The organism is Acidisoma sp. L85, assembly GCF_009765865.1.
Classification (GTDB): domain Bacteria; phylum Pseudomonadota; class Alphaproteobacteria; order Acetobacterales; family Acetobacteraceae; genus Acidisoma.
In genome coordinates this window covers 1-106,967 of the sequence record NZ_LMUQ01000018.1, presented here as the reverse complement: position 1 = coordinate 106,967, position 106,967 = coordinate 1, and the positions used below count along the sequence as shown (strand labels likewise).

General features: G+C 61.0%; 90 protein-coding genes and 2 pseudogenes. 55 read left to right on the top strand and 37 right to left on the bottom strand.

The genetic code is table 11. From position 1 onward, the window contains the following. Positions 1 to 47: 47 nt before the first annotated feature. From GSQ83_RS03395 to tkt, 4 genes are all read right to left on the bottom strand, one after another. On the bottom strand, positions 48 to 974 hold the full coding sequence (locus GSQ83_RS03395; RefSeq protein ID WP_216849895.1) for a HoxN/HupN/NixA family nickel/cobalt transporter: 927 nt from the start codon (positions 972 to 974) through the stop codon (positions 48 to 50). A gap of 367 nt (positions 975 to 1,341) precedes the next feature. Then, positions 1,342 to 1,959 carry a cytochrome P460 family protein gene (locus GSQ83_RS03390; protein WP_254065479.1) on the bottom strand — a complete coding sequence of 206 codons (618 nt, stop codon included), beginning with the start codon at positions 1,957 to 1,959 and terminating at the stop codon, positions 1,342 to 1,344. Positions 1,960 to 2,124: 165 nt separating this feature from the next. Beyond that, positions 2,125 to 2,673 (bottom strand): tautomerase family protein, encoded by a 549-nt coding sequence (locus GSQ83_RS03385; protein WP_158801471.1) that lies wholly within the window; start codon positions 2,671 to 2,673, stop codon positions 2,125 to 2,127. A 242-nt stretch (positions 2,674 to 2,915) separates the two neighbouring features. Continuing rightward, positions 2,916 to 4,976 carry a transketolase gene (gene tkt / locus GSQ83_RS03380; RefSeq protein WP_158801470.1) on the bottom strand — a complete coding sequence of 687 codons (2,061 nt, stop codon included), beginning with the start codon at positions 4,974 to 4,976 and terminating at the stop codon, positions 2,916 to 2,918. 922 nt (positions 4,977 to 5,898) lie between these two features. Between tkt and GSQ83_RS03375 the strand changes: the two genes are divergently transcribed. From GSQ83_RS03375 to GSQ83_RS03360, 4 genes are all read left to right on the top strand, one after another. Further along, on the top strand, positions 5,899 to 7,599 hold the full coding sequence (locus GSQ83_RS03375) for a cation:proton antiporter (RefSeq protein WP_158801469.1): 1,701 nt from the start codon (positions 5,899 to 5,901) through the stop codon (positions 7,597 to 7,599). 73 nt (positions 7,600 to 7,672) lie between these two features. After that, entirely contained in the window at positions 7,673 to 8,575 is a 903-nt protein-coding gene (locus GSQ83_RS03370; protein WP_174246616.1) for an aromatic alcohol reductase, read from the top strand. Positions 8,576 to 9,188: 613 nt separating this feature from the next. Beyond that, positions 9,189 to 9,968: an SDR family NAD(P)-dependent oxidoreductase gene (locus GSQ83_RS03365; protein ID WP_158801468.1), complete on the top strand. Its 780-nt coding sequence runs from the start codon at positions 9,189 to 9,191 to the stop codon at positions 9,966 to 9,968. Between the two features lie 226 nt (positions 9,969 to 10,194). Continuing rightward, positions 10,195 to 10,719 (top strand): YkgB family protein, encoded by a 525-nt coding sequence (locus GSQ83_RS03360; RefSeq protein ID WP_254065474.1) that lies wholly within the window; start codon positions 10,195 to 10,197, stop codon positions 10,717 to 10,719. Positions 10,720 to 11,292: 573 nt separating this feature from the next. Here the strand turns inward: GSQ83_RS03360 and GSQ83_RS03355 are convergent. Continuing rightward, positions 11,293 to 12,294, bottom strand: a pseudogene (locus GSQ83_RS03355) (IS110 family transposase); the annotation flags it as partial. Positions 12,295 to 12,819: 525 nt separating this feature from the next. Then, positions 12,820 to 13,329, bottom strand: a complete 510-nt coding sequence (locus tag GSQ83_RS29735) for a zinc-binding dehydrogenase (protein ID WP_216849894.1) — start codon at positions 13,327 to 13,329, stop codon at positions 12,820 to 12,822. A 280-nt stretch (positions 13,330 to 13,609) separates the two neighbouring features. On the opposite strand from GSQ83_RS29735, the gene GSQ83_RS03345 reads away from it, so the two are divergent. The 4 genes from GSQ83_RS03345 to GSQ83_RS31060 all read left to right on the top strand — a co-directional run bounded on the left by GSQ83_RS03345 (position 13,610) and on the right by GSQ83_RS31060 (position 18,210). Continuing rightward, the gene (locus GSQ83_RS03345) at positions 13,610 to 15,163 is read left to right on the top strand and encodes an ISL3 family transposase (protein ID WP_158801466.1); all 1,554 of its coding nucleotides are present in this window, start codon (positions 13,610 to 13,612) and stop codon (positions 15,161 to 15,163) included. Between the two features lie 214 nt (positions 15,164 to 15,377). Beyond that, positions 15,378 to 16,304 carry a class I SAM-dependent methyltransferase gene (locus GSQ83_RS03340; RefSeq protein ID WP_216849893.1) on the top strand — a complete coding sequence of 309 codons (927 nt, stop codon included), beginning with the start codon at positions 15,378 to 15,380 and terminating at the stop codon, positions 16,302 to 16,304. Between the two features lie 233 nt (positions 16,305 to 16,537). Further along, positions 16,538 to 17,590 (top strand): dipeptidase, encoded by a 1,053-nt coding sequence (locus GSQ83_RS03335; RefSeq protein ID WP_158801464.1) that lies wholly within the window; start codon positions 16,538 to 16,540, stop codon positions 17,588 to 17,590. A 122-nt stretch (positions 17,591 to 17,712) separates the two neighbouring features. Then, positions 17,713 to 18,210, top strand: a complete 498-nt coding sequence (locus GSQ83_RS31060; protein ID WP_371417948.1) for a bleomycin resistance protein — start codon at positions 17,713 to 17,715, stop codon at positions 18,208 to 18,210. Between the two features lie 430 nt (positions 18,211 to 18,640). Here GSQ83_RS31060 and GSQ83_RS03325 read toward each other — a convergent pair whose 3' ends face one another. Genes GSQ83_RS03325 through GSQ83_RS03305 form a run of 5 tightly spaced genes read right to left on the bottom strand, consistent with a single transcriptional unit; the run spans position 18,641 to position 24,252 of the window. Further along, entirely contained in the window at positions 18,641 to 20,011 is a 1,371-nt protein-coding gene (locus tag GSQ83_RS03325; RefSeq protein ID WP_158801460.1) for an aminotransferase, read from the bottom strand. A 38-nt stretch (positions 20,012 to 20,049) separates the two neighbouring features. Continuing rightward, on the bottom strand, positions 20,050 to 21,135 hold the full coding sequence (locus GSQ83_RS03320; RefSeq protein WP_158801458.1) for an ABC transporter ATP-binding protein: 1,086 nt from the start codon (positions 21,133 to 21,135) through the stop codon (positions 20,050 to 20,052). A gap of 5 nt (positions 21,136 to 21,140) precedes the next feature. After that, positions 21,141 to 21,989 carry a carbohydrate ABC transporter permease gene (locus GSQ83_RS03315; protein ID WP_158801456.1) on the bottom strand — a complete coding sequence of 283 codons (849 nt, stop codon included), beginning with the start codon at positions 21,987 to 21,989 and terminating at the stop codon, positions 21,141 to 21,143. Continuing rightward, complete coding sequence (locus GSQ83_RS03310; protein ID WP_216849891.1) at positions 21,986 to 22,957, bottom strand: carbohydrate ABC transporter permease; 972 nt, start codon at positions 22,955 to 22,957, stop codon at positions 21,986 to 21,988. The genes GSQ83_RS03315 and GSQ83_RS03310 overlap by 4 nt, the downstream gene beginning before the upstream one ends. Then, entirely contained in the window at positions 22,954 to 24,252 is a 1,299-nt protein-coding gene (locus tag GSQ83_RS03305; protein ID WP_158801454.1) for an extracellular solute-binding protein, read from the bottom strand. Before GSQ83_RS03305 ends, GSQ83_RS03310 begins: the two co-directional genes overlap by 4 nt. Positions 24,253 to 24,381: 129 nt before the next feature. Between GSQ83_RS03305 and GSQ83_RS03300 the strand changes: the two genes are divergently transcribed. Continuing rightward, positions 24,382 to 25,575 carry an ROK family transcriptional regulator gene (locus GSQ83_RS03300; protein WP_158801452.1) on the top strand — a complete coding sequence of 398 codons (1,194 nt, stop codon included), beginning with the start codon at positions 24,382 to 24,384 and terminating at the stop codon, positions 25,573 to 25,575. Positions 25,576 to 25,718: 143 nt separating this feature from the next. On the opposite strand, the gene GSQ83_RS03295 is transcribed toward GSQ83_RS03300, so the two are convergent. Further along, on the bottom strand, positions 25,719 to 26,984 hold the full coding sequence (locus tag GSQ83_RS03295) for a serine protease (protein ID WP_158801450.1): 1,266 nt from the start codon (positions 26,982 to 26,984) through the stop codon (positions 25,719 to 25,721). 136 nt (positions 26,985 to 27,120) lie between these two features. Further along, entirely contained in the window at positions 27,121 to 27,687 is a 567-nt protein-coding gene (locus GSQ83_RS03290) for a TetR/AcrR family transcriptional regulator (protein WP_254065472.1), read from the bottom strand. A 171-nt stretch (positions 27,688 to 27,858) separates the two neighbouring features. Between GSQ83_RS03290 and GSQ83_RS03285 the strand changes: the two genes are divergently transcribed. Together GSQ83_RS03285 and GSQ83_RS03280 are read left to right on the top strand one after the other, a co-directional pair. Further along, positions 27,859 to 29,187: an amidase gene (locus GSQ83_RS03285; RefSeq protein ID WP_254065471.1), complete on the top strand. Its 1,329-nt coding sequence runs from the start codon at positions 27,859 to 27,861 to the stop codon at positions 29,185 to 29,187. Between the two features lie 301 nt (positions 29,188 to 29,488). Continuing rightward, positions 29,489 to 30,049, top strand: coding sequence for a cytochrome b (locus tag GSQ83_RS03280; protein WP_174246615.1), 561 nt, complete (start codon positions 29,489 to 29,491; stop codon positions 30,047 to 30,049). 135 nt (positions 30,050 to 30,184) lie between these two features. Here the strand turns inward: GSQ83_RS03280 and GSQ83_RS03275 are convergent, their stop codons facing one another. Together GSQ83_RS03275 and GSQ83_RS29580 are read right to left on the bottom strand one after the other, a co-directional pair. Further along, complete coding sequence (locus GSQ83_RS03275) at positions 30,185 to 30,559, bottom strand: LysR substrate-binding domain-containing protein (RefSeq protein WP_158801446.1); 375 nt, start codon at positions 30,557 to 30,559, stop codon at positions 30,185 to 30,187. Beyond that, complete coding sequence (locus GSQ83_RS29580) at positions 30,477 to 30,698, bottom strand: hypothetical protein (RefSeq protein WP_174246614.1); 222 nt, start codon at positions 30,696 to 30,698, stop codon at positions 30,477 to 30,479. Before GSQ83_RS29580 ends, GSQ83_RS03275 begins: the two co-directional genes overlap by 83 nt. A gap of 579 nt (positions 30,699 to 31,277) precedes the next feature. Between GSQ83_RS29580 and GSQ83_RS03265 the strand changes: the two genes are divergently transcribed. Beyond that, on the top strand, positions 31,278 to 32,513 hold the full coding sequence (locus GSQ83_RS03265) for an IS256 family transposase (protein WP_158801442.1): 1,236 nt from the start codon (positions 31,278 to 31,280) through the stop codon (positions 32,511 to 32,513). 298 nt (positions 32,514 to 32,811) lie between these two features. Here the strand turns inward: GSQ83_RS03265 and GSQ83_RS03260 are convergent, their stop codons facing one another. Next, positions 32,812 to 33,627, bottom strand: coding sequence for a hypothetical protein (locus GSQ83_RS03260; RefSeq protein WP_158801440.1), 816 nt, complete (start codon positions 33,625 to 33,627; stop codon positions 32,812 to 32,814). Between the two features lie 126 nt (positions 33,628 to 33,753). Between GSQ83_RS03260 and GSQ83_RS03255 the strand changes: the two genes are divergently transcribed. From GSQ83_RS03255 to GSQ83_RS03240, 4 genes are all read left to right on the top strand, one after another. Further along, positions 33,754 to 34,572 (top strand): IclR family transcriptional regulator, encoded by an 819-nt coding sequence (locus GSQ83_RS03255; protein WP_158801438.1) that lies wholly within the window; start codon positions 33,754 to 33,756, stop codon positions 34,570 to 34,572. 76 nt (positions 34,573 to 34,648) lie between these two features. Further along, the gene (locus tag GSQ83_RS03250; protein ID WP_158801436.1) at positions 34,649 to 36,376 is read left to right on the top strand and encodes a thiamine pyrophosphate-binding protein; all 1,728 of its coding nucleotides are present in this window, start codon (positions 34,649 to 34,651) and stop codon (positions 36,374 to 36,376) included. Positions 36,377 to 36,434: 58 nt separating this feature from the next. Further along, complete coding sequence (locus GSQ83_RS03245) at positions 36,435 to 37,349, top strand: SMP-30/gluconolactonase/LRE family protein (protein ID WP_158801434.1); 915 nt, start codon at positions 36,435 to 36,437, stop codon at positions 37,347 to 37,349. Beyond that, positions 37,346 to 38,311: a cyclase family protein gene (locus GSQ83_RS03240; protein WP_158801432.1), complete on the top strand. Its 966-nt coding sequence runs from the start codon at positions 37,346 to 37,348 to the stop codon at positions 38,309 to 38,311. Before GSQ83_RS03245 ends, GSQ83_RS03240 begins: the two co-directional genes overlap by 4 nt. 150 nt (positions 38,312 to 38,461) lie before the next feature. Here the strand turns inward: GSQ83_RS03240 and GSQ83_RS03235 are convergent, their stop codons facing one another. Then, positions 38,462 to 39,199: an IclR family transcriptional regulator gene (locus tag GSQ83_RS03235; RefSeq protein ID WP_158801430.1), complete on the bottom strand. Its 738-nt coding sequence runs from the start codon at positions 39,197 to 39,199 to the stop codon at positions 38,462 to 38,464. 235 nt (positions 39,200 to 39,434) lie between these two features. On the opposite strand from GSQ83_RS03235, the gene GSQ83_RS03230 reads away from it, so the two are divergent. Genes GSQ83_RS03230 through GSQ83_RS03190 form a run of 9 tightly spaced genes read left to right on the top strand, consistent with a single transcriptional unit; the run spans position 39,435 to position 48,194 of the window. Next, entirely contained in the window at positions 39,435 to 41,153 is a 1,719-nt protein-coding gene (locus tag GSQ83_RS03230; protein WP_158801428.1) for an ABC transporter substrate-binding protein, read from the top strand. 21 nt (positions 41,154 to 41,174) lie between these two features. Beyond that, a complete protein-coding gene (locus tag GSQ83_RS03225; protein WP_158801426.1) occupies positions 41,175 to 42,128 on the top strand; it encodes an ABC transporter permease in 954 nt (317 codons plus the stop codon). Continuing rightward, positions 42,125 to 43,018 carry an ABC transporter permease gene (locus GSQ83_RS03220; RefSeq protein ID WP_158801424.1) on the top strand — a complete coding sequence of 298 codons (894 nt, stop codon included), beginning with the start codon at positions 42,125 to 42,127 and terminating at the stop codon, positions 43,016 to 43,018. Before GSQ83_RS03225 ends, GSQ83_RS03220 begins: the two co-directional genes overlap by 4 nt. After that, the gene (locus tag GSQ83_RS03215) at positions 43,015 to 43,992 is read left to right on the top strand and encodes an ABC transporter ATP-binding protein (protein WP_158801422.1); all 978 of its coding nucleotides are present in this window, start codon (positions 43,015 to 43,017) and stop codon (positions 43,990 to 43,992) included. The genes GSQ83_RS03220 and GSQ83_RS03215 overlap by 4 nt, the downstream gene beginning before the upstream one ends. Then, the gene (locus GSQ83_RS03210; RefSeq protein ID WP_158801420.1) at positions 43,985 to 44,971 is read left to right on the top strand and encodes an oligopeptide/dipeptide ABC transporter ATP-binding protein; all 987 of its coding nucleotides are present in this window, start codon (positions 43,985 to 43,987) and stop codon (positions 44,969 to 44,971) included. Before GSQ83_RS03215 ends, GSQ83_RS03210 begins: the two co-directional genes overlap by 8 nt. Further along, a complete protein-coding gene (locus GSQ83_RS03205) occupies positions 44,968 to 45,165 on the top strand; it encodes a hypothetical protein (protein ID WP_158801418.1) in 198 nt (65 codons plus the stop codon). The genes GSQ83_RS03210 and GSQ83_RS03205 overlap by 4 nt, the downstream gene beginning before the upstream one ends. A 7-nt stretch (positions 45,166 to 45,172) precedes the next feature. Then, the gene (locus GSQ83_RS03200; protein ID WP_158801416.1) at positions 45,173 to 46,591 is read left to right on the top strand and encodes an amidase; all 1,419 of its coding nucleotides are present in this window, start codon (positions 45,173 to 45,175) and stop codon (positions 46,589 to 46,591) included. Next, the gene (locus GSQ83_RS03195; protein ID WP_158801414.1) at positions 46,588 to 47,502 is read left to right on the top strand and encodes an NAD(P)-dependent oxidoreductase; all 915 of its coding nucleotides are present in this window, start codon (positions 46,588 to 46,590) and stop codon (positions 47,500 to 47,502) included. Before GSQ83_RS03200 ends, GSQ83_RS03195 begins: the two co-directional genes overlap by 4 nt. Further along, complete coding sequence (locus tag GSQ83_RS03190; RefSeq protein WP_158801412.1) at positions 47,499 to 48,194, top strand: HpcH/HpaI aldolase/citrate lyase family protein; 696 nt, start codon at positions 47,499 to 47,501, stop codon at positions 48,192 to 48,194. The genes GSQ83_RS03195 and GSQ83_RS03190 overlap by 4 nt, the downstream gene beginning before the upstream one ends. Before the next feature lie 240 nt (positions 48,195 to 48,434). On the opposite strand, the gene GSQ83_RS03185 is transcribed toward GSQ83_RS03190, so the two are convergent. Both GSQ83_RS03185 and GSQ83_RS03180 read right to left on the bottom strand, forming a co-directional pair. Further along, positions 48,435 to 48,743 carry an MFS transporter gene (locus tag GSQ83_RS03185; RefSeq protein WP_216849890.1) on the bottom strand — a complete coding sequence of 103 codons (309 nt, stop codon included), beginning with the start codon at positions 48,741 to 48,743 and terminating at the stop codon, positions 48,435 to 48,437. Positions 48,744 to 48,988: 245 nt separating this feature from the next. After that, on the bottom strand, positions 48,989 to 49,687 hold the full coding sequence (locus GSQ83_RS03180) for an SDR family NAD(P)-dependent oxidoreductase (protein ID WP_158801410.1): 699 nt from the start codon (positions 49,685 to 49,687) through the stop codon (positions 48,989 to 48,991). A gap of 146 nt (positions 49,688 to 49,833) precedes the next feature. Between GSQ83_RS03180 and GSQ83_RS03175 the strand changes: the two genes are divergently transcribed. Beyond that, positions 49,834 to 50,730, top strand: coding sequence for a LysR family transcriptional regulator (locus GSQ83_RS03175; RefSeq protein WP_158801408.1), 897 nt, complete (start codon positions 49,834 to 49,836; stop codon positions 50,728 to 50,730). 194 nt (positions 50,731 to 50,924) lie between these two features. Here GSQ83_RS03175 and GSQ83_RS03170 read toward each other — a convergent pair whose 3' ends face one another. Both GSQ83_RS03170 and GSQ83_RS03165 read right to left on the bottom strand, forming a co-directional pair. Beyond that, positions 50,925 to 52,673, bottom strand: coding sequence for a hydantoinase B/oxoprolinase family protein (locus GSQ83_RS03170; RefSeq protein ID WP_158801406.1), 1,749 nt, complete (start codon positions 52,671 to 52,673; stop codon positions 50,925 to 50,927). Beyond that, a complete protein-coding gene (locus GSQ83_RS03165; RefSeq protein WP_158801404.1) occupies positions 52,670 to 54,730 on the bottom strand; it encodes a hydantoinase/oxoprolinase family protein in 2,061 nt (686 codons plus the stop codon). The genes GSQ83_RS03170 and GSQ83_RS03165 overlap by 4 nt, the downstream gene beginning before the upstream one ends. A 195-nt stretch (positions 54,731 to 54,925) precedes the next feature. On the opposite strand from GSQ83_RS03165, the gene GSQ83_RS03160 reads away from it, so the two are divergent. The 5 genes from GSQ83_RS03160 to GSQ83_RS03140 are packed head-to-tail and all read left to right on the top strand — an operon-like array spanning position 54,926 to position 61,815. Next, positions 54,926 to 55,399 carry a (2Fe-2S)-binding protein gene (locus GSQ83_RS03160; protein WP_158801402.1) on the top strand — a complete coding sequence of 158 codons (474 nt, stop codon included), beginning with the start codon at positions 54,926 to 54,928 and terminating at the stop codon, positions 55,397 to 55,399. Further along, positions 55,396 to 58,950, top strand: a complete 3,555-nt coding sequence (locus GSQ83_RS03155) for a molybdopterin cofactor-binding domain-containing protein (protein ID WP_158801400.1) — start codon at positions 55,396 to 55,398, stop codon at positions 58,948 to 58,950. Before GSQ83_RS03160 ends, GSQ83_RS03155 begins: the two co-directional genes overlap by 4 nt. Next, positions 58,947 to 60,419, top strand: coding sequence for a 6-hydroxynicotinate reductase (locus tag GSQ83_RS03150; protein WP_158801398.1), 1,473 nt, complete (start codon positions 58,947 to 58,949; stop codon positions 60,417 to 60,419). The genes GSQ83_RS03155 and GSQ83_RS03150 overlap by 4 nt, the downstream gene beginning before the upstream one ends. Next, a complete protein-coding gene (locus tag GSQ83_RS03145; RefSeq protein ID WP_158801396.1) occupies positions 60,416 to 61,321 on the top strand; it encodes a UPF0280 family protein in 906 nt (301 codons plus the stop codon). Before GSQ83_RS03150 ends, GSQ83_RS03145 begins: the two co-directional genes overlap by 4 nt. A gap of 53 nt (positions 61,322 to 61,374) precedes the next feature. After that, positions 61,375 to 61,815 (top strand): MarR family winged helix-turn-helix transcriptional regulator, encoded by a 441-nt coding sequence (locus GSQ83_RS03140; protein ID WP_158801394.1) that lies wholly within the window; start codon positions 61,375 to 61,377, stop codon positions 61,813 to 61,815. Positions 61,816 to 61,842: 27 nt separating this feature from the next. Here GSQ83_RS03140 and GSQ83_RS03135 read toward each other — a convergent pair whose 3' ends face one another. The 10 genes from GSQ83_RS03135 to GSQ83_RS03090 form a co-directional block, all read right to left on the bottom strand. Continuing rightward, complete coding sequence (locus GSQ83_RS03135; RefSeq protein ID WP_158801392.1) at positions 61,843 to 62,433, bottom strand: cysteine hydrolase; 591 nt, start codon at positions 62,431 to 62,433, stop codon at positions 61,843 to 61,845. Continuing rightward, on the bottom strand, positions 62,426 to 64,753 hold the full coding sequence (locus tag GSQ83_RS03130; protein WP_158801390.1) for an MGH1-like glycoside hydrolase domain-containing protein: 2,328 nt from the start codon (positions 64,751 to 64,753) through the stop codon (positions 62,426 to 62,428). The genes GSQ83_RS03135 and GSQ83_RS03130 overlap by 8 nt, the downstream gene beginning before the upstream one ends. Then, positions 64,750 to 65,865, bottom strand: a complete 1,116-nt coding sequence (locus GSQ83_RS03125; protein ID WP_158801388.1) for an ABC transporter ATP-binding protein — start codon at positions 65,863 to 65,865, stop codon at positions 64,750 to 64,752. Before GSQ83_RS03125 ends, GSQ83_RS03130 begins: the two co-directional genes overlap by 4 nt. A 2-nt stretch (positions 65,866 to 65,867) precedes the next feature. Beyond that, on the bottom strand, positions 65,868 to 66,680 hold the full coding sequence (locus GSQ83_RS03120; protein WP_158801386.1) for an ABC transporter permease: 813 nt from the start codon (positions 66,678 to 66,680) through the stop codon (positions 65,868 to 65,870). After that, positions 66,664 to 67,545, bottom strand: a complete 882-nt coding sequence (locus tag GSQ83_RS03115) for an ABC transporter permease (RefSeq protein ID WP_158801384.1) — start codon at positions 67,543 to 67,545, stop codon at positions 66,664 to 66,666. The genes GSQ83_RS03120 and GSQ83_RS03115 overlap by 17 nt, the downstream gene beginning before the upstream one ends. Positions 67,546 to 67,549: 4 nt before the next feature. Further along, positions 67,550 to 68,584 (bottom strand): PotD/PotF family extracellular solute-binding protein, encoded by a 1,035-nt coding sequence (locus tag GSQ83_RS03110; RefSeq protein WP_158801383.1) that lies wholly within the window; start codon positions 68,582 to 68,584, stop codon positions 67,550 to 67,552. Positions 68,585 to 68,685: 101 nt separating this feature from the next. Continuing rightward, entirely contained in the window at positions 68,686 to 69,663 is a 978-nt protein-coding gene (locus tag GSQ83_RS03105) for a PfkB family carbohydrate kinase (RefSeq protein WP_216849888.1), read from the bottom strand. Next, positions 69,660 to 70,703, bottom strand: coding sequence for an ADP-ribosylglycohydrolase family protein (locus tag GSQ83_RS03100; RefSeq protein ID WP_158801381.1), 1,044 nt, complete (start codon positions 70,701 to 70,703; stop codon positions 69,660 to 69,662). The genes GSQ83_RS03105 and GSQ83_RS03100 overlap by 4 nt, the downstream gene beginning before the upstream one ends. Next, complete coding sequence (locus GSQ83_RS03095; RefSeq protein ID WP_256367128.1) at positions 70,700 to 71,407, bottom strand: GntR family transcriptional regulator; 708 nt, start codon at positions 71,405 to 71,407, stop codon at positions 70,700 to 70,702. Before GSQ83_RS03095 ends, GSQ83_RS03100 begins: the two co-directional genes overlap by 4 nt. Before the next feature lie 188 nt (positions 71,408 to 71,595). Then, on the bottom strand, positions 71,596 to 72,501 hold the full coding sequence (locus GSQ83_RS03090) for an NAD(P)-dependent oxidoreductase (RefSeq protein WP_158801377.1): 906 nt from the start codon (positions 72,499 to 72,501) through the stop codon (positions 71,596 to 71,598). A gap of 271 nt (positions 72,502 to 72,772) precedes the next feature. Between GSQ83_RS03090 and GSQ83_RS03085 the strand changes: the two genes are divergently transcribed. From GSQ83_RS03085 to GSQ83_RS03035, 11 genes are all read left to right on the top strand, one after another. After that, positions 72,773 to 73,591 (top strand): IclR family transcriptional regulator, encoded by an 819-nt coding sequence (locus tag GSQ83_RS03085; protein ID WP_158801375.1) that lies wholly within the window; start codon positions 72,773 to 72,775, stop codon positions 73,589 to 73,591. A gap of 63 nt (positions 73,592 to 73,654) precedes the next feature. Further along, positions 73,655 to 74,869 carry an ABC transporter substrate-binding protein gene (locus GSQ83_RS03080; RefSeq protein WP_158801373.1) on the top strand — a complete coding sequence of 405 codons (1,215 nt, stop codon included), beginning with the start codon at positions 73,655 to 73,657 and terminating at the stop codon, positions 74,867 to 74,869. A 45-nt stretch (positions 74,870 to 74,914) separates the two neighbouring features. Continuing rightward, positions 74,915 to 75,796, top strand: a complete 882-nt coding sequence (locus tag GSQ83_RS03075; RefSeq protein ID WP_158801371.1) for a branched-chain amino acid ABC transporter permease — start codon at positions 74,915 to 74,917, stop codon at positions 75,794 to 75,796. Between the two features lie 49 nt (positions 75,797 to 75,845). Beyond that, the gene (locus GSQ83_RS03070) at positions 75,846 to 76,793 is read left to right on the top strand and encodes a branched-chain amino acid ABC transporter permease (RefSeq protein WP_158801369.1); all 948 of its coding nucleotides are present in this window, start codon (positions 75,846 to 75,848) and stop codon (positions 76,791 to 76,793) included. Beyond that, positions 76,780 to 77,589, top strand: a complete 810-nt coding sequence (locus tag GSQ83_RS03065; RefSeq protein WP_158801367.1) for an ABC transporter ATP-binding protein — start codon at positions 76,780 to 76,782, stop codon at positions 77,587 to 77,589. Before GSQ83_RS03070 ends, GSQ83_RS03065 begins: the two co-directional genes overlap by 14 nt. Continuing rightward, complete coding sequence (locus GSQ83_RS03060) at positions 77,528 to 78,271, top strand: ABC transporter ATP-binding protein (RefSeq protein WP_371417943.1); 744 nt, start codon at positions 77,528 to 77,530, stop codon at positions 78,269 to 78,271. Before GSQ83_RS03065 ends, GSQ83_RS03060 begins: the two co-directional genes overlap by 62 nt. Before the next feature lie 32 nt (positions 78,272 to 78,303). After that, positions 78,304 to 79,227, top strand: coding sequence for a carbon-nitrogen hydrolase family protein (locus tag GSQ83_RS03055; RefSeq protein ID WP_159014189.1), 924 nt, complete (start codon positions 78,304 to 78,306; stop codon positions 79,225 to 79,227). Between the two features lie 203 nt (positions 79,228 to 79,430). Continuing rightward, positions 79,431 to 79,733, top strand: coding sequence for a GAF domain-containing protein (locus GSQ83_RS03050; RefSeq protein WP_158801361.1), 303 nt, complete (start codon positions 79,431 to 79,433; stop codon positions 79,731 to 79,733). Between the two features lie 45 nt (positions 79,734 to 79,778). After that, the gene (locus GSQ83_RS03045) at positions 79,779 to 81,035 is read left to right on the top strand and encodes an amidohydrolase family protein (RefSeq protein ID WP_158801359.1); all 1,257 of its coding nucleotides are present in this window, start codon (positions 79,779 to 79,781) and stop codon (positions 81,033 to 81,035) included. A gap of 178 nt (positions 81,036 to 81,213) precedes the next feature. Further along, positions 81,214 to 82,368 (top strand): acyl-CoA dehydrogenase family protein, encoded by a 1,155-nt coding sequence (locus GSQ83_RS03040; protein WP_158801357.1) that lies wholly within the window; start codon positions 81,214 to 81,216, stop codon positions 82,366 to 82,368. Between the two features lie 895 nt (positions 82,369 to 83,263). After that, the gene (locus GSQ83_RS03035) at positions 83,264 to 83,821 is read left to right on the top strand and encodes a hypothetical protein (protein ID WP_158801355.1); all 558 of its coding nucleotides are present in this window, start codon (positions 83,264 to 83,266) and stop codon (positions 83,819 to 83,821) included. 305 nt (positions 83,822 to 84,126) lie between these two features. On the opposite strand, the gene GSQ83_RS03030 is transcribed toward GSQ83_RS03035, so the two are convergent. Beyond that, positions 84,127 to 85,788: an FAD-dependent oxidoreductase gene (locus GSQ83_RS03030; protein WP_158801352.1), complete on the bottom strand. Its 1,662-nt coding sequence runs from the start codon at positions 85,786 to 85,788 to the stop codon at positions 84,127 to 84,129. A gap of 377 nt (positions 85,789 to 86,165) precedes the next feature. On the opposite strand from GSQ83_RS03030, the gene GSQ83_RS03025 reads away from it, so the two are divergent. The 5 genes from GSQ83_RS03025 to GSQ83_RS03005 all read left to right on the top strand — a co-directional run bounded on the left by GSQ83_RS03025 (position 86,166) and on the right by GSQ83_RS03005 (position 91,424). Then, positions 86,166 to 86,873: an SDR family NAD(P)-dependent oxidoreductase gene (locus GSQ83_RS03025; protein ID WP_158801350.1), complete on the top strand. Its 708-nt coding sequence runs from the start codon at positions 86,166 to 86,168 to the stop codon at positions 86,871 to 86,873. 111 nt (positions 86,874 to 86,984) lie between these two features. Next, positions 86,985 to 87,968 (top strand): substrate-binding domain-containing protein, encoded by a 984-nt coding sequence (locus GSQ83_RS03020; protein WP_158801348.1) that lies wholly within the window; start codon positions 86,985 to 86,987, stop codon positions 87,966 to 87,968. Further along, the gene (locus tag GSQ83_RS03015; RefSeq protein ID WP_158801346.1) at positions 87,968 to 89,485 is read left to right on the top strand and encodes a sugar ABC transporter ATP-binding protein; all 1,518 of its coding nucleotides are present in this window, start codon (positions 87,968 to 87,970) and stop codon (positions 89,483 to 89,485) included. The genes GSQ83_RS03020 and GSQ83_RS03015 overlap by 1 nt, the downstream gene beginning before the upstream one ends. Then, positions 89,482 to 90,432 (top strand): ABC transporter permease, encoded by a 951-nt coding sequence (locus tag GSQ83_RS03010; RefSeq protein WP_158801343.1) that lies wholly within the window; start codon positions 89,482 to 89,484, stop codon positions 90,430 to 90,432. Before GSQ83_RS03015 ends, GSQ83_RS03010 begins: the two co-directional genes overlap by 4 nt. Further along, positions 90,429 to 91,424, top strand: a complete 996-nt coding sequence (locus GSQ83_RS03005) for an ABC transporter permease (protein ID WP_158801341.1) — start codon at positions 90,429 to 90,431, stop codon at positions 91,422 to 91,424. The genes GSQ83_RS03010 and GSQ83_RS03005 overlap by 4 nt, the downstream gene beginning before the upstream one ends. 33 nt (positions 91,425 to 91,457) lie before the next feature. Here the strand turns inward: GSQ83_RS03005 and GSQ83_RS03000 are convergent, their stop codons facing one another. Then, positions 91,458 to 92,231, bottom strand: coding sequence for an SDR family NAD(P)-dependent oxidoreductase (locus GSQ83_RS03000; RefSeq protein ID WP_254065470.1), 774 nt, complete (start codon positions 92,229 to 92,231; stop codon positions 91,458 to 91,460). A 154-nt stretch (positions 92,232 to 92,385) separates the two neighbouring features. Here GSQ83_RS03000 and GSQ83_RS02995 point away from each other — a divergent pair, with 154 nt between their 5' ends. The 6 genes and pseudogenes from GSQ83_RS02995 to GSQ83_RS30280 all read left to right on the top strand — a co-directional run bounded on the left by GSQ83_RS02995 (position 92,386) and on the right by GSQ83_RS30280 (position 98,198). Then, complete coding sequence (locus tag GSQ83_RS02995) at positions 92,386 to 93,114, top strand: GntR family transcriptional regulator (RefSeq protein WP_158801337.1); 729 nt, start codon at positions 92,386 to 92,388, stop codon at positions 93,112 to 93,114. Positions 93,115 to 93,799: 685 nt separating this feature from the next. Further along, positions 93,800 to 94,399 carry a (2Fe-2S)-binding protein gene (locus GSQ83_RS02990; RefSeq protein WP_158801336.1) on the top strand — a complete coding sequence of 200 codons (600 nt, stop codon included), beginning with the start codon at positions 93,800 to 93,802 and terminating at the stop codon, positions 94,397 to 94,399. After that, positions 94,399 to 95,427, top strand: coding sequence for a xanthine dehydrogenase family protein subunit M (locus GSQ83_RS02985; protein WP_158801334.1), 1,029 nt, complete (start codon positions 94,399 to 94,401; stop codon positions 95,425 to 95,427). The genes GSQ83_RS02990 and GSQ83_RS02985 overlap by 1 nt, the downstream gene beginning before the upstream one ends. A 1-nt stretch (position 95,428) precedes the next feature. After that, positions 95,429 to 95,794: pseudogene (locus tag GSQ83_RS31055) on the top strand (xanthine dehydrogenase family protein molybdopterin-binding subunit); the annotation flags it as partial. 18 nt (positions 95,795 to 95,812) lie between these two features. Beyond that, positions 95,813 to 97,708, top strand: a complete 1,896-nt coding sequence (locus GSQ83_RS02980) for a xanthine dehydrogenase family protein molybdopterin-binding subunit (protein WP_254065469.1) — start codon at positions 95,813 to 95,815, stop codon at positions 97,706 to 97,708. A gap of 196 nt (positions 97,709 to 97,904) precedes the next feature. After that, the gene (locus GSQ83_RS30280; protein WP_254065468.1) at positions 97,905 to 98,198 is read left to right on the top strand and encodes a hypothetical protein; all 294 of its coding nucleotides are present in this window, start codon (positions 97,905 to 97,907) and stop codon (positions 98,196 to 98,198) included. A gap of 198 nt (positions 98,199 to 98,396) precedes the next feature. Here the strand turns inward: GSQ83_RS30280 and GSQ83_RS02970 are convergent, their stop codons facing one another. Continuing rightward, on the bottom strand, positions 98,397 to 99,386 hold the full coding sequence (locus tag GSQ83_RS02970) for a fatty acid desaturase (RefSeq protein ID WP_158801330.1): 990 nt from the start codon (positions 99,384 to 99,386) through the stop codon (positions 98,397 to 98,399). 817 nt (positions 99,387 to 100,203) lie between these two features. Here GSQ83_RS02970 and GSQ83_RS02965 point away from each other — a divergent pair. Next, a complete protein-coding gene (locus GSQ83_RS02965) occupies positions 100,204 to 101,376 on the top strand; it encodes an iron-containing alcohol dehydrogenase (RefSeq protein WP_216849886.1) in 1,173 nt (390 codons plus the stop codon). Between the two features lie 44 nt (positions 101,377 to 101,420). Here the strand turns inward: GSQ83_RS02965 and GSQ83_RS02960 are convergent, their stop codons facing one another. Genes GSQ83_RS02960 through GSQ83_RS02950 form a run of 3 tightly spaced genes read right to left on the bottom strand, consistent with a single transcriptional unit; the run spans position 101,421 to position 105,129 of the window. Beyond that, entirely contained in the window at positions 101,421 to 102,416 is a 996-nt protein-coding gene (locus tag GSQ83_RS02960) for an ABC transporter permease (RefSeq protein ID WP_216849885.1), read from the bottom strand. Continuing rightward, the gene (locus tag GSQ83_RS02955; RefSeq protein ID WP_158801328.1) at positions 102,416 to 104,020 is read right to left on the bottom strand and encodes a sugar ABC transporter ATP-binding protein; all 1,605 of its coding nucleotides are present in this window, start codon (positions 104,018 to 104,020) and stop codon (positions 102,416 to 102,418) included. The genes GSQ83_RS02960 and GSQ83_RS02955 overlap by 1 nt, the downstream gene beginning before the upstream one ends. A gap of 41 nt (positions 104,021 to 104,061) precedes the next feature. Then, positions 104,062 to 105,129 (bottom strand): sugar ABC transporter substrate-binding protein, encoded by a 1,068-nt coding sequence (locus GSQ83_RS02950; protein ID WP_158801326.1) that lies wholly within the window; start codon positions 105,127 to 105,129, stop codon positions 104,062 to 104,064. Positions 105,130 to 105,470: 341 nt separating this feature from the next. Here GSQ83_RS02950 and GSQ83_RS02945 point away from each other — a divergent pair, with 341 nt between their 5' ends. After that, entirely contained in the window at positions 105,471 to 106,565 is a 1,095-nt protein-coding gene (locus GSQ83_RS02945; RefSeq protein WP_158801325.1) for a zinc-binding dehydrogenase, read from the top strand. The last annotated feature ends 402 nt before the right edge of the window (positions 106,566 to 106,967 follow it).

The window sequence follows — 106,967 nt, the reverse complement described above, 5'->3', positions numbered from 1 at the left end:
AGCAGAAACAGTTTGTCCATGACGGTATCCTCCCGCCATCTCCAGAATCACAATGCGCCGAGCCGAAGCAAGCAATTAATGGGTCCTGACCCTAGCCGATGCTGGATCAATCCCAGTGTCTCAATTGCCCCTACCAGAAGCGCGACAAGTGCTGAGACGATGGTTATCATCATATTGTAGTAGAGCTTACGAACGGGCTTCACAAACGCCCAACTATAGACACCAATCATCAAGATATTGTCAGTCGCGTCGATCAACGACATCCCTGCCGTAAACAGAGCCGGGAAAACGAGAATTGACCAGATGGACATTCCCCGCGTCCCTTCCGCGGCCGAAATGCCAAGCAGCCCGATTTCCGTCGCCGTATCAAACCCTAGACCGAATAAAAAACCGAGCGGATACATCTGCCAGCTACGGCTGACCAAAGCAAATATCGGACGCAGCACTTGGAAGAGCGGCCCTCTGTTGGCCAGCAGCTCTTCAAGGTCTTCGGCCACATATAGACCACTGTACCTCATCCGTCGAAAGGTCCGAAAGGTCCCCAGGAGAATCACAATGTTCGAAGCGCCAATCGCGAACAAGAAGAAGGCCGAGACCAATGTCCCAACCGTGCTGCCGATAAAGTGCACTTCCTCCAGCTTGAACGTGGTGACCGCGGTGGCGATACCGATAGTGGCCAAGATGACAACGGTTGAATGCCCTATCGAGAAAAAAAAGCCCGCCGAAATGGGGCGGCTTCCCTTCTGCATCAGTTTACGCGTTACATTATCAATCGCGGCGATATGGTCGGCATCAACCGCATGCCGCAAGCCCAAGCTATAGGCTAGCACCGAGGTTCCTAGCATCACTGGATGTCGACCAAACACTACGAGCGCCCAGCCCCAAGCGCCGACGTTGGTGACTACTAGGAGCATATAGATTCCGGCGACCTTGGCACCCAGGCTTTGGGCGCTATCGTCAAAGATGCCGGACAAAGAGTTCCGCATCATACCTCCCGCCGGCCAATCGAGCTGAGATTATCCCTGTGTAAGTAGCGTGTCGAGCAGCCAACGTCGGTCTCTTGGACGGGATCGACACCATCGTGCAGTATCCTAGGAGAGCGAATATCTGTGGAGACTTCGACATCGAACCGCCAGGAACCCCTGTGAGGCCGAGAACGACCAGACCCTCCATGAAAGACTCTGAGGGCACTTCTCGACAAGACAACGGACAGTTGGGTCGTCGGCTGTGTTTGAGATGGGCGCAGAGGCTACAGGGCGAGAGCAGTGACATCTCGTCGCCGATTGCGAGCGGCTCATTGCCAGCTTATAAGTCCCCCGTGCGCTCGGTTCGCACCCCTCATCAGCGGCCGGGCGAGGCGAGCCCGAGATGAGCGGCGGAAATGACGTAATCCGTATTTGAGGCCAGCCTTATGTGGCACGAAATGCAGGTCGTCGTAGGTCTGGCGACGGGCAAGTAGGGCGGCGGTCGGTGACCAAAGCTGAAGTAGCCCCAGTGGCCTGGCTGATTTGGGAAGCGGGCTGAGTCTTTAACCATATAGCCGAGCCCCATATATCCGCTTTCGTATATACCGTCGCCAAAGCGACTGTGGCACACAAAAGTCATGGGATCACATCCCGGTCCGACACGAATGGCGCTGAACTCCTTGATGATCTGAGCTCCCTCCGGCCATCTGCCGGTTCGCTGAAAGGCTGCCAGAGCGCTTGGCTCGACATACGCGTTCAGGATTTCGGGGGTCTTCGTCAGCTTTTGATCAAGGATGTTTAGACCGATGGGCTTATATCTTGTCCCTACGTGCACCCACTGCCGCCATTCCACGGGTCGAATGGCCGACCCATCCACCGTGAAATGGGCCTTGTTTACCCATATCTCAGAATTGGCCCGCGCAGTGAGCAGGGCTGCAACCGTCGCGACTAGAACAAACGCGGAAGCCTTCTTTCTTTTGAAACGGATGCGCATCAAGGCCTGGTCCCTGTCTTGAACTGACGTTCTGGCGCGTGTGGTTCGCGGAACAGCTCATGGCCGAACGACGAAGCTGTTGGCAGAGACTGCATCGATCTCCGCCTTCTTCCGACGTCCGATGAGGGTAGGAAGATGGATCGGAAGGGTCGGGCCGTTGCTTACCTAGGACTCTAGGAGTTGTCGGGCGGCTTTCATCTTGGCTCCTAGCGCACGAGCTTCCGCGAATCTGGAAGGTCCCTGCCCCGCTCCGATAAACTTCCCGATCAGTTCCGTGTCAACCGTGCGGCCCCCCGCACCCCAACTTCCTTCCGGTATCTCGATGATGGCAGTATGAAGACGCATTAGGTATGCCGGTGAAACCGTTACACCCTCCCGTTCTAACGAGGTTCCGTCATCACCTAAAACCGCGACAAAAGCGGCAGCGACTTCGGTCTGCACGATGTCGCGCCTCGACTGGTTGAAAAAGGATGCGGCGACCACTGCCTCGACTACGAAATACTGCTTTTCGGGATGGTCGAGGAGAGACACTCCTCCCGGAAACCAATTGTGCTCGTCGATCTCGTCGAAGAATACTGCGGCAGCTGCCCGACCGATTTCCGTCAACGGCTCGATTTCTTGTCCCATGACAACGTCAGCCAACCGACTTGCCAGCGTCGCCTTCTGCGTATGGTTAAGGGCCCCCGTCAGGCAGCTCACGCGGATATATGGCATTTTCAGTCCCTCGGCTAAAGTTAAGAGAACGTTTCCGGCCAGAACAGCCCGTTGGCCTGTGAACAATGACATCGACGGCTGCTGCTCTTAGACGGATCGGAATGACTAAGGAAATGCCGACTTGCGTTGGAATTCATAACGCAGGTTCATATCCCGATGTGGGGCGCTTCGGGCCAGCGCCGAGCCTTTTGGAGAATTAGCCAGTTTGGCCACGCCTCGATAGCCACCGTGCCTCGCAGATATCACCGGCCTTGGTGCGCGAGCTGCTGTTTAGCCGCAGCCACGACCCCCTCGCTAGTGAAGCCAAACTTAGACGCAAGCGCGCTGCTAGGGGCGGAAGCACCAAAGCTGTGCATGCCAATGATAGCACCGTCACGACCGACGTAACGATCCCATCCCAACACAACGCCCCGCTCAATGGCCACACGCGCCACGACTCTCGTGGGGAGTACGTAGTCATGATATCCCCTATCTTGCTTCTCGAAGATGTTCCATGAAGGCATGGAAACAACCCGGACCGCGATGCCCTCCCCGCTCATAATCTCGAATGCCTCAACCGCAAGGGAAAGCTCACTACCGGTTGCAATGAGAATGATCTCCGGGATCGCGCCTCCTTCAGGGTCGGCCAGAATATACGCACCTCGCGCGACACCAGACGCCGACGCGTATCTCGCCCTATCGATCGTCGGCAGCATCTGGCGGCTCAATATCAGAGCGGCTGGCTCAAAATTTAGGTGAATGATAGTGCGCCAAGCCTCTGCAACCTCATTGGCATCACCTGGTCTGATGGTGGTGAAGTTCGGAATTGCCCGAAGACTCGCGAGTTGTTCGACCGGCTGATGTGTCGGGCCATCTTCGCCGACGCTGATAGAATCGTGGGTGAAGATAAAAATGGTCGGAACTCCCATGAGCGCGGCTAAGCGCATCGTAGGGCGCAGATAGTCGGAAAAAATCAGAAAGGTCGAGGCATAGGGGCGAATCTTGGCCAAGGACAAACCGTTCGCTATCGCGCCCATCGCATGCTCACGCACTCCGAAATGGAGGTTGCGACCAGCGCGATTAGACGGAGAGAAAGAAGCCGCGCCGTCAAATATGAGGCGAGTCTTGGTCGATGTATCTAAGTCGGCCGATCCACCGATCAACCAAGGGAACTGTTGTGCGATGGCATTCTGAACCTTGCTCGAGGAATCGCGGGTCGCCATCCCTTTAGCGTCAGCTGGAAAATGCGGAATGGCGGCTTCGGCCAGTGCGGGTGTCAATCGGCGCCCCATGGCGGCGAACTGTGCGGCGAGGTCCTTTAAGCTTTCCTTATAGATTTGAAACTCTTCATCCCAGGTTGACCGCAGCGTCTTGCCCCGTCTGCCGAAGCCGCTCGCAAAATGCTCATAGACCTCATCGGGAACCAGGAATTGAGCGTCCTCTGGCCAGCCATAGGATCGCTTCGTCAATCTTACCTCGTCGGCACCAAGCGGCTCCCCGTGGGAGGTGTGACTGTCTTGCTTGTTAGGAGATCCATAGCCGATGTGGGTGTTGACGATAATCAGCGTAGGTCGCGAACGCTCCAGCGCAAAGCCGTCAAGTGCGGCTCTGACTTCCGTGATGTTGTTGCCATCCCGGACCGCTAGAACATTCCAGCCATAGGCTAGAAAGCGGGTCGCGACGTCCTCACTGAACGTCCAAGAGGCTGGACCATCTAGGGTCACCGTATTTGAGTCGTAGATCCAACACAGATTGTCAAGTTTCTGATGACCCGCCAATGACGCCGCTTCGCTTGCTACACCTTCCATCATCTCCCCGTCGCTGCATAATGCATAGACGTTGAAGTCTACCACCATTCCCTCAGGGCGGTTGTAGTGCGCCGCCAACCACTTCTCGCCGATCGCTAAGCCAACGCTCATCGCCACGCCTTGGCCGAGCGGGCCAGTCGTTGCCTCTATCCCGGAAGTATGGCGATATTCGGGATGGCCAGGTGTCCGGCTGCCAAGTTGCCTGAAGTTTTGGAGATCTTCGATGCTAACAGCGAATGACTCCAGGACGTCGTCGTTAGCCGATACAGCCCGAACCTTCGTAAGGTGTAGTAACGCATATAAGAGCACTGACGCATGGCCCGGCGAGAGGATGAACCGGTCTCGGTTAGGCCACAGCGGCTCGGCCGGGTCGTAACGGAGATAGTATTGCCAGATGGTGTAGGCCACGGGGGCCAGACCCATAGGTGTGCCCGGATGGCCAGAACTGGCTTTCTGCACAGTATCGATCGCAAGAGTGCGTATGGTGTCGATGCTGAGTTGGTCGATATCAGTCATCCGATCCTTGTGCCCTTCAATCAATAGGTTCACGCGGCGCGCAGCTGTCGCAACGACCTATCCGCTACCAACTTCCCCCGAGAAGGACTGGATGCAGCTGGCCTGCCTAGGACCTCCACAACTCCGCAGAGGCCAACAGTTGAGCTCGCGGGATCATTGAACGCCAATGCCGATTGGTTATCATATCGATGCACAATGTTTCTGCTCTAGGAAGTTGCGCCGCACATCCGGCCACGTTATCCATCAACAGGGGGCGCGATACCCGTCGCAAATATCAGCCAACGGATGCGGGATGCTGTCGCTTGTCCGAGAGTGCCGATAAGTCTGAGTTCTAGAACGAATAGAGATGATGACTAAACAGCACTGTGTAAGCTCTCCGCGGCGGAGTATCCAGCGCCGAGCCCGTATCGGAGACGCGGCTATGTGTTCTTTTGGCCCTTGCGGGAGTGTCTAACCCCTCGGGAAGCGCCCTAGTGGTCTGCCGTTTCTTCCCAATCGAGCAGCGAGCAAGTCGCGTTCCGGGACATTGTTTTTGTTTGAGGAGAGAAAATATGTGCCCCTATCGATTCGCAATGTTAGTGTGCCTTGCGCTGGTTACTGTCTCGGAGGCCGACGCTCAATCCGCTGGCTCTCCCGTCCCAGCGCCGGGTGCGCCGAATACGCTGACAGGTCCGAATGCAGGATCGGTCGGAAGCGGCGCGAACAACTCGATGCCGTCCGGCGGTCCATCCTTGACCGGAACGCCGTATGTCAAGACGCACAAGCGACATAATCGACATTTTTACGGAAAACACTACAACGTCTTCAAGCACTCAAAGCGATGACTGAGCCGCACTAAAGGCTGCCGCTCAGTACTTGAGGCCAAAGCGCGAGGCACGGGCTCCGTCAGTCCGGTGCCCTCCTTAGATGAGACTGTCAAGAAATGGCCGCCACTGCCCTTTCCGCCCTCATCCCTGTCATCTTCTTGCTTGCCTTCGGCGTCTTGGCCGTTGTGGCAAGCCGGGCAGGGCGACTGAGCCCGATTGTTGGATATCTCGTGCTCGGACTGCTGATTCGTGCCACAGAGGGCTCGATACTGGCCGAGAACAGTACGGTCGGCCTCCTTGCTGAACTGGGTGTTGTCTTCCTGCTGTTTGACATTGGCCTACACTTCTCGCTAACGCATGTCAGGCGGCAGGCTAAAGACATTTTTGGCTTCGGACCAGTGCAGATATTGTTCGGCGCTGTTTTACTTGGCCTCCTAGCATTCGTGACAGGTCTAGCGCCGCTGCCTGCGTTCTTCCTCGGCGCCGTATTAGCACTGAGCTCGACAGCGGTCGTTGCCCCTCTGATAGCTGAACGTCACCAGCAAAGCTGCCCAGTTGGGTTAACCGCCACTGCAATTTTGGTATTCCAGGATGTGGCCGCGATTTTCCTTCTCATCATTGCGGGCGCCTTGGGCGGCGGCTCGATCCTTCCAATCGCTGTGTTTGCTCTCATAAAAGCAGCTGCCGCCTTCGTGCTCGCCGTTATATTCGCGCGCCTAATTGTGAAACCGTTATTCAAGCTTGTCGCGCACACCGGTCAGGAGGAAGTCTTTACCGCGATGGCGTTGCTTGTGGCGTTGTCGACAGCCTGGGCAACAGGTCAGATCGGACTATCATTGACCCTTGGGGCCTTCTTGGGGGGCATGGCGGTAGCCGAGACACCCTATAGGGCAATCATCCAATCCGAGGTCAAGCCGTTCCGCGGGTTGCTGCTCGGCTTCTTCTTCATATCCGTTGGATTGTCGCTCGACGTGGGCCCTCTCCTGCACCTATGGCCCGTTGTCATCGGAATCTCATTCGCCCTCATTGCCACAAAAGTTCTGAGCAACGCTGCTGCGAGTCTAGTCTTCCGGTGGTCGGTGCCAGGATCCTTGCAGCTAGGATTTCTGCTCGCGCAAGGGTCCGAGTTTGCTTTTGTGGTGCTAAGCTTGCCAGCCGTCCGAACCATGATAGGGCCAGTTCGGGTTTCCATCGTCGTTGCAGCCGTGGCCCTCAGCCTCGCCCTCACTCCCAATGTGGCTCAGATTGGCAGGCGAATGGCGGGGCAGCTGCGGCGTCGCAGAGAAAGACTCAATGACCCAGAGCTAGAGCTCAAGGAGCTCGCGGCGCCAGTCTTAATCATCGGCATGGGCCGGATTGGCCGAACGCTTGCGGATGGTCTTGATGAGTTTAGCGTCCGGTATAGCGCCGTTGAGCGCGACCAGCGCAGGTTAAGCGAGGCAATCGCAGATGGATACATCGCGATGTATGGCGACATGACCGATCCCAGGCTCTGGAACTCGATCGCGTCACACGGACGGAGAATCAACGCTTGGACGGGTGTTTCCTATGAGACTGCCCGGGATTTCATCCCATTCAGCCAGTCGCTTTATCCGAACCTTCAACGGTTTGCTGCGGTAACGCACGAGGAAGAAGCTGGGCTCTTCGAACTACTGGGCGTGCGTGCAGTAGTGGACAGAAGTCTCCCCCCCGGCCTGGACTTTACTGCTGCTGTCTTAAGCGCGCTCGGAATCAATGTCGAGGCGATCGACGAATGGATGCGTCACCAACAAGAACGAGCACTTGCTGCCAACGAACCGACATCGGCGGTCGCATAGAGCAGCTACAGAGAAGTAGGCCGGAAGGCGGGCCAAGATTAGTAGTCCGGGTATGAGCTAGATCGGAGTGGATATGACGGCCAATCTTAGGGAGGCTACCGAGACTTCAATTCTCGTTCTGGGCGCGGGTGAGCTCGGCATGGCCGTCCTTCGCGGTTTGGCGCGCCGTTCTGCTCAGCCCGCCCGGATCACGGTCCTTCTGCGTTGCTCGACGATCGCCTCTGGCGAGCCGGAGAATCGGAAAAAAATAGATGAGTTGCGGTCGCTGGGGGTAACCTTTCAGGGTAGTGACCTGGCTATTCTCAGTGCGGCGCAGCTCTCGGGCCATTTTTGCAACTTCGGAACCATCATCGGCTGCACAGGCTTCGTCGGCGGAGCTGGCACACAGATCAAGTTAGCGCGCGCAGTGGTTGAGGCCGGTGTGAAACGATATGTATCATGGCAGTTCGGCGTAGACTATGACGTCATAGGTCGTCACAGCCCACAAGAACTGTTCGATGAACAGCTCGATGTGCGGGACCTACTGCGGTCCCAGAAGCACACTAAATGGGTTATTATTTCGACCAGAATGTTCACAAGTTTCCTCTTTGATCCGCAGTTCGGCGTAGTCGACTTGGCGCAGAACACGGTTCACGCTCTTGGTAGCTGGACGACGGCAGTTACGGTTACAGCGGCGGAGGATATCGGGAGCCTCACAGCAGAGCGCGTTCTGGCCGAACCAGAGATAGTCAATCGGGTCGTCTATACTGCTGGCGATACCGTAACATACGGTCGCTTGGCGGACATTGTCGACGCGTCTTTGAAGAGGAAATTGAACCGAGTTGCTTGGCCTGTCTCTCAACTTAGAAGGGAGCTTTCGGAGGACCCGAATGACATGGTGAAAAAATACCGTGCGGTTTTTGCCGCAGGACGAGGAGTGGCTTGGGATAAAGCGACGACCTATAATGAGCAGCGAGGTACCACGTCGAAGATATAGAGAGTTGGGTGCGCCGAAATCTCGTAGAGATATGACGATCTGACGGCAACTCCCGCGAGCCGACGTTCCGGTCAACCCAGTTGCCAAGTCACGTGTTTTGTCCGAGCGATGTTGCAGACACATCCATCGGGCAGGCACGCGGTGGGTGGACCCGCCGACCCGCTCGTTGTCGATACAACCAAACTGCCGGGCGACGTGCCCCCAGTCCTTGCCTGCGGTCCAGCTGGGTGGCCCGAAGGCTCAAGTCAGCCGTCACTGACCCCGTTGATCGCCCTGATCTTCAATAATATTCAAAGAGCATCGCGTTCGCATCCTTGAGTCACAGCTACCTGTCGGTCGAGATTGCGGACTGAGTAGCCGGTTGTCGGTGGGGTGTGCGCGTTCGGTTGCATATTTCGGTGGCACGCTTTGAAAAAAACCGCCTTTGCCGGGCCCACGCGACTGCTGGTCTTAGAAGATAGGAAGTAAGGCATTACTCGAAGTAATCGTTTCTATAACTCAACGGCTATGGCGCTTCGCGTTTTTGTCGCTAAAACTGTTTCTGCAGTTTCCTGTCGCGTTGTTCTTGACGCGACCGGGCATCCGAATCGACTCAATAAAGAGGAGCAATGCGATGGGCGCGTCGGCTGACCATGTTCTGAGCTATATCATCGGTGGGTCGAGTGGGATGGGGCTCGACACAGCACGAATCTTGGTGGCGGGCGGAGCTTCAGTTGTCCTTGTCGGCCGCGACCGAGCGAAACTGGAGGCAAGTAAACGGCAACTAGAGAGCAGTGGCAGCGGGCAGGTCGATATACATCCGGCGGATCTCTATGACTCCGAAGCGCTGACTGGCCTCATCGCCACGATTGACGGAGAAAGTCGGCCTATCCGGCATCTAGTCAATGCTGCCGGCTACTTTATCCCCAAGGCATTTCTCGATTACTCGGAAAGGGATTACGATGGATATATGGACCTGAACCGGGCATTATTCTTCATTACGCAGGCCGTGGCTCGAAACATGGCGAAGAATGGGGGCGGCTCCATCGTCAACATCGGCTCGATGTGGGGCCAGCAAGCGATTAAGGCCACTCCGTCGTCGGCTTATTCCATGGCCAAAGCGGGTCTACATGCTTTGACTAGAAACCTTGCGATTGAGCTCGGCAGCCATGGCATACGGGTCAACGCAGTATCTCCAGCGGTGGTTGTGACCCCGCTGTTTGGTGCATTCATTGATCCAGACAAGATCGAGAAGACACTAACTGAGGGGTTCGACGCATTCCATCCGATTGGTCGGGTCGGCCGCGTAGAGGACGTGGCCAATCATATAGCTTTTCTTCTATCTGATAAGTCAGGCTGGACAACAGGCGCGATCCATGACGTCGACGGCGGCGTGATGGCTGGCAGAGTCTGAGTTTTGGAGCCGCTTCGTTCCGCCCGCAGTTCGTGCGACTTCGAGTTGTCCGGTACCTTGATACTCATGGTCTTATCCCGAGGACTAAAACGGCTAGAGATAGGAGGTTCGATATCTGGACCGCAAACAAGCCTACTTCCCTAAATAGCCGGCAGCCTCGGCGACGCAGCACGCGGGCTAATAGACATCGGCTTGACGCTTGCGAACTGCTGCTTTGGAGTGTGATGTGACGATATCAACGTTCAGTAGCATTGCTGAGAAGACGACTGGCTCACGAAGGCCCCTTTCCTTGCTTCGTTGGGCTTTAGTTATAGTCTTTCTGTGGTTCGGCGCGATGAAATTCACGGCGTATGAAGCCCTTGGAAATGCTCCGCTCATCGACCACAGCCCGATTATGGGCTGGATGAACGTATTATTCGGTGTCCGCGGCGCTAGTCGGGTTATTGGAACAATTGAACTTGCCACGGCTGCCGCTCTGATTGCTGGCGCGTTTATTCCCGTTGCGTCGGTCATCGGGGCAGGCATGTCGGCAATAACGTTTCTCATAACTTTGACGTTCTTCCTAACCACCCCGGGAGTTGCGGAAGCAGCCGCTGGCGGATTTCCTGCAATCTCCGCGCCAGTTGGCCAGTTTTTACTAAAAGATGTGGTGCTCCTCGCGGCGTCGGTCAACTTGCTTCTCGCCTCGCTGCGTGCGGCCTCGCATCAGACCGCGATGAAGTCCAACAATGTCCCGGGCATGAACCAATAAGCGGACTCCGGAACCCCTCCTCCTCTTCCACTCAGAATCCGGTCCGAGCGAGGAGATTTCGTTGCAAGGTCTAGCCTTTGAGCGGCGAATCGATAATCGTTTCGGAGCGGCGCGGGGCGGTATTCACCCTCCTGCCCCTAGGGCGAAGACTGGCGGGGAGTCCGGATGTTGGACAGTGCTCGCCAGAAATGATCGTAGCCAGCGCGGGCTGAGCGCGTGGCACGCCGCAGGCTTAGGATTGTCGAGTGCTAGTGGCAACGTATGATGCTTCAATCGGGCTGAGGCTGCATCCTCGGTGCCGGCAGACATTGCCCGCACAAGACGCTCTTCTGAAACGGGCCCTTGGTGGTCAACCCCTAAATGCTGATCCTGCCGCCGGTGTCTCGCTTCTGTCCGGGGCCGCCACGAGGCCGCCACCTGATGGTGTCAGATGAGGAGCAGGTCGGCGCATCTACAATACGCGATGATCCTCGTCCCGGCGACGGGACCTCGCTCCAGGCGGTTGGTGTCCCTGGCCGCCTGAATTCTCCAGCCCCCCTGATGTCGGGCCATTGCCGCGGCGCGGTCTGCCATAAACGGAGTTCCATCGACCAGCATGCGATGTAGAATCACCGCCAACTTGCGCGCGAGTGCTACCTTGGCCTTCCGCATCCCCGCCCTCAATGCGAGGCGCGTTGCCCAACTCTTTAGGGCCGATCCTCTGACCGGTTTGGTAAGGATGATGTTCGCAGCCTCATAGAGAGCGGCACGCACACCCGCATCTCCGATCTTGGAAATTCGGCCAGTCATGTCTGTCTCCCCTGACTGATACTTCCGGAATGTCAAGCCAAAATTCGCCCCAACCGCTTTCGAGGACCGGAACCGCATGGGATCATCCACGGCCGAGACTTAGGTCAATGCGACGATCACGCCGATGCCCGGGGTCGTCATAAGCAGGCGAGCTCGCAGATCCCGCGAGGCTTGTGCACGGAGACGTTTCTCGAGCGCCCCCAACTGCTCTCTTGATGTCGCCCGAGCGCAAGGAAGGGCCTGAGCAATTTCACAACGAGTTGGATGTCCTTCGACCAGCTCGCACACCCGACCGGCGAAGCGGCTCGGCGTCGCCGGACCGACCTTAAGCCCGAAGCCACGCAGCAAACCGCGCAGACTGACTTCCACATCGAGACACTTCGTCTGCAGCAGCTTTCGTGCCGTCAGAAGCGCTGTCGTCTCTTGCGCAGCCATTGATTTGCAATGGACAGGGCGAACCCAGCCCTAGCGCATCAGGTGGGCAATGCCGCGGGCGTCGTTGCGATCGGTTTTGACCGGCATCGCCTTGAAGGCGTCGCACACATGCCTGGTCTCCAGTAATTCCACCGCTAAACCCGCGGCCCGCATTGCCGCGTAGAGCCATTGCGAGAGAGGATCCGCCTCGAGGCCAATCCGGGCAAGTTCCAGCCCGCTTCCCTGCACCCAATCAACGAGGCTCTTTGGGTCGCTCGCGACCTTGGCCTCCCGCAAAATTCGTCCCGTTGCGTCCATGACACAAATACTGCTCAGTTGCAGTGAGACATCGATTCCGGCTAACTGCTCCATGATCGTCCCTCGATGATGCGTAGGGCAGCTCATCTGACCCCGGTGTAAACACCGTCACTCTCAAGGCGACCAGCGCTGACCGAAAGCCCCGCCGCCGGCCCGTTACGCCATCCACGATCGCCCTATGCTTTGGTCGACCAGAAGCGCCTGCGGCGAATGCGCGAGGCCCTGGCCGTGGCCGTGGCTGGCGCCCCATCGGCCGAGGTCCCAATCGAACAGCAACCGCATGAAAGCGCACGGCTGCGCCTCTAGAGGACAACGGCGGCGACCAGGCTTTGAGCCTCAGCCGAGGCGGAGGCGGAGGCGTGACCAAACCGCCGCTGCGAGGGGCGGCGTCGGAGTCCCCTGGTGGCGGCGGGGCTTGGAGGCCGCGCGTCAATTCGCGGCACCTGCGGCGGCGCTATCGAACCTTCGGCGCCTCGCTTTGCCATACGAGCATGCAGCGACCGGATGACAGTCCCGGTTGGAAGAGGCCTATGGTCGTCCGGTGGGATATCATCGCGGCGGCAGAAAAGCGTTCGACATTTACGATTCAAACTCGGCCACTTCTACGACAATCTTCCCAAAAGCGCCTCGCCTGAGATGAGCGAACGCCTCTGGGACTCGATCGAAGGAATAACTGGCGTCAATGACCGGCTTGATGGATTTAGCGTCAACAACGCGGACGAGATCTTCGAGCGCGCGGCGGTGACCCGATGAAATCCCCACGATAGATGCCCGGCTGGCGAGCAAGGATAGGATTGGTGCGGCGAAATGTTCGGCGCCCAGTAGCCCGATCATCCAGATATATCCGCCGGGAAGAATTGCTTGAAGCGAGCGAGCAAGGTTGTCGCCGCCTGCCATCTCAAGAATGTGGTCCGCGCCCCGACCTTCCGTCAACTCGAGAACAGGGTTTTGCCAGTCGGGCCTGATGGTTCGGTTGACACCATGCGTGGCACCCAATTTTATCGCGCGTTGCAGCTTTTCGCCACTGCTGCTCGTCACGATGGTCCGCGCGCCTGCTGCTGATGCTAACTGGATTGCGAAAAGCGACACGCCTCCAGTTCCTTGAACAACAACTGTCTCGCCCGGCCGAAGCCTTCCCATTTCGAAAAGCGCTGTCCACGCGGTAAGACCTTCAACTGGAGGCGTGCACGCTTCATGTAGGGTGAGGGACCGAGGTGCTTGAACGCACCACTCGGCCGGCGTCGCCACGTACTGCGTGTCAAATCGCGGGCAACCGCGGCCCCCATTTCGCGGGCAATCGCGGCTCTGACTCACTTTTGATGGAATTGGGGTGCTTTCTGGCCTCGGATCAGCGAGGGAGTTCGCCACTGTGCCCCAGACTTTTCGCGCCTCTGCTCTCGTCCCGCGCGGCTTCCTCGTCGACGAGATCACGAGCGATGGCGCGAGCGCGCTGATCACGGTGCGCTCCATCGAGACCGCGAGCATCTGTCCTGGGTGTGGGACGCGATCCGACCGGGTCCATAGCCGGTATTATCGGCGCTTGGCTGACTTGCCGATCGCCGGGCGTCCGGTGCGCCTGATGGTGCGGGCTCGTCGGTTCTATTGTCGGGCCGTTCTATGCGGGCGCCTGGTCTTCGCTGAGCGCTTCGACGGTGACGTGCTTGCCCCATGGGGGCGCCGAACGGCGCGTCTCGATCATATCGTCCACCATCTTGGTCTGGCACTTGGCGGCCGACCGGCAGCCAGCTTTGCGCGTCGGCTCATGGTGCCGGTCAGCAAGGATACTTTGCTGCGGGTCATCCGAAGACGCGGCAGTCCGCCTTTCGTGCCGCCGACCATCATCGGGATCGACGACTGGGCATGGCGGCGCAATCAGCGTTACGGAACGCTGATCTGCGATTTGGAGCGGCGGCGGACCATCGCGCTTCTGCCTGATCGTGAGCCCGCAACAGCCAAGGAGTGGCTGTCGCGGCAGCCACAGATCGCAGTGGTGGCGCGCGATCGTGGTGGCGCATACGCGCTTGCCGCGGCCAAAGCGTTGCCCGATGCGACACAGGTCGCCGACCGCTGGCACCTGATGGAAAATGCGAGCCGTGCCTTTCTCGACGCGGTCCGCAAGTCGATGCGTCAGATCCGCTCTGTCGTTGGCGCGGCCACGATCAACCCCAAGCTGCTCACCGCTGCCGAACGGATTCAATACGAAGGTTATCTTCGCCGAGAGGAGGATAACGCCGCCATTCTCCGGCTGGCCAAGGACGGGATCGCGATCAAGGAGATCGTGCGCCGAACCGGGTATAGCCGCTGCCTCGTCCGGCGGATCTTGCGTGGACAGCGGTCCGATATCTTCCGCGTGCGGGAGAGCTCGCTCGAGCTCTATCTGCCTTGGCTCGACGAGCGCTGGGCCGCTGGTGATCGCAACGCCACTGCACTTTGGCGACGGCTGAAGCAGGAAGGTTTCCGCGGCTCTCTGCGCGTCATTAGCGAATGGGCGACGCGCCGGCGCCAAGCAGACAAAGTAGGTAGCGCGCCGAGCCGAACGCCTGCGGCACGGACAATTGCGCGGTTGCTGACGATCAGTCGCGATCAGCTGTCGCGGTCCGAAGCGCTCACAGTAGCCGCCATCGAGGACGGCGTGCCGCTCCTCGTGGAAGCACGCGAGATCGTTGCCGCTTTTCAAGCCATGGTGCGCAAGCGATGCCTAGACGTACTCGACCCATGGTTGGAGCGGGCGCGATCGAGCCTCGTCGTGTCGTTCGCCAACGGCGTGCTCAAGGACAAAGCGGCTGTTTCCGCCGCGATCACGTCACCCTGGTCGAACGGCCAGACAGAGGGCCAGATCACCAAGCTGAAGCTCGTCAAACGCCAGATGTATGGCCGCGGAAAGCTAGATCTCCTTCAGGCGCGCGTTATGGGCTCCGCGTAATCCCAACATCCATCAAAAGTGAGTCAGAGCCGAACCTGGACGCCGAAGGCGATAGACGGGTGAGCGGTTTCTCGCTTCTGCCTCGCAGTCCGGCATAGTCACCAGTCGCGCCCTGGGCGCCCACCACAGCAGGCTGTCGGCCCCCCCCCGGCCTCACTAAAACTATGCCGCCCGAATTGCACTGCGGTATTCACGGTCTGGCGACTTCAGGGTTTTGTGTGGCTTACTCGATCGGAAATATGCGCGCGCTTCATCGTATCAGGAAATTCCGGCGTGTGGTATTCCATACACGTGTTTTATCGTTTCTTGTACGGTAGGAGGTGTCGCGATGAATCCGAACAAAGCACTTTGGGAGAAGGGTGACTTCACTCAGATCGCAGCAACGATGCGCGACAGTGGTGAGGAGTTGGTTCAAGATCTCGGCGTGACCAGCGGCATGGAAGTACTTGACCTGGGCTGTGGCGACGGCACTACAGCGGTGCCGACCGCTAAGCTAGGCGCGAATGTGCTCGGGGTCGACATTGCGGGCAACCTCGTCGCCGCCGGCAATGCGCGCGCGGCACAGGCAGGTCTTGCCAATTTGCGGTTCCAGGAAGGTGACGCATCGGACCTCAGCGACATCGCGGACGGGCGGTTTGATCTGGTCGTGACCATGTTCGGGGCGATGTTTGCTCCACGGCCGTTCGACGTCGCGCGCGAGATGGTGCGGGTGACCAAGTCAGGCGGCCGGATAGCGATGGGCAATTGGATCCCCGGGGATCCCACGCTGGTGGCGCAAATTCTGAAGATCAGCGCGGCCTACGCGGCCCCGCCACCTGAAGGCTTCGTCAGCCCGGTCACCTGGGGCGTCCAGACCAATGTTCAGGAGCGGTTCGGCGCAGCAGGCGTCGCACCTAACCAGATTGCGTGCGAACGAGCGAACTATGTGTTTCGATATCCAGGACCGCCAGCGGAGTTCCTCGACGCTTTCCGGCTTTACTATGGCCCGACCATGAACGCTTTCGCCGCGGCCGCCAACGAAGGGCGATCCGATGAGCTACGCAACGAACTGGTCAAACTATTCGAAGCTCAGAATCAAGGCGGACCGAATAAAACGGTGATCCCAGCAACATTCCTGAAGGTCATAGTCCACAAGCCCTAGGATCCGAGTCAGAATGGGCGTCGCTAGCACAATCGGAACATGAGACTCGGCATGTGATCGCCCAGTCTGACTCATGAAGGTCAATTCTCCCAATAGTCCGCTTCCCATCGTATCTGTGATGTTCGCGATATCGCACTTGTTGTGAAAGCCAGAGATAGCCGCGCCTAATCCTCTGCGGCCTCGCGGCTGTTGTGCAAATCGATTAACCTCTGGTATTGACAATGGACTGAACCATGTGCCGGAACATTCCAATCTTTGACGGCCATAACGACGCCTTGCTTAGGTTGTTCCAGCTTGCTGACCCGATCGCCGCTTTCCGGCATCGCGGTGACGACGGCCATCTCGATATCGTGCGGGCCAAGGCTGGCGGATTTGCCGGCGGGATATTCGCATGCTTCGTGCCTTCGGCAGGCGAAGAGGATGCGGGCGTCGTCTTGACCGATGGCGGCTACACTATGGCCATGCCCGAACCGCTTAGTCTCATGAATGCCCGGGCGCACACAGATGCGATGATCGCTTGCGCCGACCGGATCGTGACCGAACTCTTCGACCAGGTCAGGCTGTGCCGGAGCGTGTCGGAGATTCGCCGTTGCATGGATGATGGCGTCCTGGCAATGACGCTGCATCTCGAAGGTGCTGAGGCAATCGGCGAAGACCTCGACGGCTTTGAACACTATTACAGCCTCGGCGTCCGCTCGATCGGCCCTGTCTGGAGCCGGCGCAACTGCTTCGGGACGGGCGTGCCCTTCCGATATCCAGGTGGCCCGGCCATCGGGCCAGGTCTGACGGAAGCGGGGCTGGCACTCGTGCGGGCCTGCGACGAGCGCGGCATCATGTTGGACCTGTCGCATCTGAATGCCGCCGGGTTCTGGGACGTAGCGCGCACTAGCCGAGCGCCCCTGGTAGCGACGCATTCCAACGCGCATGCGGTTTGTCCTGTGCCGCGCAATCTTACGGATGACCAACTACGGGTGATCCGGGATAGCGGCGGCCTGGTCGGCGTCAGCCTGTCAGTTTGTGACCTTCGACCAGACGGACACAATGATCCGCTGACTCCGCTTGACGTTGTCATCCGGCACATGGACCACCTGTTGAGCATCCTGGGGCCGGACGGGGTCGCAATAGGCTCAGACTTTGATGGCGCCGTCATGCCCGCCGCCATCGGAGACGCCGGCGGGCTGAAGCGCTTGGTCGCGGCAATGGATGAACATGGTTACGACGAGAACCTGGTTGCCAAGCTGTGTCATGTCAATTGGCTTGCCCTCCTGGAGCGCTGTTGGCATTGAGAAGCCGGGCAAGAAGGGTTGACGCAGTTCCAGGTTGTCGCGGGGACTGGAAAGTGACTTCCGGGGATGTAGCAGAAGCCCTGTTATGGTAAATCGGGCAGGTTGAACCACGTTGCTCTTTGATGGTGCACCTCCTATTAGGGGAGATGTCCTCAAGTGCTCTGCCCATCGGCTTTACCTGGGCTACAATGGTTCCAGAGTTGTTAGTCAGCGACCTGAACAGAAGCTTGCACTTCTGGTGCGATCTGTGCGGTTTCGTCGTGGCTTACGATCGTCCTGAAGATCGATTTGCTTACCTCGATCGTTCTGGATGTCAGATCATGCTGGAAGAGACCATGGCGCCAGGCCGACACTGGACCACCGCCCCACTGGAGCAGCCATTTGGCCGAGGCATCAATTTCCAGATCACTGTGAATGACGTCAAACCGATTTTGGCCGCTTTGCTCAGCGCACAGTGGCCTCTTTTTCTTGGCTTGGAGGAGATCTGGTATCGAGCGGGGTCGAGCGAAGTAGGTTCCCAACAGTTTCTAGTGCAAGACCCAGACGGCTACCTTGTGCGTTTTTCGCAAGGTCTCGGCTTACGGCCCGCAATTAAGGCAGTGTTTCCTGATAGAGGATGATCCGCTGAAACCGTGAGGCATCTGGTTTTCGGCGGTTGCACCGGCGGTGCGATCCGCACAGAAGTGGCCGGCGCGATGCGCGATCTCCTCCAACTCACCAACGGCACGATCATCGTCACAGGCGCCCAATCGGTTTTTGCACGAGACTTGCATGTTCATAAACCGCCGGATCGATTTGCTCCCAGCAATAGCAGCCACGGCAATCAGTTGGTCCGGCAGGACAGTCCAGACGGGACTGATCCGACCCCTTACATCCTTCGCCAGATACGGGCGGTCGAAATAGCTAACGGAAGCTGATAATCATCCATCTCGCGCGCCAATCGTTGGCAAATCCCGACCAATGAGTGGATCAAAGTCTTGTGGCGAGTTGGGCTGGAAAATTTGAGCGCGCGCTCGGCAGGACCAGCCCCTGGTTTCTCCTGGCAGAGGACTACGTGACTTTCCGCTCAAGTTCCCTAAGGCTGGCTGAGAACTTCTCCGCAATTTCGTCGACCTCTGCCTCTTGGATGATGAGTGGTGGCGACATGCCGAGCGTGTCTCCCATGCACCGAACGATAAGGCCGTTCTTGAAGGCAATGCGGTCGAATGCCGGTCCGACTTTCATGGAGGGTGAGAATGGCGCACGGGTCGCCTTGTCCTGTACGATCTCAACGCCAATCATGAGACCGGCGCCGCGGATGTCGCCCACGATCGAAGACGAGGTGAGTTGATCGACATGTCCACGCAGCCGCGTGGACATGCTGCGGACATGCGCCACCACATCCATCTCCTCATAGATGGCAATCGCTTCCAGTGCGACGGCGACTCCGACCGGGTGGCCTGAGTTGGTGAAGCCATGGCCGAACATGCCGCCATTTTTGTTGAAGGTCACAAGCGCATCGTAGATCTCGGGCGCGATGACGACAGCCGCAATTGGGAAGTGTCCAGAAGAAAGGCCCTTGGCCAGCGACATCATATGAGGTTGCATACTAACGGTATCACGCCCAAACCAATTGCCTGTGCGGGCAAAGCCGCAGACGATCTCATCGCCCAAGGTGAGAATGTCGTATTTGTCGAGCACGTTTTTGATTCTTGCGAAATAATCTGCAGGAGGCACGACGATACCTCCGCCCGCCATCACCGGCTCGGCGATGAAGGCGGCAATGCTATCTGGCCCCTCCGCCAGGATCTGCGCCTCTAGGGTGTCGCAGAGGCGCTGCACGAAAGCATTGTCGTCCTCATCGGGTTGCTGCACGCGATAGGGATGGGGGGCGAGCGTGTGAATGAAGCCAGGGATCGGCAGACCGAACTCGCGGTGCATGAAATCAAGCCCGCACATGGAGCCGGCGGCGATGGTTGAGCCGTGGAAGGCGCGATCCCGGGCGATCACCTTCCGCTTTGTCGGCTTGCCCCGGACCGTGTGGTACAACCAGGCAAGCTTGACCATCGTCTCGTTGGCCTCGGACCCTGAGGTCACGAAGTAGGCACGACCGCCCGCCATGCCTGTGATATCGACGAGCTTCTCGGCTAGCGCCGCCGCAGCCTGCGTCGTGCGACCATAGAATGTGTGATAAAAACCGAGCTTCTTGCCCTGAGCGAAAGCTGCGTTGGTCAGCCGTTCGTTAGCAAAACCCAGGGAGGCACACCAAAGGCCCGCCATGGCGTCGAGGTAGGTATTGCCGTCCGAATCCTGGATTCTTGCGCCTTCCCCGGAGGTGATGACAATTGGACCCTCCGTCTCGAATGCCGTTGGGTTGGTCTGCGAATGGATGTGGAAATTCACATCCTGGGCGAATGTCGAATTTGGAAGATGCGTGTCCATTTGAATCTCCGGCTTGGGGTGCAAAGGGGTACGAAAGCTCAGCCAGGTCCATTGGCCGTTATACGGCCGCCCGTATTGCTGTCGAAAAGCAGCAAATGCCGGGCGTCGAGGTCGAGATGCACCAGTTGTCCTCGCTCGATACGCGCAAAGCCGTTCAGGCGGGCGGTGATCGTACCGCCTTGCCAATCGAGCGTAACATGCGTGGAGGGACCTACGGGCTGCACCAACCGCACAGTTGCAGGAATACCATGATCCGCGAGGCGGACATGTTCAGCCCGTATGCCGATATCAATCTTCGTACCGTCCGGCGCACCGGCGTAGAGACCAGGCGCGAGTCCGAGTAGTTCGGCACCAATCCGCAACGATACCCCGGTGCTAGCGCGCGCGAGAACGCCCTGGAAGAGTTCGATCTGAGGACTGCCGATGAACGTCGCAACATATCGGTTGGCCGGGCTCGCATAGATCTCCTCTGGCGTCCCGAGTTGTTCGATCCGGCCCCGGTTCATCACCGCGATGCGGTCGGAAATTGACATCGCCTCCTCCTGGTCGTGCGTCACGAAAATGGAGGTGACTCCTAGGCGCTGATGCAGTTCCTTTACTTCCGCCCGCATCCGCACACGGAGCGACGCGTCGAGGTTGGAGAACGGCTCGTCGAAGAGGAAGACCTTCGGCTCCCGCACCAGCGCGCGGCCGATGGCAACCCGCTGTTGCTGGCCGCCAGAGAGCTGGGCAGGCAGCCGATCCAGCACATGGCTAAGTTCGAGCGAGGCAGCGACCTCTTCGACCCGGGCACGGATCTCCGGCCGGCGCAACCCACGGACCCGCAGCGTAAAGCCGATATTCTCCGCGACCGACATATGCGGATAGAGCGCATAGTTCTGGAATACCATGGCGATGTCGCGTTGTACAGGCGAAAGTTCATTGACGCGGCGGCCCTCCATCCGGATGTCGCCGGTCGTCGGATCATCTAGGCCCGCTATGAGGTTGAGGGTGGTCGTCTTCCCGCAGCCCGAGGCACCGAGAAGAGTCACAAACTCTCCTTGCTCAATGGAGAGATTGACGTCATGGCACACGGTGACAGGTCCGTAAGATTTGCCGATAGCCTCGAGTTCAACATGGGGCATCACAACTATCCCTTCAGCATGCCATCGGCGAAGCCGCGCACGATATGGTTGCGGAAGAGGATCGCGAGCAGGATGACAGGCGCGACGCTGATAACGGCGGCGGCCATCATCTGGCCGAACACTGTCTGGTACTGACCTGCAAAGGCGGCAATCACAAGAGGCACGGTCTGCGCATTCTGTCGTGTCAATATCAGCGCGAAGAAGAACTCGTTCCAGGATTCGATAAAGGCGAATACGGCGGCGGCGCAGAGCGGCGGAATGGAGATTGGCAGCACGATCATCCAGAAGGTGCGGATAAGTCCGGCACCGTCTACCGCCGCAGCCCGCTCCAAGCCGGCAGGAACGCCGAGGAAGAAACCTCTGAGAATCCAGATTACGATGGGCAGGTTGAACGACAGGTAGACCACGATCAGCGCGAAACGCGTATCGATTAACCCAAGGCGGCTGATCACGATGAAGAGCGGGATTGCTATTGCAATGGCGGGCAGCATCTGAGTCGCCAGGATTAGCAGTACAACGGCGCCCGAGCGCGGTACCGAAAGCCGCGCCAGCGCATAGGCCGCCGGCGCACCAAGGGCGAGCGCCACAGCTGTCGTGAAGGCGGCGACGATGAAGGAATTTAGCATGCCGCGGCCGAGCGTCGCGGCTGAACCCATGACAGTGATGTAGTTGTCCAAGGTCCAGTGCACGAAAGAGATATCGGGGGGCTGATCGATCAGGGACAGCTGCGGCAGGATACTCGACAGCAGCAGCCAAGCAATCGGGGCTATTGACCAGGTCACGAAGACGGCAAGCCCCACGATTACACCAGCATCGGCCACGCGCGGGCCGAAGGACGAACGGAGCAGGCTCATGCCGTAGTGCCCTTCCGGGACGGCTGCAGCAGCCATATATACAATAACGCTAGCACGAAGCTCATCGCGAAAATGACGTTCGCGATGGCCGCTCCCGAGCCAATGTTGAGGAAGTTGAACGTTACCCGATAGGCTAGGAAGTTGAGAAGGACGGTGCCGTCCGCCGGGCCACCACGCGTCAGCACGAACACCAAGTCGAAAACACGCAGAGACCAGATCGTCTGTAGTACGACCACGATGGTGATCGTGCTGCGGAGGCTTGGTAGCGTCACGAAGCGGAAGCGCTGCCAGCCACTGGCACCGTCCAGAATTGCGGCACGGTAGAGGATTTTCGGGATGCGCTGAAGCCCGGCTAGGAATAGCAGCGCGATGAACGGCACAGATTTCCAGACGTCGACAAGCAGCAGAAGCGTCAGAGCCCTCACCGGCTGTCCCAGCCACACCACGTAGTGGTCGATCAGCCCAAGCGACTTAAGAACGGCATTCAGGACACCGTAATTCGCGTTGAGGATCCACTTCCATAAAACAGCGTTGGCGACCGGCGCGATGGCCCATGGAATGATGAGTAATATGCGCAGAATTCCGTGGCGGCCAAAGCGGTGGTTCAAGAGCAAGGCCGCTCCCAGGCCTATAGTGGTTACGAGAATGACCTCGCCTAGTGAAAAAAGAATGGTGTTGCGCAAAGCCAGTGCGAAGCTGCCGTCTGAAATCAGGTCGATATAGTTATCCCATCCTATCCAATGCACATGCATATGCCCGGAAGCGAGCCGCACATGCTGCATGGCCAGAATGAGCGATCGCAGAATGGGATAGCCGAGGATGGCAGCGAGTATCAGGAGTGCCGGTGTCACAAACAGGATGCCGACACCCCTGCGCCGCTGCTCAAAAGTGCCGGAAACAGGGGGGCCGGCAAGAGGGGCCCGCGATGGCGCGTCAGGCCGAACGACAGCCAGCTTCGCAGTGATCACTGATTCTGCTTGACAATTTTTGCGACGAGGTCACTGGCGTTCGCCATGGCAATTTTTGCCGTTTGGCGTCCCTGCAACGCTTTCTGGATCTCGGTCCCGATTGCCTGGGTAATCTGATTGTAGTTCTGAGTCACGAAGCTGTCGTATGGGTGCTTCGCCTGCTCCAGCACCACGGCGGCGTTAGGAAGCGCTTTCTGCACCTCGGGATCCGACAGCACCGAGATGCGAATTGGAAGCCAGCCTGTGTCGATCGCCTGGCGCTTCTGCACCTCCGGACTCAGGTAGAAATCAACCAGCTTGGTGGCGAGATCGGGGTTCTTACAGGAGGCGGTGACGGTCCATGCGTCGGTGCCATCGATCGAAGCGGTGCCCGCGGGGCCCGCGGGCAACACAGCGCCCCCCAACTTGCCGATGATCTTGGACTGCTTCGGATCCTGGGCGGGCTTCCACATATAGGGCCAATTCATCATCATCGATGCGCGACCCGAGAGGAGTACGTTCGTAGCGTCGTTGATCCCGGCATAGGAAATCGATCCAGGGTCGGTTCCGAGCTTCATCAGATCCAGCATCATCTGGAGGGCCATGACACCCGCATCCGAGTTGAAGGCGGGCGTGCCATCTTTATTGTACATCGTCCCGCCAGCCTGCTGCAGAAAGCACATCCAATATGAGGTCGTGCCGCCGATGCCGGCAGAGTCGCCGTAATCAAGCACCCAGCCGTAGCGGCCGTCGCGCGTCAGTTCCTTTGTGTAGCGTTTGAGATCGTCCCAGGTCTGGGGAGGTCCCTTGAGCCCGGCGATCTCCAGATGCTCGGTGTTATAGAACAGCGTGAGCAGCGAGAGCGTGAAGACGGCGCCATAGCGCTTGCCGTCCCAGGTCACCGTCTTGAAGCTCGACGGCGGCATATCGGCCGTGGTGCTCGCCGGCAGCGTGTCAGCATAGGGCACAATCGAATCTATGAATTCCGGTACCCAGCCGCACATGTAGACGAGGTCCCAGTCCGACGTGCCGGACGCAAAGGCGGTCGCCATACGGTCATGGAGCTGAGGCCAGGCCAGCAATTCATATTTTACGCGAGCATCGTTCGCTTTCTGCCAGGCGGCAAAAGCCGCTTCGGAAAACTTTGCAGCGCCTGGGGGTGAGGGGTCAGGCGGGAGGGGCGCAAAGACGTCGAGCCCGGTATCTGCCGCATAGCCAGTTCTGACCCCGAATTCAGAGAGGACCCCGGCGGCGGCTACCCCTGCCGCGCCGTGCAACAGAGTGCGGCGGGAAAGCAAAAGAGAGTCATCACTCATAGCCATCTCCTGTTGAAGGGGTTGGATAGCGGCGACAACTGGCGTTCTTGTTGGGCTCAGGATGGGCGCGGCGGCTTTGCTACGTCAAGCGTATTTGTTAAAGCGACTTACAAATTTTAGGACCCGCTGATGTCCCTGCGTGCGACCAATGTAAGCCACGGGAAACTAGTCAACCTCTGGGTAGTATTCGAGACGATCCGGCTGCACGGTCCGCTTTCCCGTTCTGACATCGCGCGCCTAACTACCTTGTCTAAGCCCAGCGTTTCGAGCCTGGTCGACGAACTGGACGGGCTGGGACTTATCCGTGAGGGCGCGCTGCGAACTGGCGGCGTAGGCAAACCATCGACGCCGCTCGACCTCAATCCGGAAGGCGCCTTCACCCTTGGCCTCCACCTCGATTACGGCCGGGCCACGGTTGTGCTGACCGATCTCATCGGCGGCGTCCGCCATCGGGAAGTCTGGGCGCTTGACACTTCTGATCAGCTCCGGACCCTCAGGACCATCGCCCGCCAGATCAAGGGACTGCTGAAAAAAGGCAAGATCGATCGATCGCGTCTGATGGGAATGGGACTCGTGATGCCTGGCCCTTTCGGCGTGGCAGGACTCTCACCGACACGCCTGCCGGGATGGGACGGAGTTGCAGTCCGGGCAGCGCTGGAAGCAGACCTGAGAATGCCGGTGATGCTTGCCAATGACGGAACAGGTGCCGCCATGGCTGAGTGGCGTTTCGGCGTGGCAAAGGGCCACGAGAACTTCGTGTATGTCTTTATCGGCAATGGAATAGGTACAGGCCTAGTCGTCAACGGCAGGCTCGTAGGCGGCGAAGATGGCAATGCGGGAGAAATCGCGCATGTCGTCGTGAGGCCAGAGGGCCACGAATGCATCTGCGGCAAGCACGGTTGTTTGGAAACCTATATTTCACTCGACTCGGCTCTGCATCATTTTAGGCGAAACGGCGTGATTTTAAGTTCGATGGAAGAGTTCGAAAGGTGCGTGGGGCCCGGAGACACGCTTGTTGAGGAATGGCTCGCGGAAGCAATCGGGCCCCTACGGCTCGGCATTAACCTGATCGAGAACCTGTTCAACCCAGAGGCAATTTATCTTGGCGGCGACTTCCCGTCGTGGCTGCTTGACCTGTTCATGGCGCGAATACTGCCTCTACCAATCTCCGTGAATAGCAGCCACTCGCAGCAGACTAGGCTGCGCCGCGCGGCTCTTGGTCAGGACGCGGCAGCTATCGGCGCGGCCGCACTTGCCGTCGCGGCCTCACTTAATCCTGACTATCTTCAGCGCGTCCAAGCACGGCCCGAGTACGAAGTTTGAGCACAGTTCGTGTCGGCGCAGCGTCCTCCTCAGTATTGAAGAAATACCGGCTACGATCTGAAGCCGCCGCCCGGAACCTCACTCGTCGCGCGCATCCCCGACAGGCAACGGCTCCAGGCATCCGCACTGCCGGGACCGTTGATTCACGTCCACAGTACCAAGCTGGGCACGCCTCCAATGTCGGCACTAACGCCATGAAGCGCCGAGAGGGAGGTGCCGGCGAAGGTCACCTCTTCACGACTTCCGTTGCCCGGGGAGAGGGTAACCGTAGCGCCGGTGACCGCGCCCAAACCGGCGCTCGCGGTGAGCGCTAATGCCGATAGACCCGGGATGTAGCCGAACATGATGTCTTCATCAGCCCCATGGAAATTCTGCAAGAAGTCCCAGGTCGCTCCAGGCACGTATCCGTTCTGAACGAAGGTTGTGTGACCATTCCCACCATCCTGATCGATGTTCAACCCGCTCCCGGCGTCGAGCACGCTCGTTCCGACGCTTGAACCGATGAGGAGGTCGTTACCGGAGCCGGTGGCCACAAGCGGGTCGGCCGCATTCACCGCGGCAATCTTCACGCTATCGGACCCGTTATAGGAATAGGCATCGGTATGAGACAGGAAGCTCAGGGGGCCGCTATAGGAATCGGACGTAATATTCGTCGTTGCCTCATTCTGCGTCGAGTCCATCTGAGTGAATAGAACTATCGGAGATGATACCGGGAGCGTGCTTGCGGCAGGAGTCGCCGGCATGCTGGGCTCCGGGCTAGGAGTCGAAGGGAGCTCCACTCCGTCCGCCGCCTCCCATTCCTGGATCTCGGTTAAGTCGGCAGAAGTCAGCTGCACGAAAATGCCTTGTGCCCCGTCGCCGGACGAGACTAGGCCAACGACCTCCGGCACGTTACCCGGGCCTTCAACCCAGACTGGCCCACCACTCGAACCCTCTCCCAGAGAGCTGCCGACGAGCAGCGCGTAGTGTGGGTCCTGCGTCACGGCCTGAACACTGTTCACCAATACGCCGCCAGCGGATGCCGGATAGCCTGTAACATTGACAATCCCCCCTGCGTAATCCGGGTCGATTGTCATCTTACCGATGTTCGTGAACGGGGTTGCAAGCACTAAAAGGGCGAAGTCCAGCTGCGACTGCTGTTCCGATATTAGGTCCGACGGGTCATAGACTTTATTGAAGGTTCCTCCCACCACGGCACTGGAGCCAAAAGGCGCGGTGCCATCGTTAGCGCCCGGCGTTACTTCGATATTCGAGGCGGAGCCGACATTGGTGCTCCAAACAACATGCGCCGCTGTTAGAACCGCGTTCGGTGCGATAAGGACACCCGATCCCTGAAATTCATCCTGGCCAATAGTGTCGGTAATCTCGACCACAGTATCATAAGGGTACTGAGAAGAACTGAAGGACATGGGACTTCCCTGCGTTGTTCACGCTATTGGAACGCGAAAGCAATGTGGCACGAGTTGAGACGGGTTCCAACCCGGGGGCGTGCCGCGGGCCTTTAATGAGCCGAGAACCAGACCCGCTCCAAGGTCTGCGGAACTTTCAGGGCGGGATCAAGCCGGACTCGCGAAAGCTATCGATCAGCGCATCGAAAAGTTTTAGGTCTGCGCGGCTCCGCGCCATCAATTGCGCGCCCGCAACGGCGGCGAAGATCGCGCGAGCCCTTGTTTCACGCTTGCTGGCGGGAACGGAAGCAGCGGCGAGCATCCTGGTAAGCCACGCGACGTTAACATCGGCGAAAGCCTGCACCTCAGCCTTCACGGTGTCCGGCAGATCATCATATTCGGCCGCCATAAAACTGCAGAGGCACATTCGATTATCCTCCTCGAGCGATCGGCGAAAAAGTCCTGGATAGGCCTGGAAGGCCTCTCGCGGATCGCCGTTCGCCCGTGAAAGAGCTTCAAGATTTGCAGCCGTGTCCTGCCAGTAGCGTTTCGCCACTGCTGCACCTAAATCAGCCTTGCTGGGGAAGTGGTGGTAAATGCTTGCGGCCTTGATGCCGACCTCAGCCCCGATTTCGCGAAAGTTCAGCCCACCATAACCATGTGCCTGGGCCGTCCGTCTCGCCGCCTCAAGGATCGACTCTCTCGCATTCTCGCTCATCTTCATCCATCCGATTCCTACCAATTGGTAGGTAGGGGTTGACAGTCGAAATGTAAAGGTAGATGACCTGCCTACCAATCGACAGGTAGAACCAAAACTGTGAACGATATAATCCACATGGATGCTAGTCACATCGCCGAACTCATCGCCAAACGGGAGCTTTCGCCCGTTGAGGTCATGCAGGCGCATCTCGATCGCATTGCCGAGGTCAATCCCAGGGTGAATGCCATTGTGACGGTGGCCGATGGCTCACTGGACGCTGCCAAAAAAGCCGAGGCAGCGGTCAAGCCGGACGCTCGATTGGGTCCGCTCCATGGCGTTCCGTTCACGGTCAAGGATGGAATCGACACGGCGGGCGTGCTGACACAGCGCGGTTCGCCGATCTTTAAAGGACGCGTGCCCGGTACCGATGCCACTGTCGTAGCTAGGCTGAAGGCCGCCGGCGCCATCCTCATCGCAAAGACGAACCCGCCGGAATTCTCTTACTCGATCGAAACGGACAATTTGCTGACTGGCCAAACGAACAACCCGTGGAACCTCGATTACACCCCGGGCGGGTCGAGCGGTGGTGAATCCGCTGCCATCGCAGCAGGCATGTCGCCACTCGGCGTGGGCAGTGATCTGTCGATCTCATTGCGCGGCCCGGCAGCGCATACCGGTATCGTCGGATTTAAAGCTACTCATGGTCGAATGCCGATGACAGGCCACTGGCCCCGGGTGCCGCGTCGCGTCTGGCACATCGGTCCGATGGCACGTTCGATTCGCGATGTGGCGCTCGCTTATTCTTTGATGGCGGGCCCCGACGGCGCCGACGGCTTCTCAATCAGCTCGCCGAGCTTCGATACAGGGGTGGGCACGAAACCGACCCGTCAGATTCGTGTGGGCTGGCTAGCCTCTCCGGGTTTCTTCGGACCGACCGATCCAGAGGTGGTCGCGACCGTAAAGGCAGCGGCTTATGCGCTGGGTAATGCCGGCTGCCACGTTGAAGAGGTCCGGTTACCCGTGCTCGAGCAGACCGATGCCAACAACGTCCTCTGGCAGCTCCAACAGATGGAAGCCCGGCCCGAGTTTGAGAAGGTCACCGCCGGCCACGAGGCCCAGATCTTTAGGCATGCCAAATTGGTCCTCGACACACCTGACACCCCAATAGCCGACTTTGTCGCTGCCGAGCAGGCGGTGGAGCGCCTCCGCGACAGCTTCGCCGACTATTTCCAGCGATATGATGCGCTGCTCTGCCCGGTGACCCCGTTCCCGGCGACCAAGCATGGCCTCGCAGACCTCGCGATCGCTGGCGAAACGGTTTCCCCGTTCCACGTGATGAGTGCCACATCACCGTTCAGCCTGACCGGCATGCCGGCCCTGTCGATGCGATTCGGAACAAGCCACGACGGCCTTCCAATTGGCGTGCAAATCGTCTCTTCCTGGTTGGCGGAATCGACAGTACTTAGGGTCGCCTCGCTCCTCGAGGAGATAAGCCCCGTCCGTAACCTTCACCCCGCCCTCTAACGCCACAGGGGCGGGGTCCTACCGCCCCTTTGGAAGGAGCATCGAAACACGAAGGGTGAGCGTCGATACGCAGGTCGCTCATCGATATTTGGTAGTGCTGCCTTGTAAAGGTCACTCAGCTACAAGAAGCGCTTTTGAGCAAAGTTGTGTTTTTGAGGCTGCCGGTTGAAAGCGAAGGTCCACTATTCGAATCCGGTGGCTCTGCTGTTCCGTCCGCTGGCCGGCGCTTGTTGCTAAATACGATCTGAAAGGCTTCTCGACATCACCAATATGCAACGGAATCGCCGAAAGCTGGAGAGTCATGACCGATCCATCCCAAATTGCATTTGCCCGCTTTACGCCGGTTGCTCAGGCCCTGCATTGGATCACCGCATTGCTGGTGTTTCTTACGGTTCCCTTAGCATGGGTGATGGTCAATATGCCTTCAACAGCCCATATCGCAGGCCAGTTGTTCACCCTGCACGAGTCAATCGGAATCACAATTCTGATGATCATCGTCGTCCGTTTGATTTGGCGGTCTCGCCATCCCGCACCGCCTTTGCCTCAGGGCTTCGCTCGCTGGGACAGGCTTGCGGCTCGTGCGTCACATTCGTTGCTCTACGTGATTCTGATAGGGATGCCCGTCAGTGGGTACTTAATGAATGCCACGGGTGGTTTTCCAGTCGGCTTCTACTGGCTATTTAATTTACCGGGCTTGCCAAAGACGCAGGAACTGTCGGACTTTGGGTTCCAGCTCCATGTCGTTGTAGGTCAATGGCTGGTCTACGCGTTGGTCATCCTCCATGTCAGCGCCACGGTGTGGCATGTTGCCGTGAAGAAAGACGGTACCTTGGAGCGCATGCTGCCTAAACAGAAATCGTAAGGCAGGAACTCATCGCGCATTGTTGGGTTTTGCCCGCGGCTTCCGCGGTGCCAACTGGTCGGTTCTGGCTTTTGCTGATTCCGTGGGTTGTGGTCGGATGTCCCAGGGAGCCTGTCCCCTGAACCGTGCCACCAGCTATTGCATCGTCGCGCGGCCTTTCGGGGCGACCCTGCCGCTCTGTGGATACATCACATAAATTCCGAGGTCGGGCGGCGGTGGAAGGTCCAAAGCTACTTCGACCACTTCCCCATTCCTCAGAGCTTCGGCGATGAGAAAAAAGGGCTGGTAAATCATGCCCAGCCCAGCAATGGCCGCGTTGCGCAATGCTTCCCCGTTATTCGCCCCCAACGGCCCTCTAACCGGCACGGTCGTTTTGCCATCCTTGCCGAAATGCCAGCGGTCCGCGCTGGTCGTACTCGACAAGGTGTTATGCAGGCAGGCGTGCGCCGCGAGATCGGCCGCATTCTTGGGCGCTCTGTGCGCCGCAAGATAACTCGGCGCGGCGCACATCTTCGGGCATCAGCGTTTCATGGCACAGACCGACATAGGTGGCCTTGTCTTCAGTAAGGTCGCGGAGGTCGTCGAGTTGCTGACGACTGACGTCATCCCGCAGATCCAGGGTTATGGCCAGCGGCGCCAGCGGCTGCAATCGGCGCAACCGTCTGTCGATCCCGCTGTTAGGATCTAGGGACATGAGTATCCAAGAAGCGAAATCGACGCTGACGAAAACTTGAGGAGCCGAATCTCTGGGGTCACGCTACGCGTGAGACAGCTCGAGCGGGTCGGCCGGTTCTACCAAGACATCATCGGATTGGAATTGGTAGAACGCGAAGCCACAATGGTTCTGCTTGGCCGTTATGACCAGACCTTTCTGACGTTGCCGCACTGTCCGAATGCCGTGCCGGATGACTGCAAAACCGCAGGGCCGTCGGACTAATCCGGAGCGCCACAACGGATGCGTGGGGAGCTTGGAAGGCACCAGCGCGGATTGGCATTGGCCATGTCCACCTCCGGGCCGGCGCCGTGCAAGCTGCGGCTCGTTACTATGCGGAGACACTGAATCTAGCGGTCACGAGAAGTGGTCCGCAGGCAAGTTTCATGTTGTGGGACGGCTATCATCATCACTTCGCCGGTGGCGTCGCGGAAGTGGTGGAATCGTGAGGTGACGTAGTCTCCGGTTTGTTCAACCAACCACAACCGGCGTTGGCACGCCGGCGGAGACCACGCCATGGAAGAGAATAGCACGCCGACGGACGCGATTGACACTGGGCTATTTGCCAGGAAGGCCTGGTTCGATCCGATCGAGTTCGGCATCCGCGACCGCGTTCGTGGGTTTATCCAGGAGTTGCTGGAACAGGAGTTGACGGCGGCCCTGGGTCGTGGCCGCCACCAGCGGGCGCTCGGCGAGCCCAAAGGCTATCGGAACGGAACGCGAGAGCGTCAGTTGCTCGGCAGCTTCGGGCCGGTGGAGATCAGCGTGCCACGCGCACGGATGGCGCAAGCCGCCGGGGGCACCCGGGAGTGGAGCAGCCCATCGCTACCTCGGTATGCGCGGATGACCCGGCAGGTGGAGGCGCTGATCGCAGGCACCTATCTTGCCGGCACCAACACCCGCCGGGTGAAACGCGCACTGAGCGCCTTGTTCGACGGCGCCGTTGGTAAGGACGTGGTCAGCCGCACCTGGCGCAAGGTCCGCACGGATTGGGAGGCTTGGGCCAAGCGTGACCTGGCCGCGGAAGACATCGTGCGGCTCATCCTGGACGGCACGGTCGTGCGCGTGCGGCTGGACCGCAAGGCCACCAACATCTCGTTGCTGGTGGTGCTGGGTGTACGTCGGGACGGGCAGAAGGTGCTTTTGGCGGTGAAGAACATGGGTGGCGAGAGCGAGGCGGCCTGGCGTGCCATCCTGGATGACCTGGTCGCGCGCGGCCTGCCCACACCGGCGTTCCTGATCACCGACGGTGCCACCGGCTTGGAACGCGCGCTGGCGGCGCTATGGCCGGAGGTGCCTGCCCAGCGCTGCACGGTTCACAAGCATCGTAATCTGCTGGCGCACGCACCAGACGCCCTGCACGATGAAGTCACGGCCGATTACACCGACATGATCTACGCCGACACCGCCAAGGAGGTGCAGACCCGGCGGCGTGCTTTCCTGCGGAAATGGCGTCTGCGCTGTCCTGCCGTGGCCACAAGTTTGGAGGAAGCCGGCGAGCGCCTGTTTGCCTTTCTCCGTCTGCCCTCTTCCCAGTGGAAGTCAGCCCGGACGACCAACGCGATCGAACGCCTGCATGAGGAGTTCAAGCGCCGCATCAAAACGCAGACCGTTCTGCCATCGGCAGAAACCGCTTGCATGCTGTTCTGGGCTTTGTTGGCGTCCGGCCAGATCACAATGCGTAAGGTGAATGGCTGGCAGAGCTTGGGCGAAAAGATAGCCGAGCCGCAGACGATTGACCTCGCGGCCTAACCCGAACAAACATCCCCAGGCCGGAGACGCCCATCAGGCTATTTCCACACACATCGCTACGCCACCCACTTCGCCTTCTACACATGGGAGAGTGCAGGTGCCGTCCAGCGTAATCCAAATATGTCGGGCTTGCATTCGATTGCGCTGGAGACAAGTCAGAAAGCTTCGTTTGAGGACCCCTGGGGAAATCAAATCATTTCAGCCAAAGCATAAAATAAATATCGATCCTGAACATCCCCCAGCTGGATATCCGCTTGCCAATGGTGACGTTATTTCTATTCGAAAGATAGATCGTCACTCAGCTTGAATGGCTTTGCATGAGCCGCGAGACGAAACTAGGCACGCCCTCGCCGATTCGCGCACCTGCCGCCAGTGCCGTGTCGTTGACCACGGAGATGATCCCGGTCTCCCAGGTCGAGCGAGCCTCGCCGATGCGAGCCGTTGCCGCGGAGACGGTGGCTGCGGCTATTCCAAGCGCCGAGAGGGCGGGCAGGCGGCCTAGGCCGGCCCGATCGATTCCGCCTCCGGCATCGTTGTAGACCGCCGCTCGGACAGGAAACTTGATGGCGGTTGCTGGCATTCCGCCGAGTAGTCCGCCGTGCGAGCCGGTCACCACGATGCTTCCGATGTCCGAAGCCGCAACAAGAGAATTCGAATCGAGCCCCCAGACGGGGGTCACGCCGGGCAGTAGCAGGCTTCGTGCCTCGGACAGGTCGAGCCGGGCAGGGGGCGCCGGCTTGGCCCGTAGCATCTGCTCCGCTGTCCATTCCGCCGAGCGGCCGGGGCGGCAGCCGAGACGGGCGGCGGTCTGGTTCACGGTGCTGACGATGCCGCGCGCCCGCATATCGGTGGCGTCGCCGATCCGCGCGGAACTATGGCTGACTGCGGCTGCTGCCAGGCCATGCGTGTCGAGCAAGGCGAGGCCCGCGATGCCGGCTTCATCGAGGCCGATGCCAGCATCGTTCAGGATAATCCCGCGCAAGCCGAATTCGGCCGCCACAGCCGCAGCATAAACACCGCCATGTGATCCTGCGACGACCACGCTTCCCGCCGCCCCCGGGCCAAGCGACGTCACGCTATGAAGCGTGAGGATGCGGGGCTCGTTATCGACCAATGGCGCTTACTCCTGCGCGGCGGCGGCGGCGGCGCGGCCCGCTTGATCAAAGTTGCGAAAGGATTTGGCAGCCAGCGGCCGGGATGGTAGGTCTTGTCGCACCTGTTGGAAATGGAATTCCACTCAGTGGACGATCCGGCCCGGAACCAGAGCATCGAGCGCGCCACCGCGATCTTGCGGGCGGTCGCCGCAGGCGACCCGAGCGGCAGCCGTTCTTCTGATATCGCCGCAGCGACCGGCCTCTCCCGCTCCACGACCCATCGGCTATTGGCCGCGATGGTGACGGCGGGGGTGATCGAGCAAGAAGCCACGGGACTGTTTCATCTCGGCTGGGATCTCTTCGCCTTCGGAACCAAGGCGGCGAGCCGCCGGGGTCTCGTCGATCTTATCCAGCCAATCCTTGACCGCCTGGCCGAGCGGACCTCGGACACCGTCTTCCTCTCGGTGCGCAGCAATGCGGAATCGCTCTGCATCGATCGCCGGGAGGGAAGCTTTCCCATCCGCACGCTCACTCTTTCAGTCGGTGACCGCCGGCCGCTTGGGGTCGGTGCCGGTAGTCTCGCTCTGCTGGCCTGCCTGACCGATGCGGAGATCGAGACCACTGTTTCCGCTAATCACGCTCGGCTCGAAGCCTATGCCGGCTTCGACGCGACGACGCTGCACGAGCTCGTGGCCCAAACCCGCCGGCAGGGCTACGCCTTCAACAACGGGCGGATCCTGGCGGGCATGAGCGCGGTCGGCGTCGCGGTGACCGGCGATCACGGTGAGCCGGTGGTGGCGCTCAGCGTCGCCGCGATCGACAGCCGGATGCTACCGGAGCGGCGCGAGAATATCGCGGCCCTGCTGCGGACGGAGGCGCGGGCCCTGTCCGAGGAACTCGGGCGCCTGACCCAAGGTCTCGGCTCCGCCGGCCTGCGGCAGCTGCTGCCAGCACGGCACCGCTAGAATCGCAGGTCGGGAGACGGGTTTTGAATAATGGCGGCCCCAACCCTGGCACCGGAGACCTGCGGTGCGTCCAGAGATGACCGACAATGAAATGACAGGCGGCGAGGCGATCGCTCGCTCGATCATAGCGCATGGCGGCGGCCCGATGTTCGGCATGGGCGGCTTCCAGCTTCTGCCCTTCTACGACGCGGCGCGGCGGCTCGGGCTCGACCACTACCTGATCAACGACGAGCGGGCGGCGGCATTCATCGCCGATGCCTACGCGAAGGTCTCCGGCCGTGTCGGCCTGGTGGACGCGACCCTTGGCCCGGGTGCCACGAATCTCGTCACCGGCCTGGTCGAGGCGCTGAATGCGGGCTCCCCGATGGTTGCGATCATCGGTGATGCCCATCGCGACCACGCCGGCAAGAACATGACGCAGGAGGCCCGGCAGCTCGACATCCTGCGCCCCGCGGCGAAGGAGGTGCTGCGCGTCGAGTCGATGCAGCGGATCCCGGAACTCGTGCGCCGGGCCTTCGCCATTGCGACCAGCGGCCGGCCGGGCCCGGTCGTCGTCTCGATCCCGGAAGACATCTGCCACGCGCGTTGCGGCTACGAGCCCGAGGCCTTCGTGGCGGATCCGATTTATCAGGCGGCGCCCGCGCTGCGAATGCGGCCGGATGCAACGACCTTGGCAAAGGCGGCGCGCCGTCTCGCCGAGGCGAAGCGTCCGTTGCTGCTGGCCGGGGGCGGCGTGCATCTCAGCGGTGCGGCGGCGGAGGTTTCTCGCTTTGCGGAGCTGCTGAACCTGCCGGTCGCCCATACCCTGACGGGCAAAGGCGCGATCGCCTGCACGGATCCGCTGAGTGCCGGGCTGTTCGGCCGCTACGACCGGATCGCGAATGGTCTGATCGCCGAGGCCGATCTTCTGCTCGTGGTCGGCTGCAAGCTCGGCGAGATCGCCACCAAGCGCTACGTGCTGCCGCCGGCGACGGCGCGCGTGATCCATATCGACATCGTTGCCGAGGAGATCGGCCGCACCCTTTCGCCGGAAATGGCGCTTTGGGGCGATGCACGGGAGACCCTGCGGGATTTGCGGGAGTCCCTGAAGGCAGACGCACCTCGCGTTCGGGAGCGCCAGAGGAGCTACGCCGCCGAGATTGCGAAACGGATGGAGGATTGGCGGCGGCTCGCGGCGCCGCGCTACGAATCTGAAGAGATTCCGATCGGCATGGGCCGACTGATGGGCGAGCTCAACCGGGCGCTGCCGGGCGACGGCATCCTGGTCGCCGATGGTGGCTTCGCGGCGCATTGGGGCGGGTTGCTGTTTGACACCAAGCAGCCCGGCCGGGGTTTCGTTCCGGATCGTGGCTTTGCTTCCATCGGCTACGGCCTGCCCGGCGCGATCGGTGCCGCGCTGGGGGCGCCCGGCAGACCTGTCGTCGCTCTCACCGGCGATGGCGGGTTCAACATGATGGCGGGGGAGCTGGAGACAGTCCGGCGGCTGGGCTTGCCGATCACGATCATCATCGTCAACAACGCGGCCTCCGGCTACGTGAAGGCGTTGCAGCACCTGATGTACGGCGCCGGCTCCTACCATGCCTCCGACCTCGCGGAGACCAACTACGCGGAAGTCGCGCGTGCCTTCGGCTGCCGCGGGCTGCGAGTGACGCAGCCGGGGGAGCTGGCCGGGGCTTTGGCACAGTCATTGCGTGGCGATGGTCCTACGGTGATCGACGTCGTTGTGACGCGCGATCCGGCGCAAATGCTGCCTGCGGCGGATAGCCGTGCGATGCAGATTCGCCCTGGTGACCGTGTCGCCTGAGGGCGCGGATCCGCGGAAACGGCGCTGCGTCGCACCGGCGCTTGGGGAGATCTGACCGATGTTCGCGGCGCCTCCCTCCCTGGAAACTGAGGTCTTCGCGGAACTGCCCGCGATCTACAGGCAGCCGAGATCCAGCCGATGGACGGAGGCGAATCGCGGCGGTGCCGCCGTGCACTCTTTCCTGGAAGGCCCGTCCTTCGATCGGGACGGCAATCTTTATGTTGTCGATATCGCCCATGGGCGGATCTTCCGCGTATCGCCGGATGGAAGGTTCGATCTGGTCGCCGAATACGACGGCGAGCCGAACGGGCTGAAGATTCACCGCGACGGGCGCATCTTTGTCGCGGATTACCGGAACGGGCTCATGTTGCTCGATGCCGAGAAGGGCAGCGTGACGCCGATTCTCCACGGCCGGTGGTCGGAACACTTCAAGGGCATCAACGACCTGTTCTTCGCCGCCAATGGCGATTTGTATTTCACCGATCAGGGCCAGACGGGTCTGCAGGATGCCACGGGGAGGGTCTATCGGCTGACCGCGGACGGGCGGCTCGACAAGCTGATCGACACTGTGCCGAGCCCCAATGGTTTGGTGACAGATGCGGCTGGGACCGCGCTGCTGGTCGCGGTGACTCGCGGGAATTGCATCTGGCGGATTCCGCTTCTGCCGGATGGCACGACGACCAAGGTGGGCCTCTTCATCCAGCTTTCCGGCGGGCTTGGCGGCCCGGATGGGCTGGCGGTGGATGCAGCCGGAAATCTCGCGGTTGCGCATGCCGGCCTCGGTTCCGTCTGGATCTTCGATCCCTTTGGAGAACCGCTCTGGCGTATCAGATCCTGCACCGGACGGCTCACGACCAATCTCGCCTATGGCGGCGCGGACGGCCGCAGTCTGTTCGTCACCGAATCCGAGACGGGAACCATCTTGCGCGCCAAACTTCCTGTAGAGGGAAAGCCGATGTTCTCGCATCGATGAGCGTTCCAGCATTCGCGGATCTGCCCCGGCCGGATGCGACCGGCTTGCCTCTCGCCTGGGGCGTGTGGGGCGCCGAGGATCAGCTCGGCACACTCAACAACATCGACGCCGAGACCACGGCAGCGGCAGCGGCGCTCGTACGGCGCGGCCTGCGCTTCAATCTTAACCTGCCGCTGCATGTCCCGCTCGGCGAGGTTGGGCCGCTTGCGCATCGGCACCGCACCGCACCGGCGCAAACCCTGATCTGCGCCAGCCTTGCGGGGCTCACCGTCCGGGACGACCGGGTCGATGGACTATATCCGCAGGGATCGACGCAATGGGATGGACTCTGCCACATCGGCGATCCGATCCACGGCTTTTACAACGGCGTGCGACCGGAGGAGATTACGCAGCGCGAGGGCACGAAGCTCGGGATCGAGCATTATGTGCGGTTCGGGATCGCAACGCGCGGGGTGATGGTCGATCTTCCTCGTTATTTCGCTCGCATCGGTCGTGCCTGGTCCTCAATGGGCAGCCTAACCGCTTCGGCGGCCGACCTCGTGGCGGCATTGGAGCAGACCGGTACGGTCCTGGGGCGTGGCGATGTGCTACTGGTTCGCACGGGATGGGTTGAGGCTTTCCGCGCGGCGCAGGATGGAGCGGAGCGTGACGCCCTGTTCCGCAATCGGACCTATTCGGGTCTCGCCGCCGACAGCGCGATGTGGGAATTTCTGTGGGATAGCGGAGTGGCGGCCGTCGCGTCCGACTGTGTCACGGTCGAGACTTGGCCCATTCATGAGGGTAAACCGAGTCTGCATCTTGCCATCGCTCGTCTCGGACTGGTCTTGGGCGAGCTGTTCGACCTCGACAGCCTTGCGGAGGAATGCGCGCGGAGCGGCGTGCAAACCTGCTTCTTCGTGTCCTCGCCGCTCAACTTGCGTGGCGGCGTGGGCTCGCCGGCCAATGCCATGGCGATGGTGTGACGCTTGTGGGTGTGGGTCTAGCGATCTAAAGATTCGTCATGGCACGCGAGGGCGTGCCACCCACGCCTGCCTTCGTCACGCAAAGGCGTGGATGCTCGGCCTTCGCCGAGCATGACGTGGTGGAAATGAGCATGGTTCAAACATGCAGCTCTAACCAGCGTGGGCCAGCGGCACGCCGGATAGGCCGGCGGAAGCGCGTCGCGCCGCGGCGGCGATGTGCTCGACATGCTCCATCATCGCCGCGCGGTTCCAGCGAAAGATAGGCCCGGAAACAGCCAGCGACGCGACGACGGACTCATGATGCTGGATCGGCGCCGCCACGCCTGCGATTCCGCTGTTCCACGAGCCTTCCGCCATCGCCCAGCCCTGCTTCCGAACCAATGCGAGCTCGGCACGGAGTTCGCGTTCCGCGTCGTCGCTCAAGGCGAGCCCGTTGATATACGCGCTCTGGAACGCAGGCGCGGTAAAGGCGAGCAATACGAGCCCCGTCGCTCCGAAATGCAGTGGCACCACGAAGCCTACGGGAACGACGCGGCGGATCGACTTGCCGCTTTGCACTTCGCAGATGCAGATGCGCTGATCTCCGGCGCGGACATGCAGCGACACCGTTTCCTCGACGGCATCGCGCAGCTTCTCCATCTCGGGCACCAGAAGCTGCAGAAGGTGAGTCGGCCGGGCCGCGTAGCTGAGTTCAAGAAGCCGGCTGCCGAGCCCATAACCATTGGCCTGGCCCTCGGGTTGTAGATAGCGGCGCTGCGCGAGGCTGCGCATCAGCCGGCTGACCGTTGGCAACGGCAGGTTGATTTGCCGTGCAACGACGGCCGGCCCCGTGCCAGGGCTGGCGGCGACAATGTCGAGGATTGCGGTGATCCGATCCAGTGTACGCATCGTCTACAGCAAACTCCGCTTCTACTTTTACGTGCTTCGGACTGGCGCAATATTCGCGTCACCGGGGCAGTCGTCTCGCCAAGCTCAGAAATCAGTTCCCAAGAATCGCGCAGAATTCGACGAGATGCTTGCGAGCCTCCGCGCATCTTGCCTATCATGATCATGGAGCGAAAGTCACGCTCATACAGTGAGAGTCCAGGCTGGCGCGACTACCGTGTGAACTGGGAGGCTTGAAATGACCCGCAGCGTCGACGGCGCATTGACCGATCTGGTTCACGGCAAACTTTCCCGCCGAGATTTCGCGGCGCACGCCGCGGCACTCGGGCTTTCGGTCACGGCGATCTCCGCCCTGCTGAGAAGCGCACCGGCCGAGGCAGCGGCCTCGGATGCGGTCTTTCCGATAACTGGTCCCATGCAGGATGGTTCGGGTGGCACGCTGGTGGTGGGTCAGGAATCGAATTGGGATGTGCTCGATCCATGTCTTGGCACCGGAGCGGTGACATGGCGCACCTGCCTCTATCAAATCTACGAATCGCTTGTGGCCCGCGAGATGGACAATCCGTCCGGGCTTTCCGATCCGATCGTGCCCGGCATCACGAAATCGATTGATCGCTCGTCCGACGGCAAGACCTACACATTTCATCTCCAGGATGGCGTGACCTTCAGCGACGGCACGCCTTTCGACGCCGCGGCGGTGATGTGGAATGTCGAGCGGCAGTGGGATCAGAGCAAGCTCGGGCGCAAGAACGCTCCGCAATTCGACACCACGGCGGCGGCCGTGCGGTCGTGGTTCTGGAATCCGGCCCAGATGGTCAGCATGACCTCACCTAATCCGGGTACCGTTGTGTTCGAGCTCGCCAAGCCTTTCGCACCCTTCGTGAGCGGCATGCCGGAGTCTGGCCTCGGCACGATGGGTATGAGCAGTCCGGCGGTTTGGAAGACAGGCGGGACGGCGGCGATCGCGGCGCATCCTATCGGCACCGGACCGTTCCTGTTCGAGAGTCAATCTCCGGGCGATCAGCTCAACATAGTCAAGAACCCAAAATACTGGAATCCGGCAGGCGCAGCGAAAGCCGACAGGATCATCTTCAAGGCGCTAACCGACCCATCGACGCGCGTCGCGGCGCTTCGCGGCGGTGATGCGCATGTGATCTTCGCGCCGCCAACCGAGGAAATCGCGTCGCTCCAGCGCGAGGGCTTTATCGTGACGGCCCGAGCCAACCCGCATCTGTGGTATATGCAACTCAATGCGCATGAGCCCTATTGGAAGGATCGCCGCGTGCGGCAGGCCTTCTTCATGTCCATCAACCGCAACGCTATGGCAAAGCGGCTGATGCGCGGCACGGCACTGCCCGCCGTTAGCATCAACGGCAGAACCTGCCCGTCCTGGACCGATCAGGCGGGCTATCCCGAGCATAATATAAAAGCGGCGAAGCAACTTCTTGCGGATGCCGGCTTGGAGAAAGGCTTCGAGACTACCTTTCAGATTCCGACGGGTGGATCAGGAGAGATGGATCCGGTCGGGATGGCGGAATGGATCGCCAGAGATGCGGCGCAAGTCGGCATCAAGATCAAGCTGCAGACGATGGAATGGATCAGCTATCTGCACGCCTGGGCAGGCGGCATGACGGCCGGCATCGGCATGAACCAGCAGTCCTGGGGCATGACCTCGATATACTGGCCGAATCTGCCGCTGCGCACGACTTCGGCGCTGAATGTCGGCCATCAGCCCGATACGCGTTTCGATGTTCTGCTCGACCAAGCCAATTCCTCGCTCGACGATGAGACAGCCATCGCGAAATATCGTGCCGTCGATGCGCTGAACGCACAGGAGATGTGGCTGCTGCCAATCGTCAATGATCTAGCGCCGGTCGTGATTTCGCCGAAGGTTCGGAACTTCGTGCATTCCTCCGACTGGTGGTGGGACTTCAAGAAAGTCTGGGTGCAGAGCTAGCGACGTCAGGACCGCTGGGCAGTGCTCGCCTATACCGCCCAGCGTGTCCTCTCGATTATTCCGACGCTGATCGGCGTCTCGCTCGTAACCTTTGGCCTGTTGCATCTGGTACCGGGCGGTCCGGCGCTCGCAATGCTGGGCATGGCGGCTTCGGATCCCAAAGCGGTCGCGGCGGTCACGAAGGAACTGGGTCTCGACCGGTCGCTGCCGGAGCAATACTGGATCTGGCTTAAGCGCGCGGTCACTGGAAACTTCGGCACTTCGACCGAATTCCACGTGCCGGTGACGGCGCTGCTGTTTCCGAAGCTGGAGCATACTTTGATCCTGACAGCGGGCAGCCTCTTCTATGCTGTCGTGCTCGGCCTGATGGTTGGGATAACGACGGCGCTCTACCACCGCAGCCTGTACGATCGTCTCGCGATGCTGCTGACCTTGATTGGTGCCAGCGCACCGGTGTTCTGGATTGGGCTGCTGCTGATCTATCTCTTCGCCATCCGGCTCGGCTGGCTACCGGCGCTTGGCATGGCCTCGCCGCTCGGGCCTCCGACGGTTCTCGGCGTTCTCAAACATCTGATCCTGCCGGCTTTCGCGAATTCGATCATCTCGCTCGCCGTCATCGCCCGCATCGTGCGTTCGGGAATGATGGAGGCGCTTGTGCAGCCCTATATCCTGGCGGCCCGGGCGCGAGGTCTGCCGCGATGGCGGCAGGTAGTGGTGCATGCCTTCCGCAATGTGCTACCCGACGCGATCAATATTACCGGGCTGCAGGTGGGCTTCCTGTTCGGTGGAGCTCTTTTCGTGGAAGTCGTCTTCGGCTGGCCCGGCCTGGGCTATCTGATCTATTCCTCGATCCAGGCGCGCGACTACGTGACGCTGCAGGCGGCGGTACTGATCGTCTCGGCCGCCTTCATTTTCGTCAATCTCGTCGCGGATCTCGCCCGTATGGCGCTCGATCCACGAGAAGCGCGATCGTGAGCGCCGCGACCACGGCGCCGGCCGTAACGGGAGAACTGCCGCGATCGGCCCGGCGGCAGGCATTGGCCGCCTTTATGCGCGACCGCATGGCGGTGGTAGGGGTTGTCGTGCTGCTCCTCGCGGTCATCGTGACGGTCCTCGCGCCGCTGATCTCGCCTTACGATCCGACTGAGGGCGACGACGACAACATCCTCGTGCCGCCCTTTTCGCCGGGGCATATCCTGGGAACCGATACACAGGGGCGGGACATGCTGGCTCGTATCCTCTTTGGTGCCCGGCTCGCCTTTCCGGAAGCCATTATTCCCGTCGCCGTCGCGGGGATCATCGGCCTCATTCTCGGGATGATCGGTGGATACTACCACCGCACCGTTGGCGAAGCGGTGATGCGTGTTCTGGACGTCTTGTTCGCGATACCGATGGTGCTGCTCGCCATCGCGATCGCGGCGGCGCTCGGCAGCGGGCTGCCGACGGTGGTGCTGTCGATGTCCATCGTCATCACGCCCTATATCGCGCGTGTCGTCAGCACGACCACCGCTCAGCTTCGTTCCGCGACTTTTGTGGAAGCCGCGCGCGTCTCCGGCTTTGGTGACGGGCGCATTTTTTGGCGCGAAATTCTGCCGCATGTGATTCCCGCTGTCGTCGTCTACGGCACGACGAATATGGGCGCGATGGTCGTCTTCGCGGCCGGCTTCGGTTTCCTCGGCCTTGGCGCACAGCCGCCGACGCCCGACTGGGGCGCCATGATCGCCGATGGCATGCATTCGCTCGACAGCGCGCCATGGGTTTCCACCGTGCCCGGTATCGCCATCGTGATCATCGCCCTGGCGTTCAACTACGTGGGCGACGGCCTGCGCGTGGCGCTCGATCCCCGGCTGCGGACCCGGTTGTGACTGCGCTGCTGGAGGTCTCGGGCCTGACGGTGCGTTTCGGATCGCCGTCGGGCGAGGTGCATGCCGTGGAGGATGTCTCCTTCGCCATCTCATCCGGCGAATCCCTGGGCATTGTCGGTGAATCCGGTTCCGGCAAGACCGTGACCTGCATGTCGCTGTCCTGGCTGCTGCCCTCGCCGCCGACGCGCTATGTCGGTGGCCGGATCACCTTCAAGGGCGAGGAGTTGCGGCCGCATCAGGAGAAGCGGCTGCGGCATATACGAGGGAGGGGGATCGGCATGATCTTCCAGAACTCGCGCCTGTCCTTCGATCCGGCATACAGAATGGGTGCGCAGATAGCGGAGGTGTTGCGCGCGCACTTGCCGCAGCCCTGGCGGGAGTTGCGGCCGGAGGTCATCCAGACGCTACAGAGCTGCAACATCGCCGATGCCGAGGCGGTGCTGGACAAGTATCCGCATGAGGTCAGCGGCGGTGTGGCGCAGCGTGTCAGCATCGCGCTCGCTCTGCTTATCCGGCCCGACCTTCTGGTCGCCGATGAGCCGACGACGTCTCTCGATCTCCTCAGCCAGATCGAGGTGCTCGCGCTGCTGGAGAAGCTGCGTCGGGAGACCGGGCTCGCGATGATCCTGGTGAGCCACGATCTCAGCGTGGTGCGCCGCATCGCGGATCGCGTCGTCATCATGTATGCTGGCCGCATCGTCGAGCAGGGTCCGGCCGAGGCGATCTTCTCGGATCCCCGGCATCCTTACACGCAGGGCCTGCTGTTCTCGGCGTTGCAGAAGCGCGAGGGCGGACGGTTGTTCGAGCTGCCGGGAACGCCGCCGGATCTTGCGGCGCTGCCTTCGGGATGCAGCTTCCGGCCGCGCTGCCCGCATGCTTTCGCGGCATGCGAGGAGATGCCGGCGCTTCTGCCGGCGGGCCCCGCGCGCGAGGCACGCTGCCACCTCCTCGACCCGGCAGCGCGACGTGACTGACGCGCCGCTGCTGGAACTCGAGGCGGTGACGGCGACTTATGGCCGGGGTGGCGGACGGGCGGGCGCCTCCCGGGCACTCGATGCCGTGGGTTTGCGTGTGATGCAGGATCGCTCGCTCGGGGTTATCGGTGACTCCGGTGCTGGCAAGACGACGCTGTGCCGCGTGGCGACGGGCCTCATGCGGCCCCTCTCCGGCGCGGTGCGCGTGGCCGGGATGGATCTTGCCCGGGCCTCGCGGGGGGATTGGCAAAGGGCGCGACGCCATATCGGCCTGGTTTTCCAGGACGCCCAGGGCTCCTTCAATCCGATGCGCCCGGTTATGGATGGGATCGGCATGCCGTTGCTGAGCTATGGTGCTCTCAGCGCTGCGGAGCTGCGGGGTGCCGTGGGTGCCGCGATGGAGCAGGTGGGGCTGCCACCGTCGCAGATGACGCGGTATCCGCATGAATTCTCCGGCGGACAAATCCAGCGCCTTGCCATCGCACGAGCCCTGACGACGCGGCCGCGCCTGCTGCTGCTCGACGAGCCGGTTTCGGCGCTGGATGTCTCCATTCGCGCGCAGATCCTCAATCTGCTGGTTGATCTCGCCGGTTCGCTGGGACTGACCTATGTCGTCATCAGCAGCGACCCGGCGGTGGTCCGCCATCTGACCGCCGAGGCGCTGGTGCTGTTTGGCGGCAAGGTCGTGGAGACGGCGACCACATCCGATCTGTTCGCAACGCCGCTGCATCCTTACACCGCGTCTCTTCTGGCGCTCCGTGATCCCGAGATCGCGCTGCGGGGCGGTGGCTTGGCGAAGGGCGACCGCGTTCAGGTCGTGGCGTCAGACGGCTGCCGCTTCGCGGGAGTCTGCAGCCTGGAGCAGCCGCAATGTCGCACAGTCGTGCCGATGTTGCTGCCGTTTGGGGCGGGACGTCAGGTAAGTTGTCACGGCCGCATTGCCGCCAGGGCTGGACCAGTAGAGGGAGCGCGAAGATGACGCAGCCGGAATTCGCCGTCACCGCCGAGGCGGTGCAGCGCTATGCGGAGATGATCGACATCAAGGTGAGTGCCGCAGAGGCCGCGACTCTGGCGGAGCAACTGGCCGGAGGTTTCGCGGGCCTCGCCGCGCTTTGGGCCGTGCATGTCACGGGCTTCGAGCCATCTGTCACGCTCCCGATCGATCATTGGTGAGGCGGAGATGAGCACCGAGACGGATACCGATCTCCCCTTCACGTCGCTGAGCGAGATCAGCGCGCGGCTCGAGAAGGGCGAGATCACCAGCGTGACGGTGACGCGGCTGATGCTCGACCGGATCGAGCGGCTCAATCCGAAGCTCAATTGCTTCATCACCGTGCTGGCCGAGTCGGCGCTGGCGCAGGCCGAGCGTATGGATCGACTGGCGCAAGCCGGGTTGCGCCTCGGACCGCTGCACGGCGTGCCGGTTGCCATCAAGGACAATATGGCGACACGCGGCATTCGGACCACGGCCGGATCTCGCATCCTGGCGGATTGGGTGCCGGATGAGGACGCGACCGTCGTGCAAAGGCTGAAGCAGGCTGGCGCGGTTATCCTCGGCAAGACCAATCTCTACGAATTCGCCTTTGGCGGCGTGCACGAGGATTACGGCGAAGTCCGCAATCCGTGGCAGACCGACCGGACTTGCAGCGCCTCCAGCAGCGGTCCCGCCTGCGTAGTCGCGGCCGGGCTTGCTTATGCGAGTCTGGGCACGGATACCGGCGGTTCCGTGCGCCTGCCAGCGGCCGCCTGCGGCATTGTCGGGCTGAAGCCGACCTATGGCGTTGTCAGCCGTGCGGGCGTGGTACCGGCGGGCTACAGCCTCGATCACGTCGGCCCCTTCGCGCGTACCGTGCGCGACACGGCGCTCGTGCAGAATGCCATCGCGGGCCCCGATGCGCGCGACCCCGCGGGTTCCCGCCGTCCCGTGGCGGATGTCACGGCGGATCTGGGGCTTGGGCTGCGTGGGATCGTCGCCGGTGTGCCGAAGCTGCAGGCGAGCGAGCTCATCGACCCGCAGATGCGCGCCGCCTGCGACGCCGCGATCGCCTCGCTGGCAGAGCAGGGCGCCCAGATCGTCGAGGTCGATCTGCCGGACCATCTGTTGTCGCGCACCATCATGTGGGCAATCGCGGCGTCCGAACTGGCCGAGAGCCACCGCGATTATCTCAAGACGCGGCCGCAGGACTACTCGCCGACCGTGCTGAGCCTGGTGCGGCAGGGCGCGTTTATGCCGGCGGTCGAATATGTTCACGCGCATCGGGTGCGTCAGAAGATCATCGCGGATTATCAGGCGGTGATGCGGTCGGTTGATGTGATCCTGATGCCGGTCGTGCCCTTCCCCGCCTGGCCGGTGGGCGCCGAGGAGGTGACGGTCGCGAACGTGCAGGAAAACCTCATGGGGTCGCTGACGCGCTATTGTCCGCCCTTCAACATCACCGGCCAGCCGGCGATTTCGGTGCCGGCCGGGTTCGACGGCGACGGCTTGCCGCTCGCGCTGCAAATCGCCGGACGCTGGCACGAAGAAGCGACAGTGCTGCGCGTCGCCCATGCCTATGAACAGGCGGCGGGCTGGTACCGTGCGAGGCCGCCATTCGCGTGACGGCGGGCGTCTTGGCAATGCGGGTCGGCATTCTCGGGCTGGGTGCCATGGGGAGCGCGATGGCGGCCCGACTGCTTTCCGCGGGCCACGAGGTTCGCGCCTACGACCCGGACGAGGCGGCGATGGCGGGCCTGGTGCGGCTGGGCGCGGAGCGGGCGGCGACGCCGTTCCAGGCCGCTACTGACTGCGAGGTTCTCCTGGTCATTGTGCGTGACGCCACGCAGGCCGAGGCGGCGCTCTTCGGCCCGGACGGCGCGGCCGCTGGCATACCCGGCGGCGCGACCGTGTGGCTCGCGAGCACCGTGCCGCCGGCTTTTGCCGAAGAGACCGCGAACCGGCTGCTGGCCTCGGCCACTCATCTGCTGGACGGGCCGGTCAGCGGCGGCGCGGCGGGGGCCGCCGCTGGAGAGCTCGCCGCCATCATCGCCGGAGATGAGGCGGCGATGGCCGCGGTCCGCCCGCTTCTGCCGGTGATCGCAAGGCACATCTTCGAGGTCAGCGGCCGCGCGGGCGACGCCTCCCGCGCCAAGATGGTCAATCAGCTTCTCACCGCGACGCATATCGTCGCGACGGCCGAGGCACTGACTCTTGGCATGACGTCGGGGCTCGACCCCGCGCTGCTCTATCGAATCATCTGTGCCTCGTCCGGCACTTCGAGAATGTTCGAGACGAAGGCACCGATCATGTTGAGCGGCGACGCGACGAGCGGGCCGCGGCTCGCGATCTTTGAGAAGGACCTCCAGATCATCCTCGCGGAGGCGGCCTCTCTCGCATGCGCGATACCGCTTGCACGTGCGGTTTCCCGCGTCGTCGCCTCGGCTCTGGCGAGCGAGGGGGGCGGGATTACGGACTCCAGCGTGATACAGGCTTACCGGCGGCAAAACGGTCAGGAATTTGGAGAATGGCCATGAGTCGGACATTCAAGCAGCGGCTGCTAGCGCGCGAACGCGTCGTGATGATGAACCCCGATCATCCTTCACCCAGTCTGGTGGAGTTCATCGGCGGCCTTGGCGCCGATGCCGTCATGATCGACATGGAGCAGGGCAGCCCGGGGGCGGAGCGCGTCGAGGACATGGCCCGCGCCGCTCGCGCCGCCGGGCTCTGCGCCCTGGTGCGGATCTTCGCGCCCGAGCCGTGGGTCATCGAGCGCTATATGCTGCGCGGCATTCACGGCATCGTCGTGCCGCGTGTGGAGACTGTGCCGCAGGCGCGCGAGGTCGTCGAATCGGTGCGATACTGCTTCCCGACCAACGCCGAAGACAAGATCGTCATCATGCAAGTGGAGACCGCCGGTCTTGCCGAGGCTCTTGACGCGCTGATCGAATTGCCTGGTATCGACGCCTATTTCATTGGGCCAGTCGATCTCGCGAAAAGTCTAGGCAAAGGCGGAGACTATCGCGACCCTGCCGTCATCGCGGTTATCGAAAGTCTCGTCGGGCGTTTGACCGCAGCTGGCAAGGCTGCCGGCATGCTTGTCACAGCGTCGGACGTCGGATTTTGGCGCGCGCGCGGGGTCACGCTTCTGTACAATCATCTGAACGAATATGCGAAACTCGGCGCGTCTTACTTTGAAGCGGCCGAAATGGCGAAGACGCTAGCCTAGTTTGTCAGCGATCAGAAATCCGAACAGAAGTTCCGGCCGCATCGCAGACTAAGTGCTTCAATCAGCATTGCACTCCGTACACCGCCCATGACCGCCCGCCGGTGCCACTCGCCACAATGGCGCCGAAGATGGCGACCCCGGTCGCGCCGCCCACCTGGCACGCTGTGTTCAGCACGGCCGATGCCGTCCCGGCCAGATGCCTTTCGACGCTGAACAAGATCGACGTGGTCAGGGCCGGCACTATCGTGGGCGCAAGTGGAATCGAGGAAGGCCAGTGAACAGGGCGAATCCGCTCAGGAACGCACGCTTGGCGCCGAATTTATCGCCAATCACGCCGGCCGACAGCAAGAAGCTGGCGAAGCCGAGCGTGTAGGCATAGATCACCCATTGCAGGGTGCTGACCTGGGCGCCCAGCTCCACGCCCATTTTGGGCAGCGCGACATTGACGATGGTGACGTCCAGCTGGACGATGATGAAGGCGAAGCTGCTGGCTAGCAGCACCGCCAGGGACGACTGTTGCACCGCCGCCGGGCTTGATGTTGGAGGCAAATCGGTTCCTATGGGCGTGCTGAAAATTGCCGGCCTGAATCCCAACTGCGTCGGTGGCGATGCATCGTTCAGCGTATCAGAGAGACGGCGCGGCCGCGGAAGCTGTCCTCTTGCGAAGAGAAGCTGAAGCGCACGGATGGTCAGTCTCTGCACCGGGTGAAAGGGGTCTGGAACATTCCAGGTTGCCTTTGCAGGAAGGCTAATGGAGCCCTTCGCGATAACCGCAAAGGCTCCATTGGACTCGCTTAGCGACCGGCGCTCTGGCCGCCGTCGACGTGCAGGATTTCTCCCGTGACGAACTCTGCCGAGTCCAGGAACACGACGGCGCTGGCGACTTCGCTTGCTTCGCCCATGCGGCCCAGCGGATGGAAAGTGCCCAGCATTTCGTGATTTTCCGTAGGATGCATCGGCGTCTTGGTAACGCCTGGCGCGACCGCGTTCACGCGGATGCCCTGCTTGGCATATTCAATCGCCAGCGCCCGGGTGACGGCGTTCAGGCCGCCCTTGGTCAGCGCCGCCAGCGCCATGTGCGCGCCAGTGATGCCGTTCTCGATGCTGGCGGTGACACTCACCACGTGGCCGCTCGAATGCTTTTCCATTTCGGCGATGGCCAGCTTGGTGATGTGGAAGAAGCCGGCCATGTTCACGTTCATGACGGCGTTATAGTCTTCAATGGTGTTCTCGGTGAAAGGCTTGCCGATGTAGATGCCAGCGTTGTTTACCAGCGTGTCGACCCGGCCAAACCGCGCGACCGCTTCGGAAATGATGCGCTGGGCGGTCGCGGGATCGCCGATATCACCTGCGACGGTCAGAATGTTCGGATTTTCAGACGGCTCGATCGTGCGCGAGGTCGCGACAATGCGGTAGTCGAGCCTTCGAAACGCCTTGACGATTTCAGCACCGATGCCCTGCGAAGCGCCGGTGACGATGACGACCTTAGCCATGATCTTGTCTTTCCAGGAAATATCTTGGCCGCGGTTCCGCATGGCATGGCGGTCGGCGGTCCAAGGTGTGAGGCCGGAATATTGTTTGTTTCGCCACCTGTGATAATCAGGCCTGGTTCGATTTCACCTTTCGGGAACCGCGAGAAATGGACACGATTGAGGCCTTGCGCCTTTTCGTCAGCATCGCCGAGACCGGCAGCCTGTCCGGAGCGGCTCGCCTCGAGTCCGTGGCCACATCGACGGTTACGGTCGCGCTGAAGCAGCTCGAGGAGCGGGCCGGAGCAAGCCTCATCACCCGGTCCACCAGGCGGTTGTCCTTCACTCACGAGGGGCGGCAATTCCTGTCTGACTCGCGACGTATCCTAGCCGACTGGGATGCGGCGATCGCGGGTGCGCACAATGGGCCATTGCGAGGCCCGATCAAGATCACCGCTCCGCAGGAATTTAGCTGGCACGGGCTAGCGCTTGTCGTCGACCGGTTTCTACTCGAACATCCGGAAGTAAAGATCACTCTGCATTTCGCGGACGATGTCGTCGATTTGGTAGGGCACGAAATCGACGTCGCCCTACGCTTCGGCCCGTTGACTGACTCGACCTTGAAAGCGCGCTTGCTGCTGCGGGTCAGCCGAGTCGTGTGCGCGGCGCCGGCCTACTGGAATGCGCGGGGCATGCCCCAGAAGCCGGATGATCTTGCGCAGCACAATTGCCTTGTACACGCACGCCCCGACGCACCGTCCGCCGCCTGGCCTTTCCTGGTTGATGGCAAGCCGATGTCGGTCCGCGTTCAAGGAGATCGCGTTGCCAACGACAGCGCGGCCCTTCGCGACTGGGCACTCGCGGGACGCGGCATCATCCGGAGAGGCGCTTTGGGTATCCGGAAGGAGTTGAGCGCCGGCCAGATCACGACCGCGCTTGATGTATTTTCGGTCGGCGAGGCGAACCTGTATGCTGTGACAACGGCAGGCTTGCTCAGCCAGCGGGTCATCGCGTTCATCGACTTTCTGGAGCAACAGTTCCTTACCGCAAATCCCGCCATGCGCTGACGTATTAGTCGTAGCCGGCCGTCTTTGTGGATGGATGCGAGAGTTGCACGGTCGTTAGTATCGGACGGGAGCTCGGGGAGCTTTCGCACGCTTTGAGAAGCGCCCCGATCCATGGTCCACGAACATACTGCCACGAACACTGATGACGGTGCGTCTCACCCAAAAGCCATGCATGAACAATCAATGCGCCTGTTTCATGGTCGTTTGGTTTTCGTTTCATAAGGTGGGAGATTAGTATTTTCTATTACGCTGGCCATCGGCCACAACGCGCGCGAATCGATCTGCGTGTAATATCCACGTAGATTATCCCTTTCAACGAGACTTTGCGGACGCGACACCGGATCGCCGTAGCCCCCGCCACCCGGCGTCAGCACTTCTACACGGTCACCCGCCGCGATCTGGATGTCTTGGTCCTTCGAGAGATGCTCGGGCGTATATACGACGCCGTTGCGATGAACGCGGACGATGTTCGGCGCGCCGTCTTTCCCACCCAGCACGCCGGGTGGTCCAAAGCGCCCGTGGTCCATGACGAAGCTGGCACGCGCCTCGCCGCGCAGCAACTCCACTTCGTAATGCACGCCAAACCCACCGCGATGCGCGCCCGCACCCCCTGAACCTTCTCGCAAGGCGAAGCGCCGAAAGAGAACGGGATAGTATTGTTCCAGCACTTCGACGGGCGTGGTCTTGGAAATGCCGATGGTCGAGCAACCATTCGTAAGGCCGTCATGCTGGGCGTTGCCGCCGTAGCCGCCGCCGGAGATCTGATACATCACGTAAGACGTGCCCTTCCCGGGATCGAAGCCTCCCAGCGCGAAGTTGCCGGAGGTGCCGGCGGGCGCAGCAGTCACCAGATCCGGGACAGCCTGAACCAGCGCCAGAAAGACCGCCTCCGCGATGCGTTGGGAAACCTCTGCCGCGCAGCCCGAGACCGGCCGCGGATACCGGGCGTCGAGGAAGGTGCCTTCAGGCCGCAACACGCGCAGCGGCTCGAACGCCCCGGCGTTCAGCGGCACATCCGGAAATACATGCCGCACGGCGAGATAAACAGACGAGAGCGTCGTCGCGAAAACCGAATTCATCGGGCCACGGCACGGCGCACTCGACCGCGAAAAGTCGAAACTCAAAACACCGTTCGCCTTGGTCATCGTCAGCGCGATGCGCAGCGGTTCATTGACGACACCATCTGAATCGATGGAGGCTTCGCTCTCGTAGCGCCCATCCGGCACGGTGGCGAGTTTCGCGCGCATAAGGCTGCTCGCGCGCTCACGCATTTCGCCGATGACGCTTTCCACGACGTCTCGGCCGTAGCGGGCGAGCAGCTCCGTCAATCGCCGCTCGCCCATCTTGAGCGCGGCCGCTTGTGCTTTGATATCGCCGATACGCTGGTCGGCTACCCGGATATTGGAGAGTATGATCGAGAGGATCTCCTGATCCAGGATCCCCTTCTTGAAGAGCTTCACGGGCGGCAGCCGAAGCCCTTCCTGTTCGGACTCCGTCGCGTGAGCGGAAAAGCCGCCAGGAGTCATGCCGCCGGTATCCGGCCAGTGTCCCGTATTCTGCAGCCAGCAGAACAATCCGCCCTCATGGAAGAAGGGCATGGCGAAGCGCACGTCCATCAGATGCGTGCCGCCGAGATAAGGGTCGTTGACGATATAGACGTCACCCGGCTCGGGTGCTGCCACACGGCCTTCGCGGATAAGGCGAATGATCTCCCCGGTCGAGGCTTGCATCACGCCGACGAATACCGGCAAGCCAAGCTCGCCCTGCGCGATGAGGGAACCGGTGTGGCGGTCGTAGATCCCGTCGGAACGATCGTCGGCCTCGGCAATAACCGGCGAGAAGGCGGAGCGGGAGAAGGCAAGGTCCATCTCGTTGCAGACCTGCTGCAATCCGGCCTCGATGACCGCCAGGGTCAGCGGATCGGTAGCGAAGCTCACGGTCATTGGTTTAGGCCTGCCAAGGTCATGATCCGAAGATTGCCAAAAGCATCGACGCGCATCCGCGCACCAGGCTCGACAAAGGTCGTGGCATCGGGTTGCTCAATAACGGCCGGTCCCGTTACGGCAGCACCCACGCTCAGCGCCTCGCGCCGGAAGATTGGTGTGTCAGCCCAGCGTCCGTCCGCGAAGACAGGCCGCGAACCCGTTCGCGCCGTCATCGCATCGCCGGTATTCGCCGAAAGTTCGAGAAGTGAGGAAATCGGAAACGGTTTGCGGCGGCCAGTGACGGAGGTATTGAGGTTCACAAGTGTTGCTCGGATCTCCGGCATGCGGATCTGGAAGCGCGCGAAGTAAGCCTCTTCGAAAAGCGATTGCAGTGTATCGCGTCCTATTGCCGCATCGGGTATCGCCACGCGGATGAGATGGGTCTGGCCGCGGAACTGCATATCCGCCGAATGGCGAATCTCGGTGAACTGGATCTCGCCTTGCTGGGCGGCATTGATCGCGACGCCGCGTTTCACCTGATCAGCCAACACGCGATGCACCGCCGCCATCTCGACTACGTCCAGCGCAACATTCACCGTATTCACGAAGTCCTGGCGCAGGTCGGCGACCAGGCAGCCCAGCGCATTGGTCAGCCCCGGCCGCGCCGGAATGAGCACTTCCGGAATGCCGAGTTCAGCCGCGAGCGCAACCGCATGCAGCGGCCCGGCGCCGCCGAAGGCGAACAGCGTCAGGTCGCGCGGATCTCGGCCGCGCGACAGGGACACCATCCGGATCGCTCCCACCATGTGGATATTGGCAAGTGCCACTACGGCCGCCGCCGCCTGATCCACGGACAAGCCCAGCGGCCGGGCAAGGATCGCCTCGAAGATGGCGCGTATGGTCTCGACGCTGACGGGATTCGCCGCCGTCATGAGCTTCGCGGCATCGAGGCGGCCGAGCACAAGGTTGGCGTCGGTAATGGTGGGCAGCGTGCCACCTCGCCCGTAGCAGATCGGACCAGGCGTCGAGCCGGCGCTGTTTGGCCCGACACGCAGCATTCCCGCCGCATCCAGCCAGGCGATGGAACCGCCGCCCGCGCCGATAGTGCGGACATCAACCATGGGCACATGGATCGGCAGCCCGTAATCGATGGTCAACTCAGCCGAAACCTCGGGGAGTCCGCCGCTGATGAGCGCAACATCGGTGGAGGTTCCGCCCATGTCGTAGGTCACAGCGTCACCCACCCCGGACTGGGTCAGCGTCACCGCGGCGGCGATGACGCCGGAGGCCGGGCCCGACATCACAGTCTTGGCGGCTTCCCGTGCCGCGAGCGGAGCAGCGATCGTGCCGCCATTGCCGTTCATGACCAGCAACTCATGGGTGAAGCCGTCCCGGCGCAGCCCTTGCACGAGGCGATCGAGGTAGCGGTCGAGCACCGGCTGCACGGCGGCATTGACCGAGGCGGTCGTGCCGCGCTCGTATTCCCGATACTCCGACAGCAGCGCGTGGCCGAGCGTGACGTAGCTGTTCGGCCAAAGCCGGGCCGCGATCTCCCCCGCGCGGCGCTCATGCGCCGGGTTGGCATAGGAATGGAGGAAATGGATGACGAGCGCCTCGCAGCCGGACTCCAGCAAATGCCGCACTGCCGCCTCGACCGCCGCCTCATCGAGCGGCGTCACGACCTCGCCTGCGGCATTCATGCGCTCGGGCACTTCAAGGCGCAGGTCCCGTGGCACCAGCGGCTCGAAGACGCCGAACAGGCCGTAGGGGCGGGGCCGCGTACGGCGCCCGATCTCCAGCGTGTCGCGGAACCCCGCCGTCGTGACCAACCCGACGCGGGCAAGCTTGCGCTCCAGCAGCGCATTCGTCGTGACGGTCGTGCCGTGGATCACGAGGTCGAGGCCGGCGGCCGTCACGCCGGCAGCGTGGATCGCCTGCAGGACGCCTTCGGCTTGATTTTCCGTGGTGGTCGGAACTTTGGCGAAACGCACACGGCTGCCCGACTCATCCTCCTCGAACAACAGGAGGTCCGTGAAGGTCCCGCCCACATCGATCCCGGCCACGCGTCGGCTCATGAGCGGAAGCTCCGATCGTTTGTACACCAATGACTAGGACGGCGACGGGGAGGGGTAAAGCGGCGGAGGGTGCCGATGCCGGATTGAGGTTGACAGCGCCGGTAAGCGGGCAACAAGATCGTTTGTGTACTAAGGAACGCTGTTGGGCATGACGGGTGGTGGCACCTTCAGCCGGAAGCGAATAGGACGCGTCGGGTGACGCGGCCGGTTTCGCTCCGCGTCAATGGTCGCTCCCACAGCGTCGAGATCGATCCGCAGACACCGCTGCTCTTCATTCTTCGGAACGATCTGGCCCTCAACGGGCCGAAATACGGCTGCGGCCTCGGGGAATGCGGTGCCTGCACGGTGCTGATCGATGGCCTGGTCGCGCGGTCATGCTGTCTGCCGGCGGCACTGGCCGAAAACCGCGAAATCACGACTTTGGAGGGCTTAGGTTCGCCTGCCGCGCCGAATCGGGTGCAGGCCGCCTTCGTCGCCGAGCAGGGTGCGCAATGCGGTTATTGCCTGAACGGCATGATCATGACGGTCGAAGCTTTGCTGCGGCATGATCCGCATCCCGCCGAGGCTACGATACGCGAGGCACTTCGCTACAACCTGTGCCGCTGTGGCGCCCATGTCGAAATCATGCGCGCCGCCTTGCGCGCGGCGTCTGGGGCGCCCGTGAGATGACGGCGCAGCCCGACCTTCCGCGTGATCGCCGCGACTATATGCGGTGGCATGACGTGTTGCTGGTGGTGCGCGATTTACCGGACGCCTCCTCTTCGCTGCCGGACGGTGAAGAGAATGTCGAAATCTTTGTCATGGTCGGGGCGGATGGCCACGTCACGGCATTCAACGGTCATGTCGATCTCGGCACGGGCATCGGCACGGCTTTGGGCCAGATCGTCGCGGAGGAGTTGGATGTCGCCTTCGACCGCGTGACGGTCGTGCTTGGTGATCCTTCCCGCACTCCTAACCAAGGGGCGACGATTGCCAGCGAGACCATCCAGATCACCGCCGTTCCCTTGCGCCAGGCCGCCGCCACTGCCCGGCAGACCTTGTTGGCGCTTGCCGCGGATCGGCTGGGTGTTTCGCTCTCCGAGTTGCGGGTGGAGGATGGAGTCGTCCTGACGCCGAAAGGCGGCAACCTGTCGATCTCCTACGGAGAGCTTATCACGGGCAAACGGCGAGTGGTGCGGATCGATCCCGAGGCGCCGCTGCGACCGGTCGCGGGCTACCGTGTGGTGGGCCAGCCTGTCTCGCGTGTTGATCTTCCGGCGAAGGCGACCGGCCAGCTCGTCTATGTGCATGACATGCGGGTGGCTGGCATGGCGCATGGCCGTGTCGTGCGGCCACCCTATGCGGGGCTCGATAGCGGGATTTTCGTCGGCACCAGCCTGATCGCGGTGGATGAGTCTTCTTTGGCCGGCATCCCCGGCATCCTGGCGGTCGTCACCATCGGCGACTTCATCGGAATTGTTGCCGAGCGCGAGGAACACGCGGCCCTCGCGGCGCAGCGCCTGACGGTGTCGTGGAAGCCGACGCCATCCTTGCCCGATCTCAGCCAGATTCAGACGGCCTTGCGCGCCAACCCGAGCACGCCGCGGCTTCTCATGAACCGCGGTGACGTGGATGCGGCGATCGCCGGCGCCGCATTGCCCATGCCACGCACCTACGTCTGGCCCTATCAGATGCACGGCTCAATCGGTCCGTCCTGTTCATTGGCCGATTTCCGGCCGGACGGGCTGACAGTCTGGTCAGGTACTCAGAACCCGCACGTGTTGCGCGCCGACATCGCCAGTCTCTTACAGCTCCCAGAGGAGCGGGTCGAAATCATCCGCATGGAGGCCGCCGGTTGCTATGGCCGCAACTGCGCCGATGACGTCAGCGCCGATGCCGCTCTGTTGTCACGTGCGGTTGGCCGCCCGGTTCGCGTGCAGCTCACGCGCGAGCAGGAGCATGCCTGGGAGCCGAAGGGCGCCGCGCAGCTCATGGAAGTTGGCGGAGGCCTCGATGCCGCGGGCGGCGTCGTTGGGTACGATTTCTCGGTGCGGTATCCGTCCAACGGCGCGCCGATCCTGGCGGCCTTGCTCACCGGCGCCATTTCGCCTGTTCCTGTCATTTCCGAAATGGGCGACCGAACCGCGATTCCGCCCTATGGCTACGAGCATATGCGTGTCGTGGCGCATGACATGCCGCCGATCGTCCGCGCCTCGTGGCTGCGCGGCGTCTCATCCATGCCGAATAGTTTCGCGCACGAATCCTGGATTGACGAGGCGGCGGCGGCGGCGCGTGTCGATCCCATCGCCTTTCGCCTGCGCTACCTGAAGGATGAACGCGCCGTCGACCTGATCCACGCGGTCGCCGAACGCGCCAATTGGGTACCGCATACCGAGCCCGGCAGCGCGGGCGGGGATGGCGATGTCCTGCGAGGGCGCGGTTTCGCCTACGCGCTCTACGTCCATAGCAAATTCCCCGGTTATGGCGCCGCCTGGTCAGCCTGGGTCGCGGATGTCGAGGTTAACAAAGCGACTGGAGAGGTCGCGGTCACGCACGTCACCGTCGGCCAGGATTCCGGGCTGATGATCAATCCGGCCGGAGTGCGTCATCAGATCCACGGCAATGTCATTCAGTCGGTCAGCCGCGTGCTGAAGGAGGAGGTGGCGTTCACGGGCACCGCCGTCGCGACGCGTGACTGGGGCACCTATCCGATCATCACCTTCCCCGAGGTGCCGGTCATCAATGTCCTGATGGTGCCGCGCCCTGATCAGCCGCCGCTTGGCGTGGGCGAGTCCGCCTCCGTCCCCAGCGCGGCGGCGATCGCCAATGCGATCTACGACGCGACGGGTGTGCGCTTCCGGGAATTACCCTTCACGCCGGAGCGTGTGCGCGCTGGTCTTGAGGCGGCGGGAATCACGCCCGCGCAACCTCCCGGCAAGGTCAGGCGCGGTTTCTGGGCCGCGCTGGGCGCGGGTTTCGCAGGCCTGGTCGGTCTCGCGACGATGGCGCTTCCCTTGCGCGCGGCCATCGCACCCGTGGCCCCAGCGGATACCTCGCTCTATTCCGCCGCCGCTGTAGCCAGGGGCAGGGTCTTGGCGGGCCTGGGCGCCTGCGCGATCTGCCATACTGTGCCCGGCGGCGCTGCTTACGCTGGCGGCTTGGGCATTCAAACGCCGTTCGGTACGGTCTACACGCCGAACATCACGCCCGATATCGGTACTGGCATCGGCACGTGGTCCTATGCGGCCTTCGATCGCGCCATGCGCGACGGGGTCAGCCGCGATGGCCACCACCTCTACCCCGCCTTTCCCTATACCGATTTCACCCGCGCAACGGATGCGGACCTGCAAGCGATCTACGCCTATCTGATGGCGCAAGCGCCCGTCGGTTCGGTGGCGCCGCAAACGGCATTGGCCTTCCCTTTCAGTCTGCGCCCACTCATGGCCGCATGGAATCTCCTGTTCCATCGGCCTGGCGCCTACCAGCCGGATCTGATCCGCTCGGCGCAATGGAATCGCGGCGCCTATCTCGTGGAGGGTCTTGGCCATTGCGGGGCCTGCCACACGGGTCGCAACCTGCTTGGTGCCGAGCGGGCCTCTCGCCCCATGGGCGGCGCGGTCGCCGACGGCTGGGAGGCGCCACCGCTCATGGGCCTGTCCCATGCGCCGATCCCCTGGAGCGAGGGCGAACTCTTCGTCTACCTCCGAACCGGTTATTCCGCGTTGCATGGTCCTGCGGCCGGACCAATGGCGCCCGTCATTCAGGAACTTGCTGGTTTGCCGGAGGCCGATCTCCTCGCCATGGCTCACTACCTCGCCTCCAGCCAATCGGCGCCGGTGACGGCCGAGACGGAGGCGCGGATGGTGGCCGAGATCAAAGCCTCCACGACAGGTGCTATGCGAATTTCGGGCGGTCCAGGCGCGCGAATCTATCAAAACGCCTGCGCTGTCTGTCATGAGGCCGCCGTGATGCCGCAATTCGGCGTGCAGCCGAATCTTGCGCTCAACAGCAACCTGCACAGCGCGTCACCCAACAACCTCATTCGAGTGATCCTGAACGGCATCCAGACACCGGCGAACAAGAGCCTGGGCGCCATGCCCGGCTTCGCCGAAACGCTCAACGACGCCCAATTGACGGATCTTGTGGGCTTCCTGCGGCGCCAATTCGCACCGGGCAAGCCGGCATGGCCTGCTCTCCAATCCCGCATCGCGCGGCTACGCGCGGAGACCTCCGCATCATGAGCGAAGCATCCGCCCCGGGGATCGTGCGCTGCGATGCTTGCCCGGTCATGTGCAATATCCGGCCGGGTACCGCTGGCGCCTGCGACCGCTATGCCAATGACGGTGGCATGCTGGTCCGTGTCGATCCTCTGGTGCTGCTGGAACGCACGGTTGCCCAGGGCGGTACTGTCGTTCCCTTTGGCGATAGCGTGGAGTGGGACGGCCGGATGGTGTGCGGCGCCGAGACTTTCGTCACCGCGATCGGCGCTGGCACGACTTATCCGGACTACAAGCCGGCGCCCTTCATCGTCTCGACCATGGTCGAAGGCGTCGACATGGTGACCGTCGTTACAGAGGGCATCTTCAGCTATTGCGGCGTGAAGGTGAAGATCGACACCGACCGGCATCTCGGCCCCGAGCGCGCGCTGGTGCTCGCCCAGGGTGAGCCCGTGGGGCATGTGACTACCGCCGAATACGGCTCGCAGATGCTGTCTCTTGGTGGTGTCGGCCACTTGACTGGCGGCGGCAAGAAGGAAGGCCGCGTCACCTGTGAGACGCTCCTCGATCTTTCGAATGGCAAGGCGGTCGAGCTGACGATCGAGACGGGAGCAAGCGTAATCGTGCAAGCGGGGCGTGCGCCGGTCGTGAACGGCGTGGCCGAAGATCGCATGCGTGTCGGCTGTGGATCGGCGACGATCGGCATCTTCGCCCGCCAATGGGTTGGCAAGATCGACGAGGTGGTGGTGGTAGACGACCACATTACCGGCGTGCTGTCCGAGCATCAGGCGGGCAAGATGCTGGACATTCCACCGACCGGCATTCGCATGCGCGGACGGCGTTCCACGCCCGGCCGCTACTTTCAGGTGGCGCATCCCGGCACTGGCTGGGGCGGCACCGATATTTCGGATCCTCTGTCGATCCTTGAACCTTTTGACCCCAAGCATGCGCGGGCGGGCATGCGGATGCTGATGGTCAGCACCACCGGCGAACATTCCGCCTATTACGAGTTGGACGAGGCTTTGCGTCCGATCGCGCATCCGCTTCCCGAGGTTCTCGTGCAATCGGTCGAACGCATTGCCGAAAATTGCGAGCCTGCTTTGTGCAGCGTGGTCTTCGTCGGTGGCGCCGGAGGATCGCTGCGCGCCGGTGTCACCGACAATCCAGTGAGGCTGACGCGAGCTGTGTCGGAGGGTATCACTCGGCTGACCTGCGGCGGCGCGCCGGTCTATCTTTGGCCAGGCGGAGGTATCACATTCATGGTCGATGTGACGCGACTGCCCGAGAACGCTTTCGGCTACGTCCCGACGCCCGCCTTGGTCGCGCCGATCGAGTTCACCATGCCGTTGACGCAGTTTGCCGCCATGGGTGGGCACATGGACCATGTGCGGCCTGCGGCCTCGCTAGTGCTTGATGGCACACCGCGCCACGTCAAGGCGAATGCCGAGAATCCCTGGCCTTGGGCGCCGCTGGAACCACGGGCTCGGGAATGAGGGCCACCGCGCGACTGATGACCGGGTCTGGCACGCCGCGTCTGCATCTTCAGGATGGGCCGATCGACCTCATCCTGTTGGCCGAAGGTACGGCGCATGCCGTTGACACCGCCTATCACGCCGCGGTGCGGGCCTTCGCGACAGTGCTCGATCGGCTATGCGCGGAACTGCCGCTGGTGCGCGCGCCAGTCACTTCCAATGTGCCCTGGCCTGTCGATCCCATTGCCTGCCGCATGCGTGCCGCTGTCTCGCCTTTCACGCGGTTCGGCTTTATCACGCCGATGGCGGCGGTGGCAGGCGCCGTGGCGGAGACCATGCTCGCGATCATGACCGAGGCCGCGCCCCTGAGTCGTGCCTGTGTCAACAATGGCGGTGACATTGCTGTGCATCTTGGACCGCGGCAGAGCCTGACCGTCGGCATGGTCTCGCGCCCAAAATTGCCGGAGCGCAACGGCCCAGATTTTTTCGGGAACCTCACGATCGATCATGCGGACACGATACGCGGCATCGCCACCAGTGGCTGGCGGGGCCGGAGTTTCTCACGCGGCATCGCTGATGCGGTGACGGTCTTGGCGGTGACGGCGGCCGCGGCAGACGCGGCTGCTACCGTGATCGCCAATGCCGTCGATCTCCCTGCGCATCCGAACATTCTTCGCCGACCGGCGAGCACGATCCAACCCGATAGCGACCTCGGCGAAATTCTCGTCACTTGCGGTGTCGGCCGGCTGTCCAGTCGCGAAATTGACGAAGCACTGGCGTGTGGATTGTGCCTTGCAGAACGTCTGGCGGCGGAAGGCGAGATCGTGGCGGCCGCGCTTCATCTCAGCGGTCGCAGTGTTGCCACGTCGATGTTGCCGGCAGTTTCGATCCCGCGCCGCATTGCGCGATTGGTAGATGCCTAGGGCCGAGTTCCGATGAAGCAAGGTGACCAGGGAACCCACTTGGCCCAAATTTCATGAGGACGAACCAACGCCGGTCGCCGACCGCGATCTACCGATTGGATGCGCAGATCGGCTTTGTCCTGCGCCAGGTGAGTCAGCGCCACACGACGATATTCGGGCAGATGATTGGCGATGGGCTCAAACCTACACAATGGGCAGTGCTCGCCCGCCTCTACGAGATCGGCGTGACCCCCCAGACTGCCTTGGGCCGCGCGGTTTCGATGGATGGAGCCACGGTGAAGGGAACGGTCGATAGGCTGGTCAAGCGCGGGCTCGCGAAGCGTCTGCGTGATCCCGCGGATGGTCGAAAAATCCTGGTTGATCTGACCGAGGCCGGGCGACAAGTGACGACGCGGAACTTCGGCCGCGCAATCGCCATCAGCCGCGAAACCATCGCGCCGCTGACAGAGTCGGAATCGGTTCTTCTCACGCAACTCTTAGAGAAGCTGAGGTGAGTGCTCAGGCGTCGCCGAACTGTAGAGTTACGCTGATTGTAGGAACCGCAAAATCTCATCGCTGCGCGTTATCTGAACGAGAGGGGCGAATGTCGATAGGAGAGACAGAGCCTGGTCATGGAAAAGTGGGGATGACCCCGCGCAGGCGTCCGCAACTACCCGCACCGATCTGCCGTTGTCTATCGCGGCTAGCACTGTCGCAAGCACGCAACATTCTGTCGCAACGCCGCAAACGGCAATCGGCGCGTCTGAACCCAGCACGGCGGCCATGCCACTGTCCCATTTGCCAAATGTCGCGCGGGTCTCGGTTCTATACGACAGGTGTTCGGCCAGCATGAGATCCCAGGCCTTATCGTCGGACGGCAGCAACAGCGAGGCGAACTTCTCGAAATAGCCCTCCCAGGCACCGACAAGCGGTTGTGGGGAAATGTATCGTGTCGCAATCACGCGGCCCGCGTAGGCAGCGATGAGCGTCTCGATCGGGGCGAGAACCTCATCGAACTGGCCTACCGCCCATGGGCTCGCCGGATCGGCGAAGACACGCTGCATGTCAATGACGAGAAGCCATTCTCGACCAGATGGGTCACTTGGGTCTCGCAGAGGAGCAACCTCAATCATCAGCGTGATTCCCCGAAATTGGGTCTGCCTCCACGGAGCGTCCACCATGCCAGAGTTGTATGACGCTGTGCCGACGAGACGGAATCGTCAACGTGAAGCCATTTTCGGTGAAGGCGGGGGTCGCCGCTGCGCCGTCGATTTCACAAACGCGCAGCCCGGCCTCGGCAATTCCATAGAGCGACAGGATGACCTCGGTCGCCGCTGAGGCGGGAGTAGCCGCGATCCTGGTGGTGTTCTCGGTTGCAGTTGGCAAGGCTACATGACTTGCGTTCTCGGCTTTAAGAAACAGCCGGCCGTTCAGCGCGAGGTGGATACTCTCCCCCAGGCGCGTGGCGCGCCATTCCGCACCCGGCTCGACCAGCGTAGCGTCCTCTCCCGCCTTCGGCGCGAATGCCCGGCCTTCCCAAGGCGACAGATCAGCGGTGTCGAGCATGCGGATCGCCGGGATCAAGGCGCCCCAAGTATAGAACCGGTCCGCATCCCGACTGTCATCTCCGGACGGATCGATGCGGTGGAAGTTTTCCCGGCAGATCCGCGCTTCATTCCAGCCAGTTTCGAACATCCGCCATGCCCGTTCGGCCAGTTTGGTCGCGATGTCGCGGCGCCCATGGCGGCGCAGCCCCTCCCAGACGAGAAACAGATGAGGCGGCCAGATCCGGCCACGCCAATAAACGTCGTCAGCGCTTGCCGGGTCATCGTGACTGGATGACGGCAATACGCGCTCGCCCCAGAACTTCTCCGGATTCACGAGATAGCGATCGATGAGCGCCGACGCCTGCGCCTCCGTTGCGGCGCCGGCGATCAATGGGAAGAAGCAGGCCGCGGAGAGGGAGCCGACGAATGCGCCCGACCAGTGCCGACCGGCGAAGACTTGACGATTTGGGTCCCATAATCTCTCCGAGATACGGGCATTAAGCCGCTCCGCCGTCGCCCGCAATTCGATGGCCGTGGCGGTGTCGCCCAATTCCGTGGCGATCCGCGCCAGGAATTGCGCATCGAGCGAGACGAGACTGTTCAGCCCCGGCTCGGCCATGGTGAGGGTGTGCACGCCAGGATCGAAGCCGCTTTCGTCGAAGATCGGGGCGTTGTCCATGAAGGATTCGTCCATGGCCGCTTGTTTCGTATGGACGAAAGCACCAGTTCCGGTGGGTGAACTGCCATATTCGATGAGGCCGTCCGCATTGCCGTCCCGCTTCTCGATCCACCAGCGATGCGCCCGCAAAAGCGGTGCGAAATGCAGCGCAAGCAGGGAACGGTCTCCGATCAATTCAAAGATGCGCCAGAGAATATAGCCGCCGAGCGGAGATTGGGAGCGATCAATCCATTCCTGCGTCGCGGTCCGAAGACATGGCAAATTTCCCTCGGGAGATTGGTATTCCAAGGCAGCCGCAAGATTGGCTCGTGCGGTTTCCCAATTGCCCGCCAGCGCCGCTAGCAGCGCGTGGAACAGCATGTCGTTCAGCCACACGCCCCAGCCGGAGAATTTCGTCGTCAGCCAATTACGCGTGAGAACAGTCGTCGGCCGATGGTTCGCAGGGTCCCATAGGGTATTCCAAGCCACGACGTCCCGCACCGCTTGGCGAGGAGGCGTGTCCTTGGTTGCGGCGGCGGTGGCGGAGTCGAGGAGCCTAGACGCCCGCGAAAGAAGTGAATCCGTTGCCTCGACGGCCATTTCTCGATCCGTGCCGAAAGTGGCTGCGATGACGATCTCCGGATGCATTTGCGCATTGAACCGCAGGACGCCCCAGCGTCCGAGTTTTGCGGCGCGAGGTGGCGCGTAATAGCCTTGGCTTTGGATGTCGCCGCGAAATGTCTCGATCGTCTCGTAGGCGCCGCCGAAAACAGCCGGATCCCGCGACGCCACGGATATCCACAGCGACCGGTGGCGGCCGATCAGGCGCGGGTTCTCTCGCAGCGGGAGAGGCTCTGCATTTTCGACTTCGATCCAGGGCTCGTCGGGACGCCAGGGAAGGGGGCCTCCGCCATGCTCCAGGAAGCCAACTTCGAGCGCGAGCCAGAAGCGCAAACCCCATTCCCCAAGCCGAACCATCCGAAGGCGGGCGGAGAGCGCATGCGCGTGATCCTTGGCGAAGGTCAGCTCCATCTCGCTATCCGCATGAGCGATCCGGGCACGAATGAAGCCGCCATCCGAGGTATGTTCCAGCATCTTCACGCCGGAACCGACGCCGAGCAGCCGGTAGTTTCCCTCCGCGCTGCTGAAGGCCGAGAACCGCAGGCAAAACCCCGTCGGTAAATGAACCATGGAGAGCGGATCTTGCTGATCCCAGCTATTCCATTGGTGGGACAGGCTGACCGTCATCGACGCTCCGCGACTGGCAGCACGCGCGCCTGCCGAATGCGGACCCAGACGGGTGAACCAGGATCCCATGAGGCTATCGCGAGGATATCGGGAGAGAGGGCCAAAATCGCCATAGCGTTTCCCTCAACCTCGACGCGCACGGTGACAACCGCGCCGCCGAACTCGACGCCGGTGACTGTGCCCGCCAATGCGTCCGGTGGTTTAGCCGTGCCCTGAGCCGGTTGGACCGTGAGTTGTTCGGGACGGACCGCGAGGTGCATCGGGCCTGACAGCTTCGCGGCCACTACCGTCACCGCAAGCCCCGAGGCGGGAACGAAATCCTGCGCGCCAAGGCGCAGCACCATTCCCCCATCTCCAGGCCGGCTCTCGACATTCAGCAGGTTGATCGGTCCGAGGAAGCCAGCGACAAATTCATCGACCGGGTTGCGGTAGATGTCATGGGGCGAGCCCTCCTGCCGCAGCGCGCCGGATTCCAGGACCAGAACACGATCGGCCAGGAACAGAGCTTCCTCCTGATCATGCGTTACCATGACCGTTGTGACACCTGTCTCCGCCTGGATGCGTTTGAGTTCTTCGCGCACCTCCTGCCGCACTTTACGATCCAGCGCGGAAAGCGGTTCGTCGAGCAACAGCAGTTGCGGCTGGATCACCAAGGCACGTGCAAGCGCCACACGCTGTTGTTGGCCGCCGGAAAGTGCCGCTGGCCGACGATGCTCAAAGCCGGACATACGGACCAAAGCCAGGACATCCTGAACTCGACGCTGCCGCTCAAGCTTCGGGACGCGCCGCATACGAAGTCCGAAGGCGATATTTTGCGAAACGGTCATATGTGGAAACAAAGCGTAATTCTGAAAAACCACCCCGATGTTTCTGTGTTCGGGCAAGGTGTCGGTGATCACGGACCCGGACAGTGTGACGGTGCCCGCATCGGCCGGGGTGAATCCGGCGATGATCTTGAGCAGTGTTGTTTTGCCGGATCCAGACGGGCCCAGAAGGGTGTGGAACTCGCCGCCGGGAACGCTAAGACTCACGTCCTGCAATACGTGCGTAGCATTATAAGTCTTATGAACTTTACCGACAACGAGGCCAAGTGCGGGGTCGAGCTTGCTCATCTCTAGCCTCCGCCGGGAAGGCCGGAATTGCGCAAGCCCAGGCGGTGCAGAAGCAGGATGATGACGCAGGTCGCGGCGACGATAACAGTGGCGAGTGCGTTCAGGTCGGGCAAGTAGCCGACGCGGATGAGCGTGTAGATTTTTAGAGGCAGTGTCTGAACTCCAAACGGAGCCAAGAAATACTGGATCAGGAAATTATTGAACGAGACCATGAATGAGATCAGCGTGCCGCTAAGGATCGCGGGCAGGATGAGAGGCGCGCTCACGCGTATAAAGGTCACAAAGGCGCTCGCACCCAGGGATCGCGCCGCGTGATCGAGGTCAGGGTCAAGCGCTCGCAGCCGGGCCGCGACGATGAAGACGACGTAAGGCAAGGTCGTGGCGAGAAGGCCGAGATACATCGAGAACAAGCCTCGGCCGAGGCCGATCGCATTCATGACCAATAGCATCGCCAGGCCAAGGATCAGCCAGGGCACTGTGATTGCGCTGAGCAAGGCAACCTTGAGGATCGTGGCACCGAGGCGCGTCGCTCGCTTTTCGAGCCAGACCGCCGCTGTGGTGCCAAATACGCTAGCGCTGATTGCCACGACAAACGATAGCTGCAACGATAACCAGGTCGGCGCCAGCAGCCCGGAATTCCTGAAGAGCGCGCCATACCATTTCAGCGTTCCTTGAAAAGGCAGCGTTCCGTAGGGCGAGATGTTGAATGATAGCAGAATGATTATAAACAGAGGCACAAATAGGATCGCCAGGCTGACGGTCAGCACTGCGACCATGCCCGGTGAAATTGCCTCCGCGTCACGCAGGCGTGGCATGGCGCGCTTTCCTCTCCGCGGACAGCCATTCGAGAGCCGGTCTCAACCCGCCGACAACTCCAGTAATCGCGAGCATGCCGAGCAGGAGCAGGATCGACAAGGCGGAGCCGAAAGAAGGATCATCGGCGCGCGTCATCTGATCGGCGATGACGTTGCCGAGCAACAGCCCGTGGGGGCCGCCCAAAATCGCTGATTCGACGAAGGCACCTCCCATGGGCACGAAAACCATGATGAGGCCCGACACCAGGCTGGGCGAGGCCAGAGGGAAGACGACGTGGCGCAGACGGTGCCATCGACTTGCTCCCAGCGAAGCCGCGGCGGCGAGGAAGTTCGCGTCGACCCGCTGCATGCCGGAGAAAAGAACGAAAATCATCAGAGGCAGATTCTCATAGACTAGCATCACCAGCGTCGCCGGCTGCGAATAGAGGATCGACGCGCCGGGTTTCGCGAGACCGAGCAGGCGAAGGAATTCCATCACCGGGCTGCCTGGTCCGAGAACCACAAAGATGCTGTAGATCAGGAGCAAATAGGAGGTGAGATACGGAATGATGATCGCAAGCAAGATAGGATTGCGGGCTCTTCCCGGCAGTCGCGAGAGCACCCAGGCAGGCGACCAGGCCAGCGCTGCCGTCACGAGGGAAGCGGCGCCGGCGGTGATCAGCGTCTTCAGCGCGAGATGCAGATACAACCCCGTGCCGAAGAGTCGCGCGTAGCTGTCGAAAGACAAAGGTGCCGCCGGTCCATCTGGCGCGAAGCTGAACCAGACGAGCACGGCGAGCGGGATGATCACCATGAGCGCTAATACGCCCGCCGCCGGAAGTAGCAGAACGGGCGTGGTCATCGCGGAGATGAGGCGACGGCCCATCAGCTCATGATGCCTTCACCTCTTCCCACATTTGAGTCCATTTCTTGAGTTGTTTCGGTGGAATGCCGGTCTGCAGCGCGACCTTTCCTTTGTATTCGATCAAGGGGCCGGCCAGAAGCGAATCCGCCGCCGATTTGGGAAGCGCGTCGATCGCCGCAATGTTGACGGGAACCGCCAATTCCTGGTTGGGACCCGGTTTAGTGATCCACTCCACGAAATATTCTTTGCTCGTGAGATAGTTCACCCAAGCATAAGCGAGATCAAGATGGGGCGCGTTCTTCACGATTGCCCAGGTATCACCCCAGACAACGGTGCCATCGTCGGGCAGAATGAAATTGACTTGATGTCCATTGGCCCGAAGCGTGCCCGCAAGCCCCGACCATAGATTGCCCATCGTGATTTCGCCGGTCGTATAGGCTTTGTTCCAGTCGTCACCCGAGGACCAGAATAATTTGACGTTGGCCTTGAGAGCCAGCAATGCCGCGCGAACTTTTTCGAGATCCGGGTTCTGCGGGTCTTCTCCCAGGTATAAGGCGGCGGTCATGACAGCCGTGCTGGGATCGTCGAAGAACGCGACCTTTCCCTTGTTCGCCGGATCCCAAAGCACAGACCAACTCGTGGGTGTGGGATGCACATCCGGGTTCACCGCAAGGGACGTAGCGCCCTGTACCCAGGGCACGGCATAGACTTTGCCGTCCTGCCGGATCGAGGGGTCGTTGCGAAAACGCGGCTCCAGCGTATCCCAGGCTTTGATGCGCGACGTATCGATAGGCTGCAGCAGCGATTCAACCGCGGCGGGCTGGACATATTCCAGGTTGGGCAGCACGACGTCGATCTTGCCGATACCACCCTGGCGAAGCATCACCAGAAGGTCGTCTTCCGATGTGAAATAGACGTTTTTAACCGTGGCGCCGGTCAACTGCTCGAATTGCTTCAGTTTTCCCGCATCATCGGCCCCGTAGTTCTGCCACGAGGCAACCACCAGAGTCTGGCCTTTGAAGGACGGCGATGTTCCTTGGGATCGCGCGATCGTTGGCACGGCCAATAATCCTGCGCCGAGGATTTGCGCGAAACGCCGCCGGTTGATCTTGGATGCCATGTTGGGATTCCTTATTGCCGTGAATGGGGTCGGTTCGCGACTCAAGCCTCCGCTTCGTGTCTTCGCGCCTTTCGATCTAGTTCGGCGAGAAACCTGTCCAATTCCTCTCGATTTGGCGCCGTCGCAGAGCCGGGCCGTGTGACCGAAAGAGCCGCAGCGGCGTTTGCGCGAGGCACGGCCCAAAGCGGATCGATCTTATGCGCGAAAGCCGCAATCAGAACACCGGTATGCGCGTCCCCCGCGCCCGTGGAATCGACCATCGCGACCCGAGGGGCAGGGATCGTGTGAAACGTCGCGCAACCGTCGAAGCAGAAATGGACGCCGGCCGCGCCGTCTCGAATGATCAGCAGGGCATCCGGCGGCAGGCGCGGCCGGATGCGGCGTTGGAGTTCAGAGAGATCGGTGGTGCCCCCGAGAAGAGCGGCTTCTCGCCGGTTCATGGTCCAGATCGATGCACGTGACATCGCTGCATTTATAATGGCAGGCGGAATCTCAGCGGCAAGCGGCCCGGGATCGACGATCAGCCAAACAGCCAGTGGTAGCCTACCGATCCAGGCGCCGATCGCCGGCCCGAGCTGCGGATAGCAAAGATCGTAGCCGGACACGAAAACCGCATCGCTTTCCGTGAGCTGGATATCGGACAGTGCTCGCTCGCCAAGTGACGCCTCGATGCCCGGGCTGGTCACAAAGGTCCGCTCGCCATCTGGCTCGACAAGGACAATGCAAAAGCCGCTATCCGCCTCTGGGCTCGGCGGCAGAAGAGTGGCGATACCCTCGCGCGCCAACTCCTCGCGAATGCGCGTGCCATAGGGACCTGTACCGTGCAGACCGGCAAAGAGAGCGGGCAATCCTTGGCGGCTCGCGGCGGCAAGGATATTGAACCCGCCACCCGCCATCACGGTTGCGGAGGAGCCAAGAACATCGCCACCGCGCGGGGGAAGCGACGGCACCTCGATCCGGATATCGGCAAGGATGCTGCCGACAGAAAGAAGCCGCTGTATTGGCGCGCGGGGTGTCAAGGCCTGCCGTCCTGTCGCAGCGCGAGCAAGCGATTGGCCAGATCCTCCAATGCCAGTTCCGGATTGGCTTGGGCAAGACGTGCTACGGCATCCGCCGGGAAACGCTCGGCTCCATGACAGGCGCCCATGATGGCACCGGCGATCGCGGCGACCGTGTCGCAATCGCCGCCCAGGCTCGCGGCCAAGCGGCAGACCAGCCAAGGGTCCTCGGGCGCGACCGCGCAGATGGCGATCGCCGCTGGCACAGCCTCATTGGTGGCCACTCCGGTTCCGACCAGGCGATAGATCCGGTCGAGTGCCTCCCCCTGGTCGCTGCCACGCATCAGGTCGAGCGCCCATTCGATGCGAGACGCGACATCTCCACCTGCGAAATAGAAGCCGCGCAGAGCCCCGAGGCGCGCTGCCTCGATGGAGAATCGCAGCGCCTCCATCACGCTCGCGCCGTCGACCCCGGCACTCACTGCCGCCGCGACGGCGGAGGCTCCGGCAATCGCAATGGTCGTGTTGTGGGTGACATGCCCGGTCTGGAACACTGCCTCCACCAGCACGCCCAAAGGCTGCGAGGGAAAGGCGATGCCGACGGGCGCCACCCTCATCGCGGCGCCGTTCGTCGCGCCCGTTCTGCCGGCCAGCTCGGTCGATGTGCCAGCCGCGACGAGCGTCAGCGCATGGCGCGTCGAGGGCCCGAGAAGATCCGCCGACCCGGCGGCGATCATCCGCGCTTCCCAGGCGAGCAGGGCCTGGGCAAAGGCTCCCGGGTCGATCCGGCCACCGCCGGCAACCAGCATCTCGCCCAGGATGACAGCCTGATCGGTGTCGTCTGTCACACGGCCGGCGGCCATTCCGCGGCTGATGAAATTGTCCTTCGGGCCTGGATAAAACTTGTCCAAAATGCCGTAACGCTCAGCGATCAGCGCACGGGGTTGATATTGTGTCGGCATTCCCAGCGCGTCACCGATGGCGAGCCCGAGAAGAGCGCCATGCGCGCGGCTTCGCTGGGGCGAGAGGGCTGAGGGCTGTGTCGCGCTCGCGTCGCTCATTTCTGCGGCTCGCCGAAGCTGAGGTGCAGTGTGAAATGCGCCGGGTGCAACAAGCTGCGCACATGCTCGATTACGGCACCCGCTCCGTCCTGAACGATCCGCGTTGTTCCGAGAAATGGTTCGCCTTCCGGCTGCTGAAGCTCAGCCGCCTCATCGGGCGGCAGCCGAATAAGATCGACCGCCTCCGTCCCGCCGAGCGGCCGTATGTCCAGGCTCTCCAGGGTACGACGCAAGGAACCCTCCGCCAACCCGTCCTTGAGCACGGAGGCGAAGCTCGGTCGCCAGGGCAGGCGGCTGCGCTCTAAGGAAATCGGCTTTTCCTCCATCGTATACCTTACCCGGTCGAGGGCGAGGAAGGTGGAGGCCGGCAGTGCGAGCCTTTCGGCCAGGCAGACATCCTCGATCCGTTCGAAGCGGAGGGTTCTGGCTTGCATTTGTACGCCATGCCGCGCGAGCGCGCGCGACCAGCCGAGACCATCGTCCAGCCGCGCACCATTGTAGCAGACGAATGACCCGGCGCCGCTCCAGGTTTCGATGAGACCGGCATGCTGAAGGCTGGAGAGCGCCTGCCGGATGGTGCTGCGGCTGACATCGAAACTGCGGGAGAGGTCGTATTCGCCCGGAAGCCGGTCGCCAGGCTGGAAGCATCCAGCCTGGATTCCGCGCATAAGACTATCCGCGACCCGCTTATATTTCGTCGCCACCTGTACGGACCTGTTCGCCTTTGACTGATCCTATGGCGCAAGGAGTGTCAGATGCAAGCGGCTCGCGAAATCCCGCCTTTTGCCCTCGCCGTGGGCGATAGGCCGATTCAGACTCCATATCCGACGGTCTTACTCAGGTCCGATCCGCCGCAGCACGGAGAGGAAACTTATTCGGCGGGAAATGATACTCAGCCTTCTTCCGGGCCAGCAGCGCCGAACTGAGCGTTCGACCAGCGTTCGAAATGCTCGATGACGTGGGCATAGTCTCGCGGACCATCGCCCTGGCTGATCGCGAAAGCCAGGATCTGCTTGGCCGCCGGACTCAGCCAAAGAGGAGCGCCCATGCGCTCGGCTTCCTCAATGCATAGTTTGACGTCCTTGTGGATCAGATCCGTCGTAAAGCGCATCGGGAAGTTGCGATTCAGTACGCATTGCGGAATCTTCTCCTGCGTCGCGAAGGAACGACCGCTGGAGACATTGATTATTTCGAGCATCGTCTTTGCGTTAAGGCCCGCCTTCGTTCCGAACACCAGTAGTTCGAAGCTAGCCAGAGTCGAGATCGCACAGAGCGTGTTGTTGATGATCTTCATCGTCTGCCCGAGCGCGGGATCAATTCCCAGATAGAAGATACTCCGACCGATCGCGGCGAGCACGGGCTCGACCTCGTCGAATGCCGAACGCGGGCCGCCCGCCATCACGGTCAGCGTGCCATTTTCCGCGGCGACGGTGCCGCCGCTCACCGGCGCTCCAAGCAGGAGCTTGCCAACTGCGTCGAGGCGATCCGCGACCAGTCGTGTAATCGTGGGGCCGGTAGTCGACAGGTCGACGACGATGCGGGTATCGGTCTCCGTGATCACGCCGTCGGCACCGGTCGCCACCTTGGCCACGATCTCCGGCGTCGGCAGGCTGAGGAAGACGATCGGCACCTGTGCGGCCAGATCCCGCACGCTCTCGGCCACAATCGCCCCGTCGCGATGCAGCCGGTTCATCGCGTCCTGGTCAAGATCGAATACGACGACCTCGTGCCCCGCTCGCAGAAGCCTGGTGCCGAAGTGCAGACCCATATTGCCGAGCCCGATCAAGCCTAGCCTCATGCTCGTTCATCCTCTCGGAAAAAGATTTCCCAGGTATTCTGCCCCCGGCGCTGTAACCTGACCTTTGCCTGAAATCTCGTCACATTCTCAACTATGGATGGCGCCGACCGGAAGATCATTCGTTTGCTACTGGTCAAGAACTTTCTCCCAATGCGGAACGGCCACACACTGCGGCCGGAGCCTTTCGGTTGTGGACAAGCGTCTTGACAGGCTTCTCCGCGCGACCGTAGCATGACCTATACGCGAGTGTCATGACCGGATATCGGACATTATGGCCGTCGATACCCTCAAGACGACGGAGCGAACCTTGCGGGTGCTCCGCTCGTTCAGCCGCGCCAGGCCGGAACTAACGGTCGCGGAATTGACGAGCATTCTCGAGCTCCCGCGTAGCGTGGTAACGCGCATCGTAGCGACGCTTGAGCAAGCCCAGTTTCTCGAGCGTAGTATAGGAAGTTTCAAATACCGCATAGGTATTGCCGCTTGCGAACTGGGCGCGACCTATCTTGCTGGCAATAGGCTGACAAATTTCTCGCATGAGATTCTTCGCGATCTTGCGGAACGAACTGGCCATACCGTGTATATGGGTGTCCTTCAAGGTCAGGACGTCGTCATAGTAAGCACGTTCGAAGGGCGAGCGCCGGTCCGCTTTATTTGGGCGGTCGGCGATCGGCTTCCGATTTCCACAACAGCTTTTGGTAAAGCCATACTGCTGCAAACGCCGCCCGAACAGATCGATCTGCTTTTGGGGAATTCGACCCTCCCGGGTTTGGCGCCGAACTCGATCAATACCCGGTCGCTGTTGAACAAGCAGCTTGAGGAGTATCGCGTGAAAGGCTGGATACCGGCCCTTGAGGAGAGCTTACCTGGTGTTTATGCGGTGGGCGCAGCCCTTCTTGACGCTGCCGGTAAACCGCTAGCCGGCATCAGCGTCAGCTTCCTGCGCGATACCACAGATTCCAATCAAATCGAAAAACTTGGCAACGCCGTGCTCGATGCGGCCCAGGCCATAAACCGCCGCATTGCCCCGCACTATGCCTACCAAGTCCAGAGGAAAGTACAATCGCTCAGCCCATCCTATGCATTCGGGTAGAGCCAGCAAACCACGACAGTTTTCCTGCCAGCAAGACTGCAACATACGAGGGCGAGGACCAGTATGAATAAACACAATATTGCCGGGCCTACGAAGGTTCGTTGGGCGGAAGCCTGTACGATCGTGCTTTGGATGGCTTCGGTGACTCCCTCCTTTGCTGCCGCGGTATGCAATCCGGACGAGGCCGCGCCAGGTGTTAGCGCGACCGAAATCAAGCTCGGGGCAACAATGCCCCTGACAGGTTCAGCCGCGGCTACCGGGCTAGGCGCCGCCGCAGGCGCCAAAGCGTATTATACGATGATCAACAAGGCCGGAGGCGTCAAAGGCCGCCAGATCAACTTCAAAGTGCTCGATGACCAATATTCTCCAGCCGTCGCGCAGCAGCAGATGCGGACGCTTGTTCAACGCGATGAGATTTTTGCCGTCGCGGGCGGCGAAGGGACCCCGAACTTTCTTGCCGTCGTTCCCTTTCTGCAGCGGGAGAAAGTCCCTGCCATCGCTCCCTATTCGCCGGCGAGTCAGCTGGGAACGATGAAGACGCCTTACGTCTTCATGACGAGTGTTGATTACATCACCGAGTTTCAGATCATGGCGCGATACGTGATCGACACCTATAAGCCGAAGAAGATCAGTCTCGTCGGTGTCCAGGGCAATGTCGGCGATGATGCGAAGAAAGGCATAGAGCAGGCCATCGGTAGCGGCGGCACGACTCTGCAGTATATTCCAGAGGTCCCAGGAACACCTGACTTCACGCCAATCGCGACGCAGTTGCGCGAGAACAATGCGGACTGGACGTTCTTGATTCTGACCGACACAGATACAGGGCAGCTGCTGCAGGCGATGCATCGCATAGGCTACAGCCCGCGCACGGCCGCATGGGCCGGCATGGATGACAAGAACTACATCAAGCCCTTCGGGGATGTCTCTCAAGGAATGATCGTCGCTCAGGAGACCGCTGCCATCAACAGCCCGGATCCACTCGTCAAACAGTTTGTCGAGCAGTTCACGAAGGAAACTGGCCGTGCGCCGGGCACATTCGAAGAACTCGGATGGGCTCAAGCTGAGATCACTGTCAAGGCGTTACAAGAAGCCAAAGCTTTGACCCGTTCCTGCCTGATGGCGGCGCTTGAGAGCATGAGCGACTTCCAGACGGGCATCGTGCCACCAATTGCCTTCGGTCCGGACCGAAGGCAAGGAGTGAACGCCATTGGTCTGGTTGAGATCAAAGGCGAAGATACCCCTCAGGTGACGCCGTTCACGGAAGTCCAATCGCAGTGATCCAGCGCATTGCACCGCGCGATCACGGGTAGCGTCGCAGCGAGGATGTTTAGTTCCGCCAACGCGATTCAGGTGACGCTCGGTGGCTTGGCCACCGGGTCGCTCTACGCGGTCATTCTGTTCGGTATCATTCTGGTATTTCAGGTCAGCCGGAGCATCAATTTCGCTTACGGCCCGACCGGAATGCTGGGCACCTTCGCGAGCTACGCACTCTACAGCGAGTTTGGCTTGCCTGTCTGGTTTGCCGTCCTCATCGGGATCGGGGTGACGGTCTTGATTGCTGCCCTGACGGATCTGCTCATCATACGGCGTCTGCCACCTCAGCAGGGGTTCGACGTCGTGGTGACTCTCGGAGAACTCCTGTTCCTCACCGCGCTTGCGCAACTCGTCTTCGGGGCGAGCGCGCAAAGCTATCTCAAGCTCCTCACCGACGTGCCAGTCCTCTCACGAAACATCTTCGTCAACGGCAACGACGTGCTCGCCGTTGTTCTTGGCGTGGCGGTCGCTATCGGAGGCTATTTCGTTTTAAACAGCACCAGCCTCGGTGTTTCGCTGAGGGCCGCCGCTGCCGATCCCTCCGTGGCACAGAGCGTCGGCATCAATGTCCGCGGCCTACGCACGGCCGCCTGGGCAGTGTCCGGCGTGTTCGTTGCGGTCGGGGCGATGATGTTCGCCGCTCGCCTGTCAGTCAATGCCTTCTACATGACCCCGATTGTTATCAATGTGTTCATCGCAGGCATGATCGGCGGGCTCGACCGGTATTGGCCGCCGATGCTGAGCGCATTCGGTATCGCGCTGTATCAGTCCTGGGCTATGTATCTGTTCGGCGAGGCTGGCGGTGTTCCGGCCCTCTTCATCCTCGTTATCGTGATTCTCGCCGCTGTCCCGAAGCGGCTGCTCGATGAACGCCATGAAGCCCGTGCCTGAATTGGTATCCGATCATTCGGTCTCTTCACATCAAGACCGGAGTCAGTGGTTGGGCTTCGGTATCTTCATAGTCATCACGGCCCTGCTGCCTTTCGTTATCGGCCAGTACTACCTGTATGTCGTGACGCAGGTTATGATCTATGCGATCGCGACGCTCGGCCTGGATGTCCTCTATGGGCGCACCGGACAGCTCTCTCTCGCCCATGCGAGTTTCTTCGGAATCGGCGCATACGTTGCCGCATTGTCGAACACCTTCGGCGTCCCCGTTGTTTTGCAGCCCGTTCTCGTCCTGGGGCTTGCCGTCATAGTTGGTGCGCTTGTCGCAATTCCTACTCTGCGCTTGTCGGGGCTGCGGCTCGCTTTAGTCACGCTGCTTTTCGGCGAGCTTTTCGTCTGGCTCATTGACCATGCCAGCAATCTGACGGGTGGCTCGCAAGGCATGACGGTGCAACCGCTCACGCTCGGGCCCTTCGACTCGTCCGAGCCCCTTGATGGCTACGCACTGGCCGCCATTGCATCGCTGTTGGCAACGGTCATGTGTGTTCAGCTCGGGAAGACGCAGTATGGGCGAAGAATGCTGGCGGTCCGAGACTCGGAGCTCGCTTCAGCGTCGGTCGGCATCCCCATCGTACGCACGAAGATTGCGGCGTTCATTCTCTCGGCAATACTCGCCGGGGCTGCCGGGTGGATCTACGCCTATGTCGTGGGTTTCGTGTCGCCGACGACCTTCGACTTGTTCGGCTCAGTCAACTTTCTTGTGGCGGTTATCCTCGGCGGCAGCGGTCGGGTACTCGGTGCATGGTGCGGCGCGCTGTATATCGTCCTCGTCCCGGAAGTCTTCAGCTCGATCGGCTATCCCAACCTGTTCCCAATCGTCGGAGGGGCTGTGATGATCGTGGTCGCGATGACGATTCCCCGTGGCCTGGTCGGAAGCTTGGAGAAGCTGGGCGAGACCCTCTGGGCGGTCCGTGGGAGACGCGGTCGTGCCGGAGGTTGAGCCGTTGTCCAGCATGGGCGGCGAAGGCCGGCTTGAGCTTCGGCAGATTGGTGTGAGCTTCGGCGGTGTCGCTGCCGTGAGAGACGTCAGCCTTGTCTTCAGGCCGCATGTGATCACCGGCCTCGTCGGGCCAAATGGTGCTGGCAAGACGACTCTGCTGAACGCGATCTCGGGCTTCGCGTCGGTCGAGCGAGGCACAATCGAGCTTGACAGATCCGAGCTGACCAAACTCCCAGCGGCTCAACGGGCTCATTACGGTGTCGTGAGAGGCTTTCAGACCGTCCGCCTTCTGGAGGGGGAAACCGCATTCGACAATATCCTCGTGGGATGCGAACGGGCGAGCCAGCCAAACATCTTCGCGCAACTCTTCAATCTTCCAGCGCAGCGCCGTTCGTGGAGGCGTGATCGGGGAGCTGCAGCGGAAATCGCCGAGAGACTTGGAATCTCATCGGTTGCTCACCGGCCCGTAGCAGAACTTCCTTTCGCAACTCGACGTCTCGTCGAATTGGCGCGTATCCTAGTGGTGAGACCAAAGGTGCTCCTACTCGATGAGCCCGCCGCGGGACTGAACGCTCACGGACGGCGGCAGCTGACTGAGACTTTGCAAGCCTATCATGCGGTATCGCCCTTCACGATGATCGTGATCGAGCACGATGTCGATCTTGTCCGTCGCATGTGCTCGGAATGCGTGGCGCTGGCGCAGGGCAGCGTTATTGCGACGGGCGACCCGGGTCATGTGCTGGACGACCCTGAGGTCAGGCGCGCCTATTTTGGGGACCAAGTGCACCATGCTTGAGGTGAATAATCTCCAGGCCTGGTACGGGCGGACCCAAGCGCTGTTCGATGTCTCGTTTCAGCTTGAGGCCGGACGATGTCTCGCTTTGATCGGCACCAACGGCGCGGGTAAGACGACGACGATTCGCGCGATCCTGGGTCTTGTTCTGACGGCAGGCAAAATATCGATCGCCGGCAGGGATGTCTCCTCACTTCCGACTCATTCGCGAGTAAGAGAGACCGGCATCAGCGTCGTTCACGAGGGTCGCGGGATGTTCCAGCGCATGAGTGTTCGTGAAAACATCTTAGTGGGACTGGCATCCTCGCTGCATCGCCGCTTAGATGATGCTCTCGATCAATTTCCGGCGCTTAGCGGCCGTCTTACCGAGAAAGTGTCACAGCTCTCGGGTGGTCAACAGCAGATGGTGGCCTTGGCGCGCGCGGTCGCACAACGGCCACGCCTTCTTTTGCTGGACGAACCCTCGCTAGGCCTCGCTCCCGCGATCGTGGACGAGATCTACGCGCATCTGGCGAGATTGCGCGATACCGGATTGACAATCCTTTTGGTCGAGCAAAGTGTTCCACGGGCCAGTGCGTTCGCGGACGAACTCTGTCTCATCCGCACCGGCCATTCGGTCACGAGAATAGCCACCGAAAACAAAGTCGAGGTGGACCAGCTTGTCAGCCTTGCGTTCGGCAATTGACAAGGCAGGTCTGGGAACAAGCAGGACAAGACATGAACGAAACCACTCTGGCGGCCGCCAACATGAAGATCGTTCGCGATAAGCGGGAGAATCTGAGGCACATGGTTGAAATGGCCGACGAGGCCGCTACCAAAGGCGTCGATATCCTGGTTCTGCCGGAAGTGGGTTTGCAGGGCTACGCCGACTTCGCCTTTCCCGTCGGTAGCAGCGAATGTGCGGAGCAGAAGCAGTATTACTATCGCGAAGCGGAAACGATTCCGGGTCCTACAACGGACGCGATCGCCGAATTAGCCAAGCGGCTGACGATGACTATCCAAGTCGGCATGGCTGAGCGGATGGTACATGGGAATGTTATCTTCAACAGCACGGCTCTGATCGGGCCGGAAGGGCTGATCGGCGTGTATCGAAAGGTACATAACCAATTCGAGTTTCCGTATTTCGCGCCGGGTGAAGGCACCCCGGTCTTCGAAACGAGTCACGGCAAGGTCGGCAGCATCATCTGCTATGATCTCTGCTTCCCGGAATTGATACGCTCTTTTGCTCTTCGCGGTGCCCATCTGATTCTAATGTCGAATGCGTGGCCGATGAAGGGGCATGATCGCGAGACGGACTACCATGGCTATGCCATGGATCTTGCCGCCAAAGGGAACGCCTTCTTCAACCAGTCGTGGCTCGTTATTGCGAACCATTGCGAAACCGGCGCCTATTCACAAAAGCTCGATTATTACGGCGGTTCCCAAGTCGTCGATCCCTACGGCAAAGTGGTCGCTTACCTTGCCAACGAGGAAGGTCTCGTCATTCATAAGGCCGATCTCGAAGAGGTCGTATTGCAATCCAGAACTGCGGGCTTCTTCGGCTTGAACCTTCTGCAAGACCGCCGGCCCGAGCACTACGGCGCGCTCGTCGACCAAGAGTATCGTCGATGCGGTCCTCGTTCGGGTTTGGCGGCGGAGTAATGGCGACGGAAACGCACCCCTACCATTGGGCGGCACGCCTCAGCCGAGCCGCCGGCGGGACCGGGCAGCCGCATGCTGCGTTCCACGCTTTTGATGAACTCTGCGCCGAGATTTTCGGACATAGGCTGTTCACTATACTTGCCTGGGAAGCTGGCGCAGATGAGGTGGAGCGGGTTTATTCGAGCAGACCTCAGGAATACCCCATGTCCGCCCGCAAGCGCATGGGTCCGACGCCGTGGGGCGCCTTGGTTCTAGGAAGCGGCCGCTCGTGGCTGGGCGCGAGCGCGGAAGACATGCGCTGGGCTTTTCCCGACCATGAGTTGATAGCGGCGCTCGGATGCGCGGCTTGCATAAACTCGCCAGTGAGTTGGAACGGTGCGGTTTTGGGCGCGATCAATGTTTTGGATGCGGCTGACGCCTACCGGCCCTCGGACCTCGAGGCACTCGAAGCTATTTCGGGCTTTTTGGTGGGACCGCTACTCGCCACGAAGTCACAGCAACCCTAACCACGATCTGGCCCGCGCGGCTTCTCACTCATCATGGGAACAAGCATGACCGCCAACAACGCTCCACAATCCTTGCTATTTGAAAACGCCAGCATCGTCGATGGCATCGAGGACGAACCCCGAGAGTCGATGAGCGTAATCGTCGAAGGCGGCCGGATCGCCGAGGTATCGGACGTCAAAATTACGGCAAGCGCGGCACGCAAGATTGATCTAGCGGGCAAAACCCTCATGCCCGGCTTGATCGATTGTCATGTCCACGTCATTGCGACATCTGCCAATCTCGGGGCGAATGCGTTGCTGCCGGACTCTCTTATCGCTGCGAAGTCGGCGGGCATTATGCGCGGCATGCTCATGCGCGGGTTCACGACTGTCCGCGATATGGGTGGCGCTGATATCGGGCTGAGGATGGCGGTCGAGGAGGGTCATTTTGTAGGACCGAGGCTCGTCATCTGCGGCAAGGCATTATCGCAGACCGGCGGCCACACAGATTATCGCGGTCCGTTCGATGAACGAGACAGCCAATACTATACGCGCCGGCTGGGAGCCATGGGCCGACTCTGCGACGGTGTCGATGAGGTGAGGCGCGCCTGCCGTCAGGAAATCAAGGCGGGCGCTGAATTCATCAAGATCATGGCCAATGGTGGTGTTTCCTCTCCTAGCGACCCGATCGACTTTCTCAGTTTTTCACTGTCGGAAATGGAGGCAGCGGTCGAGGAGGCCCGCAATGCGCAAACTTATGTGTCTGCCCACCTGTATACCGACCCCGCGATCCGGCGCGCCGTGCAAGCCGGCGTCCGATCTCTTGAACATTGCAATCTGATTACGCCCGAGACGGCAGAATTGGCGGCCAGATCAAACGCCATCGCCTGCCCAACGCTGGTGACCTATGACATGCTTCAGAGGGAGGGCCGAGATTATGGCCTGCCGCCCGAATCCATTGCCAAGATCGACGATGTCAGGCTGGCGGGTTTGAAGAGCCTCGAAATCATGCGGGAGGCTGGGTTGATGATGGCCTATGGTACGGATCTTCTCGGACCGATGCACCGTCATCAGTCTGAGGAGTTCGTTATTCGCGCCAGTGTGCTCTCACCGCGCGAGGCCATCCGCAGCGCGACAGCAGATGCAGCGAAACTGTTGCGCATGGAAGGGCAGATCGGCTGCGTCTCCGTCGGCGCTCGGGGGGATTTCATCGTGGTCGAAGGAAATCCGCTCCAAGAGATCGAGCAATTGACGGGTCAGGGCCGCTTTATGCCGATGATTGTGCAAGCGGGTCGGATCGTAAAGGATCAGCTTAGCCATTAACATCAGGGTGGTCATGTAGTCGGTGGGGCGTCGAGCCCCTGGCCCGCGCAGCCGCGAGAGGTTTCAACGTGCCGCCGGAGGCAGAGATAGTGATACGACGCAACAGCACTAGACAGAACGCTGGACGTCGAACGAAGCATTGGCACGTCGTGCCTACACAACGGATGTAACAACAGATATGGCTGAAGTGGTGGTCACTAAGATCGATTGGGTCGCTCGAGCTAAGTTACTTCAGCCAATGCTGAATGCTGCTGGGCCACGATGCGATGCGGAAAGCGAGCTTCCGACCAACGTGGTGGAGGCTTTGCACGATGCTGGCCTGTTTCGTCTGTTGATTCCGCTGGATCTAGAGGGGGCCGAAGTCGATCTGCGGACCTTTTCGGCCGTGATTGAGGCGGTCGCTGAAGGCGATGGCAGTGCCGCCTGGTGCTTGGGCCAGAACGCGGTCAGCAACATGACATCCGCTTACATGCCGCCGGATGAGGCACAGAGGATGTTTTCGGACCGGCGCATAGTCCTTGCCTGGGGAGCGGGGGTCAACGGGCAGGCTATCCCTGCCGAGGGCGGCTTCCGGGTTAGCGGCCGCTGGGGGTTCGCCTCAGGATCGCGCCATGCGACCTGGCTAGGCGGCCAGGCGCCGATCAAGACGCCCGACGGCAGCCAAAGCTTGGAGCCGGACGGAAGTCCTAGCTACCGCACTTTTGTATTTCCAAAGGCATCCTGTCAGGTCACCGTCGGCTGGGACGCAATTGGCCTGCGCGGCACTGGCAGCGACAGCTATGAAGTCAGCGACGTGTTCGTCCCGAACGCGTATCTATTCAAGCGCACCGTTCCTGCTCCTCACCCAGGAGCGCTCTATCGGATTCCGCTAGCGGCTGTCTATCCGATAGCATTCGCGTCAGTCGCGGTCGGCCTTGCCCGCGCGATCCTAGGCGCGTTTATCGACATGGCTCGGAACAAGGTGCCTCAGGGATTAATACCTATGCGTGATAGCGACGCGATACAGTCGCTGCTTGGCCATGCCGCTACGAGGCTCAACTCGGCACGCATCAACCTTCACCACACTCTCGGTGAGATTTACGGCATGCCCATGGACAACGAGCGGGAAATCGGTCTCCGCGGCAATACAACCTTCGCGATTCACGAAGCATTGGCCGTTGCGGACATCTTATTCCACGAAGCCGGTGCGACGGCGATCCTAGTAAACCAACCGTTTGCGCGGCGATTACGCGATATTCATGCGGTTGCCCAGCAGGTTCAGGCAAGGCGAGCCAACTTCGAATTGGTGGGCAAACGACTGCTGGGATTCGAAACTGGCCCGCTGTTTTTGTGACTTCCTGCACGCGACATATGGATTGAATCCGTCTGATATGCTCCAATCGCGAGACCTTCTTCATCGTGCGGTGCAACGCAAGACGCGGCACCTTCCACATTTTATCGTTTGAATGTCAACACGCGATAAACACCCTTCTCACGTATTCACTCTATAGTGCAGCGTCGGCAATCCCGATGCCTCAGTTCGCACGAGAAAGTCGTACGATCGCCAAGGGATTGGGTGGAGGAGCGCGTGATGTGGCGCGTGTCCTGTCACTTGGCCGCGCCAACGCGCCGGTCGCCGGGCAAGCGGCTCGATCCTGACTCATCCCGGAGCCCATGGCTGCCAGTCGGCTTGAGAAGAGAACGTGTGGCGCAATCGCAGGGCGTTTCAGAGTCCCTTCACCGATCTGTCGGGTGGAGGATTGTCCTCGCCAACCGTAAACGTGCTCTGGGGTTTTCCACATCGTCCCGACCCTGTGCGAGCGGCATTTGGTGATCGGTTTCTGGAGGGACGGGGCCGGTGTCCGAGCAAAGCAATCCCGAGGATGATGCAGATCGACTCTCTAAGGCACAGATCGTCCTGATTGGTGCCACTTACGTGTTGCCGCTGAAGCTCGAAAACGGGACCGAGAATGACCAGGCTCGCATTGCGCCGCTTGGCGCGCTCGAGCTTGCGCGAGCGCAACGCAATCGTTCCGGGCGTCGTGTCCGATACGCCATAGTGAGTACTCCCCCACAAAAAACTGCATCAAATCCTTGGCTGTCTTTTCCTTCAGTGTTACACTATGTTACGTGTCCAGACAGGCTATCGTGCCAACTGATTGGGACTCGGAGGAGGTTGAACGATGAGAAACTCCGACACATGGAAGCGTCGACGCCCCCGTGCGCTGATCTAGCGGAGAGGAATATTTATGGCCTTTCAGGCAATGAAAGACGCAGTCCTCAACCGAGGCGTTCCACCGGACAGCTTTCTCAACCAACTCGTTGCCTGGGGCAGAACGGCGCCAGACGAAATTTTTGCTGCCAACTCAAATACAGACATCTATTCAAACATAGTCGGCGTTCTTGGTCCTTGGCAGAATATTAGCCATCGTCGTGCCGCTATGTTGGAAGTCATGCGAGTCCTCGCCGGTTTCGAGTCCTCATGGGATTGGAATGCGGGTGTCGATACAACTAACCCAACGTCCGTCACACGTGACACCATCGAAGCGGGTGCGTGGCAAGTCAGCGCAAACTCAATGGCGTTTGGACAGGAGCTCAAGGAGCTTGTGCTCGGTAAAGTCGGTTCGGTGGATGGCAACGACTTTCAACAGGCTATGAAGCAGGATCACCAATTGGCGATGGAATATATTGCTCGCCTGCTGCGACGCACTGTCGATCACAACGGTCCAGCAAAAAGACACGAGATCGACCCCTGGCTTCGCAAAGAATCCGTCTCGGAGTTCCAGGTCCTATTGAGTCCACCCTAGATGTTTGGTGCTGGCATTTGCTGAAGCAGAGCAAGGACGAATGACCGCCGGCACGAGAGACGCCGCCCGGCCAGTTCCGCCAGGTCGGCTGACGCTCTATCGACAATCCAGCTCTACGGGGCTGCGGTCCACTGGAGCCTTCGCGGCCTAATCGACTGAGCTATCTAAAACGCTCAGGATCAGGTTCTACACACGATAGAACTCCTTCTCGCGTGCCGATCGTCTATCCCGTTCCGATCGCCGGGCGGATTCTGCAAGGGGTGGCTTCTAGGCTACCTTTCCTGGGCAACCAATTCAGTGACATTCTATGGTGCTTGCCTTCCGGCCTGCTGAAGAAACTGGTGGATGAAGGCAATGACCATGCTTCCTTCTCCCACCGCGGCCGCAACCCGCTTAACAGGACTCAATCGGACGTCGCCACTGGCGAAAACACCGGGCACACTTGTTTCGAGCAGGTAGGGATCACGTGGTTGCGACCATACCCCAGCTTTTACCACGTCGTCACCAGTCAACACGTAACCTCGCGCATCCCTCGAGATCGCGGCCGGCAGCCAATCTGTCTCCGCATCCGCACCGATAAAGACGAATAGGCCATTGCAGGCGACGCGGCGAACCGAACTTGTGGCGCCGTCGCGAACGTCGATCTCTGTCAAGTTCGCCTCACCATGTGCAGCCGTAACCTCCGACCTCAGGAGGACAGCAATATTAGATTTCGTACGCAGCTGATCGAGGAGGTATTGCGACATGCTTCTTTCAAGGGACTCGCCCCGCACAACGAGCGTCACGCGCCGCGCGTGGTTGGCAAAATATATCGCGGCCTGACCGGCCGAATTTCCCGCGCCGATAAGATAGAGATCCATGCCATTGGTCGCGCCAGCTTCACTGCGTGCGGCGCCATAATAGATCCCCTTACCGATCAGCCGTTCAAAACCCTCTATGGCAAGACGGCGCCAGGCGACTCCAGTAGCAAGGATCACTGTGCGGCCGCTGATGACCTCATCGCCATCGAGGAGGACTTCGCGCGTTACTGGATCGATATTGCGAACCGAACGCGTTACCAGTATCTCCGCGCCAAGCCGCCGCGCCTGCAGCAATGCGCGGCTTGCGAGTTCGTCGCCTGAAACACCGTTGGGGAACCCCAGATAGTTCTCGATCCGCGAGGAGGTCCCCGCTTGGCCGCCGGGGGCCTCACGCTCTACGACGATGGTTCGGAGCCCTTCGGACGCCCCATATACGGCTGCCGCAAGTCCGGCCGGCCCGGCGCCGATTACGACCGTGTCGTATTCAGCAGCGCGTGCGCTTGTCTGCAGGCCGAGCAAACGCGCGACTTCGCGTGTGTTCGGCCGGCTCACCACCGTTCCGTCCGCCAGTCGCAGTATCGGGCAGTCTTGGGCGATGGGCGGGGGGGCCGGCCATGCCGCCGGCAAATGCGGCGCATCGAGTGCCAGCCACTCGAAACTGACTTGGTTTCGGTCGAGGAAGCGTCGCAAGTCGCCGCAGACGGCGTCCCAACGGGGCCCGACGACGGTGACACGCGCTTTGGGCGGTTCAGCGGTAATGCTCTGCAATCCCCCCAACCGCTCGCGCGCGAGTGCCCCCATCTTCATCGAGAACTCGGGCGCCATGGCGGCAATGGTGTAGTATTGACGCATGTCCACACGCATAACGCGTGAGGGTTCTGAGGCGCGATAGCCGCCAGGAAATGGTGTGCCAAGGGCGAGCGGAACCTCGCCAAAAATGGTGCCCGGGACACGCCAGCCAAGCCTGCGTTCAATCCCGTCGATCGTCTTGACGACCTCCATCTTGCCCGCGAGTACTGCGAACAACGCACGCTCACCCCCTTCAGGGACGGCGAATTCTCCAGCGAGGAGATGAATGTCAGCGGAAGTCTGTGCGAGACGCCCAAGTTCCGCCGCCCCCAATGATGAAAACAACGGCACGGTGAGAATATCATCGATTGTGAGCATGTTTTTTCCGCAATGTCGCAGGCGGTTTGTAGAATTGAACCTTGCTCTAGTTTCGTACGCTTGCGCAATGGCTCCTGGGGGTCGACGCAGAAATCATCGACCTCAAAGCAGCGATTTTGTCCGGGTGCAGTGCCGCGGCGTCAATCCGCAAGAGGGAATCTCATCGCGTGTCGACCCGGCCGCTTGGCCGGACGCGAGATGCGTTGGGGGGGCAGCTGGGCGAGCCTGTAGTGGGCGCGACACACTGGCCCCAGTATAGGTCCGTAGTGCGCCCTCACTCACTGCGACACGGCGGCCGTTGACGAGCGTTGGATATAGCCTATACGTATATGATGTTCTGCCGCATCGAACGGTAGGCTGAGGGATGGGATGTTAGGATGACGCAGGTAGCTCAGCACAAGATCGCCGTGATTTCAGGCGGGGGCACTGGGATCGGATTAGCAACTGCGCGGCTCCTGCTGGCTGAGGGCTATAAGGTTACCGCGATTGGAATTGAGGCTGAGACGGAGTTACCGGCTGGCCTAGAGTTCGTTAAGATCGACGTCACTGACGACGAAGCTATCGAAAACTTTGCCGGTCGCTTTCAACGTCTCGACGCTCTGATCAACGCTGCCGGCATGATCGCCCACAATAGGGGCGAATTTGACATGAAAGGGTTCCGCCGGGTCGTAGACGTGAACCTTAATGGCACGGCTGCTTGTTGCTTCGCCTTTAAGGACGCCCTCACGGCCGCGAGGGGCGCCATTGTCAACTTCGCCTCTATGTACGCGATCTTTGGTTCACCGTTCACACCGGCTTACGCTGCGAGCAAAGGGGCTGTCGTGCAGTTCACGAAATCGCTCGCTGTCGCCTGGGGTGAAAGCGTGCGAATCAACGCAATTGCGCCCGGTTGGATCGAAACGCGAATTTCATCCAACGCCATGAGTGATCCGGCGCGGGCCGAAGGAATAATGCGGCGGCTGCCAATCAAACGCTGGGGGGCGCCAGAAGAGGTCGCGCGCGTCATTCGCTTCCTAGTTTCCGAGGAGGCGTCCTACGTGAATGGCAGCCTCTACACGATCGACGGCGGCTATTCCGTTTCGTAGCGGTAGCAGGTCTGCCAATCGAGCGCCGCCTACCGATCATGAATAAACCATCCCTCACGGCCCGACGGCCGGAGCAAAACTAAGGAGGATCGTCTCGTGATAACGCGAAGAATGTTCAGCTCGGCTACCGCCGCGACCGCGGCCATCGCTGTTGCAGGCCGGTTTGCGCCTGCCCAGGCCAAAAAAGTGACAGTGGCCTTTTCGCAAGCTGATCTGATCAACGACTGGCGAGTTACCAATCAGAGCGATATGAAACAACACATCGAAGCGCAAGGATGGCGTTTCATCACGGCCTCGTCAGACGATGATCCCGCCAAGCAGCTCTCCGACATCGAAAGCATGCTTTCGCAATCTCCGGATGTGCTCGTCGTCGCTCCACTGGAGTCTGTAGCACTCGCGCCTGCCGTCGGTCTCGCCAACGACGCCGGCATTCCCATGATCGTCATCGACCGCACCTTGGCAGCAAAGCCTGGAGAGGGTGAGTTCAAAGCTGAGATTGTCCAGAGTCACTATGATTCCGGCAAGCTCTTGGCCGAGAAGGCGGTCGAGCTGCTCAAGGCCAAAAATGGCAGTCCAAAAGGCAGCGTAGTGCGGGTCGGCGGTATCCCGGGATCATCGCCGGTTATCGATGCCGGCAAAGGATGGGCTGACGTCATGCAGCCTTACCCGGACATCAAGGTTGTGGGAACCGCCAACGGCGGCTTTACCAAGGAAGGCGGCATTCGCGTCATGCAGGATTTTCTGCAGCGCTTCCCTAAAGGGAAGATCGATGTTGTGTGGACAGACTATAGCGACATGACGATGGGCGCGATCCAGGCCATCAAATCGGCCGGGCGGACTGAGATACTCGGCTACCTTGTTGGGGAGGGCGGCCAGATCCAAGCCATTGAGGCGGTTGTGGCAGGCGAAATCGCCCGAGAGACCCAGACGCCACCTTATTTCGGGGAAATCGTTGTTGCCAACGTCAAGAAGCTATTGGCAGGCCAGACGATCGCCGCACACCAGAATCTGCCCATCCTGGTCTTTGACGCGGACAAGAAGGACGCCGCTGAAGCCTATCTCAAATCCATAACCGCCAAGGGCCTGAAGTTTTAATGATCGCGTCTGAGGGAGAGCATCCCCTCTCGCTACAAGGCATTCACAAGGCTTTCGGCGCCATCCAAGTTCTGAGGGACGTTTCCTGCGACTTTCGCGCCGGAGAGGTCCATTGTTTGATGGGGGAAAATGGCGCGGGCAAGTCTACACTTATACGCATCGCTTCCGGCGCCTATTCACCCGATTCTGGCAACGTTATCTTGGCCGGCCGGCCGCTTGACTCCATGACTCCCCGTTGGGCGCGCGACAATGGCATTGCGACCATCTATCAGGAACTTGACCTCATCCCGAACCTCGATGGGGCTGAGAACATGTTACTCGGTCGCGAGCCTCGCGGGAGGCTAGGCCGCATCGACCGGGCGGAACGGCTGCGGCGCGCCCGAGCCGTTCTCAATTCCATGCATGTTTCGGTGGATCTGGACCGGCCCGTACAAGAACTCGGGATTGCCCAACAGCAGATGATCGCGATCGCAAAGTCTTTGACAGACGAATGTCGCGTCATGATCCTGGACGAGCCGACCGCCGTCTTCACCCGCACGGAGACGAGGGCCCTCTTCAATCTGGTCAAGAAGCTGCGTGAGCAGCGCATCGCGGTAGTGTTCATCTCTCACCACATGGAAGAGATCTTTGAGATCGGCGATCGCATCACCGTGCTCCGGGATGGCAGCGTGGCGAGCACCGGCACAATCGCGGAATACAACCACGATCGCTTGGTCCGTGATATGGTGGGGCGTGACGTTAAACGTCCGGTTCGTCGGTCGGCGCAAACTACAAACGCGCCTCTGCTCGAAGTCCGTGACCTCAGCGATGGCGAAACCGTCCAAGGCGTTTCCTTCTCTGTAGGCCGCGGAGAGATCGTCGGGATGGCTGGACTAATTGGCTCGGGGCGAACCGAGACCGCGCGGCTTATCTTCGGGGCAACACGGCCGCGGAGTGGTCAGATCGTGCTCGATGGCAAGACGGTTTCGCCCTCCGACCCCTTCCAGGCCGTAAAGCTCGGAATCGGCATGGTGCCGGAAGACCGGAAACGCGACGGACTGGTCTTAACCCGCAGCATTCTTGAGAACGGCGGATATACGCTCGTTCGGAAATTGAGCCACGCCGGTTGGGTTCCTTGGCGACGGGTACGACGGGAGGTGACGGACCGCACGCGAGGCCTTGCCGTGAGGCCCGCGACGCCCAAGACATTGGTGGCTCGTTTGAGTGGAGGCAATCAGCAGAAGGTGGTGCTGAGCCGCTGGCTGGCCGCCGGGGTCTCGCTCCTGATCCTGGACGAGCCCACCCGCGGCGTTGATATCGGCGCGCGCAGCGAGATTTACGCTGTCATCCGCACGCTCGCTGAGCGAGGTATCGGTATTCTTTTGATCTCTTCTGACTTACCCGAGATCCTCTCGCAATCGGACCGCATCGTGGTCATGGCAAAGGGGCGCATCGCCGGCGAACTGGCCGGTGAGGGCGCGACAGAAGAAGCCGTCATGGCTCTCGCTTTCCGAACCAGGCCGGAGTCGATTGCGTGAGGTCAGCGCGCTTCAGGCCCCAGTCGCTGGCCCGGCATGGGCAAGTCGTCGCAGTCGTCATCCTTTTCGGCCTGGCCGCCGTTCTGGAGCCCGACTTCCTCACGCGATTCAACCTTTCCTCGATCGCTTTTCAGTATTCGGTGATTGGCTTGATTGCGCTCGGGCAATTTCCGGTCATCCTAACGGCCGGCATCGATCTCTCGCAGGGTTCGGTAATTGGTATCACGGCCGTTGTCACTGCCATGGCCGCGCAGGTCATGGGCTACCAGCTCGGGATCGTTGCCGCCTTGCTCGCCGGCACGGCGTCGGGGGTCATCACCGGATTGCTCGTCGCCTATACCCGCATCCCCGCCTTCGTCGTGACCTTGGGCATGATGAGCATCGGGCGGGGCCTCGCGCTCACTATCAGTTCCGGCCGTCCGATCCCGCTGTTGAATCTTTCCTTTATGCATTTGGCACATCTCCGGCTCCTCGGCGTTCCCGCCAGCTTCGCCTTCTTTCTTTTGTGTGCCGCCCTGCTGGCCCTTTTTCTCACGCAATGGCCCCTAGGCCGGGCAATCTACGCGGTCGGCGGGCATGAAGAGAATGCCCGCCTCACCGGTCTGGATGTTCCTCGAATCAAAATCTGCGTCTACGGCTTTTCTGGTCTCATGGCGGGTTTTGCTGGCGTGCTCCTGACTGCGAAAATAGGTACAGGGCATCCCCTGAGCGGTACAGGCTACGAACTTGTCAGCATCTCCGCCGTCATAATTGGAGGTGCCAGTCTGTTCGGCGGCATTGGCCGTACTTCGGGCATCGTCGCCGGCGTATTGCTTCTTGGAATTCTCGATAGCGTGCTCAATCTATCCGGCGTTTCCCCGTACGTTCAGGGGACTGTCAAGGGCTCGATCGTTCTGATCGCTTTGGCCTTTAGCCAATACAGCGTCAGCCGGAGCGCGCGGAGATGACGCCGTCTTCCTCCCTCGCCGAACCGAGGCGTTTCTTCACCCAATTGATCGTCGGCTCCAGCTCGGAGCAGAAGAACCTCCTCCGCCTGCTGGCAATCCTCCTCGCAGTGGCGGTGATCGGCGCCGCGATATCGGGCGGCGTGTTACTGCGACCGCAAAATCTCTCAAACATCCTGCAGCAGAACGCCGTGCTGCTGGTCGTGGTAACGGCCCAATTTTTGGTGATCGTTACAGGAGGCTTCGATCTGAGCGTGGGCGCGGCGGTTGCGCTTGCCAGCGTGGTTTTCGTGAGCTCGCTCGATCATGGTGTCGGCCTTGCGATCCTGGCGGCGCTGGTCTCCGGCCTGCTCCTGGGGCTCGTCAACGGCGTGCTCGTAACCTTCGTGCGCCTTCCCTCCTTCGTCGTGACCCTCGGGACGATGCAGATCGGCTATTCGCTCGCGAAGGTCTGGACAGGCGGCGGCACGATCGACGCGGCGCCCGGTGGTGCAACGATTCCTCGCCAATTGAACTCCTTTTATTCAACGAACCTAATCGGCCTACCTCTTCCCGTCTGGGTCGCGCTGATGGTCCTCGTCCTCGTCGCAATTTATCTCAGAACCTCGACGGGCTGTTTCGTCTTTGCCGTCGGAGGTAATAGCCGCGCCGCACGCCTCGCCGGCATTTCCACCTCGCGTGTCCGTCTGGTTGCCTATGCCACCGCGTCCCTGGCAGCTTCCGTGGCCGGCCTGCTCTTCTCATTGCGGGTTGGCTATGGCGACCCTCAAGCTGGCGTCATGTTGCCGCTCGACTCCATAGCTGCGGTTTCGATCGGCGGCGTCAGCCTGACCGGTGGCCGAGGCAGCCTTATCGCCGGATTCATGGGCGTGCTCATCATCGCCATGCTCGATAACTTGATGAACCTTCTCGGAGTCAACGTGACGCTGCAGCCCGTGGTCAAGGGTGTCATCGTTATCTTGACGGTCTTCGCCTATGGTCTTCGAAGGGACTAGCGGGCGGCATCGCAAAATGCCGCCCCACCGAAGCTATGGCATGAGTTGGCCGCCGTTAACCTCGATCACTTGTCCGGTCACGTAACCGCTGAGCATGTCAGAGCATAGATACAGGTAAGTGCCAGCGCATTCTTCCGCCGTCCCCGCGCGACCCATCGGAATCGAAGCCACCATCGTCTTCATCTGTTCTTCGGAGCTGAAGCGCTCGTGGAACGGTGTCGCGATTACTCCTGGAGAGACGGCGTTGACCCGGATGCCGTCCTTTACAAGTTCCTTAGCCATGCCGCGTGTCAGTGTGCTGACATAGCCTTTGGAGGCGGCGTAAAGGAGCGACCCGCCTCCACCGCCGTGCCGCGCTGCTATCGAGGTCGTATTGACTATGACTCCACCCTGCTTTCTCAGCCATGGGATCGCCGCACGGGACGCCCAGAGAACGGAATGCGAATTTATATCTGTAACCAGACGATCAAAGGACTCATCCGATTCCACGATCGGCACGCGCTTGAGAAGGCTGCCGGCATTGTTGATAAGCCCGTCCAGACGGCCGAAGAACTCAGCTGCCTCCATGACAACGCGCGTGATTTCGTCATGCTTTCCTGCATCGCCTGCGACAAGGTGAACCTTTCCGCCGCCCTTGCTGATTTCTTCCGCCAGTGCGCGTGCGGGGCCCTCACTGCTGTTATAGTGAATCGCAACCTGAGCGCCCTGCAGCGCCAGGGCTCGTGCGACTGCTGCGCCTATGCCTGTCGAGGCGCCCGTCACCAAATACGTCTTCCCCCTTAGATCGGGAACAGTCAGCTGGCTCACTTTGCTATCCTCCAATGATGGATTCACGTATACGCTATATGATCCGGCTAGAGAAGATTGCCGGGTTCCTACTCCTGAGTGTAAGCTTGCATCTTCCACCGAGCTGAAGGACAGAGAACCGCTTTTCAGGGGTCGAATTCGAGGTGCACGCCACATGAAGGGACTGCAAAAGATTGGGCGGGGCAACCTCTCTGCTATGGTCTACGAGCAGCTCCGCTCAGCGCTGATGAGTGGATATTATGCGCCAGGCCAGCGCTTGACATTAGTCGAATTAGCGAACGAATTGGGAACGAGCGTCACACCTGTGCGCGAAGCCATTTTTCGCCTGGCGGCTGATGGCGCCCTGGAGATGCCGAAAGCCCAGACGATAGCCGTTCCCATCTTGTCAGAATCGAGTGTCGCCGAACTCAAGATGATCCGAATGCATCTCGAAGGGGAAGCCGCCGCTGCTGCTGCGCTCAAAGCAACACGCAAAGAGGTCGCAGCAGTTCGCAGGATAAACGAGGCCTTCTTCAAGGCGCTTGATCAGGGGGATCCGCATCAAGCGAGTGACTACAATCGAGAATTCCACCTCGCGGTGGTCGCCATCGCCGAGATGCCGATCGTGCTCACAACCGTCGAAATGATGTGGGCCCGAATGGGGGCACATATTCATCGAATAAACCTCGGCCGCCGACGTCTTAAGGATTACGGTCCCGATCACGAACACTACGGCGTCATCGCAGGATTGGAGACTCGAGATCCCGACTTGGCACGACGCTCAATTCAAAATGATATCAAATTTGGCCAGTTTACGTTCCTCGATGTAGACGGCGCTACGGCAATCAACCGCATCGAGCTTACTGTCTCGCAGAAGGTGAAAAGGGTCCGGACCTCTCGTTGAGCGGGAGACGGCGATCTCAGCGGCGAGGCCCCTCGTTGACCGCGCCGTTCCGCTGCGACTTGGCGGAGCCAAATGGTGCATTTGCAAAGCACCGCCTCCATCATCTCGCGGTCGCAACCGCCTGCGCCAATGCAGAAGCGTTTAAATTGCTGCAATCGTGGTCGTGCCACGTGCGGCTTTGATCTCACGCGTCAGCAAGCCCTTTGTTGGAATGCCGCGACACCTGAACGACGTGACGCCGCCCTGGCGGCGCGGCGGCGTTTCAAACAACCGCGAGCGGTTGCCCCTTTGGTGCCGATGGTCGCCACCCGAATATCGCCGCCTTTGATAGCAGCCAAGATAGAACTGTGCTCGCAAACTCGGCTTGAATTCGTCACTCCTCCGCGACCGTTGTGACCCGGTTGTTGATGGCAGAATGGCGAGCTCATCAACGCTTCCCTGTGCACGAATTCCTCGGTGGGTGAATTCACGCTTTCGTGTGTTCGACGGAAACGCGGCGCCGTTCTGTAACATTCATTCGTATAGAGCCACTCTCCGATCTCCGCGCAAGAAAGGGACACGTGGCGATTTACTCGAACCATGTAAGATTTTGTTTCAACGCGCCGCGCGCATTGACAATGGCTTCCGCAGGACGTGGCATGCACTGCTGATGGCTTGTGGTGATCTAGCCAAAAGGAACTGCGGTATGAGCGAGAAGACGCCGGGACCGAGCCGCAGAGGCCTTTTCCGTGGGGTAGTGGGACTTGCTACCGTTCCCGTCGTCGCCCGCGCTGCACCCGTAGCAGAGGCTCCGTCGCCGCCTGCAGCCGGACCGCCTTCAATTACGCTCGACGTGAACGGACGCGATTACAGGCTCGTGATCGACGCCCGAACATCGCTTCTCGATGCACTGCGCGAGCACATGGACCTAACGGGTGCCAAAAAGGGGTGCGACCATGGGCAGTGCGGTGCCTGCACCGTCCATGTCGATGGCGAGCGCGTGCTCTCCTGTCTGACGCTCGCTCTCGCCGCACAAGGTCACGCTGTCAGGACGATCGAGGGACTGGCGTCCGCCGGCGGCGAATTGCATCCCATGCAGCAGGCTTTCATTGACCACGATGGCTTCCAGTGCGGCTACTGCACGCCTGGCCAGATCATGTCCGCCGTGGCCTGCGTAAACGAGGGTCATGCCACGAATGACGCAGACATCCGTGAATACATGAGCGGCAACCTCTGCCGGTGCGCCGCCTATCCCAACATCGTCTCAGCCATCAAACAGGCGCGCACGCAGATGGAGCAGGCTTGATGCGTCCATTCTCCTACGCACGCGCCACGGATTTGGCGCAGGCCGTCCACCTGGGCCGACAGACCGGCCAGGGGCAAACCGATGCACCGGTGCAACTCCTCGCTGGCGGCACGACACTTTATGACCTGATGAAGCTCGACGTGATGGTGCCAGACCGATTGGTGGACCTCGGGCCACTGCGGCCGAAGCTGTCCTCGATCACGCCCTCTGCGGAAGGGTTGCACCTCGGCGCGCTTGCGAAGATGGCGCATGTCGCGGCGCACCCTGTGGTGCAGGCAGACTATCCCGCCTTGGCCCAGAGCCTGCAGCTCGCCGCAAGCGCTCAACTGCGCAACATGGCGACCCTCGGCGGCAACGTCTTGCAGCGTACCCGCTGTTCCTATTTCCGCGATCCGACATGGGCTGCCTGCAACAAGCGCAATCCCGGCTCTGGCTGCGCGGCGCTGACCGGGTTCAACCGCAATCATGCTGTTCTCGGCACCGACTCTAGCTGCATCGCGCAATATCCAGGCGACTGGGCAGTGGCGCTGATGGCGCTCGAGGCCGATGTCAGCCTCACCGGACCTCTGGGTTCGCGCCGTCTGCCGTTCGCTTCCCTGCACCGCTTGGCTGGGGGGCAGCCGCAGTTCGAAACCAATTTGCAGCCAGGTGAGGTTATCACCGCCTTCTTCATCCCGGCCAGCAAGCGGGCACAACGCTCAGTCTACGTGAAGGTGCGGGACCGGACTTCCTATGAGTTCGCCATCGCTTCCGCTGCCGTGGCGCTTGAGATGGATGGGGACCTGGTGCGTCAGATCCGCATCAGCCTTGGCGGCATGGCGTATCGGCCGTGGCGGGCTGAAGGCGCGGAGGCAGTGCTGACCGGCAAGCCGCTGACCGAAGCGAATGCCGAAGCGGCAGGCCGGGCGGCGTTGGCGGGTGCGGCCGGACATGGTCACAACGACTACAAACTAACGCTCGGGCCACAGACAGTCGTCCGCGCCTTGATGCAGGCTAAAGCCCTGCCGCCTGCGAGCAGGAAGGCGTGACATGACCTTCAATCCCAAAAGCCTGTTCGGCAGGCCCACACCCCGCATCGACGGCGTCGCAAAGGTAACGGGGGCAGCGCGCTATGCGTCAGATGAGCTCGTGGCCAATCCCGCTTTTGCCTCTCTCGTCACCAGTGAGATTGCGCGCGGCCATATCACCGGCTTCGATCTCAGCCGCGCAAAGGCCGTCCCGGGCGTTCTGGATATACTGACCTATGAGACAGTCGGCAATCAGATCAAGGCGCCGCTAGGCCCGGATGGTGGCCCAACCACCACCACGCTTGAAAGCAACCGGATCTGGCACGACGGGCAGATCATTGCCGTTGTGGTGGCCGATACGTTCGAGTCCGCGGCTGAGGCGGCAGGCAAGGTACATGTAAGCACCATGGCGGAAGCCGCGAGTGCGAGTTTCGGTGCGCCGGGCGTTGAGGTGCAAGCGATAACAGCGGGCAGGCCCGGCGAGAAGACCAAGGGCAACCAAACGGAAGAGAAAGCTGCCGCTGACGCCGCCTTCGCCGCGGCGCCTGTTAAGCTCGACGTCCGCTACGCCACGCCACCACAACACCACAACCCGATTGAACTCTTCACCACCACCTGCGTCTGGGACGGTCCGAACCTCACCGTCTACGAGCCATCCCAGTTCATGTGGGGCCTGAAGACGGCAACCGCCAAGCAGCTCGGCATCGACCCGGCGAATGTCCGCGCGGTCTCCCGGTATGTTGGAGGTGCGTTCGGTTCCAAAGGCAACCAAACTTCCCGCACTGCTTGGATCGCCCTGGCCGCCAAGCGTCTCGGTCGCCCCGTCAAGTTGGTGCCGACCCGCGCACAGGGCTTTACGATCGCCACCTACCGCGCCGAGACGCGCCAGCACGTTCGGCTCAGCGCTACAGCTGATGGTAAGCTGACCTCCATGTTTCATGAGGGCTGGGAGGTCAGCTCGAGGCCCTCCAGCTACAAGGTCGCCGGAGTGGAGGCTACTTCGCGGCTCTATGCCGCGCCGGTGATTGCTACAGCGGTCAACGTTGTTCACGCCGACCGTGCAACGCCGGGATTCATGCGGGCGCCCGCCGAGGTGCCTTACGTCTTCGCTCTGGAAAGCGCGATGGACGAGCTCTCCTATGCGTTGAACATGGATCCCATCGAGCTGCGGCGGGTCAACGACACGCAAAACGATCCGGTGTCGGGTCTGCCGTTTTCATCCCGCCTGCTGATGCCCTGTTTCGACCAGGCGGCCGAAAAATTCGGCTGGAGCAAGCGCAACCCGAAGCCTGCCTCGATGCGGAGGGGTGAGTGGCTGGTGGGCTATGGCTGCGCATCCAGTTTCTACCCCAACAACATCGGGCCGGCCGCCGTCCGCATTTCGCTCGCGCCATCGGGCAAGGCAAATGTGTCGATGGCCGCGCATGAGCTCGGAACTGGCGCCTACACGACCGTAGCTATCACCGCAGCCCATTCTCTCGGCCTTGCGGTGAAGGATGTCACGGTCCACCTGGGCGATAGCGACCTGCCGCCGGTCCCCGTCGCGGGCGGCTCAAACAATGCTGCGACGACCACCCACGTCGTCGTCAAGGCCTGCGCGGACATCAGGCAGCGCTTGGCCGAGGCAGCGGTGGCCGCTGAAGACAGCCCCTTCCACAGCGCCGACCCGGCAACGCTTATTTTGGCGGGCGGCGCGCTCCGCAACGCGGACGGGTTGAGCGAGCCCCTAAGCAAGGCTGTCCCGCGAACTGGGGGACGCCTCGAGGTTTACGCCGAGAACATTCCCGCGGGCCTGCCGGCCAGCGCGATGGCGCAACTCTACAACGGCCACCCCTTGATGAGCCGGGGCGGCAACCGCAAGGACGTCACGGCTTACGCATTCGGGGCCCACTGCGTCGAAGTGCGCGTGCATAGCCTAACCCGTGAAATACGCGTGCCGCGCGTGGTCTCGGCCTTTGCTGCGGGCAACGTCATCAATCCGACAACTGCGCACAGCCAATACATGGGCGGCGTGATCTGGGGGATATCCTCGGCTTTGCATGAAGCGACGGAGATTGATCCGGTCTCCGCCCGGGTGATCAACGCGAACCTCGCCGACTACATAGTCCCAGTGAACGCTGACGCGCCGTCGATCGATATCATCATGGTTCCGGAAAACGACGACCGGGTCAATCCGCTGGGCGTGAAGGGCATCGGCGAGATCGGCATTGTCGGCATGAACGCGGCGATCTCCAACGCGGTGTTTCACGCTACAGGCAAGCGGATACGGGAACTCCCCGTGCGAGCGGAAAAGCTTCTATAGCCCATTCTCCCCGCACCAGTTCTCTTCCATGCTGCCCACCGGAAGCCGCGCCCGCTTACGATCTGGGCATCGTCGTTAACGGATGGTAACCGCCGCACGAGTATCGGCGCCAGTTTAACGTGTTTCGGCTGAGGCGGACAGCCAAGCTCTGTCGTCGTCCTCTTACGTCAACATTAACGAAGCGCCATACGCGTTAATGTTGCAGGTGGTGCAACGCTCGAACCCAAAACGCATTCCGCTGTCGAAAGGACGACATGCGCATGCGGATACTCCACGCCTCATCGCGACCATGCGCACCCCGGACGCAAGCATCATTCCCACTGTCCCGAATCTGGAACTGCTGCAACTGGACGTAGCGGACCCCGCCAGCATCGCCCAGGCCGTCGCGGCCGCCGGTGAGATAGTCGTACTGGTCAACCATGCCGGCATTGGGTGGTTGAATGCCCTCGAAGGCACACCTATGGACGCCGCTTGCGGCGGGAGTGGCTGAAACGGGGATCTGGCCGGTAGCTGCCTGGCTGCTTCTCGGGTGTGTGCCGCGCAAAGCCGACGCAAAAGTCAAATAGGCGGAAAGTCCGCTCCCTAGACTTGGCAACGAAAGTGACCGAGTTTTAAATTGGCCTCGCGGCCGACCTCAACCGTTAAATCGAGAAGTGATCTACGGTCAACCGATCTACGCTTGCTTCCATTATCGCGCGGGAAACGGAACCATGCGGCGGCGATTCTCGTCCCAAAGCGCGAAGTTGGGCGCTTTCAGTGCTTCGGCGATCGTAAGAATGGTCACAGCAGCCATCGTCACCTGGCAGGCTTCATGGCAATCGTGCAATCGGTAATTTGGGATGGCTGGGCGCAGATGGTGGACATGATGCGTGCCGATATCGGCACTGAACCAACGCAGTAGCCGCGGCAATTTCAGATAGGAGGTGCCGTGCAAAGCAGCGTTGGCCTGCGTCCAATCCGCTTTGGAAAACCATTGCGATGCTTCGAATCTATGCTGCACCGAGAATAGCCAGATGCCGATGATTGAAGCGAGCAACAACGGCGGAAAATGCACCAGAAGCACCGTTGTTATACCGAAAAGATATACAAGGGTGCCAAATATGAGCAACAAGGCGAGGTTCAACGCATAGACACTGCGCCGCTCCGCCGGATGGGACGCTGGCGTATCGAAGGGTACTCGTTGTAGAAGTATAAAAACCAACGGTGGCTGCAGCAAATGGATCAGAGCTGGATGATGGCTAAACCGGTATAACCGACGCCTAAACCGGCTCAATCTCTCGTATTCGGCCAAGGTCAGACAGTCGGTATAGAAATCAGCCGGGCACCCACGGAGATCTAGGTTGTTGTAAGTGACATGATGTCGCGCGTGTACCCGGCGCCACCAGGCAAAAGGCGTTAGCGTGACCAAGCTGCACGCACGCCCGAGAATTCGGTTGGACAGGGAGGCGGCAAAAAAGGAGTTATGCCCACAGTCATGCTGAATAATAAAGATACGGACCATCAGTCCACCACATGGAATTGCTAGTAACAAAGTCAACCATAGCGAAAACTTCAGCAATGCGTACATTGCCCCAGTCAGCAACAAGTAAAGCCCAAAGGTGGAAATCACCTGCCACGCCGCGCGGGCCTGGAGCGACGACTGAAATGTGCGTAAGTGAGCTTGCTGAGCGGCATCCATGGGACTGGGCACTGTCGTTGAACTATGCGACACGAGGAAAATCCTTTTCATAGCCCCGGATCGGAGGATCCTGACATCAACATAGCCATAAACCAGCGAAAGTCGATTTTGCTCGCTCAGCATTGCTGCCGCAGCGATCCGCCCTTCTTAACCGGCGGATCTGCGTCCCAGGCGCTGATGGCGTGGGTATTCTCTGGTGACCGGGAAGGCACACATATGCCAGATCGTGCCGGCAAGCGCATTCATCAAATCCACAGCAAATGAGGGCAGCGTGATCCGCCATCGGGCTTCGCGGCGCAAGGCCGCTTTGGAATCGCGTAATCAGCCTTTGATCGGCGGCGTTGGGCGGAAGGCGGACGGCCAGGTCTCGGCCTAGAAATGCGAATGAAGGACGCAGGGGCGGCAAAACGAATGCCGGTCACGGATCTGGCGTTCGACGCTGCTCGGCAGGTTGCGGCGCCCGCGTGGGAGGCCGCAAGCTCGGCCTTAAACACCCCGTCGAACAGATCGGATTTTTCAACGCTTGGAACACAGAGAACTACCCCGATAGTGGGCTCCGGGCCTTAAGATTTCTTCGTGTGAAACGATTCGTATCGGATCGCCAATATCGGATTCGGCGGTACAACACGCGAGACGCACCAATATCGCGTGTTGATGAAATTGCGCACCTGTGACGTCCGAGGCTCGGAAGAGTCTCCTCTGGATTCCGCTGCGGTGACCAGGGCGGCCGTCTAGGACCGTGCAAGGTGGCTGGGATAAGTCCGCGGCCAAGCTCATACTTGTCGACTCAACAGAGTGAATTGCGCAGGGAGCAGAGATGACAAAACGTGGTCGCGTCATTTTCGGTCGCATGGAGGAGGTGTCGTTCGGCACAGCCGCATCGGACACGATCGCCGAGCAAGTAGCGCAGGCCAACGCGACTCGGGTCTTCCTGATGGTAAGCGGCACGCTCAACCGCAAGACGGACGAGATCGAGCACGTTCGCAGTGCCCTCGGTGACCGCTGCGCCGGCATCTTCGATCGAATGCCAGCACATACCCCTCGTAGCGCGGTTGTCGAGGCATCTGAGGAGGCACGTACCGCGCAAGCTGACCTCATCGTGACGATCGGTGGCACCTCCATCACGGATGGCGCCAAGGCGGTGCAGTTGTGCCTCGCCAATGACATTCGCACGGTTGGGGGTATGGACGCGCTTCGTTCAGTTAAAAGCCTTGACAGACTGCTGGGACCACCCCGCTGCAAGCCGCCATCGGTACGTCAGATCAGCGTGCCGACAACGCTCTCCGCCGGAGAGTTCAGCGCCACAGCCGCGGTCACCGACGAGCGCCACCGAGTGAAGGAGCTAATTCGTCACCCCGATATCATTCCGCGCTCGGTCATCCTCGACCCCGCGATCACTATCCACACCCCGGAGTGGCTGTTTCTGTCGACCGGTATCCGCGCGGTCGATCATTGCGTGGAGGGGATATGCTCAAATGAGTCGAATCCCTTCGCTGATGCGGCGGCGCTGCGCGGGCTCACGTTGCTTGCGAACGCGCTGCCGCGGGTCAAGGCGAACCCGGCGGACCTCGATGCCCGGATGGATTGTCAGATCGGTGCGTGGCTCTCGATGGGGCCGCTCGCTGCCGAGGTTCCGATGGGCGCAAGTCACGGGATCGGATATGTCCTCGGTTCTGCCTTCAACATTCCACACGGACACACCTCGTGCATCCTGCTGCCCGCGGTCATGCGATGGAACAAGCCCGCGAATGCTGAACGTCAAGCGCTGGTTGCCACCGCGATGGGTCGTCCCGGCGGAGACGCGGCGGCTCTGCTGGATTCGCTCATAGCCGGCCTCGGCATGCCGCGCAGCCTGTCAGAGGTAGAGATCAAGCCAGAGCATTTTAAACAGATCGCGGAAAGTGCGATGCATACCCCTTGGGTTCCACGCAATCCACGGAAGATCGAAGGTCCCCGGCAGGTGCGCGAGATCCTTGACCTTGCGGCTTGAAACCCAGAATGCGAAATGGAGAACGGAGCCGGCGAAGTCGTAACCTATCTTCGCCGCGCACGCGACCAAACATCCAGCCCGACCGCGCCGATCACGATCGCGCCTTTAGCCACCAGCTGAATATTCGGATCGACGGCCAGCGAATAGAACAGATTGGTGATTGAACCCAGGATCAGCAGCCCGACCACGCTACGCCATACCGCACCTTCCCCGCCCAAAAGGGAGGTGCCGCCGATGATCACGACGGCGATGGCATCCAGCGGGATGGTGCCGCCAATATCCGCCTGTCCCACTGCCAGCCGGCTCGCCTCGATCATCCCAGCCAAGGCGGCCAGCATGCCGACGAGCGCAAAGGTCGATCCCCGGATCAGTCCGACACGTAGCCCGGAGAGCCGCGCCGCCGTCTCGTTGCCGCCGATGGCATAGAGCGACTGGCCATAAACGGTCTTCGCCAATACGAAACCGCCTATCAGCACCGTTACAATCAACAGCCAAACCGAGATGGGCAGCGGCCCCCAAACCCCCTGACCTAAAATCATAAAATTCGGATTGTCCGGCGTCTGCGGCGTCGAGTTCGAGTAGACGAAGGCAAGGCCGCTGAAGATCGAAGCTGAGCCAAGCGTGGCGATGAAGGGGTTGATGCGCATATAGGCCACGACAGCCCCATTTATCACGCCACAGACAGTGCCCAGCACAAGCGCGCAGGCACCGGCCTCGACCAAGCCGTTCTGCATAGCGATCTTGGCGAACATCGTCGCGGCGAACGCGTAGATCGCGCCTACCGACAGATCAAAGCCGCCGCCGATCATGACAAAGGTCATGCCAACCGCCACGATCCCCAGCGGCGCGTTCTGACTTAGGATGATCCTGATATTGGTCCAGGTGAGAAATGCGGGGTAGATGATTTGCGCAACAATGACCACGCCGATCAGTGCAGCGATCATGCCGAGATCGCTCACATCGAAAGGCATGCGGCGCTTCGCCGCCGGGGCGCCTGCTATTGCCGACTGGAGTCCGTTGGCGCTTCCTGGGCTCTTCATCAGCTTTCCTTCTGCATCTGTTCCGCGCCGTGCTCGCCGGTCTGCACGGCGAAGGCGGAATGCAGCAGAGTCTTCACGTCTATCTGATCGTTGTGACAGTCGCGCTCATCGACCATATGGCCGTCGCGCATCACAATGATGCGGTCCGACACAACGAGCAATTCCTCAAGCTCCGACGAGACGATGACGACCGCCAGGCCATCCTCCAATGCGGATTTCCGCAATGCCGCGAGGATTTCGGTCTTCGCCCCGATGTCTATGCCGCGCGTCGGCTCGTCGGCCAGCAGCAGGCGGGGGCGGGCATGATGCCAGCGGCCGAGCATGAGCTTCTGCTGGTTTCCACCGGAGAGGTCTCGCGCAGGCGTTCTCAGGCGCGCCGGGTCGAAGCCGTATTCGGCGACGGCCGCCTTGGCCGCCGCCAGGATATTGCGATCCTGGAAGATACCGAGCCGGGCCACGGCCGGCATGTCGCCCAGTATCACATTCGATGCCGAGGGCCGGCCAAGCACCAGCCCCTGCCCTTTGCGATCTTCCGGAATGAGCGCAATGCCCATTGCGCGCGACGCCCTTGGCGTGCGGGGCGCCCCCTGTTCGCGGCCATCGATCTCAACCCAGCCTGTCGCGGGTTCCAGGCCCGCCAGCGCCCGCATCAGTGAGGTACGGCCCGATCCCACCAGCCCCGCCACGCCCAGCACTTCACCGGCCCGCACCGTCAGGCTAACGGGATAGAGCAGCCCCGGCACGGCTAGGTCCCGCACCTTCAATAGCTCGCGCGGCGTGCGCGACGGCTTGGCGGGACGCTGTTGCAAGGTGCTGTCAAGCTCGTTGCCCAGCATTTCATGGACCAGCTGGCGCTTATTCCATTCACTCCGCGGCCGGCTCGCCACCACGGCCCCATCGCGGAATACCGTTATCCGCTCGCAGACCTCTAGCACCTCGTCGAGATGATGGCTGACGAAGGCCATCGTGGTGCCCTGCGCCTTCATTTGATTGATGAGTTCCAGGAGCTTCCGGCGTTCATTCTCCCCAAGAGAAGCGGTCGGCTCGTCGAACAGGACCGCCTTAGCCGAGGACTGATAGGCGCGCATGATTTCTAGCAGTTGCTGGTCGGCAATGGGCAAGCCGTCGGTCCGCGCGTCGGGGGCGATGCGCACGTCGAACTTTTCACACAACTCGAGGAAGCGCTTTCGCATGCCACGATAATCGACGAGGCCAAGCGACGATGGGCATTGACCGAGGAATACGTTCTCGCAGGCCGTTCGGGCCGGGATCATCGTGAGTTCCTGATAGATCGCGACAATACCGACGGCTCGGGACTCTCTCGGACTTCCGCCCAGAATCGTCTTTCCAAAGGCGGTCACGCTACCCGAAGTCGGCGCCACACGCCCGGCCAGAATGCCCAGGAAGGTGGACTTCCCGGCGCCGTTTTCGCCTACCAGCCCATGCACTTCGCCGGCGTGGAAGTCGACGCTGACGCCCTTAAGCGCCTGCACCGCGCCGTATTGCTTGGTGATGTCAGTGGCCATGATCGTAATACCCTGCGGCCGCGTCTCGGCCGCAGGTTTGGATTTGTCGAAGTCCCGATGGGCGTCAGTCAGTGACATGCTTCGCCCTTCGAGATGCCGACCACCGCGGCCGGGGTACCTCAATCGTTCTCGGGCTTGTAGTTAGCGGCATTCTCTTTCGTAACCAAGAACGAGGCGGAGTTCGGGTCACGCCCCGGCTCAAGAGCATGACCATCGTCGCCCGTGTAATGCGGAACCTTCTTGCCAGCCCAGGCATCGACCACGGCGCGGATCGCATAATCGATCGGTGTCTGCGAGTAGCGCGCAAGCATGGCTTCGGTAACGCCGTTGTTGACGTAAGCGAGTCCGGTCACGGTACCGCCGCCTTCGTAGATCTTCACCTTACCCAGCCGGTTGGTTCCACGCAGGGCGGCCACCGCGCCCTTGGTGATATTCGTATAGGCCGACATCAGGATCGTCATATCCGGATGTGCCTGCACCAGCGGCTGGGCCTTCTCCTCCGCATCCGGAACCGAGTAATTAGTATAGACCGGCGCGATGATCTTCCAATTCTTTGGAGCCGTATCCGTCATTGCCTTGAAGAAGGCCTTGGTAATGCTGTTTAGAGCTGGCCCAACCATGATCCCAACGGTTTGCGGTCCGGGATTGTCCTTCACGGCCTTCGCCCACAGGATCGACCAAGCCTTCACCGATTCGTTGCCGCCGACATAGTTCAGCGTCCCCGGGCTCCATAGCTCGTCGCCTTCACCCAGGATGCGGCCGCACAGGGTACCGTCAATGTCCTCGACCAAAATATTGGCGTCGGGCGCCTGGACGGTCGCGATATGGCAGGCCACGTTGCCGGCTACCGGCTCGACGATCCACGCATTGTACTTCTTGCTCGCCAAGGCAATCTGCATCTGGTCCATCTGCTTCGACGCGTCGAATTCGCTTTGGAAAATGTCGAGCGAAACGCCGAGTTCCTTGGCTGTGGCGAAGGCTTTCTCGTTCTGAGCCTTGAGGAAGCTGTTGCTTGACCCTAGGGAGAAGAAGGCGATCTTAAGCGCCTTGCCGTCAGTGCGGATCACATGACCGCCGCCGACATCGATTGATACATTGTCCGCCGCTTGCGCGGAACCGACAATGGGCTGAGCCAAGGTCATGGCGGCGATAGCAGCCACGGATACAAAGCCGAGACGTAGACGCATATTATCCTCCCCGAAGTCGATTTGCGCTTTGGTTTCTCGGTGTCGAGGGGCCCTGGCTTCATCGACAAAAGCGTCGCGACTTTGAGCGCACAAGCCCGTTCTACGGCTGGAGTGTCAATATTCAAGTCTGCTATAGCTGCTATTACGCTTAGTGAAGCCGAGCGAGACTGGTCAAAGAGCGGACGCAAGCGGATAGTCCTTGCGCAGGAAGTGTCGGAAGGCCTTGTGGCTTCGGTTTATGCTGCACTGCATTATTCATGGATGCCGCCGGGATGGCGCCGCCGAAATGCAGCAAGCCATCGCATGTTAATTAGAAGACGACAGGAAAGGGAGAATACACCATGCGCGGAACGATCGCCGTTATGACCAGCCCGGGCGAGCTCGAATATCAGCAATATGATGTGCCCAGACCGGGCCCTGGCTCGCTCGTCCTGGAAGTGGTCCGTGCCAATGTCTGCGGTTCCGAACTGCATGTCTGGCGCGGCCATCATCCGGTAAAGAAGCGCGGCGGAATCGGCCACGAAATGGTCGGCCGCATCATGGCGCTGGGCGACGGGGTGACGACCGACTTCAACAGCCAGCCCGTGAAGGTCGGGGATCGCGTCGTCGCGACCTATTTCCAGACCTGCCTGCGTTGCCCGCCCTGCGTCGATGGCCAGTACAACCTTTGCGACAATGCCTATGAGTTCTTTGCCATGCAGCCGGAGCAGGCGCCACATTTCCACGGAGCCTTTGCGACGCACATCTACATCCATCCACGCCAGAACTTCTACAAGGTCGCCGACAACATTCCCGACAGCGTCGCGGCCAGCGCCAATTGCGCACTCTCGCAGGTTTACTACGGGCTCGATCGCATCGGCGTCACTTATGGCGAGACCCTCGTGATTCAGGGCGCCGGCGGCCTCGGCCTGATGGGCGCGGCCATCGCGAAGACCCGCGGCATTCGCGTGATCGTCATCGATGGCGTCGAGCTGCGGCTGAACCAGGCGCGTGCCTTCGGCGCTGATCACGTGATCAGCATGAAGGATTGCCCCACCGAGGCCGATCGGATCAAGGCGGTTCAGGACCTGACCAGGGGCCGAGGAGCCGATGTGGGCATGGAAGTCACTGGCGTGCCTGCCGCGTTCAACGAAGGTGTACGGGGCCTGGTGCGGCGCGGCGGGCGTTACCTGGCGATGGGCAATCTTTCGCCTGGCTTCACCATCGAGATGGACCCAGGTCTTCTTACGCGGCGGGCGGTGCAGGTCATGGCGGTAGATCGCTATGACGCTCGCTATCTGCTCAAGGCTCTGCGTTTCCTAGAGGAAAATATGGAACGCTTTCCCTTCGCTGATTTGCTGGATGCGAGTTTCGCGCTCAGCGACGTCAAACTGGCCCTCGATAAATCCGCCAAGCGCGAGGTGACGCGAGCGTCGATCATCTGCGAAGCCGCCTGATCGCCGCATCGAGCCGGAGTGTCGCCCCAAGGGTGCGAGGGCGACACAGCCGAATACGGAGCGATCAACCTCCGAGAGGAAAGATTATGAGCGCCATTCGGCTCTTTCACATCGTGCTGCGACCCGTTACGCTGAATGGAAGCATTATCGCGATTCGCGGTGCATCAACCAAGCGGATGCAGATCGCCGAGGGAAACAAGCGAAACGGTCGTCCCACTTCAGGAGGTAACGTTCGATGAATCAACCTCCCGCTACGCGATATCGCCGTCGCCATCGAACTAGAATCTAGACAGGGCTGCTTGCTATTCTAGGGTCAGGACCCATTAATTGCTTGCTTCGGCTCGGCGCATTGTGATTCTGGAGATGGCGGGAGGATACCGTCATGGACAAACTGTTTCTGCT

What these genes read in the sequence shown, in the direction of transcription:
- GSQ83_RS03060 (WP_371417943.1), top strand. Translation starts at nt 77,528, where the DNA reads ATGTGCTGGACGACCCTGAGGTCAGGCGCGCCTATTTTGGGGACCAAG.
- GSQ83_RS02980 (WP_254065469.1), top strand. Translation starts at nt 95,813, where the DNA reads ATGGCGGAAGCCGCGAGTGCGAGTTTCGGTGCGCCGGGCGTTGAGGTG.
- GSQ83_RS03020 (WP_158801348.1), top strand. Translation starts at nt 86,985, where the DNA reads ATGTTCAGCTCGGCTACCGCCGCGACCGCGGCCATCGCTGTTGCAGGC.
- GSQ83_RS03365 (WP_158801468.1), top strand. Translation starts at nt 9,189, where the DNA reads ATGGGCGCGTCGGCTGACCATGTTCTGAGCTATATCATCGGTGGGTCG.
- GSQ83_RS03030 (WP_158801352.1), bottom strand. Translation starts at nt 85,788, where the DNA reads ATGCTCACAATCGATGATATTCTCACCGTGCCGTTGTTTTCATCATTG.
- GSQ83_RS03085 (WP_158801375.1), top strand. Translation starts at nt 72,773, where the DNA reads ATGGCCGTCGATACCCTCAAGACGACGGAGCGAACCTTGCGGGTGCTC.
- GSQ83_RS03295 (WP_158801450.1), bottom strand. Translation starts at nt 26,984, where the DNA reads ATGTCCTTCAGTTCTTCTCAGTACCCTTATGATACTGTGGTCGAGATT.
- GSQ83_RS03305 (WP_158801454.1), bottom strand. Translation starts at nt 24,252, where the DNA reads ATGAGTGATGACTCTCTTTTGCTTTCCCGCCGCACTCTGTTGCACGGC.
- GSQ83_RS03115 (WP_158801384.1), bottom strand. Translation starts at nt 67,545, where the DNA reads ATGGGCCGTCGCCTCATCTCCGCGATGACCACGCCCGTTCTGCTACTT.
- GSQ83_RS03125 (WP_158801388.1), bottom strand. Translation starts at nt 65,865, where the DNA reads ATGAGCAAGCTCGACCCCGCACTTGGCCTCGTTGTCGGTAAAGTTCAT.
- GSQ83_RS03040 (WP_158801357.1), top strand. Translation starts at nt 81,214, where the DNA reads ATGGCTGAAGTGGTGGTCACTAAGATCGATTGGGTCGCTCGAGCTAAG.
- GSQ83_RS03335 (WP_158801464.1), top strand. Translation starts at nt 16,538, where the DNA reads ATGTGCCGGAACATTCCAATCTTTGACGGCCATAACGACGCCTTGCTT.
- GSQ83_RS03205 (WP_158801418.1), top strand. Translation starts at nt 44,968, where the DNA reads ATGACGCAGCCGGAATTCGCCGTCACCGCCGAGGCGGTGCAGCGCTAT.
- GSQ83_RS03320 (WP_158801458.1), bottom strand. Translation starts at nt 21,135, where the DNA reads ATGCCCCATGTTGAACTCGAGGCTATCGGCAAATCTTACGGACCTGTC.
- GSQ83_RS02965 (WP_216849886.1), top strand. Translation starts at nt 100,204, where the DNA reads ATGACAAAACGTGGTCGCGTCATTTTCGGTCGCATGGAGGAGGTGTCG.
- GSQ83_RS03230 (WP_158801428.1), top strand. Translation starts at nt 39,435, where the DNA reads ATGACCCGCAGCGTCGACGGCGCATTGACCGATCTGGTTCACGGCAAA.
- GSQ83_RS03050 (WP_158801361.1), top strand. Translation starts at nt 79,431, where the DNA reads ATGTCCGCCCGCAAGCGCATGGGTCCGACGCCGTGGGGCGCCTTGGTT.
- GSQ83_RS31060 (WP_371417948.1), top strand. Translation starts at nt 17,713, where the DNA reads ATGGTGCACCTCCTATTAGGGGAGATGTCCTCAAGTGCTCTGCCCATC.
- GSQ83_RS03285 (WP_254065471.1), top strand. Translation starts at nt 27,859, where the DNA reads ATGCAGGCGCATCTCGATCGCATTGCCGAGGTCAATCCCAGGGTGAAT.
- GSQ83_RS03100 (WP_158801381.1), bottom strand. Translation starts at nt 70,703, where the DNA reads ATGAGCGACGCGAGCGCGACACAGCCCTCAGCCCTCTCGCCCCAGCGA.
- GSQ83_RS03375 (WP_158801469.1), top strand. Translation starts at nt 5,899, where the DNA reads ATGGCCGCCACTGCCCTTTCCGCCCTCATCCCTGTCATCTTCTTGCTT.
- GSQ83_RS03015 (WP_158801346.1), top strand. Translation starts at nt 87,968, where the DNA reads ATGATCGCGTCTGAGGGAGAGCATCCCCTCTCGCTACAAGGCATTCAC.
- tkt (WP_158801470.1), bottom strand. Translation starts at nt 4,976, where the DNA reads ATGACTGATATCGACCAACTCAGCATCGACACCATACGCACTCTTGCG.
- GSQ83_RS03390 (WP_254065479.1), bottom strand. Translation starts at nt 1,959, where the DNA reads ATGCGCATCCGTTTCAAAAGAAAGAAGGCTTCCGCGTTTGTTCTAGTC.
- GSQ83_RS02995 (WP_158801337.1), top strand. Translation starts at nt 92,386, where the DNA reads ATGAAGGGACTGCAAAAGATTGGGCGGGGCAACCTCTCTGCTATGGTC.
- GSQ83_RS03140 (WP_158801394.1), top strand. Translation starts at nt 61,375, where the DNA reads ATGAGGACGAACCAACGCCGGTCGCCGACCGCGATCTACCGATTGGAT.
- GSQ83_RS03240 (WP_158801432.1), top strand. Translation starts at nt 37,346, where the DNA reads ATGAGCGTTCCAGCATTCGCGGATCTGCCCCGGCCGGATGCGACCGGC.
- GSQ83_RS03325 (WP_158801460.1), bottom strand. Translation starts at nt 20,011, where the DNA reads ATGGACACGCATCTTCCAAATTCGACATTCGCCCAGGATGTGAATTTC.
- GSQ83_RS03245 (WP_158801434.1), top strand. Translation starts at nt 36,435, where the DNA reads ATGTTCGCGGCGCCTCCCTCCCTGGAAACTGAGGTCTTCGCGGAACTG.
- GSQ83_RS03080 (WP_158801373.1), top strand. Translation starts at nt 73,655, where the DNA reads ATGAATAAACACAATATTGCCGGGCCTACGAAGGTTCGTTGGGCGGAA.
- GSQ83_RS02970 (WP_158801330.1), bottom strand. Translation starts at nt 99,386, where the DNA reads ATGGATGCCGCTCAGCAAGCTCACTTACGCACATTTCAGTCGTCGCTC.
- GSQ83_RS03155 (WP_158801400.1), top strand. Translation starts at nt 55,396, where the DNA reads ATGACGGCGCAGCCCGACCTTCCGCGTGATCGCCGCGACTATATGCGG.
- GSQ83_RS03235 (WP_158801430.1), bottom strand. Translation starts at nt 39,199, where the DNA reads ATGCGTACACTGGATCGGATCACCGCAATCCTCGACATTGTCGCCGCC.
- GSQ83_RS02960 (WP_216849885.1), bottom strand. Translation starts at nt 102,416, where the DNA reads ATGAAGAGCCCAGGAAGCGCCAACGGACTCCAGTCGGCAATAGCAGGC.
- GSQ83_RS03370 (WP_174246616.1), top strand. Translation starts at nt 7,673, where the DNA reads ATGACGGCCAATCTTAGGGAGGCTACCGAGACTTCAATTCTCGTTCTG.
- GSQ83_RS03045 (WP_158801359.1), top strand. Translation starts at nt 79,779, where the DNA reads ATGACCGCCAACAACGCTCCACAATCCTTGCTATTTGAAAACGCCAGC.
- GSQ83_RS03250 (WP_158801436.1), top strand. Translation starts at nt 34,649, where the DNA reads ATGACCGACAATGAAATGACAGGCGGCGAGGCGATCGCTCGCTCGATC.
- GSQ83_RS03300 (WP_158801452.1), top strand. Translation starts at nt 24,382, where the DNA reads ATGTCCCTGCGTGCGACCAATGTAAGCCACGGGAAACTAGTCAACCTC.
- GSQ83_RS03280 (WP_174246615.1), top strand. Translation starts at nt 29,489, where the DNA reads ATGACCGATCCATCCCAAATTGCATTTGCCCGCTTTACGCCGGTTGCT.
- GSQ83_RS02955 (WP_158801328.1), bottom strand. Translation starts at nt 104,020, where the DNA reads ATGTCACTGACTGACGCCCATCGGGACTTCGACAAATCCAAACCTGCG.
- GSQ83_RS03180 (WP_158801410.1), bottom strand. Translation starts at nt 49,687, where the DNA reads ATGGCTAAGGTCGTCATCGTCACCGGCGCTTCGCAGGGCATCGGTGCT.
- GSQ83_RS03145 (WP_158801396.1), top strand. Translation starts at nt 60,416, where the DNA reads ATGAGGGCCACCGCGCGACTGATGACCGGGTCTGGCACGCCGCGTCTG.
- GSQ83_RS03135 (WP_158801392.1), bottom strand. Translation starts at nt 62,433, where the DNA reads ATGATTGAGGTTGCTCCTCTGCGAGACCCAAGTGACCCATCTGGTCGA.
- GSQ83_RS03130 (WP_158801390.1), bottom strand. Translation starts at nt 64,753, where the DNA reads ATGACGGTCAGCCTGTCCCACCAATGGAATAGCTGGGATCAGCAAGAT.
- GSQ83_RS03190 (WP_158801412.1), top strand. Translation starts at nt 47,499, where the DNA reads ATGAGTCGGACATTCAAGCAGCGGCTGCTAGCGCGCGAACGCGTCGTG.
- GSQ83_RS03120 (WP_158801386.1), bottom strand. Translation starts at nt 66,680, where the DNA reads ATGCCACGCCTGCGTGACGCGGAGGCAATTTCACCGGGCATGGTCGCA.
- GSQ83_RS03150 (WP_158801398.1), top strand. Translation starts at nt 58,947, where the DNA reads ATGAGCGAAGCATCCGCCCCGGGGATCGTGCGCTGCGATGCTTGCCCG.
- GSQ83_RS03385 (WP_158801471.1), bottom strand. Translation starts at nt 2,673, where the DNA reads ATGCCATATATCCGCGTGAGCTGCCTGACGGGGGCCCTTAACCATACG.
- GSQ83_RS03265 (WP_158801442.1), top strand. Translation starts at nt 31,278, where the DNA reads ATGGAAGAGAATAGCACGCCGACGGACGCGATTGACACTGGGCTATTT.
- GSQ83_RS02985 (WP_158801334.1), top strand. Translation starts at nt 94,399, where the DNA reads ATGCGTCCATTCTCCTACGCACGCGCCACGGATTTGGCGCAGGCCGTC.
- GSQ83_RS03275 (WP_158801446.1), bottom strand. Translation starts at nt 30,559, where the DNA reads ATGTGCGCCGCGCCGAGTTATCTTGCGGCGCACAGAGCGCCCAAGAAT.
- GSQ83_RS03200 (WP_158801416.1), top strand. Translation starts at nt 45,173, where the DNA reads ATGAGCACCGAGACGGATACCGATCTCCCCTTCACGTCGCTGAGCGAG.
- GSQ83_RS02990 (WP_158801336.1), top strand. Translation starts at nt 93,800, where the DNA reads ATGAGCGAGAAGACGCCGGGACCGAGCCGCAGAGGCCTTTTCCGTGGG.
- GSQ83_RS03075 (WP_158801371.1), top strand. Translation starts at nt 74,915, where the DNA reads ATGTTTAGTTCCGCCAACGCGATTCAGGTGACGCTCGGTGGCTTGGCC.
- GSQ83_RS02950 (WP_158801326.1), bottom strand. Translation starts at nt 105,129, where the DNA reads ATGCGTCTACGTCTCGGCTTTGTATCCGTGGCTGCTATCGCCGCCATG.
- GSQ83_RS03165 (WP_158801404.1), bottom strand. Translation starts at nt 54,730, where the DNA reads ATGAGCCGACGCGTGGCCGGGATCGATGTGGGCGGGACCTTCACGGAC.
- GSQ83_RS02945 (WP_158801325.1), top strand. Translation starts at nt 105,471, where the DNA reads ATGCGCGGAACGATCGCCGTTATGACCAGCCCGGGCGAGCTCGAATAT.
- GSQ83_RS03025 (WP_158801350.1), top strand. Translation starts at nt 86,166, where the DNA reads ATGACGCAGGTAGCTCAGCACAAGATCGCCGTGATTTCAGGCGGGGGC.
- GSQ83_RS03090 (WP_158801377.1), bottom strand. Translation starts at nt 72,501, where the DNA reads ATGAGGCTAGGCTTGATCGGGCTCGGCAATATGGGTCTGCACTTCGGC.
- GSQ83_RS03170 (WP_158801406.1), bottom strand. Translation starts at nt 52,673, where the DNA reads ATGACCGTGAGCTTCGCTACCGATCCGCTGACCCTGGCGGTCATCGAG.
- GSQ83_RS03055 (WP_159014189.1), top strand. Translation starts at nt 78,304, where the DNA reads ATGAACGAAACCACTCTGGCGGCCGCCAACATGAAGATCGTTCGCGAT.
- GSQ83_RS30280 (WP_254065468.1), top strand. Translation starts at nt 97,905, where the DNA reads ATGTTGCAGGTGGTGCAACGCTCGAACCCAAAACGCATTCCGCTGTCG.
- GSQ83_RS03005 (WP_158801341.1), top strand. Translation starts at nt 90,429, where the DNA reads ATGACGCCGTCTTCCTCCCTCGCCGAACCGAGGCGTTTCTTCACCCAA.
- GSQ83_RS03315 (WP_158801456.1), bottom strand. Translation starts at nt 21,989, where the DNA reads ATGAGCCTGCTCCGTTCGTCCTTCGGCCCGCGCGTGGCCGATGCTGGT.
- GSQ83_RS03175 (WP_158801408.1), top strand. Translation starts at nt 49,834, where the DNA reads ATGGACACGATTGAGGCCTTGCGCCTTTTCGTCAGCATCGCCGAGACC.
- GSQ83_RS03290 (WP_254065472.1), bottom strand. Translation starts at nt 27,687, where the DNA reads ATGAAGATGAGCGAGAATGCGAGAGAGTCGATCCTTGAGGCGGCGAGA.
- GSQ83_RS03035 (WP_158801355.1), top strand. Translation starts at nt 83,264, where the DNA reads ATGGCCTTTCAGGCAATGAAAGACGCAGTCCTCAACCGAGGCGTTCCA.